Origin of the sequence: Marinibacterium sp. SX1, from assembly GCF_050389775.1 — a bacterium.
GTDB lineage: Bacteria > Pseudomonadota > Alphaproteobacteria > Rhodobacterales > Rhodobacteraceae > Marinibacterium.
Genome location: NZ_CP177144.1, coordinates 2,118,575 through 2,231,741 on the forward strand (window position 1 = coordinate 2,118,575; position 113,167 = coordinate 2,231,741).

The following is a 113,167-nucleotide window of genomic DNA, read 5'->3' on the forward strand; positions in this document are numbered from 1 at the left end:
CCGATGCCGCCCGAAGGGGTGGCGGCGATCCACGACACGGCGATGCGCATCCTCGAGGAGATCGGCATCGAGTTCCTCAACGACGAGGCGCTGGCGCTGTTCCGCCAGGCCGGGGCGCGGGTCGAGGACCGGCTGGTGCGCATGGGCCGCGATTTTGTCATGGAAATGGTCGGCCGGGCGCCGGGGCGCTTTACCCTGACCCCGCGCAATGCCGAGCGGCGGCTGGAGATCGGCGGCGATGTCATGCTCTTCGGCAATGTCTCGTCGCCGCCCAATTACTGGGACCTGGAGCTGGGCCGCAAGGTGCCGGGCACCCGGGCGCAATGTGCCAACCTGCTGCGGCTGACCCAGTATTTCAACTGCATCCATTTCGCCGGGGGCTACCCGGTCGAGCCGGTCGACCTGCATGCCTCGACCCGGCACCTGGACGTGCTGTTCGACAAGCTGACCCTGACCGACAAGGTCATGCACGCCTATTCGCTGGGGCCCGAGCGGGTCGAGGACGTGATGGAGATGGTGCGCATTGCCGGCGGGCTGAGCCATGAGGAATTCGAGGCCACGCCGCGGATGTATACCAACATCAACTCGACCTCGCCGCTGAAACACGATTACCCGATGATCGACGGGTGCCTGCGGCTGGCCCGGCGGGGGCAGGCCATTGTCGTGACACCCTTTACCCTGGCCGGGGCGATGGCGCCGGTGACGCTGGCCGGAGCGGTGGCGCAATCCATCGCCGAGGCGCTGTCGGCCATTGCGCTGTTCCAATACGTGGCGCCGGGCGTGCCCTGCGTGATCGGCACCTTCACGTCGAATGTCGACATGAAATCCGGAGCCCCGGCCTTTGGCACGCCGGAATACATGCGGGCGACGCAGATGACCGGCCAGATGGCCCGGTTCTACGGCCTGCCGATGCGGTCGTCGGGGGTCTGTGCGGCGAATGTGCCCGACGGCCAGGCCATGTGGGAGACATCGAATTCGCTCTGGGCGGCGGTGCAATCGGGCAGCCACATGGTCTATCACGCGGCTGGCTGGCTGGAAGGCGGGCTGGTGGCCAGCCCGGAGAAGTTCATCATGGATTGCGAGATCCTGCAGCAGATCCAGCGTTACATGGAGCCGCAGCTCTGGGCCAGCGGGCCGCCGGAGCTGGCGCTGGAGGCCATTGGCGAGGTGGGCCAGAGCGGTCATTTCTTCGGGGTGCAGCATACCCAGGACCGCTATGCCACGGCGTTCTACCAGCCGTTCCTGAGCGACTGGCGGAATTTCGAGGCCTGGGAGGCGGCCGGGGCGGTCTGGACGCCGGAGCGGGCGCACCTGATGTACCGCGAGATCCTGGAGACCTTCGAGCCGCCGCCGATGGACGCGGCGATCCGCGACGAACTGGCGGATTTCGTGGAACGGCGCCGGGCGGAGGGCGGTGCGCCGACCGATTTTTGATCCTTGCGGGCGGCGAGCCGCGCCCGCCGCGGTCTGGGTGCTGGGACGGGCGCATCTGGTGTCTCGCGAGATCATGGAGGCCGTCTGGCCGCCGCCGATTCAGGCGGTCCGCGACGGGCTGGCAGATTTCGTGGAACGGCAGCGGGGCGGAGGGCGGCGCGCTGAAAGATGTCTGGCAGCGTGGGCGGCGAGCCGCGCCCGGGGCCCATGCTCCCGCCCGCCCACCCCGCATGCGCCCCGGGCGCGAGGTGCACCTGTCGACGGGGGACGCGGGCGGCCGGCACGGGGTGGGCATTGGCCGGCCGATAGGCGGTTTCCGCCGGGCGTGTTGGGCTATTGATGCCGGGACCCGGGCGCGCGGTAAGAGAGATGGTTTCGGATGGCGCGAGGAGCGACCGGCGTTGTGCGCTCGGTGGCGGGCTGATTGGCGCTTTCGCCCAGGCGTGTTGGGCCATGGATGCCTGGACCTGAGCGCGCGGGAAGGCGGATGGTTGCGGATGCCGTGGGGGAGCGCCGGGGTTGTGCGCTCGGTGGCGGGCCGATGGGCGGTTTTGGCCGTGCGCGCTGGCACATGATCGGTTGCCGTAGGGCGCATGGATGGCCGCTTTCGGCCGGGCAGGTGGCGGGGGCTGTCGCGCCGGCGGGTCGGGGTGTAGGAAGGGGCTGTCCATGTGGGAGGCGCGGCGATGAGCGGTCTTTGGGAAGACGGGCACATGCGCCTGCGGGTGATCCTGGCCGGGCTGGGCGGGCTGGCGGCGATCGGGCTCTACGCGCTGATGCAGGCCGATGGCATGCGCGACCAGGCCCCGGGGCTGTTCCTGCTGCTCTTTGCCCTGCTGGGCTGCTGGTCGGGCGTGGCCCTGGCCCTGGCCGGGCCGCTGCGCCCCGGGCGGGCCATGGCCGGCGCGCTGATCCTCGCCCTGCCGGCCGCCGGCCTGCTGCGCCTGGCCGGCCAGCGCCACCCGGTGCCGACGGATGTGCTGGACGCGCCGGGCACCTTGTCGATCTTCCTGCTGCTGATCTTCGTGGCCACGCCCTTCCTGTCGGTCGCCCTGCAGCGCCGGGCCCTGTCGTGGTCCTATGCCGCGCTCTTCGAGACGGCCTGGGCGATCACCATCCGCTTTGCCGCCGGGGTGCTGTTCATGGCTATTGTCTGGGGCCTGCTGCTGCTGTCGCATGCCCTGCTCGACATCGTGGGCATCACCGTGATCGGGGACCTGCTGGACAATGGCGCCGTGGCCGCGGCGGTCAGCGGGGCGGCCCTGGGCCTGGGGATTGCCGCGATCCATGAACTGCGCGAGGTGGTGTCGCCGCTGCTGATCCTGCGCCTGTTGCGACTGATGATCTGGCCCATCCTCGTTGTCGTGGCGGTCTTTCTGGTGGCCGTGCCGCTGCAGGGGCTGTCGGGCCTGGTGGGCGGGCTGTCGCCGGCCGGCACGCTGATGGGCGTGGCGCTGGGGTCGGTCACGCTGATCACCGCGGCAGTGGGCCGGAGCGATGACGAGGCCATGCAGGCGGCCATGGCGCCGCGCCTGCTGGCGCTGTCGGTGCCGCTGATCGCCGGGCTGGCGGCCTGGGCGGTGGGCCTGCGCATCGCCCAATACGGGCTGACGCCCGACCGGGTGCTGGCCGGGGCCGTGGCCGGGGTGATGCTGGCCTACGGGCTGGTCTATGGCGCCGCGGCGCTGCGGGGAGGGGACTGGCGGGACGCGCTGCGCCGGGGCAACGTGGGGCTGGCGCTGCTGGTCATGGCGGTCTGCGCGGCCTGGCTGAGCCCGCTGCTCAATGCCGATGCCCTGTCGGCGCGCAACCAGCTGGCCCGTTTTGCCGATGGCCGCAGCAGGGTCGACGACCTGCCCCTGCGCGAGATGAGCCAAAGCTGGGGCCGGGCCGGCCGGGATGCGCTGGTGCGCATGGCGGAGATGGCGGATCATCCCGAACAGCGAGAGCTGACGCGCCGGCTGGCCGAGCTGGACGATGGCCTGGAGGTGACCGAGCCGCTGGCCCTGGTCGAACCCGCCGAGATGGCCCGGGACCTGGCCGGTTGGGTGCCCCAGCGCCCCGACGGGGTGCTTGATCAAGAGGCCCTGGCGGGGCTGGCCCGGCGCTGGTTGCACAACTTTCACTGGAACTGCCGGCCCGAGGACGGCGCGCCGCCGCCCTGTGTCTTTGTGACCGGCCGGTTCACCGCCGATCTGCCGGCGGCCGACCAGGGCCTGCTGATCTACAGCGCGCCGGACGGGCGCAGCTTTGCCTATCATATCCGCTGGCCCAGCGGCACGGCCGACCTGCTGGACGGCTCGGCGGGCTTGCCGTCGGACGCCACAGCGCGCATCCTCGCCGGTGACTACGTCCTGGCTCCGGTCGAAACCCGGGTGCTGGAAATCGACGGATTGCGCCTTGCCCCGGGGCTGCCGCTCTCGAAATAGGGAAAATTGAAGGCGTTGAGGCCGTCTTAACTGTCGTCTTGCGACACTGATCCTGACGAAGGGTGAAATGCAGATGCACGGTTTGATCAACACGGCGATCCAGTCCTTCGTGTGCAACACCTATGGGCGCGACCGATGGCTGGGCGTGACCGAAGAGGCCGGGCTGGGCTTTTCCGATTTCGAGGCCATGCTGATCTATGACGACGGCATGACCGATGCCGTGCTGCGCGCGCTGTGTATCGAGTTGGGCCGGCCAGAGGGCGAGATCCTGGAAGACCTGGGCACCTACCTGGTGTCCGATCCCAAGGTCGAAGCGCTGCGCCGGCTGCTGCGCTTTGGGGGCGAGACGTTCCAGGACTTCCTGCATTCGCTGGACGAATTGCCCGAGCGCACGCGGCTGGCGGTGTCGGACTTGCATCTGCCGCCGCTGGATCTGCGCGACAGGTCGGGGCACCAGTTCGCCCTGACCTGCGGGGCGGGTCTGCGTGGTTATGGGCGGGTGATGATGGGCATCCTGCGGGCCATGGCCGATGATTACGGGGCGCTGGTCTTTCTGGAACACAGCCTGGAACATGGCGGCGCCGAGCCGGGGGCAGGGTCCGAAAGCCCGGCGCGGCGGGCGGATGACGTGCCACCGGGCGAGGGGGCGGCCGACATGGCGCCGGGCGTCGAGGTCATCACGATCACGCTGGTCGAGGCCGACTTTGCCGCCGGGCGCGATTTCGACCTGGGGGCGCGGGCCGGATGAGCGATGGGACGCCGCCCGGGCCGGGCAAGGGCAAGACGGCAGATGGTGGGCGAGAGACCGGCGAGACGGGTGATGTCGTTGGTAAGGGTGATGTGGCTGCCAGGGGTGGTATGTCCAGCGAGGGCGATGTGGCTGGCTTGGACGGTATGGTCAGCAAGGGCGATGAGGCTGAGGCTGACAAGGGCGGTATGGTCAGCAAGGGTGATGTTGCTGGCATGGGCGATGAGGCCGAGAGCGGTGATTTGGACGACATGGCCGATGCAGACGATCTGGCCGAAGGCGGTGATATGACCGACTCCGCTGATGTGGCGAGCTCCGTTGATGTGGCCAGCCCGGACGAAAAGTCAGACGTGAGCGACATGGCCGACGTGGAAGATACGCGAGACACGGGTGATGCGAGTGACGCGCGCGACACGGGTGAACAGGGTGACGTGATCGACACAGGGGACACGGGTGATACGGGTGACACCGAAGATTTGGCCGGCACGGGCGATATGACCGGCGCCGCTGACCTGTCGCGGGTGCTGACGACGCTGTGCCCCATGCACCTGGTCCTGGATGCCACCGGCGCGATCCGCCAGGTCGGGCCGACCCTGCAAAAGCTGCGGCCCCGGACGGCCATGGTCGGCGCGCGGTTCCTCGATCTCTTCGAGATGATCCGCCCGCGCTCGGTCGCCACGATCGACGATCTCCATGACGCGCCCGGGGGCAAGCTGCGCCTTCAGTTCCGCGATCTGCCGCGCACCGGCTTCAAGGGCGTTGTCGTGCCGCTGGGCCAGGGGCAGGGCGTGGTAATCAACCTGTCCTTCGGCTTTTCCGTCCTCGATGCCGTGCGCGATTACGCCCTGACCGGCACCGATTTCTCGGCCACCGACCTGACCATCGAAATGCTCTACCTGGTCGAGGCCAAGTCGGCCGCGATGGAAGCGTCGCGCTCGCTGAATGCCCGGTTGCAGGGGGCGATGATCGCGGCCGAGGAACAGGCCTTTACCGACACGCTGACCGGGCTCAAGAACCGCCGCGCGCTGGACCACGTCATGCGCCGGTTGCTGACGGCCAGCCGGCCCTTTGCGGTGATGCAGCTGGACCTGGATTTCTTCAAGGATGTCAACGACACGCTGGGCCATGCGGCGGGCGACCACGTGTTGCAGCACGTCGCCCGCCACATGGTGTCCGAGACCCGCGAAAGCGACATCGTCGCGCGGATCGGGGGCGATGAATTCGTGCTGGTGCTCGACCGGTTGCAGGATCCGCAGCGGCTGGATGCGCTGGCCGATCGGCTGATCGCCGGCATCGCCGCGCCGATCCCCTTCGAAGGGCGGCTGTGCCAGGTGTCGGCCAGCGTCGGCAGCGCCGTGCATGACGGCATCACCGAGACCGAGGCCGCGACCCTGCTGGCCCGGGCCGATGACGCGCTATACGCGGCCAAGCGGGCCGGGCGCGGGCGGCATTTCACCTATGACAGCGAAGGGCGCGCGCCGGTTCCAGGATAGGCGCTCAGCCGCGCAGCAGGGCGTCGGCGGCGCGGTCGGCGATGGCCAGCGTGGCGGCCTGGGTATTGCCCGACACGATCGCCGGCATGACCGAGGCATCGGCCACGCGCAGCCCGTCGATCCCCCTGACCCTCAGGTCCAGGTCGGTCACCGCCTCGGCATCGGGGCCCATGCGGCAGGTGCCGGTCGGGTGCCCCTTGGATTCCGCGCGCGCCCGGATCTCGGCCTCGAAGGTCTCCGACGCGTCGGACATGTCCAGCCCGGCCGGCGGCCAGATCGGCGCGCCGAGTACCTCGCGCAGGGGGGATTGGTCATAGAACCGGCAGGCCATGCGCACTCCGCGCCGCAGGGTGGCCAGGTCGCGGGGATCGTCCAGCGCATTGGCCAGGATCGTCACGCCATCGGCCGGGTTGCCCGACCGCAGGCCCAGCCGCCCGCGCGAGCGGGTCTGCATGATCGTGGTGTTCATGACCATGGCATTGCCGTCCAGCCGGGGCATGTCCGGCCCGGCGGGCGCAAAGGCGGCAAAGTTGTATTGCACGTCCGGCCGGCCGCTGCCCGTGGTGTCGACGCAGGCCCCGGCATCCACGTGGGTCGAGGCCAGAAGGCCCCGGCGGTGCAGCACATAGTCGCGCAGGTTGCGCAGGGCGTTGCGCCCGCGATCCTGGCCGTCCAGCCCCTGGATCCCGTCGAGATACCAGGTCACGGCCGCACCGTGGTGGTCGTGGTAATTGGCGCCGACCCCGGGCGCGTCGCAGGCAACATCGATGCCCAGCCGGTTCAGATCCCCGGCCGGGCCGATGCCCGACAGCATCAGGATCTTCGGGCTCTGGATGGCCCCGGCGGTCAGCACGATCTCGCGCCGGGCGCGCAGGATGCGTTCGCCCCCGGCCTTGTCGCGCAGTTCCACGGCCGTGGCCCGCCGGCCGTCGATGCGCAGGCGCTGGACGGTGGCGCCGGTCACGACCGTCAGGGTCTCGCGCTTGAGCACCGGGCGCAGGAAACACCCGGCGGCCGATTGGCGCCGCCCCCTGTGGGCATAGACCTGGTACCAGCCGGCGCCCTCCTGGCGCGCGCCGTTGAAATCCTGGGTGGCGGGCACGCCGGCGGCAATGGCCGCGTCGATGGCCCGGGCCGAGACCGGGTGGGGCGCGGCGGGATCCGAGACGACCACCGGCCCGTCGGTCCCGTGATAGGCGTCGTCCAGGCGGGTGTTGGCCTCGTGGCGGCGAAAGACGGGCAGCATGTCGTCATAGGCCCAGCCGGCGCAGCCGTGGCGCTCGGCCCAGTCGTCGAAATCCTGGCGCTGGCCGCGCATGTAGACCATGGCTCCGATCGACGAGCCGCCGCCGATGACCCGGCCCTGCAACACGCGGACGGGGCGGCCGCCCAGCGACGGGTCGGGCTCGCTGAAGACCATGTCGGTTTCGGGCAGGTCGTAGAGCCGGGGGAAGGCCCCGGCCACGTGGATCGCAGGGCGCCGGTCCATCGGCCCGCGTTCGATAAGGGCAACGGTGACATCGCCCCGTTCGGCCAGCCGGGCGGCCAGGACACATCCGGCCGCGCCGCCTCCGACGACGATGAAGTCGAATTCCGTCTGCTCCGCCATGGATGCCCGTCCCGCCTTGTGCCCGCCCGTTGCGCTGACCCTTGGTCAACGCGGTGAGACTAGCCGTTTCCCGGCAGGGGGGAAGGCCCTCTGGGCAACACGACGGGGAATTCGGGGCAGGACATGGCGCATCGCATGGCAAACACTGCGCATGGGCGGCGCTGTGGCGTGGCGCGCTAAGGTCTTGAAATCAAGGGGAGAAGTGGCAGCCCGTAGGGGAATCGAACCCCTCTTTCCAGGTTGAAAACCTGGCGTCCTAACCGATAGACGAACGGGCCACTCTTTCTGTTGGCGGTGCCGGCTGGCTGTGCAGCGGGGCGGTGCCGTCCCGGCGTCGCCGCCGGTGAGGGGCTATCTAGGGAATACGCCGGGGGGGCGCAAGCGAAAAAATCGCCCCCGGGTGAAGATTCTGACAACGACCCGGCGTCACCCTTTGCCGGCGGGCGCGGCATCCTCCAGGCGCAGCTGCACGCTCTGCCGGCCGCCCCATGTGTTGATGTCGAGCCGGCCGGCCACGTGCACCCGCGACCGGTCGCCCCGGGTCAGCGCCGCGCCCATCGGCCCGTCAAAGGCGCCAAAGGCGATGGCGTCGATATTGCCGCCCATGCCATCGGTCAGGGACAGCTTGAGATGGCCGCTGCCGACCTCGCGTGCATGGCGCACCATCAGGTCGGGCAGGGCAAAGCGCGGGGCCGAGGCGCCCGCCCCGAAAGGCCCGGCGGTTTCCAGCGCCTCGACCAGTTCGACGGTCGCCGCTCCGGGCATCAGCATGCCGTCCAGCCGCAGGTCGGCAGGCCCCATCGTGCCCGCCCCCTGGCGGGCCAGCAGCTCGCTCAGCCGGCCCATCGCCGGCTCGAGCCGGTCGCGCGCCACCGTCAGCCCGGCGGCCATGCGGTGGCCGCCGCCCTTGATCAGCAGGCCCTCGCCGGCCAGCCGCTGGATCGAGGCACCCAGGTCCACGCCGCTCACCGACCGGCCCGAGCCCTTGCCCTCGTCATTCTCGAAACCGATGACCACGGCCGGCCGGTTGGTCACTTCCTTCAGTCGCGAGGCCACGATACCGACGACGCCCGGGTGCCAGCCATCGGCGGCGGCCCAGACCAGCGGTGCCTCCAGCCCACGGGCCTCGGCCTGGTCCAGGGCGGCGGCGCGCACGGCTTCCTCGATGGCCCGGCGTTCGGTGTTCAGCACGTCCAGCCGTTCGGCCAGGGCCTGGGCCTCGTGCGGATCCAGCGTCGACAGCAGGCGCGCGCCCAGGTCGGCCTTGCCGATCCGCCCGCCGGCATTGATCCGCGGGCCCAGCAGGAACCCCAGGGCATAGGCGCTTGGCGCGCTGTCCATCCGGGCGACATCGGCCAAGGCCACCAGGCCGGGCCGCTCGCGCCGGGCCATGACCCGCAGGCCCTGGCGCACCAGCGCCCGGTTGACCCCGATCAGCGGCGCCACGTCGGCCACGGTTGCCAGGGCCACGAGATCCAGAAGGGCCAGCAGGTCCGGGCCCTTGCGCCCGTCCTCGCGCAGCTGGCGCCCGGCCTCGACCAGCATCAGAAAGACCACGGCCGCGGCACACAGGTGCCCCAGCGCGCCGTCCTCGTCCTGGCGGTTGGGGTTCACCACGGCATGGGCCTCGGGCAGGGTCTCGCCGCCGAGGTGGTGGTCGAGCACGACAACATCCGTGCCCCCGGTCGCCGCGATCGGCTCGTGGGACAGGGTGCCGCAATCGACGCAGATGATCAGGTCATGAGCCTTGGCCAGCGCCTGCATGGCCGGCACGTTGGGCCCGTAGCCCTCGTCGATCCGGTCGGGCACATAGACCGTCGGCTCGCGCCCCAGCGCGCGCAGCCAGCTGACCAGCAGCGCGGCAGAGGATCCGCCGTCGACGTCGTAATCGGCAAAGATCGCGATCCGCTGGTTGCGGTCCACCGCCGCGATCACCCGGCTGGCCGCCCGTTCCATGTCGCGCAGGCTGCGCGGGTCGGGCAGCAGCTCGCGCAGCTGCGGCGCCAGAAAGGCCTGGGCCTCGGCCGCCGGCACGCCGCGCCGGGCCAGCACCTGGCAGATCGGCCGGGGCAGCCCGGTGTCCTGGGCCAGCGCCTCGGCCGCCCGCTCGGTCTCGATCGACGGCCCGGTCCAGCGCCGTCCGGTCAACGAGGCCTCTACCCCGAGAAAGCTCATCTGCACATCCGCGACAGGGGGTGGGGCAGGGCGCCGCCCCCTGTCTTCTTCTTGGTCAAAATACCCCTGCCGGCGCGGGCCGCCGGCGCCGCCGGCAGGGCAGGGCTCATTCCTCGATCGGCGAGCGGTACTGGACGCGCCGGACCGACCCGGTCTTGGATCGCATCAGGATCGTCTCGGTGGTCAGCCAGCCGACCTCGCGCTTGATGCCCGGCAGCAGGGTGCCCCCGGTCACGCCGGTGGCCGCAAAGATCACGTCCTCGCTGACCATCTCGTCGCGGGTATAGACCTTGTCCAGGTCGGTGATCCCGGCCTTTGCCGCCCGGCCGCGCTCGTCATCGTTGCGGAACAGCAGCCGGCCCTGGATCTGGCCGCCCATGCATTTCAGCGCCGAGGCCGCCAGCACGCCCTCGGGCGCACCGCCCGATCCCATGTACATGTCGATGCCGGTCTTCTCCGGCTCGGCGCAATGCATCACCCCGGCCACGTCGCCATCGGTGATCAGCCGGATCGATGCGCCGGTCGAGCGGACCTCTTCGATCATCTCCTGGTGACGCGGGCGCTCCAGGATGCAGACCGTGATGTCGGCCGGCGAGCAGCCCTTTTCCGAGGCCAGGGCCGAAACCCGGGTCGCCGCCGGCATGTCCAGCGTCACCAGTCCCTCGGAATAGCCCGGGCCGATGGCCAGCTTTTCCATGTAGACATCCGGCGCATGCAGCATCGAGCCGCGCGGGCCCATGGCGATGACCGTCAGCGCGTTGGGCATGTCCTTGGCCGTCAGCGTGGTGCCTTCCAGCGGGTCCAGCGCGATATCCACGCCCGGGCCGGTGCCGGTGCCGACTTCTTCACCGATGTACAGCATCGGCGCCTCGTCGCGCTCGCCCTCGCCGATGACGACCACGCCCTGGATGTCCAGCTTGTTCAGCTGTTCCCGCATGGCGTTCACCGCGGCCTGGTCGGCCGCCTTCTCGTCGCCGCGCCCCACCCATTTGGCCGAGGCCAGCGCGGCCTGTTCGGCCACCCGGGCCAGGCCCAGGGACAACATGCGGTCGTGGAATTCGACTGTAGAGCTCATTGGGGACAATCCTTCGAAGTTGATGTGACGGAAATCTTAACGGCTTTTTGTGAAAAACGTTCAGACGTTTTCGATGCGCAGCGCAACCGGGTGGCCGACCATGACGTCGGTGTCCTGCATCGCGGTGATCGCGTCATCGAGCGCGTCGCTGGTGGTCTTGTGGGTGACGATCAGCACCGGGGCGGTGGGTTCGGCATGGCCGTACTGGCGCATCCGGTTGATCGAGATCCCGGCGGAGCCGAGCGCCGCGGCGATCTTGGCCAGGGCGCCGGGTTTGTCATGCAGGCGCATGCGCAGGTAATAGGGCGCGGGCCGGGCGGCGGTGGCCGCCGGGGCCGGGTCCAGCGTGGCGGCCGGCTGGCCGAAGGTCGGCACGCGGAACCCGCGGGCCAGGTCGCAGATGTCGCCCATCACGGCGCTGGCCGTCGGGCCTTCGCCCGCGCCGGGGCCACGCAGCACGATCTGTTCGACGGCATCGCCCTCGATCACCACCATGTTGGTGCCGCCTTCCAGCTGGCCCAGCGGGGACGAGGCCGGGACCAGGCAGGGCTGCATCCGCTGTTCCAGCCCGCGCGCCGTGCGTTGGGCCACGCCCAGCAGCTTGATGCGGAAGCCCATGTCGCGGGCCTGCTGGATGTCTTCGAGGGTGATCCGCTGGATGCCTTCCAGCGTGACATTGTCGAAATCCACCCGGGTGCCGAAGGCGATGGCCGACAGCAGGGCCAGCTTGTGACCGGCGTCGATGCCACCGACGTCGAGATCGGGATCGGCTTCGAGATAGCCCAGCTTGGCGCATTCCTCGAAGAGCACCTCGTAGGGCTGTTCGGTGGCTTCCATCTGGGTCAGGATGTAATTGCAGGTGCCGTTCATCACGCCCATGACGCGATTGATCTCGTTGCCGGCCAGCCCTTCGGTCAGGGCCTTGATCACCGGGATGCCCCCGGCCACGGCGGCTTCGAACCGGATCGTGCGCCCGGCGGCCTCGGCCATTTCGGCCAGGTCCTGGCCATGGTGGGCCAGCAGGGCCTTGTTGGCCGTCACGACATCCTTGCCGCTGGCCAGGGCGGCTTCGGTGGCCTCCTTGGCGGGGCCGTCATGGCCACCCATCAGCTCGACAAAGACATCGATGTCGTCGCGTCTGGCCAGGGCCACGGGATCGCTTTCCCAGGCATAACCGCCCAGCGGCACGCCCCGGTCGCGGTTGGCGTCGCGGGCCGACACGGCGACCAGCTGCAAGTCGCGGCCGGTGCGGGCCGACAGCAGCGCGGCCTGGCGGCGCAGGATACGGACGACGCCCACCCCGACGGTGCCCAGACCGGCAATTCCAAGGCGCAACGGTGTGGTCATGCGGGGCTCCTTCTTCGGGCTGTGGTCGGCATGTCGTGTAGCGGGTTCGCGCGGGGGGCGCAACGCGCCGCCGCGCCGCTAGCGGTTCAGCTGGCGCAGCAGGCGCTGACGCGCCTCGGGGTCGAGCACTTCGTCGCGGCGCAGGCTGTCGGCCCGGCCCTGAAGCCGGGCCACGCGGCCGGCCAGGTCGCCCTGCAGTTCGGTGCCCGTCGCGACCGGATCGACGCTGGCCGCAACCACCGGGCCCAGGGGGATCAGCGCGGGATAATCGCCGCCGGTCACGTCGGGATCGCCGGCCCGGTCCAGCGCCGGCACCTCGATGCAGCCGGCCAGCGCAAGGGCCATCGCGCCCATCCCGGCCAGCATCGCCGCGCGGGCCGTGCGCCGCAGGGGCGGGCCGGATGTGCGGCCGTGCAGCGGGGCGGCGGAGATCGGGGCAAGGGGCGGGCGGGGCATCGGCGGGTCCTTCGGAGCTGTGGCCTTGATGCCCCATCCGGTGCCTGTCCGCAACATGGACAGGCCGGCGCCGGCCGTCCTCCACTCGTCACGGGCGAATGCCTGCCGCCCGTCCGGGCCATCGCCTGCCGCCCGCACGAGGGTTCGTCCAACCCTGGCATTGGCGTTCCCTCACTGTCGGCACAGGCGATCGTCCGACCCCGGCTTTGGGGAACCCGGACCGTTCGAACAGGCGATCACCCAACCCTGGCGCTGAGGAACCCTGACCGCCCGCACAGTAGATCGTCCAACCCCGGCACCAGCGCCCCTGCATCGCCCGCGCGGGCGATCCTCCGCCGGCGGTTGGGGCTTTTTTCTGAACGCTCGTTCGAATAATCTTGCCGCCATGGCACGTACCATCGGCTCGCATTCCGACATCACCGGCCCGCGCATCCGCGCTGCGGCCCAGCGGCTCTTTGCCAAGCACGGCTATGCCGCCGTGTCGATGCGCCAGATCGCCGGCGAGGTCGGCGTGCAGGCCGGGGCGCTCTACAATTACACCGCCGACAAGCAGAGCCTGCTGGCCGGGCTGATGCGCGCGCATATGGACGAGCTGATGGCGGCGCTGGATGCCGAGGACGGGCCGGCCGACCCGCTGACCCGGCTGGACCGGTTCACCCGGTTCCACATCCGCTATCACCTGGAACGGCCCGACGCGGTGTTCATCGCCTACATGGAATTGCGCAACCTGACGCCCGAGAATTTCGCCGAGATCGAGACCCTGCGCCGGCGCTACGAGGACCGGCTGGAAGCCATCCTGCGCGATGGCGTGGCCGCAGGCGTGCTGGGCGTGCCCGATCCCAAGGTGGCGACGCTGGCGGTCATTGCCATGCTGACCGGGGTGACGACCTGGTATCGCGAGACCGGGCGTCTGTCGCGTGACGACCTGGCCGAGACCTATTGCGCCATGGTCCGCAAGCTGGTCGCGGCCTGATACGGGCGGAGGTGGGGGCACCCGCAGAGGCTGGGGCGCGAGGCCACGGCGCCGCAAGGCACGGGGCTGTAGAGGGGCCGCGGGGCGCAAGGCTGTGGACAGGGTGCTGCGGGGCACGAGGCTTTACGCAGGGAGTGCCAGGCGCGAGGCCGTAGACAGGGTGTGCGGGGCGCGCGGCTGCAAGCAAGTTGCTGCGGGGCGTGCGGACGGCGACTGGCGCTGTTGGGCGCGACGATGCGGGCGTTGGCAAGGTGCAGGGACGATGGACCGGCCAAACCGCCAGCCACCAAAGCGAAACCCCCGGCGCCTGGGGCAACCGGGGGTCGGGAAAGACATGTCGCAAGGAACCGCCCCGAGGCGCGGGGGTCAGCCCGAATAGACGATCTGGGGCGCGAAGCGCGGGCGGGTGACCACGGCGTTGTACAGCTCCTGGGTCTTCCAGCCGATGTTGAAATCGGGATCGTAATAGCCCCGGGTTTCCATCAGGATCACCCGGTCGCCGTCATAGAGCACCGGCAGCTTGTCCTCGAATTCGGCGATCGAGCCGTTGGTGATGATCGTCCCGAAACCGCGGTCCTCGCTCCAGTCGACGTAATAGCGGTTGTCGTCCTCGCTCCAGTAGACAAGCGTGATCCGCATATCGACCTCGTTGTCGGGCTGGGTCAGGAACTTGACCAGCTCGACCATCGTGTCGATGTATTCGTCGTCGACGACCTGTGTCTCGCGGCTGAGCATGTCCGACACGGTATAGGCCGCCTTGAGATTGGTCGTGCTGGTCCGATAGCCGTCAAAGAAGACATAGGCCGCCATGTACGCCCAGAAGAGCAGGGGCATCATGATCAGGAATTCGACCGACACCGATCCCCGGGTGTCGTCGGCAAAGCGGGCAAGGGTCATTCTGAACCTGTTGCTGTGCATGGCGCTACCTCGGCTCCTGCACGAAGGCCGTCGACGAGATCAGCGAATACTGCCCCGCGCCGTCCTTGGCCAGATTGGCGCCCAGGCCGAAATTGGCGAAGACCGGATCGACCTTGACGCAGGCGCGCATGATCATCAGCTGGTTGTCCAGCCCGTTGACGAAGTTGCGCACCGGGGCGACGTCTTCGGATTTGTCGGTGCAATCGGCCGCGCTGTCGGGGGGCTGCCAGTCATGCGGGTCGATCTGGATCATCTCCAGCCGCAGCGAGGTGCCGCAATCGGCGATGAAGCCCGCCCGGGTGCAGATCAGGTCCTTGATCTCGTCATGCTGGGGGGCCGAGCCGGTGCCCAGGCGGATGTCCCGCACGACCTGGTCCATGGCCCGTTCCAGCATGCCCTGGCGCAGGGTGACAAAGCCCAGGTCGACGGCCGAGCAGAGCATCATCAGCATGGCCGGAACCGTGATGACGAATTCGATCGTGCTGGAACCGCTTTCCGAGCGGCCGAAACGGCGGAGGAAGCGAAGCGGGCGGCAGGTCATTGGGTCAACCGGAGCTGGCGGATGGACGAGGCGATGGCCGAGAAGGCATCGGAGATTTCCAGGCCTTCGACATCGAAGTAATGGGCCGGCGAGCTGGCGCAATCCTGCAGCACGGCCTCGCCGTTGGGCGGGGCTTCGAAGCCGATGGTGAAGACGATGACGTTCTCTTCCTTCACCGCGTCGCAGATCCGCGACACCCGGCTGTTCTTGGTCGAGGCGTTCACGTAGCTGCGGGCGTCGTAATACCAGTCGTTCCAGGCCTGGTCGTCGTTCATCCAGGGCTCGTAAAGCGCCTCGACAACCTCTTCCATCGTGGTGAAGGCCCAGAGGTCGGCATAGCTGACTTCCTCGGCCACGCCCGGTTCGTCGACGACAACGGTGGTCGCGACCTGCTTGTACTTGCGGCACGATCCGTTGCGCTTGTAGGACGTGCATTCATATTCGTAGTTGGTTTCCTCGTAGGTGCCTTCGCCATAGGCGTGGTCCTGCCAGGAATTGTTGTGCGGCCAGTAGAACAGCGGCTCGTTGGTGTTGCCGTCGTTGTCCTCGTCGTCGGTATCGAGCCCGGTGTAGACCGAATAGACCTCCTGGCTTTCGTTCCACCAGATGTTCGACGGGCCGGCGCGGAAACCGTCGTTGAGGTAATACTGGGCGGTGTTCTCGCCGTCGGTCATCAGCACGATGACCTTCAGCGCCGAGCTGTCGTCGTAGTTCAGCGGCCGGCCGGCGAAACTGCCCGAGATGTCGCCATCGCCGATCAGTTCGGTCACGACGGGCTGCAGCGACGGGTCGATCAGGGCGACGCCCCATTTCATGCCGATGTCGATCGAGGTGTTCCCGCCGCCCCACATGTCGTCGATGAAATCCCTCAGCGTGTCGCGGTCGTCTTCGAGGATGACCAGCTCGCGGCTGGGCGTCGGGTCGCAGACGGGCAGGGTGACATAGCGCATCGGGTCGCGGCCCCGGCCGTCGTAATCGTACCAGGGGTCGAAGAACATCGTGCGTTCGTATTCATGCGTCAGGCTCATCGAGGTGTATTGGAAATCACTCGATTCAAAGTTGATGCAACGCGGGAAGCCCGGGATGTTGCCGCTGGCCGCCTCGCGGGCGACGACGGTGGCGTAATCGGCTTCGTTTGTCGTGGTCAGCTCGCCCCAGACGTTTTCCGGCACCGAAACCTGGGTGGCATAGGGCACGACCGAGATCGACACCTTGCCCTCTTCGGAATTGTCGAACATCTCGTCGACGAAATCCTTGGCGGCCGTCTTCAGGTTGGTCAGGCGGTTGTTGCTGTTCATCGAGCCCGAAACGTCGAGCACAAGCGAGATCTCGACCCCGTCGATGCGTTCCTCGGCGGTCGATGCGGCATTGGCCGTCAGGGTGTCGACCCCGGCCATGTGCATGAACTGGGTGGCAAATGTGGTCTGGGCCGAGCCCGAGACGACACGATAGCCCAGGCCCTCGTCGACGGTCACCTCGGAAAGGTATTCGCCGATATTGGCCTTTTCGAAATAGTCGCGGACAACGGCGGCCGGATCGAGCTGCTGGTCGAGGTCGGCGGCGGCCAGCACGGCGCGGTCGAGGGTGTATTGCACCATGGTCCGGTCGCGTTCGAAGCGCATGACGTCGATGCCGATGCCGCCGATGATCAGCATCATCAGGAAGATGTAGATGGCAAAGATCACCATCACGCCGGACTCGTCGCGGGCAAAGCGGCCCAGGCCCATCCGGCGCAGGCGGCGTTTGACATCCCGGGTCATGGCACGGGTGATCCGGCGGCGCCGGGCAGGCGACATCTCGCGCGACCCGCGAGTCGAGTGTGTGTTCGTCATTGGCAACCTCTCACCCCCCCATAGGGCAATTCCTGAGGGACACCCCCAATACGTCCCATTTCCAGATCCACGAGCGATGTGGCGAGATTGTGGCCATCACGCGGCGAGAATCCAATTTTCCTTTTGAAATTCCGCTAGTTATTCCCTTCGCGGAAACAATGCGGGGGCTGGCGGTCATTTCGTTCTCGATTCCATGGGCCGGCCGGGGCGGGGGCGGCCACCGGTTCGGGCGGGTGTTTCCGGGGCCCGTCGCCGGTGCTGGCGCGCGCCCGGTTGGCGGGCGGCCGGCCCGGCGGTCGGGGCGTGGCAATTGCGGCCCGGACGGGGCGGTGATGCGGGCGGTCCGGGCGCCCTGGCGGCCGGCGTCGGGCCAGTATTGGCAGGGCTTGTGTTTGGGATAAGGCGCAATTGGCACCGAAATCCGGCGGATTGTCCGGCGTATGGGCAACGAAGCGGGGTGCTGCCGAGGGTTGTTGCCCAGCCGCGCACGATGCCGCGCGGGGGCCGCAAAGAGGGCCGAGAATCGCGGATTTTTCCTCGAATTCAGGGCGATGACGAATTTTCTCCACGGATTAACCGATGCGTCATAGGCTATGGGGCAGAAAAGGGGCGTGAGATCCCGTCATGTGCAAGGAGGGCGCGACATGACCACGAGGACCGAACCGAGTTTCCGCGAAAGCGTGGACCTGATGTTCAACCGGGCGGTGGCCCTGATGGATCTGCCACCGGGGCTCGAGGAAAAGATCCGCGTCTGCAATGCGACCTACACGGTGCGCTTCGGCGTGCGGCTGCGCGGCGGCATCCAGACTTTCACGGGTTATCGCTCGGTGCATTCCGAGCACATGGAGCCGGTCAAGGGCGGCATTCGCTACGCGATGGGGGTCAACCAGGACGAGGTCGAGGCGCTGGCCGCGCTGATGACCTACAAATGCGCCCTGGTCGAGGCGCCGTTCGGCGGCTCGAAGGGCGGGCTGCGCATCGATCCGCTGCAATACGAGGAGCACGAGCTCGAACTGATCACCCGGCGCTTTGCCTATGAGCTGGCCAAGCGCGACCTGATCGACCCGGCCCAGAACGTGCCGGCGCCCGACATGGGCACGGGCGAGCGCGAAATGGCCTGGATCGCCGATCAATACGCGCGGATGAACACGACAGACATCAATGCCAAGGCCTGCGTGACCGGCAAGCCGCTCAATGCCGGGGGTATCGCCGGGCGGGTCGAGGCGACGGGCCGGGGCGTGCAATACGCCCTGCGCGAATTCTTCCGCCACGAGGCAGACAAGGCCAAGGCGGGGCTGTCGGGCACGCTGGAGGGCAAGCGCATCATCGTCCAGGGGCTGGGCAACGTGGGGTATCACGCGGCGCGGTTCCTGCAGGAAGAGGATGGCGCGGTGATCACCGGGATCATCGAGCGCGACGGGGCGCTGTTCAACCCCGCCGGGCTGGATGTCGAGGCGGTGCGGGCCTGGCTGCTGAGCCATGGCGGCGTGGCCGGCTTCCCCGACGCGGTGCACAGTGCCGAGGGCGGGGCCGTGATGGAGGAAGATTGCGACATCCTGATCCCGGCGGCGCTGGAAGGGGTGATCAACCTGGGCAATGCCGAGCGGATCAAGGCACCGCTGATCATCGAGGCGGCCAACGGGCCGGTGACGGCCGGGGCCGATGACGTGCTGCGCGCGAAGGGCACGGTGATCATTCCCGACATGTATGCCAATGCCGGCGGGGTGACGGTGTCCTATTTCGAATGGGTCAAGAACCTCAGCCATATCCGCTTTGGCCGGATGCAGCGCCGCCAGGAAGAGGCGCGGCACGAGCTGGTCGTGGGTGAGTTGGAACGGCTGTCGGCCGCCCTGGGCAATTCCTGGACGCTGGATCCTCGGTTCAAGGAGAAATACCTGCGCGGGGCCGGCGAGCTGGAACTGGTGCGCTCGGGGCTGGATGACACGATGCGCATTGCCTACCAGTCGATGCGCGAGGTCTGGCATTCGCGCGACGATGTCGAAGACCTGCGCACGGCGGCTTATCTCGTCTCGATCGACAAGGTGGCGGCCAGCTACCGGGCCAAGGGCCTTTGACGGCCTGTGCGGCACGGTTTGCTCCGGGTGGTCCAGGGTCTGCGCGGTGTGGCACGATCCACGCGCTGTGCCGCCGTTTACGGGGTGGCGGCGCAGGCGATGACCTGGTGCGAACGGAAACCTGTCCGGGATGATGTCGCATGACCGGGCAGGCGCCGTGGATGACATAGTGTGGGGTTACAGGCGTTTTGGATGGCGCCGCACGCCGAGGCAGGCGTCCGGGATGGCATGGTATGATCCGATCGGGGTCCGGGTTGGCACCGAGTACCCCGGCAGGCGTCCTGGGGGGGTCACGTTTTGAACCGAAGAGGCGCCAGAGAGGGTTCTGCGTGAACCGACAGACGCCCGGCGTGACACGAAGGGTGCCGGGAACGACGCCGCATCAACCGAAAGGCGCCCGCGATGATACAAGATGACACAACATGAACCGCCAAGCCCCCGGCATGAAGATGCCGGGGCGGGGCAGGGGAGGGCAGAAGGGTGATGGAAGCCCGGGCCCGGGGAAGGTAACCTTGGTCCGATCCCGATTCTGGAGGCACAGATGATCCGCTTTACCCCGGTCGCCCCTTCGCTTGTCCCCGCGCTGGCCCTGGCCGCGCTGCTTGCCGCCGGCGCGCCGGCGCTGGCCCAGGAGGTCACGAAGGAAGAATATTGCGGCCAGACGGCCAATGTCGTGGCTGCGATCCAGCAGGCGCGGCTGGACCGCGTCAAGGAACGCGACGTGCGCGACACGATTCTCGCAACCGATCCGGCCTGGCCCGACAAATACGACAACGCCATTGTCCAGATGACCCCCTGGGTCTACGAACAGAAGATGCGCGACGTTCGCAACAACGACCTCGGCGCCGTCTGGTCCGAAGTCTGTACCGCCAACTGGGACGCCTTCAAGGACAGCCTGAACTGATCATCCCGATCCCATATCGCCTTGCGGAGCCTGCCCGATGAGCCTGCCGCCGAATTTCCTGGACGAATTGCGTGGCCGGCTGAGCCTGAGCCAGGTGGTCGGCCGCAAGGTGACCTGGGACATGCGCAAGTCGAACCAGGGCAAGGGCGACTGGTGGGCGCCCTGTCCGTTCCACCATGAGAAGACGGCCAGCTTTCACGTCGATGATCGCAAGGGCTTTTATTATTGCTTCGGCTGCCAGGCCAAGGGCGACGTCCTGGGCTTCGTGAAGGAAAGCGAGAACGTCTCGTTCATGGAAGCCGTGGAAATCCTGGCGCGCGAGGCCGGCATGCAGATGCCCGCCCGCGACCCCCAGGCCCAGAAAAAGCTCGACCGCCAGACCCTGCTGGCCCAGGTCATGGAGCAGGCGGTGCAATTCTACCGCCTGCAGCTGAAGACCGCCGGGGGTGGCGCTGCGCGGGCCTATCTCGCCCGGCGCGGGCTGTCCGAAGCGGTGCTGGACCGCTGGGAGATCGGATTTGCCCCGGATGGCTGGCAGGGCCTGTGGGACAACCTGCGCGGCAAGGGCGTGGCCGAAGACCTGATCATGGATGCCGGGCTGGCCCGGCCGTCATCCAAGGGGCGCAACCCCTACGACATCTTCCGCAACCGGGTGATGTTTCCGATCCGCGATGCCCGCGGCCGGGCGATTGCCTTCGGCGGCCGGGCGATGGATCCCGACGACAATGCCAAGTACCTGAATTCGCCGGAAACACTGCTGTTCGACAAGGGCCGCAACCTGTTCAACCTGGGCCCCGCCCGGGCCGCCGCGGGGCGCGGCCAGCCGCTGATCGTGGCCGAGGGCTACATGGATGTCATCGCCCTGGCCGAGGCCGGGTTCGAGGCATCGGTCGCGCCGCTGGGCACGGCCGTGACGGAACACCAGCTGCAGATGCTGTGGCGCATCGCGCCCGAGCCGGTGATGTCGCTGGACGGCGACAAGGCCGGGATCAAGGCGGCGATGCGGGTGATCGACCTGGCCCTGCCGCTGCTGGCCCCGGGCCGGTCGCTGCGCTTTGCGATCATGCCCGACGGCAAAGACCCGGACGACCTGCTGCGCAGCCAGGGCGCCGAAGCGGTGCAAAAGGTGCTGGACGGCGCGCGGCCGATGGTCGGGCTGATCTGGCAACGGGCGATCGAAGGCCGGATCTTCGACAGCCCCGAACGCAAGGCCGCGCTGGAACACGAGCTGAAGAAGGTGACCGGCCAGATCCAGGACCAGTCGCTGCGCCAGCATTACGACCGCGAATTGCGCGGCCTGACGTGGAAGCTGTTTTCCGAGCAGCGCCAGCAGGACCGCGGCCGGGGCAAGCGCGACGGCACCGGCTGGCGGCCGGGCGGGCGGCCTTCGGGCCCGGTGCAGAGCACGCGGGTGTCCTATCTGGCCACCGCCGACGAGGCGGCCCAGGACCACATGCGCGAAGCGGTCATCCTGGCCACGCTGATCGTCACCCCGCAGCTCATAGCGGATTTCGACGACGGGCTGCTGTCGATGCCCTGCCGCGATGCCGAACATGCCCGGCTGCGCGACCTGCTGTTGCGTCATGACCCGGAAACCGGCGATCTGGCCGCCGCCGTCGGACAGGAAGCCCTTGAAAATCTCATGCGGCTTCGCCATGTGGCCATCAGCCCCTGCCTGCGCAAACCTGGCGACACGGATCTGGCCCGCATGACGGTGGCCGGCGAGATCGCAAAACTATCGGCTGCGCGGGGGCTGAATGCCGAGATCGCCGAGGCGATCGAGGAGATCGAGGGCTTTGCCGACGAGGCGGTGACATGGCGGTTGGGAGAGGCCGCGCAGCTGCACCACCTCGCGACGCGAAGCCAGCAGGAGGACACGGCCGAATATGATGTCGGTGAGAACGGGGCGCCCATCAACCGCGATGAACGCTCTGCGCTCGACGCGCTATTGGCGCAGATATCCTTCAGCAAGCCGGGAACATGACACCGTATGGTGACAAACAGGTAAATAAATACGGGTAAGCGGGTGGCCGAATCAAATTGACGCGCTAATGATTCGCCGGTAGCGAATCGCCCCTATCCCCCTCAGGAGCACCGAATGGCCGCCAAGGACACCGAAGACCAGAAGTCGGAAGACCAGGAACAGGAAATCTCGCTCGACATGAGCCAGGCCGCCGTCAAGAAGATGATCGGCGAGGCTCGCGAGAAGGGCTATATCACCTATGATCAGCTCAACCAGGTCCTGCCGCCGGACCAGGTGAGTTCCGAGCAGATCGAGGACGTGATGTCGATGCTGTCCGAAATGGGCATCAACATCATCGAGGACGAGGAAGCCGAGGACGAGGAGAACAAGGGCTCGACCGAGGTCGCCACGACCAACGACGCCCGCGAAGTCACCCTCGCCAACCAGCAGACCGAAAAGCTGGACCGCACCGACGACCCGGTGCGCATGTACCTGCGCGAGATGGGCTCGGTCGAGCTGCTGTCGCGCGAGGGCGAGATTGCCATCGCCAAGCGGATCGAGGCCGGCCGGAACACGATGATCGCCGGGCTCTGCGAAAGCCCGCTGACCTTCCAGGCCATCACGATCTGGCGCGAGGAACTGCTGTCCGAGGACATCCTGCTGCGCGATGTCATCGACCTGGAAACCACCTTCGACAACCAGCTTGGCGAAGAGGGCGAGGTCGACGAGCCGCTGGTCGACACGGCATCGGTGCAGACCGAGAAGAAGGCCGAAAGCAACGGGCCCGAGCTGGATGCCGACGGCAACCCGATCGCCCGCGAAGACGATGACGACGACGACGACCAGGCCAACATGTCGCTGGCCGCGATGGAAGCCGCGCTGAAGGACAAGGTCCTGATGACGCTGGAGCGGATCGCCGACGATTACGCCCAGCTGTCGGAAATGCAGGACAGCCGGATCTCGGCCACGCTGAACGAGGATGGCTCGTTCACCGAGGCCGACGAGGCGATGTACCAGGCGCTGCGCTCGGAAATCGTGAAATTGGTGAACGAGCTTCACCTGCACAACAACCGCATCGAGGCGCTGATCGACCAGCTCTACGGCATCAACCGGCGCGTCATGTCGATCGATTCCGCCATGGTGAAACTCGCCGACCAGGCGCGGATCAACCGCAAGGAATTCGTCGACGCCTATCGCGGCCGCGAGCTGGATCCGAACTGGCTGTCCGACATGGCGGCCAAGCCGGGCCGGGGCTGGCAGATGTTCATCGAACGCTCGACCGACAAGGTCGAGGACCTGCGCGCCGACATGGCCCAGGTCGGCCAGTATGTCGGTGTCGATATCGGTGAATTCCGGCGCATCGTGCAGCAGGTGCAGAAGGGCGAGAAAGAGGCTCGCCAGGCCAAGAAGGAAATGGTCGAGGCCAACCTGCGCCTGGTGATCTCGATCGCCAAGAAATACACCAACCGCGGGTTGCAGTTCCTGGACCTGATCCAGGAGGGCAACATCGGCCTGATGAAGGCCGTGGACAAGTTCGAATACCGCCGCGGCTACAAGTTCTCGACCTATGCGACCTGGTGGATCCGTCAGGCCATCACCCGGTCCATCGCCGACCAGGCCCGGACGATCCGTATCCCGGTCCACATGATCGAGACGATCAACAAGCTGGTCCGCACGGGTCGCCAGATGCTGCACGAGATCGGCCGCGAGCCAACCCCGGAAGAGCTGGCCGAAAAGCTGCAGATGCCGCTGGAGAAGGTTCGCAAGGTGATGAAGATCGCCAAGGAACCGATCAGCCTCGAAACGCCCATCGGCGACGAGGAAGACAGCCAGCTGGGCGATTTCATCGAGGACAAGAATGCCGTGCTGCCGCTCGACAGCGCCATTCAGGAAAACCTCAAGGAAACCACGACCCGCGTTCTGGCCTCGCTCACCCCGCGCGAGGAACGGGTTCTGCGGATGCGGTTCGGCATCGGCATGAACACCGACCACACGCTGGAAGAGGTCGGCCAGCAGTTCAGCGTGACCCGCGAACGGATCCGCCAGATCGAGGCGAAGGCGCTGCGCAAGCTCAAGCACCCCAGCCGAAGCCGCAAGCTGCGGTCGTTCCTGGACCAGTAAGGAAAAGCGCCCCGCGGGGCGCTTTTTTCATGGGGCGTCATGGATCCCTTCGGCAAGATCATCCACTGCGACGGGCTTGAGGTCGATGCCGCTATCCGCGCCTTTCACGAGGCCCAGGACGGCGATTTCGAAGGCCAGGTCAGCGTGGCCCGGGGGTCCGGCCTGGCCGGGCGGCTGGCCGATCTCTTTGGCTTTCCCCCGGCGATGCGCGACCGGCCGATGCGCATGACCGTGCGCGGCGGCCCCGAGGTCGCGACCTGGGAACGAGATTTCGACGGCCATCATCTGCGCTCGACCCTGGTGCGGCGGGGCAGCGTGCTGCTGGAACGCTTCGGCCCCATCTGCCTGTTCCTGTGCCTGCGCGAGGAAGAGGGCGGCGCGCTGCGGATCGACGTGCTAGGCGGCGCGTTCCTTGGTCTGCGCCTGCCGCGATTTGTCCTGCCGCGCAGCGACAGCCTGGAAACCGGGCGCGATGGTTGCCTGCATTTCGACATCAGCGCCGAGCTGCCGCTGTTGGGCCCGATGATCCGCTATGTCGGCTGGCTGCGGCCCGCGGATGAGGCCACGCCGGGCGGGTAAATTCGGCGTGAACGGATTGGGTTGCGGCGGAAAGCCGGGTAACCTGTTGTCGTTGCGTCAAGAATGAGTGAGTCGATGCCCAAGCACCGCCTGATGATCACCGCCCTTGCCCTGGCTCTTGCGGGATCCGCCCAGGCGCAGAATTTCCTGGCCACGCCCGGCGATGCCAGGGTCTATCCCATCGACCAGAACGTCTTTGAAGTGGTCGGCAATTCTGGCCGGGGCTTCAACATGTGGTGGTGCGGCGCGGCGACCTATGCCCGCCGGGTGCTGGGCGCCGATTGGCGCGCGCCGATTTCCATCGCCCGCAGCCTGGGGACCAGCCAGGCCACCGGGCGCCGGTCGTCCGTACAATTCACGCTGAACCCCTCGGCCCTGGGGATCGAACCGGTGCAAAGCTACAGCCCCAACGCGCTGGTGCTGGGCGATACCAAGACGGTGCAGGACGCCAACAGCTCCTGCACGCAGCTGCGCATTCCCTTCCGCTGACCGGGCGCCCGCGCGCCTGGGAGGATCAACACCGGAGAGCCCGATGAACCGCCTTGCTTCCCTTGTTGTGCTGGGCCTGGTCCTGGCCGGACCGGCCGCCGCGCAAAAGGTCTATGGCCCCGGCGGCACGACGATCTACCCGATCGACGGCGCGGTCTTCGAGGTCGTGGGCCCGCCCAGCGACAAGACCATGTGGTGCGGGGCGGCGAAATACGCCCGCCAGGCCAAGGTCGGCTGGAAGACCCCCATCGTCGTCGTCCGCGCGCCCGAGGCCAGCGCGCTGGAAGACGGCCGCCGCCAGGGCACCCGCTTTACCGTGGCCCCCCAGGCCGCGGGCGTCACTCCCACGGGCGAAGGCCGGTCGCTGTCGCCCGGCACCTGGCAGACCGTGTCCATCGCCAACCGCAATTGCGTGCGCCTCGACAACCCGAGCGACCGCTGACCCTTTTCTTCCTTCAATGACGGATCTCGTCCCATGTCCCTGAAATCTGCTCTCTGCCTCGCGGCCGCCTGTGCGACCTGTGCCGCCACCCCGATCCTGGCCCAGCAGGAGGTCATGCGCGGCCCCGGCGGGTCGGACATCTACCAGGTCGATGCCAATGTCATCGAGGTCGTGTCGAACCTGGGCCAGGACCGGGGATTCTGGTGCGGGGCGGTGAAATACCTGCGCCACCACCACACCGACTGGCACACCGCGATCTACGTGGTCAGCGGTCCGGCCGAAACCGATCACGTGGCCAGCGGCCAGGGCGTCAAGTTTGCCATCGACCCGGCGGCCGCCGGGGTGACCCCCGCGGCCGAAAGCGCCGAGCTGGCGCCGGGCAACTGGCAGACCATGACCGTCGCCAACCGGGGCTGCAACGCCATCGACAACCCGCAGGGCAACGGCTGAGCCCATGCCCCAGGTCCTGGAGATCTCTACGCCCGGCCCCGGCTTTCACGAGTTCACCGGGGCCGTCCAGGGCTGGCTGGCCGAGCAGGGCGCGGGCGACGGCGTGGTGACGGTCTTCGTGCGCCATACCTCCTGTTCGCTGCTGATCCAGGAAAATGCCGACCCCGATGTGCGCACCGACCTGGCCGCCTTTTTCCGGCGGCTGGTGCCGCCGGCGGATGACCCGGCGATGGGCTACCTGCGCCACCGGGCCGAGGGTCCCGACGACATGCCCGCCCATATCAAGGCGGCGGTCATGCCCGTCAGCCTGCAGATCCCGGTGATCGACGGCCGGGCCATGCTGGGCACCTGGCAGGGCATCTATCTGGTCGAACATCGCGACCGGCCGCACCGGCGCCAGGTTGTGCTGGCCTTCACCCCGTCCTGAGCGATTCTCCGAAAACACGAAATCCGCATCTGGGGGAATGTCAATTCCACTACCCAATCTCTTGAGGCTCCCCTATACTTGTGGATAAACGTGCAGCGGCGCCTACAACGGGTGACCCCGACGCGGCAGGCAGTTTGGCGGGACGACAAGAGAAGGGGATGCGTGGATGCGGTGTCCGTTTTGCGGCAATATTGATACGCAGGTAAAGGATTCCCGGCCCGCCGAGGATCATGTGGCCATCCGGCGGCGGCGGTTCTGCCCGGCCTGCGGGGGGCGGTTCACGACCTATGAACGGGTGCAGCTGCGCGACCTGGTGGTGATCAAGTCCTCCGGAAAGCGTGAGGATTTCGACCGGCCCAAGCTGGAACGCTCGATCCGCATCTCGATGCAGAAGCGGCCGATAGAGCCCGAGCGCATCGACCAGATGATCTCGGGCATCGTGCGCCGGCTGGAAAGCATGGGCGAGACGGATATCCCGTCCAAGACCATCGGCGAGATCGTGATGGAGGCGCTGGCGCGGATCGACACCGTGGCCTACGTACGCTTTGCCTCGGTCTACAAGAATTTCCAGGCGGCCGACGATTTCGAGGATTTCGTGCACGAGCTGCGGCCCAAGGTCCCGCCCGAGGAATGACCCGCCGCCCCGCCCGGGCGTCTGCCGGGGCGGGGGCGTGTACCGGAGCCGTGCGTTCACGCGCCCGGGCCTTGAGCTTCGGGCCGGCGCGGGCGAGGATGGCGGCAAGGTGCCCCGGGAGGCCTGTGGGCGCGACGGGCAGGAAGAGGCCGGCAGATGAAGATGACCGATGAACGCTGGATGGCGCTGGCCCTGTCGCTGGGCCGGCGGGGGCAGGGCAATGCCTGGCCCAACCCGGCGGTGGGCTGTGTGCTGGTGCGCGATGGCCGGGTGGTTGGCCGCGGCTGGACCCAGCCCGGCGGGCGCCCCCATGCCGAGGCCCTGGCGCTGGCCCGGGCCGGCGAGCTGGCCCGCGGGGCCACGGCCTATGTCACGCTCGAACCCTGTTCCCACCACGGCCAGACCCCGCCCTGCGCGGCGGCGCTGATCGAGGCCGGGGTCGCCCGGGTCGTGGCGGCGGTCGAGGATTCCGACACGCGGGTCTCAGGTCGCGGCTTTGACATGCTGCGCGCGGCGGGCATCCGGGTCGAAACCGGGGTGCTGGCGGCCGAGGCCGGGCTGGACCTGTCGGGCTTTCTGCGGGTGGCCGATGGCGGCCGGCCCTTCGTGACGCTGAAACTGGCGGCCAGCTTCGACGGGCGGATTGCCACGGCGACGGGGCAGAGCCAGTGGATCACCGGGCCCGAGGCGCGGCGGCTGGTGCATGGCATGCGGGCGCGGCATGACGCGGTGATGGTCGGCGCGGGGACGGCGCGCAAGGATGACCCGTCGCTGACGGTGCGCGGTCTGGGCGTGGCCCGCCAGCCCGCGCGGGTGGTGGTGTCGCGCCGGCTGGACCTTCCGTTGCTGGGGCAACTCGCCCGCAGCGCCCAGGACGTGCCCCTGTGGATCTGTCACGGCCGCGATGCCGATCCCGAGCGGCTGGCGGCCTGGAAGGGCATCGGCGCCCGGCTGGTCGCCTGTGGCATCGCCCAGGCCCAGATCGACCCGGCCGACATGCTCGTCCAGCTGGGCCAGGCCGGGCTGACGCGGATCTTCTGCGAGGGCGGCTCGGCCCTGGCGGCGTCGTTGCTGGCGGCCGATGCGGTGGACGAGCTGGTCGGGTTCTCGGCCGGGTTCTCGATCGGGGCCGAAGGGCTGCCGGCGATCGGGGCGATGGGCCTGTCGCGCCTGTCCGAGGCCGAGCGTTTCGAGCTGGTCGAGAGCCGTCAGGTGGGCGCCGACCTGATGCACCGCTGGCGCCGGACCGAGGTCTAGGCGGGGCGGTGCCGCGCGGGGCGCATCACTGACACCACCGGATTGGACCGGGATGCATGTGAACCGGGCGCAGATGGGCCCGGCACGTCGGATGCGCCGGGACAAAGTCACGTGATGGGCTGCTAGCGTGACCGTTCAGCCGGCCATGCGGGCCAGGGTGCCATCGTTGCGCAGCAGGCGGTGATAGCCCACGGCCATGGCGATATGGCCCAGGATGACCAGCGCCAGCACCCAGCCCATCTCGCCATGCCAGGCCACGGGCACCTGGGTCCAGGCGATTTCCGCCGCGCGGGCGGGCACCAGTTCAAAGCCGAGATAGTCCAGCCCCCGAGTCCCGCCGATGGCCGACAGGATGCGCACGCCGGGCACGATGATCATCAGGGCATACAGCACCGCGTGGCCGATCCGGGCGGCGCCGGCCAGCGGGCCGGTTTCGACCGGACGGCGACCCATGTTCAACAGGCCCCAGATCCCGCGCAGCAGGACCAGCGCAAAGAGCGTCAGGCCGAGGTCGGAATGATAGCTCCAGAGCAACTCGCGCACGGGGTTCTCGCGGGGCAGGGCCCAATGGGCGGCGGCTGACAGGAACTGGGCGAGAAACAGCAGGGCCATGCCCCAATGCAGGGCGCGCGAAATGGCGCCGTAGCGCAGGGGCGTGTCGGTCAGGGGGGGCAATGTGCTACCTTTCTGATCTGGCGGTCGGTGGCGGGCACCGATGAAGGAACGTCGCGGCGGCCGGATTCCGTCGGTCGGCCTTGTGTGACTATGGCCTTAAAGGAATGCCCCCATGCAGCCCCGGTTCCGGGAGACGGGCTTGCGTGTCACGCAAGGCGCGGGGGCTTGAAACGGCGGCGGGCGTGACAGGCCGCGACCGGGCCATTGTCAGCGCCGGGATGGAACGGTCCGCGCGGCGGGCTGGTGTTTTATGGGCTGTAAATCCGTGGGCGGACAGTCCAGGCCGGACGCCCCCCACGGGCAGGGCCGTCACCGCCACACATGCGCCCATGTCGCAAAGACACCCTGCAGCTTGGACAGCCCCCGGTTGGCCAGGCCGGGGCCGGGCAAGGGCCCGTGGGCCAGGCGGTCGACGATGACTTCGACCGGGCAGGCGGTGCCGGTCACGGGGTCGAAATAGCGCGGGTAGTCGATCAGCACCGCATGGGCCAGCTCGACCAGGTCGGGCCGGGCGCCGCGCCGGGCGGGAATGCGGCCCATGTCGGTCGTCAGCCCCCAGCCGGCATAGAACGGCGCGCCCAGGGTGGTGACGGGCACCCCGCGCAGCAAGGCCTCGAAGCCCAGCAGCGATGTCATGGTCCAGACGGCCTGGACATGACCGAGCAGCGCAACGGGATCGGCCCGGGTGGCGATGACATCGGCGATGCCCGTGGCGTCGATGGCGCCGGGGCGCAGGCCGGCTTCGACATCGGGATGGGGCTTGTAGACCAGGACGGCATCGGGATGGGCGGCCCGGGCGGCGGTGAGCAGCGCCAGGTTGGTCGACACCCCGTCCGTGCCCAGGCGGATCGAGGCATCGTCTTCGACCTGGCCGGGCACCAGGATGCGATGGCCGTCTGGCAAGTCCGGCAGGTCGCCGGACAGGTTGTATTTCGACAGGCCGGCCTCGGTCAGCGCGCGGATCAGGCGCTCGGCCCGCAGGCGCTGGTCGCGGCGCAGCCGGCCGGCGGCGGCCAGGATGTGGTCTTCGAGCCGCGACGGGCGGGTTGGGTCGTAGTAGATGCCCTGGTCGTCGGTGACCAGCGACAGGGGCGGCACAAGGGCGGCGCCCAGCCCGCGCGAGCGCAGGAAGCCGTCTTCGACATGGGTGGCACCGCTGGTCGCCGCATCCGCCTTGCCGGCCCAGACCATGCGCGCGCGGCCGGTCCGTTCGGCGATGCTGCGGGCGCGGTCGGGATCGTCTTCGAAGATGATGCGCCGGGGCCGGCCAAAGACCTTTTGCAGGGGCGCGCGTTTCCACAGGCGCATGCCCGAGGCGACCCAGCCGTGCCGGTCGGCCCGCCAGGCGGCGCTGCGCGATTCGAGGATGGCAAGCAGGTCCTCGATCTCGCACAGGGCGTCGCGGTGGGGGTCGTACCAGCGGGGATAGAGGATCATCGCCGCGGCAAAGAGCTGGGCCCGGGTGAGCCGGCGGCGGCGGCGGGGCAGGGGGTCTTCCTCGGCGGTCAGGTCCCAGCCGGCATAGAAAGGCTGGCCAAAGACGCGCGGGCGGTGGCCGGCGAGAATGGCCTCGAACCCCATCTGCGACGACAGGGTATAGACGGCAATGGCCCCGTCGAGCAGGGGCCAGGGGCTGGTGTTCGCGGTGTGCAGCGAGACGGGCCCGCCGGCATCCTCGGGACCGTAATGGCCCGGGCGCAGGCCGCGGGCGGTTTCGGGATGGGTCTTGATGAGGATCGGCGCGTGGGGGTGTTCCTCGCGGGCGACAAAGAGCATTTCCAGGAAGCGGGCGCGGTCGCCCCGCGAGGCGGAGACCGATGCATCGCCCCGGGTCTGGTCGATGACCAGCACATAGCCCGGGGGCGGGACATCTCCGGCGGGATCGGTGGCGGCATATTTCGACAGGTGGCCGGCCCGGATGCGCGCGATGGCATCGCGGGCGCGGTCGAGCAGGGCGGTGTCGTCCAGCGGATGGCTGGCCAGCAGGGTTTCCAGGTCGGACGGGCGCGACGGGTCGAAATGCAGGCCGGAATGGTCGATGAGCAGGCCGAGCGGCGGCTCGCCGGTGCGGCCGGGGTGCAGCGAGCGCAGGAAGGCGTCTTCGACGGTGGTGACGGGCACGCCGCGCCGGGCGGCGATGGCGCGGCCGCGATGAGCCGTAGGCGAGGCGCCCCATGTGACCACGCCGTCGCCCGGGCCGGGCAGGCCCGGGGGCAGGGCATGGCCCGAGAGGGCCAGGATGCGGCGGATCCTGCGATTGGTGAAGAACCCGCCGTTATAGGCATAAAGGCGTGACGGCGGGCCGTCGCCCATCGGCTTAGCCGCCCGCGATGGTCTGGACGTTGGCGATGGGGGTCAGCGAGCCCGAGATCAGGCTGATCGTCTTGGTCCACTGGGCATAGGGCGCTTCGGTGACATAAAGCGTGTCATCGTCGCGGATGACGAAATCGCGGGCTTCGAACATGCCGTTGGGTTCGGTCAGGTTGAGCACGTAGATCATGCGCTGCGCACCGACCAGGTCGTTGCGGCCCAGCACGATATTGGCGATTTCGGGCGGTTCGTTGCGGAAGATGAACACGCCGGTCGGGTCGGACGAGGTCGACACCAGCCCGCCGACCTGGGCGATGGCTTCGAGTGCCGAAAGATCCTTGGTCTCGAACTGGACACGGGCCTGCGACCGGGTGGCGCCCAGGACCGAAAAGGCCCGGGTATCGGGTTCGACCAGGATCTGGTCGCCGCCACGCAGGGCGATGTCGAGTTCGGGATAATCGTAGAGGTCCTGGAACCAGATCTGGCCGGTCTGGCCGCCGCGCTTGACGGTGATCTGGGCGATCTCGGGTTCGATGGTCACCCCGCCGGCCTGGGCCAGCATGGTGGCCAGCGTGCGCGTGGGCCGTTCGATCGGATAGATGCCCTGGCCGCCAACCGAGCCGACCAGCGACACGGTCGAGCCGTCACCGGCCAGGCGGCGGACCTGGACCTGGGGATCGGGCGTCTGGTCCTGCAGCTTTTCGGTGATCATCTGGCGCAGCCGTTCGGGCGAATTGCCCGAGGCCTTGAGCCGGCCGGCATAGGGCACAAAGATGAAACCCTGGCCGTCGACCTGGACCTCGTCGAGGATCGTCGAGTTCAGACCGTCGCTGGCCAGCAGCCCGTCATCGACGTTTTCCCAGATCGTCAGGCCCAGCGTATCGCCCGGCTGGATCGTGTCCGACCCAAGGATGCCGGCGTTCTGGAACGATTCGGTAAAGCCCAGGGCCGGGGCCACGGCGGTGGCCCGGGTGACGCGTTCGTTCACGTCGACGATAAAGGCATCGCCCTCGCGCTGCACCGAACCCTTGAAGATCTGCGACTTGTTCGGGCCGACCTGAGGCAATCCGCAGGACGACAAGAGGGCGCCTGCTGCCAGCATGGCAGCCGTCAGCGCCCGTCGGACGGTGGGGGTGGTCACTGCTCGGTCTCCTCGACCTTGTTCTTATGCCTCGGTCCCAGGCTGGTTGTCGCGCCTGAGCTTTTTGCAGCAAGGTATCGAAATCCCGTTGAAATATCCAGTGCCACGCGCCGGGGCGGTCAGGTCACCAGCCGCAACTGTTGCCGCGGCGCCGCTGTGCCGGATTTCAGCGCGTCATAGGGGTCTTCGGGGCCGAGCATCATGTCGACGACCTGGCGCAGCAGCTGGCGGCGCCCGCGGGCCGAGTAATAGCCGCCGGGAAGCTGGCTGGTTTCAAGCAGATAGCGGCGATAATCCTTGTAGGCCCGGGTGTCGGGCCGCGAGGCCGAGCCGAAGAAGGCGGCCAGGGGCTGCGACGAGACGAACTCGGGCTTGGCATAGACGGCCTTGCCGAAGACCCTGAGCGGAATGCCGCGCCAGAGCACCTGCTGGCCGGCGGTGGAATTGACCGTCACGGCAGTGCGGGCATCGTTGAGCAGCTGGGCCAGCTTGCCACCGCGCACGTAATGCACCCGCCCGGCGATGCCGTGGCGGTCGGCCAGCTCCCGCACCAGCCGGCGGATCGGCACCCGGCCGTCTTCCAGCGGATGGGCCTTGACGACCAGGTGGTGATGGCGCGGTGCCCCGGCGGCAAAGCCTTCGATGACCTCTTCAAGGAATTCCGACATCGAGGTGAAGGGCGAGTGTTCCTGGAACGAGCTGTCGTGTTCGAGCTGGAGCAGGGCCAGGTGGTAGGGAAAGCCGCCCCGGCGGATGCGCCACGTGGCCGCCCGGCGGTCGGCGGCATGGGCGGGGATCAACAGGAAGCGTTGCAGGTAGAGCTGGAATTCGCGGGTGACGGGCAGGGCGCGGTGCGGGCGGAAATTGCGGTAGTCGCCGTTCCGGAACATGACGAACCAATGGTAGAGCGCGCCGTAGAACATGTGCTCGCGCATGTCGCCCCAATGGGCCGGGGGCAGGGGAGCTTCCATGTCGGACCGGGCCAGGGCCGCCTGCATATCGGCGACCGACATGTCGATCAGCCGGGAATTGCCGTTCGACCCGCCGCGTTCATAGGTCACCCAATAGGGCCGCATGTAGCCTTCTTCGAAGACATGCACCGTCAGGCCGCGGGCGCGGGCGATGCGCACGGCCTGGGCATGGACCGGCCGGGTGTCGCCATAGAGCACGATATCGGTGATGCCGCGGGCGTCGAGCAGGGCGGTGAAGCTGGCGGCCCAATCCTCGGGCGTGCCGCGATAGGGGATATAGCTGGCGCGGTCGAACCAGAAGGCCCGGTCGCCGGCATTGAACCCGACCCGCCAGGTGGCGCAGCCGGCGGCGCGCAGCATCTTGCCCAGCTGGTGGAAGAAGGGCCCGTGGGGGCCCTGCAGGAACAGGAAGATCCGCGATGTCGGGTTCGGGTTGTACATCGGTGTCTCGCGCATGACGGGGCGTCACGGCAGCAGTATAATGCACCTGTGGACAAAGTAAGGCCAAAAGGTGTCGATCGTCCTGCCGGGCCTTGTGGAGCGGGCCGGGGCGGTCTAGCCCTTGGGGGAACCGGCATCCGGTCGGCCCCGGGGTGGGGCCGGCGCGCGGGCCGCGGACCGAATCGGGCGCAGGGGGTATCCAGGCAGGGTATCCAGGGCGCATCGGACGCGGAGCGCGACCCCGGCCCGGGCGGAACATCGCAGCATGGCTGCAGGAAGATTGGGGAAGACACATGTTCACCGGCATCGTCACCGACATCGGCACCGTGACCGCCCTGGAGCAGGGCGGCGACCTGACCGCGCGGATTGCCACGGCCTATGACACGGGCGGCATCGACATCGGGGCGTCGATCTCTTCGGACGGGGTCTGCCTGACCGTCGTGGCCCTGGGCCCGGATTGGTACGAGGTGCAGGTCTCGGCCGAGACGGTGAGCAAGACCAACCTGGGCGCCTGGGCCGTGGGCCGGCGGGTCAACCTGGAACGCGCGCTGAAGGTGGGCGACGAACTGGGCGGCCATATCGTGTCGGGCCATGTGGACGGCGTGGCCGAGGTGGTGTCGATCGAGGACGAGGGGGACAGCACGCGGATCGCTTTCCGCGCGCCCGAGCCGCTGGCGAAGTTCATCGCGCCCAAGGGGTCGGTGGCGCTGAACGGCACGTCGCTGACGGTCAACGACGTGCAGGGCGCGATTTTCGGCATCAATGTCATCCCGCATACCAAGCAGGTGACAACCTGGGGCGACGTGGCCGTGGGCGACGCGATCAACCTGGAGATCGACACGCTGGCGCGCTACGTGGCGCGGCTGGCCGAGGCGGGGGCTGAATGATGGCGACGGACAGGGAAAAGACCGTGGGCAAGACCGGCGGGCTGGCCGGGATCGGCCACAACCAGGGGCCGGCGATGGACCGGGGCGTGACCTGGCGGACCTACCAGTGGAAGAAGGCCCGCCAGGAGCTGATGCCCAAGACGATCCCGCTCTTCGTGGTCAAGATGCGGGTGCGGCGGGCGGCCGAGCTGGGCATGGATTACGCGACCTATGCCAAATGCCGGCAGGCGACGGGCCATGACATCCTGGCGCTGCTGTTCTCGTCGAACGCGCTGCGGGTGATCGGGCCGGGCGCCGAGATGCCCGATGCCGAGGCGCGCGCGCTGGAACAGGTCCGGGCGGCGAAGAAACTGACCCTGGTGCACCGGCCGAAGGAACCCGGAGCGGTGTTGCAGGCCAACCCGGTGCTGGACGCGGCCGGCGCGGCGCCGCGGTTCACCGACAGCTGGGCGCAGATGCGCGACCAGGTCCGGGGCTTTATCCGCGCGCAGGCGCTGCCGGCGCGGCAGGTGCTGATCATCGGGGATGCGCCGCTGGAGGCCGAGTGGAGCACGGCGGCCCAGGCCTGTGGCTATCTGCCGTCGGCCGAGTATTTCACCCACCAGTGATCCGGCGCCCCTGCCCGGACGGGGCGGGGGATGGCCGATGGCCGGCCGGATATTTGAGAAGAGAAAGAAGCAGGGGCGCGGCGCGGATGAGGCGGCCGCGCCCCTGTCATGTGTGGCGGGATGTTTGGCCTGACAGGTCGCGGACGGCCGGGATGGGCGCAGGGGCACAGGAACGGTGCGTCCCGGCCACTGGTCATCCGCGTCCCGAGAGGGTATCTGCTGGGGCGATTGGTGAAAGGCATGCCCATGAGCTTTGAGACCCCGGGTCCTGTGGAACAGGATTGGCGCGACGCGATCTCCTCGATCGAGGAGATCATCGAAGATGCCCGCAACGGGCGGATGTTCATCCTGGTGGACCACGAGGATCGCGAGAACGAAGGCGACCTGGTCATTCCCGCCCAGATGGCCACGCCCGAGGCCATCAACTTCATGGCCACCCATGGCCGCGGGCTGATCTGCCTGTCGCTGCCCGGCGAGCGGATCGACGCGCTGGGGCTGGGGCTGATGTCGACGAACAATTCCTCGCGCCACGAGACGGCCTTTACCGTGTCGATCGAGGCCCGCGAGGGCGTGTCGACGGGCATTTCGGCCCATGACCGGGCGCGGACCGTGGCCGTGGCCATCGACGCGGGCAAGGGCCCGGCCGATATCGCCACGCCGGGCCATGTCTTTCCGCTGCGCGCGCGCGATGGCGGCGTGCTGGTGCGGGCCGGCCATACCGAGGCGGCGGTCGACATTTCGCGGCTGGCCGGGCTGAACCCTTCGGGCGTGATCTGCGAGATCATGAACGAGGACGGCACCATGGCCCGTCTGCCCGACCTGATCGCCTTTGCCCAGAAACACGGGCTGAAGATCGGCACGATTTCCGACCTGATTGCCTATCGCCGCAAGAACGACAACCTGGTCCGCCTGTCGGAGCGCAAGACCATCGAAAGCGCCCATGGCGGCCAGTGGGACCTGCGCATCTTCACCGACCAGACCAAGGGCGCCGAGCATATCGCGCTGGTCATGGGCGACATTACCACCGAGGAACCGGTGCCCGTGCGGATGCATGTGCTGGACCCGATGCGCGACATCGTCGGGGTCTGCGGGGCCGAGAGGGCCAGCGAGTTCGCCGATGCCATGGCCACGATTGCCGAGGAAGGCCGGGGCGTTGTCGTCCTGCTGCGCGACCTGACCATGAAGCTGGCCGACCAGAGCGACGTGTCGCCCCAGACGCTGCGCCAATACGGGCTGGGCGCCCAGATCCTGACCTCGCTGGGCCTGTCGAAAATGGTCCTGCTGACCAATTCGCCGGCGCCCAATGTCGTCGGCCTCGAAGCCTACGGGCTGGAAATCACGGGCACGCGCCCCATCGCAAAGGACTGACCGCCATGGCCGGATCGGAAACCCATTACACCCTGCCGCGCCCGTCCTTCGACGAGGCGCCCCGGGTGCTGATCGTCGTGGCGCCCTATTACAAGGACATCGCCGACAACCTCATCGCCGGCGCCCGGGCCGAGATCGAGGCCGCGGGCGGCACGGCCGAGCTGGCCGAAGTGCCCGGCGCGCTGGAAATCCCCACGGCCATCGGCATGGCCGCGCGGCTGTGCGACTATGACGCCTATGTCGCCCTGGGCTGCGTGATCCGCGGCGAGACAACCCATTACGACACGGTCTGCAACGACAGCAGCCGGGCGATCCAGCTGATGGGCCTGCAGGGCCTGTGCATCGGCAACGGCATCCTGACCGTCGAAAACCGCGACCAGGCCGTGGTGCGGGCCGATCCGGCCGACCAGAACAAGGGCGGCGGCGCGGCGGCTGCGGCCTTGCATCTTCTGGCGTTGAGCCGTAAGTGGGGCGATCGCTCCAAGGGTGTCGGCTTCAAGATGTCCGCGGGCGATTTCCTTTCTTCCGACCGCTGAGATCCGATCCGTCCGATGAGTGCAGATACCCCCGCCATTTCCGGCAACCAGAAGCGCAAGATGAAATCCGCCGCCCGGCTTTATGCCGTGCAAGCCCTGTTCCAGATGGAGCATTCCGGGCAATCGACCCGGCAGGTGGTCAAGGAATTCCTCGATTACCGATTCGGCGCGACCTATGACGGGGACGAGCTGATGGAAGGCGATGCAGACCTCTTCCGCCGGACGATCGAAGATGCGGTCAATTTCCAGGCGAGCATCGACCAGATGACCGACCGGGCGCTGGTGGCCAAGTGGCCGATCGGGCGGATCGACCCGACGCTGCGCGGGCTGTTCCGGGCCGCCGGGGCCGAGCTGAGCCAGGCCGACACGCCGCCCAAGGTGGTGATCAGCGAATATGTCGACATTGCCCGGGCGTTCTTTCCCGAGGGCAAGGAAGCCAGTTTCGTGAACGCGGTGCTGGACCACATGGCGCGCGAGGCCCGGCCCGAGGCGTTCTGAAGCCGCCGGCCCGGGGGGCGGTTGGGGCACGCGGGGGCCGTATCGGGGGAAAATCCCGACGCGCCCCGGCTTGGCCCGCGTTTCTGCCGAAATGTCATCGAAAATTCAGCGCATCGCGCCGCCGGGCGCCTGCCCGGCAGGCAGGGGCGGAGCGTCGGGCGGCGGTATATGGCCGCGCCCGGGCGGTCGGGGCTGGACCATGGCCGCAGGCGTGCTACCCTTGCCGGATCAGAGGGGAAAGCATCATGCCTGAACTGATCAAGACCTACCTTCGTCAATGCGCCATCGGCTTCGGCATCGCCGCGGTCTTCGTGACCCTGCTGCTGGGGTTCAACGTCGCCAACCTGCGCGGGCTGATCTTCGGCTCGGACATCGGCCTGCTGGCGCTGTTCATGCTGTGGTTCTTCAACGGCATCGTCTTTGCCGGGGTGCAGTTCGGCATCTACGTCATGTCCATGGCCGAACGCGACGACAACGGCCGGGGCATGGGCATTCCCGATTACCTGCCGGTCCGCGTCCGGGCCGAGCGGGCGCGCACGCCGCTGAACCGCGCGATGCAGCGCCGCGATCGCTGACACTGGCGCGCCCCGCCGTGAGGTGGGGCAAGCGCCGGCCCGCGACATGGCCCGACCTCGGGCGTATGTCGGCCGGATGCGGCGCATGGGACCCCAATGAAGACCCTCCTGTTTTTCGTGATCTACCTGGGCAACCTGGTGGTCGCCCCGCTGGGCCCCTGGGTGCTGGCCCTGTTCGGCGCGGTGATTCTGGCCGATCTGCGGCTGGGCCGCGATGACCGGGCGGCGCGGGTCTTTGGCCAGCTTCAGGTGCTGGGCCTGGTGATCGGATGGTTCTTCACGACCTTTACCTTCCGCCACATGGACGTGGCCGGGCCTTGGGCCTGGGCGCTTGTCGTGGGGCTGTGGGCGGTGGCCGTTGTCCTGTTTCACGCCTGGTGGCTCTGGACGCGGCGCCGGGTTCTGGCCACAGGTTGAGGCTGCTGCACCGTCCGGCAGGTTCGGTCAGGCCAAGGCGTCGACCACGTGATGCCGGCCACGCCTGCGTCAGGCCAGCGCGGTCAAGCGGGTGCGACCGGGAAAGCGTGATCAGGCACAAGCGGGCCAACATCATCAGGCCAAAATGATCGGAAAAGTGCGACGGGGGACCACCACAACCGTGCGGTTCTCTCATTCCCGAGGACCTGTATATACAGGTGGGCACCAGGTAACTAGACCAGGGCCTAGACAGAGCCAGCTCCCTCGGAATTGCTTAAGGCCACCGGAATGTACCCGTCCACAAGAAGGGCAGACCCCGTCGCCGGATGAACCTAGTGTCGCGACGGCCCGGGAACAAGCCCCCCGGGGTGGTTGATTTTGTTCTCGTTTCGTTCATAATTGCCCCATGGACCAGCCCGCCGCCTTCGATCCCGCCCCGACCCCGCTGATGCCGGGCCAGCTGCTGGCCCGCGGGGTCTGCCGCCACCTGGCCAGCCTGGGGCTTGTGACGGTCGAAGAGCTGGTGCCCACGCGCGGGCTGCGGGTGGACGTGATGGCGCTGGGGGCGAAGGGCGAGATCTGGGTGATCGAATGCAAATCCTCGCGCGCCGATTACATGAGCGACGGCAAGTGGCAGGGCTACCTGGAATGGTGCGACCGGTTCTTCTGGGCGGTCGACCAGGATTTCCCGACCGAGCTTCTGCCCGAGGGCACCGGGCTGATCATCGCCGATCAATATGATGCCGAGATCATCCGCATGGGTCCCGAAACCAGGCTGGCCCCGGCGCGGCGCAAGGTCATGATCCAGAAGTTCGCCACCCATGCCGCGCGGCGGCTGCAGGCCTTGCGCGATCCCGACATGGGGCTGGCCGGGTTCTGACAGGCCAGCCGATGACGGCTCCGGGGCGGTCCTGTCGTTTCAAACCGTGCCGGCATTGGCCCGGCACATGGCCGGGCCGGGGGTCAGCGCTTAACGCCCTCGGCGGCTGCCGCGGCGGCCAGGATCTCTTCGGCGATCTCGCGGGCCTCGTCGGGTTCGAAATCCATCGGGATCTCGACGCCGGGGGCTTCGATGAAAAGCCGGACCATGCCCTGGTCGGTCGGGCCGATCTGCAGGTTGGCTTCGATGTCGCGTTCGGTGTTGATGCCCATGATGGCCTCCGTCGGATGACGGGACTGGCTAGCGGCTTCCGGCTTGAAACGCAAGCCGATCCGGGCTTGGCTGGCCGGATGGACAGCGAGACGGACAGGACGGCCGAGATCGTGATCCGCGACATCCGCCCGGGCGACGTGCCCTGGCTGGTCGCGCGTCACCAGGCGCTTTATGCGCGCGACGAGGGATTCGACGACAGCTTCGGCCGGCTGGTCGCCGAGATCCTGGCCGATTTCATGGCCGGCCACGATGCGACCCGCGAGGCCGGCTGGATTGCCGAACGGGGCGGGCAGAGGCTGGGCAGCATCTTTTGCGTGCGGCTGGACGATCGGACGGCCAAGCTGCGCCTGTTCCTGCTGGTGCCCGAGGCCCGGGGCCACGGGCTGGGCCGCCGCCTTCTGCGCCACTGCATGGGATTCGCCCGGTCGGCGGGCTATGCGGGCATGCAGCTCTGGACCCATGAAAGCCACCGGGCGGCCTGCGCGCTCTATCGCGCGGAAGGCTGGCAGCTGGTCGACAGCCGGCCGGTGACCAGCTTTGGCGTGCCGCTGGTCGAACAGACCTGGCGGATGTCATTTTAACCCGGGAATCGACTTGCAAAGGATCCCGGCCTTGGGTACACGACCCGCCAGTGCCGCCTTAGCTCAGTTGGTTAGAGCGCTGGATTGTGGATCCAGAGGTCCCCCGTTCAAGCCGGGGAGGCGGTACCATCTTCTCAAGATTGCTGTTGAACAGGCCGCAGGACATGTGGGCCGATGGGCTGTGAGCGCGGCAGATTGCGGCGGCGCGCGGCCTGTCACGCGAACCCGGGCCGTGCAGAGAATCAGGCCGTTACCAGTCGGGATTGCTGGGCCTGCACCGGGCATCAAGCCGGGGGCGAACAGGTGTTGTTGGCAGGAACAGGGCATGACATGTCGTCGAGCCCACCCCCGTCATGGGGGCAGGGCGTTGGAGTCCAAGAATAATTGCAAGGCTGCCGGCCCCAACTCACGCCCGCGCAAAACCGCAGCGCCTGGCTAAGGATGTCCGCGCAGGCCGGGGTGGTGGCCCATCACTCGATGTCGATGGTGCGCCGCAGAGTCTCGCCGGTGGCATCGAAGATGAACAGCCGGTTGTCCTCACCCAGTACGATCAGCGCATCGCGGCCATAGGTCACGGCCTGTGGCCGGGCGCCATCGGGCAGGGTGATCGTGTCGGGCAGGGGCAGCACGACCGGATCAGGAGAGCGGATGACAATCGCGCCCACGAGGATTACAAGCCCGCCGATCATCACCGCTGTCAGCACGGTCACAAGCCGGCGCAGGAAGCGCAGGCTGGGCGGTTCGACGAAGTCGTCTTCGGACGCAGGAGGTTCCATGGGCGCGCGTATCGTCTCTTTCATCCTGGCGGACAACCCGCCGCCGCGCCTTGATAAGGCGCTTTCGCGCGATGTGCCAGAGAGCGCGGCGCTGTCGCGCACGCGGCTGGCCCGGCTGATCGGCGATGGCGCCGTGGCCGTCGATGGCCAGGTGGTGACCGATCCGCGGGCGCGGGTTGCCGGCGGGGCCGACATCACGATCACCGTCGAAGAGGCCGAGGACAGCCATATCGGCCCCGAGGACATCCCCCTGGCCATCGTCCACGAGGATGACGACCTGATCGTCGTCGACAAGCCCGCGGGCATGGTCGTGCACCCGGCGCCGGGCACGCCGTCGGGCACGCTGGTCAATGCCCTGCTGGCCCATTGCGGTGACCGGCTGTCGGGTGTGGGAGGCGTGCGCCGGCCGGGCATCGTGCACCGGATTGACAAGGAGACCTCGGGCCTGCTGGTCGTGGCCAAGAGCGATGCGGCCCATCACGGGCTGGCCGCGCAATTTGCGGCCCATACTGCTGAACGGGCCTACATGGCCTTGGTTTATGGGGTGCCCGATGCGGCCGACCCGCGGCTGCGCGGGGTGCGCGGGGCCAGTTTCGAGCCGGGCAACGTGCTGAAGATCACCACCGGGCTGGACCGACACCGGACCGACCGCCAGAAACAGGCCGTGCGCTTTGACGGCGGGCGCCATGCGGTGACCCGGGCACGGGTGATGGACACCTTCGGGACGCCGCCCTGCCTGGCGCTCGTGGAATGCCGGCTGGAGACCGGGCGGACCCACCAGATCCGCGTGCACATGGCCCATGCCGGGCACGGGCTGGTCGGCGATCCGGTCTATGGCGGGGCCCGCCGGCTGCCGGGCAAGGCGCTGCCCGAGGCGGCGGCGGGGGCGGTGCGCGGCTTTGCGCGCCAGGCGCTGCATGCGGCCGTCCTGGGTTTCGAACACCCGGTCAGCGGCGAGATGCTGCGGTTCGAGGCCCCGCTGCCCGAGGATTTCGACACGCTGCTGGGGGTGTTGCGCGGCGCCCCGTAGGATGGGTGCAAGCACCCATCCTACCGCTATTTCAACTGGCTGTCCTTCGAGCCCCGGCGGTTGATCCCGCCCCGGGCGCGATAGGCCGCGTCGCGATCCTGCTGGCAATCGAGGCACAGCTTGACCCCCGGCCGGGCCAGGCGCCGGGCCTCGGGGATCTCTTCCTCGCATTCGGCGCAATGGGTCAGGCTGTCGCCGACCGGCTGACGCGCGGCCTTCATCCGCGCCAGCTCATCCGAGATCGACGCCTCGATCTGTTCGTTCACCGCCCCGTCGCGGGACCATCCTCCGGCCATCGGATACCCCTTTCCTGCATCGCCCGTTCCAGCGCCCCTGCGCGGCCCGCGGATCGGAACAGGCTACGCCCGGCCCGCGCCCTTGGCAACGCCCGGCCGGGGGCAGGGGGCCTCAGAGGCTGGTTGCGCCGGCATAGATGCGGTCGAGCGCATCCTGTGTGCCCCGGGTGAATTCCAGCGGGCAGGGGTAGGGCGTGCCGTTGCGCAGGCTGTCGCCAAAGGCCTCGACCTGGGCCACGTAATGGCTGGCCGCCGGGAAGCGCCGGCTTTCGATCTGCAGCCCCGGCCCGTGCAGCTCGACCCGCGCCTCGCCAAAGACATTGGCATTGAACGGGGCGGTCAGGCGGATCGTGCCGGCGGTGCCGTGGAACGACATTTCCTGGTAGGGCGCCATGCGCATCGAGACATAAGACGCATAGGTAAAGCCCGGAAACCGGGCGTCGATCGCGGCGAAACCGTCGATGCCATTGTCCCAGCGGATGCGCGCGCCGATCTCCTCGGGTTCCTGGCCGGTGGCAAAACGCACCGAGCCCAGCACATAGACCCCGATGTCGCGCAGGGCGCCGCCGCCGGTGTCGGGCTTGTTGCGGATGTTGGTCACATCGGCGCTGTTGTCGAAGGAAAACGCCCCGCGCACATGCACCAGCTCGCCGATTCGCCCCTCGGCGATCCAGTCGCGGACCAGCTGCCATTGCGGGTGGTGCACGATCATGAAGGCCTCGGCGGCCAGCACGCCGGCCGCTTCCCGGGCGGCGATGATGCGGTCGATCTCGGCGGCCTGCAGGGCGATGGGCTTTTCGGTCAGCACGGCCTTGCCGGCGGCAATGGCCTTGAGCGTCCAGTCGACATGCAGATGATTGGGCAGGGGAATGTAAACGGCGTCGATCTCGGGATCGGCCAGCAGGGCGTCGTAATCGGCATGCAGGCGCAGGCCCGGGGCAAAGGCGCGGAACGGCTCGGCCTTGTCGGGCGAGCTGGTGGCAAGGGCGGCCAGCTCGGCATGGCGGGCGGCATGGATCGCCGGGCCCATGTGCTCGCGGGCGAATTTCGCGGCGCCGAGGATGCCCCATCTGACCGGTGTGCTCATGTCTTGCCTCCTGTGTGTTGCCCCCGCGGGGATGGCGGCAAGGTAGCGACTTCGGGCGCTAACGCCAGCCTTTTGCGTGGGTTGCGGGCCGGGGGGCGTCAGGGCGCCGGGTCGACGCGGCGCAGGAAGCGGTCGGCCAGGTCGGGTTCGGTGGTCGACAGGCAGTTCCGGGCGAAATACCAGTGGACATACTTGTCATAGGCCCGTTTGCGCGGCCGCTCGGCCAGGGCGCGGGCGAGGTCGTCGGGGTCGCGGGCGGTGCGGGCGATGTGGTGGAAATCGGCCTGGCCGCAGAGCACGACGGGCTTGCGATGCAGGTAGGCTTCGATGCCCACGGCCGAGTTGATCGTGACCACCCGGCTGCAGGCGGCCAGCAGGTCGTGGATATTGCCATGCGACAGGATCAGCCGGGGATGCCGGGCGGCCAGCCCGTCGAGCCAGGCTTGCGTGGCGGGGTCCTGGTCGCGGGGGTGGGGCTTGACGACAACCGGGCCGGGCGCCTGGGCGAGCACGGTGTCGAGCATTTCTTCGCGGGTCAGGTGGCAGGTTTCGTCGACATCGCGATGGGCCTCGCTTTGCAGGAACACGGCCACCGGGCCGTCGGGCAGGGTGGCGCGGGCCTCGGGCTGGGGATAGCGCGAGCTGCGGCCATCGACCAGGCGCTTGCGCAGGCGGCGGAAGAAGGGCCGGGCGGCCTCGGTGTCGATCGTGTCGGGATCGAAGGGCAGGTCGGCGATGGAGGAAAAGGCGCGGATGCCCCGGGGATCGACGTTCCAGAACGGGTAGACATAGGCAATGCCGGCGTTCCAGACGCGGGGATGGTGCAGCCGGCCGTGGTTGACCAGGTGGATGGCCGTGTCGCCGGCGGCCTGGTCGAGCACACGGGCCTTGCCCTGGCTGATGCCAAGCGGGCGAATTTCGACGGTGCGGCCCCGGGCCTGCAGCCCGTCGCGCAGGCGGGCGTAGAACGGCATCAGCCCCTCACCGGAGGTGCCGAGCCAGTCTTGGGGGACGTGAAAGACAATCGGGCGGGTCATCGGGTGGAAGTTAGCCCGCCCGGGCCGGCGCCCCAAGGGGCATTGGCCGGACCGTGGATCAGGCCAAGGGCCGTGCCGAGGATCGGACCGGTGGGATGGCCTTGGGTTGGTCCGATGACCCGGCCCTGGAACTCGGCGCCGGGCCGGCCGAAGACTGGGCTTCGGTTAGGGCTGTGGAACATTCCGATGGTCGGGCCTCGGATCTTCTCAAGGATGAGTCCGATGGTCAGGCCTCGGATCTGCTCAAGGATGAGGCCGATGATCGAGCTCCGGATCTGGTCGCGGATGAAGCCGATGACCGGGCCCTGGATCTCGTCGGGGATCACTCCGATGACCGGCCCCAGGATCTTGTCGCGGATCACTCGGATACCCCGGCCATGAATCTGATCGCGGATCAGTCCGATGATCAGGTCCTGGATTTCGCTTCGGATCGGTCGGACCAGCAGGCCCGGACCTGGTCGCCCAACAGGCCGATGACCAGGTCTCGGAACCGGCCAGGGGTCAGGCCGTGGCCAGCATGCCCTTTTCCTTGGCCAGGTCGCGCATCTTCTTCTGCAGCTTTTCGAAGGCACGCACCTCGATCTGGCGGATCCGCTCGCGGCTGACACCGTACTTGCCCGACAGGTCTTCGAGCGTGACGGGCTGGTCGGACAGCCGGCGTTCGGTCAGGATGTCCTTTTCGCGGTCGTTCAGCACGTCCAGCGCCTCGGCCAGCAATTCGCGCCGCGCTTCCAGCTCGTCCCGGGCCTCGTAATCGCCGGCCTGGTCGGCATCCTCGTCTTCCAGCCAGTCCTGCCATTGCATGGCGCTTTCGCCCTCGACGCCGACGGTGGCGTTCAGCGAGGCATCGCTGCCGGCCATCCGGCGGTTCATCGAGATCACGTCAGCTTCGGTCACGCCCAGGTCGGTGGCGATCTGCTTGACGTTCTCGGGGCGCAGATCGCCTTCCTCGAGCGCGCCGAGCTTGGCCTTGGCCTTGCGCAGGTTGAAGAACAGCTTCTTCTGGGCCGAGGTCGTGCCGAGTTTGACCAGCGACCAGGAGCGCAGGATGTATTCCTGGATCGAGGCGCGGATCCACCACATGGCATAGGTGGCCAGGCGAAAGCCCTTTTCGGGGTCGAACCGCTTGACGGCCTGCATCAGGCCGACATTGGCTTCCGAGATGACCTCGGCCTGGGGCAGGCCGTAGCCGCGGTAGCCCATGGCGATCTTGGCGGCGAGCCGCAGGTGGGAGGTGACCAGGCGATGGGCGGATTCGGTATCCTGTTCCTCGACCCAGCGCTTGGCCAGCATGTATTCTTCTTCGGGTTCCAGCAGGGGGAACTTGCGGATTTCCTGGAGGTAACGGTTCAACCCGCCTTCCGGCGAGGGCACGGGCAAATTTCCATAATTGGCCAAGGCTCGGGCCTCCCAATGTTTATACTATTAACATCCCATATGGAGCCTGCCGGCCCCGGTGCAAGGGGTGGGCTGTGAATATGGCGCAAAAGTTTAGGAATCGTTAGGGGATGTTGTTTGCGCTCACGCGCATGTGCTGTTCGTTACGGCAGGGAACACGCGAGGATCCGCCGGCCGGGCCGGGTGGGGCGGAAATTGTGATTGATTCAGAATGGGTTGGCGCGTGTAGGATGGGTGATATCACCCATCCTACGGCTATCATCCGGCGGGCGGATGTTTCAGGTCGAGGCACATGATGTGCTGTGGCCCGAAGCCGCCGCCGAGGTAGAGCGCGCCGGTGTCGACGAACCCGCCCTTGATATAGACCCGGTAGGCATCCGCATTGCGGCAATTGACCGTCAGGTAACAGCTGCCCGTCCCGGGATATTGCGCGGCCAGGTATCCGGCCAGCGCCCGGCAGCCGTTGCTGGCCACGCCCCGGCCCTGCTGGCCATGATCGACCGAGAACATGCGCAGGCCAATCGTGCCCTCGGGGGCGAAATCGTGATGGTCGGGATAGTCGCGATCGATGGCAAAGAACCCGGCGGGCTGGCCATCGGCCAGGATGACATGGCCGTCGCGCGTGTCAGGCGCGTCCATCACATCGCGGGGATGGGCGGAAAACGGCGCCTGATCGGGCGGCAGGGTGAAATGATCCACCCGGCCGATCTGGTCGCGGGGCAGCGGCGCCAGGGTGATGGCCGGCCGCGCGAGGGGCGCGGCCGATGCGGTGTCGCTCATGCTTCCATCGCTTCCAGTTCGTCGATGAAGCCCGAGATCATGTCGAGCCCCTTGTTCCAGAACGCCGGATCGGACGCGTCGAGCCCGAAGGGCGCCAGCAGCTCCTTGTGGTGCATCGACCCGCCGGCCTTGAGCATGTCGAAATACTTGTCCTGGAAGCCCGGCCCGCCCTCGGCATAGACCGAGTAGAGCGCGTTCACCAGCCCGTCGCCGAAGGCATAGGCATAGACGTAGAAGGGCGAATGGACGAAATGCGGGATATAGGCCCAGAAGGTCTGGTACCCGTCCATGAAATCGAAGGCCGGCCCGAGGCTTTCGCCCTGGACCGACATCCACAGCGCGTTGATCTGGTCCGGCGTCAGCTCGCCGCCGCGCCGGGCGTCGTGCAGCTTGCATTCGAAATCGTAGAAGGCGATCTGGCGGACGACGGTGTTGATCATGTCCTCGACCTTGCCGGCCAGCAGCACCTTGCGCTGTGCCGGGGTCTCGGCCTGGTCGAGCAGCTTGCGGAAGGTCAGCATCTCGCCGAAGACCGAGGCGGTTTCGGCCAGGGTCAGGGGCGTCGACGACAGCATCTCGCCCTGGCCGGCGGCCAGCACCTGGTGGACGCCGTGGCCGAGCTCGTGGGCCAGGGTCATGACATCGCGCGGTTTGCCGAGGTAGTTCAGCATGATGTAGGGATGCACCTCGGTCACCGTGGGATGGGCAAAGGCGCCCGGGGCCTTGCCTTCGGTGACCCCGGCATCGATCCAGCCCTTCGAGAAGAACGGCGCGGCGATGTCGGTCATGCGCGGATCGAAGGCGGCATAGGCCTCCATCACGGTCTTCTCGGCCTCGTCCCAGCCGATCCGGCGGTCGTCTTCCATGGGCAGCGGGGCGTTGCGGTCCCAGACCTGCATGCGGTCGAGGCCGAGCCACTGGCGCTTGAGCTCGTAATAGCGGTGGCTGAGCCGGGGATAGGCGTTGACCACGGCCGTGCGCAGGGCTTCGACGACCTCGGGTTCGACATGGTTCGACAGGTGCCGGCCATGCTGGGCCGAGGGCATCTTGCGCCAGCGGTCGATGATTTCCTTTTCCTTGGCCTGGGTGTTGTGGACCCGGGCAAAGGTCTTGACGTTGTCGTCCAGCACGCGGGCGATCTCGTGGGCGGCTTCCTCGCGCAGGGCGCGGTCCTGCTCGGTCATCAGGGTCAGCGTGGCTTCGAGATTGCGGGTCTCGCCGGCCACATCGAAGGTCAGCCCGGCGATGGTTTCGTCGAAGAGCCGTTCCCAGGCGTCACCGACCACGCCGAGATCATGCAGGAAGTTTTCCAGCTCGTCCGACAGTTGGTGCGGTTTCATCGCGCGGATGCGGTCGAACACGGGCTTGTAGCGGGCCAGATCGGCATTGTCGGCAAAGAGCCGGTCGAGATGATCGTCGGGCAGGCGGTTGAGTTCGAGCGTGAAGAAGACCGTGGGGGTGGAGAAATTGGTGATCTTTTCCTGCAGATCCGAGAGCAGCTTGGCGCGCTCGGCATCGGTGGTCTTCTGGTAATAGCGCAGGCCGGCATAGGACATGATGCGGCCCATCTTGGTCGAGATGGCTTCGTTGCGGCGGACGCAATCGAGCAGGCCGGCGGCGTCGAGCGTGGCCAGCTGGCCTTCGTAATCGGCGGCAAAGCTGGCGCAGGCGGTTTCGACGAAGTCGAGATCGGCCTGAAGCTCGGGGGCGTCGGGGGCGGCGTAGAGGTCGGTGAGGTCCCAGACTGGCAGGTTGCCGAGCCCGCCGGACCCGGTTTCGCCGGCGATGTCGAAGGCGGGCCGGGTGGGGTGTCCGGGGGCGGGGAAGGGCAGGTGGAACATGGGGTGTCCTCTTTGGATCAGGCAAGCCGGGTTGCGGGCAAACCTATGCGCGCGGTGATGCGCAGACAACCGGTGCCGTGCGGGTCTGTTGTCATGGGCGGCGGATGGCGTGGGGGCAGGGGCGGTGATGACGGGGCGCGAGGGCCGGGCGGACGGGGCGCGTGGCGGGGGAAGAGGGGGCGCTGCCCCCGTCCTCCGTTGGAGGACTCCCCCGGGAATACTTGGAAAGAGAAAGAAGCAGGACGCGGGCACGACCCGGGGCGGGTTGATCATTGGCCGTGGGGCGATCAGGAGGGGGGCCGTCGTCGGGCGCGTGGCCGTGATCCAGAGGCGAGCCGTGATCAGGCGTGTGGGCGTGATTGGTGGTGTGGTCGTGAAGGGTTTGATCAAAGGCCGGGATCGGAGCCGGGGCGGGGGCGTGACCTTTGGGGCGCGACCCCGGGCGCGGGTGATCCGATGTGGGCCAAAGGGCGGCCATGGGGCCGCCCCGGGGGTCAGGCCTTGAGCGTGGCCAGGGCCTGGGCCAGGTCGAGCGCGCCGTCATAGAGGGCGCGGCCGGAGATGGCGCCGTCGAGCGCGGCGCCGCAATCGCGCAGGGCGATGAGATCGTCCAGCGACGAGACGCCGCCCGAGGCGATGACAGGGATCGAGACCGCTTGGGCCAGGGCGGCGGTGGCCGCGATGTTCGGCCCCTGCATCGCGCCGTCGCGGTTGATGTCGGTGTAGATGATGGCCGCCACGCCGGCATCTTCGAAGCTGCGCGCCAGGTCGGTGACCTCGACCTCGGTTTCCTCGGCCCAGCCGCGGGTGGCGACCTTGCCGCCCCGGGCGTCGATGCCCACGGCCACGTGGCCGGGGAAGGCGCGGGCGGCCTGGCGGACGAGATCGGGGTTCTCGACGGCAACGGTGCCCAGGATCACCCGGGCCAGGCCCTTGTCGAGCCAGGTTTCGATTGTGGCCATGTCGCGGATGCCGCCGCCCAGTTGGGCCGGCACCGGGCAGGCGGCGAGGATGGCCTCGACCGGGGCGGCATTGACCGGGGTGCCTTCGAAGGCGCCGTTGAGATCGACGAGGTGGAGCCATTCGCAGCCGGCCTCGACAAAGGCCCGGGCCTGGGCGGCGGGATCGTCGTTGAAGACGGTGGCCTTGTCCATGTCGCCGCGCAGCAGGCGCACGGCCTGGCCGTCCTTGAGATCGATTGCGGGGTAGAGGATCATCCGTGGCTTTCCCGGTTTTCAGCTGTCGGGGCCGTATGGCACGGGCCGGGACGTTGCGCAACGCGCCGTAGGGTCAGGCTTGATCCGGGGGCGGGCGGGGACGCAGGCTGGGACCGTCCGAGGAGGAGGAGACGGGACATGACACATCTGGTGACACGCATGGGCCGGGGGATGCTGGCCGGCATTCTGGGCGGCGTCCTGGCGGGCGCGCTGGCCGGGCCGCTGGCGGCCGATCCGGCGGCCGGCACGTGGAAGACGGCCGAGGGCGAGGACGGGGGCTATCTGCTGGTGACCATCGCGCCCTGCGGGGCCAAGCTTTGCGGGACGATTGCCAAGGCCTATGATGCGACCGGCGGGGTGTCGGGCAGCTATGCGCACCTGGGCAAGCCGATCCTGTGGGACATGGTGGCCGAGGGCGGTGGGGCCTATGGCGGCGGCAAGATCTGGGCGCCGGACACGGGCAAGACCTATGCGTCGAAGATGGCGCTGTCGGGCAATGTGCTGAAGGTGAAGGGCTGCGTGGCCGGGGGCATGATCTGCCGCGGCCAGGATTGGGCCCGGGTGAAGTAAACGGGTCTTGGCGGGACCGGGGTGCGCCAAGGCGGTGCGCCTCGGCCGCAGGGCGGCGCGGAGATTGGCGGGGCATCGGGTCCGACGGACTGGGGGGTGATCGGTGGGTAGATACGCCGGTCAGGATGCTTGGCCTGTTGGTGGAACGTTGGTCTGCGGTGCAGGATGATCAACCGACCGGTGGGATGCTGGCCCGCAATTGGGATGCTGGCCCGCAATATCGTGTGGCACGTCAATTAGCGTGACAGGGCCGTCAAGGGCGGGCCGCCGATCTTTTGGGTCGATGGCAAGCCGATCCGTGGAAAACCGCCCCGCCGTGCCGGAAAACAGGTCGGCCGGTGGGATGCTGCTCCGTGCCGCAAGATACCGAAGGCCCCGGGCGATTGTCCGGGGCCTTTTGCGTCAGGGGGGCTCATGCGACGAGCCCCGGCCCGGCGGGGCTTAAGCGGGGCGTCAGGGTTTCCAGTTGAGGAAGTTGGCGATCAGGCGCAGCCCGGTGGCATGGCTCTTTTCGGGGTGGAACTGGGTGCCGATCATCGTGTCGCGCCCGACCACGGCCGTGACCGGCCCGCCGTAATCGACATCGGCCAGGGTCTCGGACGGATCGGTGGTGCGGAACTGGTAGGAATGCACGAAATACGCATGGTCGCCCGTGGCAATCCCGTCAAAGACCGGATGGGCGCCGCGCAGGACCAGGTCGTTCCAGCCCATGTGGGGCACCTTCAGCCCGGCATCGGATGGCCGGATGTGGTCGACTTCGCCACCGATCCAGTCGAGCCCGGCCGTTTCGGAATATTCCAGCCCGCGCGTGGCCATCAGTTGCATGCCCACGCAGATGCCCAGGAAGGGCCGGCCGCGCTGGGTCACGGCCTCGACCATGGCTTCGAAGATGCCCTTGTGGCCCTTGAGCTCCGACATGCAGGCCGGAAAGGCCCCGTCACCGGGCAGGACGATGCGATCGGCCCGGGCCACGACTTCGGCCTGGTCGGTCACCACGACCTGGCCGGCATCGGTTTCGGCGGCCATGCGCTGAAAGGCCTTTTCGGCCGAATGCAGGTTGCCGGCTTCGTAATCGACGATGGCGGTCAGCATGGCGCGGCTCCTTGCGCGGAATGGTCGGGTTGGGCTGGGAAGTGAAGCGAAACGGCCGGGGGGTCAAGGGCCTGAGGCGTGTGGGCCGGGGCAGCGACGTGGGTCAGGGGGCTGGGGCCAGAGGCAAAGGCCAGAGATGGCAGCCAGGGACCGGGGCCAGGGGCGTCTGGCCAGGACCGGGGTCAAGGACAATGGCCAGCGCAGCCCGGTCATGCGCCCGGCACCTGGCCATGGGCGCGCATGACCGGGCCTGTGCTCAGAGCATGCCCTTGGTCGACGGCACGGCATCGGCCTTGCGCGGATCGGTTTCCAGAGCGTCGCGCAGGGCGCGGGCCACGGCCTTGAACGCGGCCTCGGCGATGTGGTGGGCGTTGAGCCCGTGCAGCTGGTCGACATGCAGGGTGATCCCGCCATGGGTCGACAGGGCCTGGAAGAACTCGCGCACCAGCTCGGTGTCGAACGTGCCGATCTTCTGGGCCGGCATGTCGACGTTCCAGACCAGGTAGGGCCGGCCCGACAGGTCGAGCGCTGCGCGCACCAAGGCGTCGTCCATCGGCAGCAGGCAGGCGCCGTAGCGCGTGATGCCCGTCTTGTCGCCCATGGCCTGGGTCAGGGCCTGGCCGATGGCAATGCCGGTGTCCTCGACGGTGTGGTGGTCGTCGATATGCAGGTCGCCCGTGGCGCGGATATGCATGTCGATCAGGGCATGGCGGGCCAGCTGGTCGAGCATGTGGTCGAAGAAGCCGACCCCGGTCTGGTTGTCGTAGGACCCGGTGCCGTCGAGGTTGATCATCACGGTGATGTCGGTCTCGGCGGTCTTGCGGGTGATCTGGGCGCGTCGCATGGGCGGCTCCTTGGTGATGCGCCCCCGGTTTACAGGGCCGGTGCGGGGGATTGCAACGCCGGGCGGGCCGTGACAGCTTGCGCCCCAGACGGCGGGCCCGGCCCGCGCTTGCGAAAGGCCCTTGCCATGACCACCTGCGTTTTCATCCAGATCCGCTGCACGCCCGGCAAGACCTACAAGGTGGCCGAGGACATCGCCCTGCGCGAGATCCATTCCGAGCTCTATTCGACGTCCGGCGAATACGACCTGCTGATGAAGCTCTACATCCCGACGGGCGAGGACGTGGGCAAGTACATCAACGACCACCTGCTCACGATCCCCGATATCGAACGGTCGCTGACGACCATGACGTTCAAGGCCTTCTGAACGGGTCCATTCCCGGAGCGGCCGGCCCGGTGAACCGCGTGATCAGGGTGCGGGAGCGCGGGGTTCGTGCCATGGGGGCCTTTGGGAGACGGGGCAAGATGGTGTCGGCGCGGCGCCGGGGTTTCATCGCTGTCGGAAGGGCGCCTCGCAAGGGCCGCTGGCTGGGTTGGGGGTGGCTGACGTTGGCTGGCCGCGCGGTGAATGGCGTCATGGGGGTCCTTTTCGGCGGATACTGCAGTCTACATTGATGTCCGCTTGGCTTTGCCAAGGACATGAGTTATTTTTTCGGCACGATCATCTTGGAAGATGAAGCTCCCCAATGGGCAGGAATTGCCAACAGGGGAATGTCCTTCTTCAGTAAACCTGAGGAGGGGCCATCGTGAGCCAAAACCTGAAAATCCGTTTTGTCCCGGGGCGTTACGCCATTGCCCGCCTGCCGGTGGATGCCAGCCTTCCCGCCTGGCTGAACGGCCCCGGCTTCAGAGCTGTCATCCATTCCGATGACGAGACAACTCTGGTCTGCCTTGAGGATCGCGTGCCACAGGGCGTCGAGGCAGACACGGGGTGGGCGTGCCTGCGCACCATTGGCCCTTTCCCGTTTGATGCCGCAGGCATCGTGCGTGCGCTGATTGACCCGCTGTCTGCCAACGGGATCGGCGTTTTCGTCGTCTGCACCTTTGATGGGGAACACGTGCTTGTCCCCTCGTCAGAGGTCGAGAACGCGACGCGTTTTCTTGAGGCCGCCGGTCATGTGGTCGAGAGCAGGTGACCGGAATGGGGAGCACGGTTGCCATTCGCTCGGCCAGAGATCGACTTCGCTATGCGCTCTTGTTCGAAATCTTCCTGATGGCGCTGGTCGTTCCGGTCGGCGCGCTCTTTTTCGAGAGGTCGCTGGCCAATATCGGTCTTCTCATGCTGATCCTTTGCATGAACGCGATGATCTGTAATCTCGTCTATAACTGGGTTCTTGACCGGATTGATGCACGCCAGGGCCGTGTTGCCAGCGAACGAAACTGGAAGCAACGCATGCTGCACGCCGCCGGGTTCGAGGTCCTGCTGACACTCATCTCCTTGCCGATCAAAGCGTATTGGCTGGATATTGCCTTTATCGAAGCGCTGTCGGTGAACATCGTCCTAACGTCCTTTGTCGTCGTTTATACATACGTGTTCACGTTTGCATATGACGCGGTCTTTCCGCTGGCTGGAACGCTCTCGCGGCAATCTGGAAACATGCCGGGATAAGTCGATAGCCGACATCAATGCAGGCGCGGCAAGAGGCAGCCTTGTCCGCACTGCCGCCCTTGGGCTGTCAGCCATGGTTCAGGCGGCAACGTATGACTGGTTCGGGGAACCTGCGCCGTGGCGACGCGCCACCCTTCGAGCAGGCCGTCAGCGCCCCGATGACCTGTTTCACCTGGGCGAGGAAACCGTGGTGCTGTCGCATGACCGCCAAGAACCCTGTGTTATCCTTCAGCGAATATAGCTCGCGCCATTCATGTCGAGCGTTGCGCCGCTGAGCGAGCGTTGCGATCCCGCGAGGGTCAGGGCCACGAGATCGGCCAGTTCGGAAGGCTCGACCATTTCGCCAATCGGTATGTCGCCGACCGCCGCTTCTCGCCCTTTCTCGCGAATGAAGTCTTCGGCCATGTCCGTGCGCACAAACCCCGGCGCGATGGCAATGGCGATGATCCCGTCCTTGCCGAAGTTTCGAGCGATGGATTTTGTCAGGTTGATCAGACCGGCCTTTGAGGCCCCATAGGGCATGTGGTCTTCCGTATAGCCCCGTTGGGCGGCCCGGCTGGCAATATTGATGATCCGCCCGCCACCATGTTGCCGAAAGTGCGAAATGGCCGAGCGACACAGATCGGCCGGAGCCAGCAGATTGATGCGCACATCCGTTTCCCAGGCGCGCTGCCAATCTGTCAGGTGGTCTTCGACACGCGTTGTCGCGCGCATTCCGGCGTTGTTGATGAGCGCATGCAGTCGACCGCAGGCGCGTTCGGAGCGTGTCCAAAGAGACGTTGCCCCCAAGGGATCTGCGAGGTCCGCCTGCACCACCAAGCCGGTACCACCGATGCTTGCAAGGAGCTCTTCAGCGCTGTCGCGGTTATGTGCGTAATGGATGACAGGTTTTGCGCCCAAAGCGGCAACGCGCTCGACCAACACGCGACCAACTCCGCCGGATGCCCCGGTGATCAGGATGTTTTGCCCCGCCAGTGAGAGATGTGGTGCGCGGTCCATAGCCTCTTCCTGTCCTGTTCCGGGAACATCCTATGCGCCCTGTCGCAGATGCGAGAACCCGCTCGGCCCGCAGGGCGGACTTTCATGGCAGCAAGAGCCAAAAGCTGCCTCACGGTAGGGCACTTAGCCAAAGGCCGTGCCTCTGACGAACAGGCAAGCCGTGTGGCACCGTTCATGCCAGGGCGGCTTATGTGAGGCGGCGATCGTCGCTTCATGATGCGCCTCCCCGCGTGGGACCTGTGCTCGGTCATTGGTGCCGCGCACGACCCGCCGCCGGGCGAAAGGCTCCCGGCGGGCGGGCAAAGGCCGTGGGATCAGCCCTTGAAGATCGCATTGCCGCCATCGGCAAAGAGCGCCGTGCCGGTGACAAAGGACGCATCCTCGGACAACAGAAACAGCGCCGCCCGGGCGATCTCGTCGGGGGTGGCCATGCGGCGCAGGGCATGCAGGCCGCTCACCCAGTCATGGAAGGCCGGATCGCTGCCGGCCATCTCGGTCATCGTGCCGCCGGGCAGCAGGGCATTGGCCCGGATGCCCGCGCCGCCCTGTTCGGCGGCGATCACCCGGGTCAGCCCGACCAGCCCGGCCTTGGCCGCGGCATAGGCCGCCATGCCGGGCAGGCCGGTGGCATGGCCGACGAAGGACGAGGTAAAGACCAGCGACCCGCCGCCCCGGGCCAGCAGGGCCGGGATCTGGTGCTTGGCGCCCAGGGCCGCGGCGGTGAGGTTGGTGTCGATCACGTCATGCCAATCGGCCGCGTCGAGCGCGGTCAACGGCCCGGCCGGCCCGGTCGTGCCGGCATTGTTGAACGCCCCGTCCAGCCCGCCGAACCGCTCGGTGGCCAGGGTCACCAGGGCGCGGGCATGGGATTCGTCGCGCACGTCGCCGGGCAGGGCGACGGCCCGGTCGGGGCCGTGGCGGGCCTGCAGTTCGGCAGCCAGGCGGTCGAGCCGGTCGGCCCGGCGGGCGGTCAGCACCAGCCGGGCGCCCTCGGCGGCCAGCAACCCGGCGGCGGCGTGACCGATGCCGCTGCTGGCGCCGGTGATGATGTAGGTCCTGTCGGTGAAACGCATGGGAGGTCTCCGGTGTGCTTGGATGAACTCCGCCCATTGGCCCCGGGGGGCGGCCCCGGGGCGACCCGGTTCCTGCGGGGACGTCATGGCGCACAGGGGCTCTGCACGGCTGCACCGAAGGGGAGAAACGACAAAGAGCCGCGCGATGGCGGCCCTTTGGTCGGTCTCTGCAAGAGAGATAATGGAGCGGGCGATGAGATTCGAACTCACGACCCTTACCTTGGCAAGGTAATGCTCTACCCCTGAGCTACGCCCGCGTCCTTTGGGTAGGGCGTGACGTATTGGTTCCCGCCGGGGAGCGCAAGAGAAAAATGCGCGGCTGACCAAACGGCATCCCCTGGGCGGGGGAGATGGTGGGCCGGGGCGGGGCAGGAGCGAGGAGCGGCTTGGCGGCAGGCTGGACGTGCGCGCCGTTCGGCTGGGGGGAGAGGCCGCGGCGCGTGTGGCAACGTCCGGGTGTTGTGTGTGCTGAGGGGGTGGGAGGCCACGTGGCCGGACCGTAGGAGCGGTAGGGAGTGGTGCGGGGCCGGAGGCATGGCGGCGCGACAGGGAGGCACGCGCGCAATGGACCCGGGGCCGAAAGGCGCGTCGGACCGTTGAACAGGCACTCACGGAGGAACCGGGGAAACAGGCCATCCAAAAGGCCCGGCGACAGGCCGAACAGGATCGGGGCGGCCAGAGGCCGGTCACCTGATCTTCGTTCCTGTCGGAGAGTTTGTTGGAGCGGGCGATGAGATTCGAACTCACGACCCTTACCTTGGCAAGGTAATGCTCTACCCCTGAGCTACGCCCGCATCCATTGGGTAGAGGGGAATTATAAATTGTGCCGCCCGGCCGCAAGAGCAAAAACGCGGCCGGGGCGAAAAAACTTGCCACCCGGCGGAGGGGCGCCGGCCGGGCGGCTCAGCCGATGTGATGGCCGACCGGCCAGGGCGTGCCGTCGCTGGCCTCGGCATCGTCCTGCCATTCGATCGGGTCCGGCGGATCCAGCCGGTGTTGGGTGACCAATGCCAGGCCGATGGCCAGAACCAGCAGGCCGACCTTCACTCTGTCGAGACGCCTCATCTCACGCTCCCTGTCCTGTTGCGCGTTGTCTTCCGCTATTGGGGGATTGAACGCGTGAGGCAGGGTGATCCGACGGTGGGGAAGAGCACGAAATCGTGTGCCGGGCGGAAAGCTGCCCGTGGGGGCTTGAAGGCGGGAGCGGAGAGGCAGGTGGCGCGGGCGACCTGCTTGAGGGCGGTGAGGGGGAGCGGTGGGGTGAACCCCACCCTACGCGGATGGTTGGGGTTTCGAGTGTCGAGCGGGGGTGTTGGATGTGCTGGAAGCGCGTGGGCCGGGGGCCAAGGGCGACCTGCGGGAGGCTCTGAGGGTGCTGGGACCGGGGGGTGATTTGGTAATCTCGCCCTTCACGGCAAGCTGGGCGTCTAAGCGCTGAGTTGGGCCCCGGATAGGCAGGGAGTGCGGTGGCGCGTGCCGAGCTCGAAGGCAGGGTGCCCGATGAGGGCAAGCGGGAGCGGGCGGCAGGGTGAACTCCACCCTACGCGGGCAAGGGGGCTGGCAGGCGGTGGGGTAAACCCCACCCTACGCGGACGACCGGGAGCTCAGGTGTCGAGAGGGGCGTCGCTGAGGAAGGCGGCGGCCATCCAGCCGGTGACCAGCTGGCCGTCGACGCGGGTTTCGACCTTGTACCAGCGGCCGCGCTTTTCGATCAGCGTCAGCCCGGTGCCCCGGGTCAGGCTGGCCAGCCAGTCGTGGCGCGAGCCGGGGCCCGCGCGCATGTTGACCCGTTCGCCGGTGACATAGACGCGTGGCGCGGCGCCGGTGTCGATGACCGGCGGGGCCGGGGGCGTGTCGGTGACGGCGGGCAGTGCGGCCAGCGTGGTCGGAAGGGGTAGGGCAGCGCCATTTGCGGGGCCCGGCAGTGCGGGCGCCTCGGCCTGCGGAGCGGGGGTGGCCAGAGTCGGGCCTTCGGCGGGGGGCGTGTCGGCAGCGGGGATGTCGGCCGGGGCGGGGCTCAGGGGTGTGGACCCGTCGATGGCCGCGAGCTGGCGTCCGGCCGGATCGGGCGTGGCGGTGGGGGAGGCCGTGGCTTGTGGCATGGGCGGGTCGGAGAGCGGCGCGCGGGCGTCGGCATCTTCGGCGGGGGCGGGCAGAGTGTCCGGCGTGGCTTCAGGCTGGGCCTGGGGTTCGGATTGGTCCGGACGCAAAGAGGTGTCGGGCTGTGCCTGAGGCGCGGACAGGGCCGGACGCAGCGAGGCGTCGGGCAGGGCCTGTGGCGCGGACAGGGTCGGGCGCAGCGAGGTATCGGGCAGGGCCTGCTCGGTGCGCGTGACCTCTGCGGCAGGTGAGGTGTCGGCCTCCCCAGCCTGCGGCGCGGCCCCCTGCACAATACCCGGCCGGTCGTTCGTCGCGCCGTCGCGGGCGGGCAGTGGGTTCAGCGCGGTAAAGGCCACGGCTCCGACCAGCAGGACGATAATGCCGGACAGGGCACCGATAATGAAACGCATGGGTGGGGTCTCCCTTTCAGCGGAAGACCTAGGCCCCCGGCAAGGCGGGAAGGGCGCCGCTTTTGGGCATTTTGAGGGCCTTTTGCCCCTGTTTCGAAGGAAACGTGCCGCCCGGCACAATTGGCCGGGCGGCAGGGCGATCGGCTCAGCCGAACTCGATCAGCAGGTCCTTGGCGTCGATCTGGCCACCGGGCTGGACGTGTACGGCCTTGACGGTCGCATTGCGCTCGGCATGCATGCCGGTCTCCATCTTCATCGCCTCGATGGTCAGCAGCAGGTCGCCGGCCTTGACCGTCGCCCCCGGCTGGACCGAGACCGAGGCCACCACCCCGGGCATCGGCGCGGCGACGTGATCGGGGTTGCCCGGATCGGCCTTGGGCCGGGCCGCCGTCGTGCCCTGGACCTTGCGGTTGGGCACGCGGATCACCCGGGGCTGGCCGTTGAGCTCGAAGAACACCCGCACCTCGCCGTTCTCGTCGGTCTCGGACACGGTCTGGAACAGGATTTCCAGCGTCTTGCCCGGGTCGATCTCGGCGGTGATTTCCTCGCCCGGCTCCATGCCATAGAAGAACGTCCGCGTGGGCAAGGTGCGCACCGGGCCATAGATCGCGTGGCGCTCGACGTAATCGGTAAAGACCTTGGGATACATCATGTAGCCGTTGAGATCCTCGTCATCGATCTCGATCTCGTACTTCTCTTCGAGCTTGCGCCGCTCGGCCTCCATGTCGGCCGGGTCCAGCAGCGATCCGGGGCGCACGGTGATCGGCTCTTCGTCCTTGAGCACCTTCTTGACGATGGCGGGCGGGAAGCCGCCCGGGGTCTGGCCGACATTGCCCTTCATCAGCGTGATCACGCTGTCGGGGAAGGAGAATTCGGTGTCGGGCTTCAACAGCTCTTCGGTCGTCATGCCCTGGCTGACCAGCATCAGGGCCAGGTCGCCCACGGTCTTGGCAATGGGCGTCACCTTGATCACGTCGCCGAACATCTGGTTCACGTCGGCATAGGCCTTGGCCACCTCGTGCCACTTGTCCTCCAGCCCCATCGACCGGGCCTGGGCCTTGAGGTTGGTGAACTGGCCGCCGGGCATCTCGTGCAGATAGACCTCGGACGAGGGCGATTGCATGCCGGATTCAAAGGCCGCGTAATGGTTGCGCACCATCTCCCAGTAGTTCGAGATCCGCCGGATGGCGTCGATGTCCAGCCCGGTGTCGCGCTCGGAATGACGCAGGGCCTCGACCAGCGTGCCCAGCGTCGCCTGGCTGGTGTTGCCCGACAGCGCATCCATCGCCCCGTCGACCGCATCCACCCCGGCCTCGGCCGCGGCAAAGATCGAGGCGCAGGCGATGCCGGCCGTGTCATGGGTGTGGAAATGGATCGGCAGGCCGACCTCTTCCTTCAGCGCCTTGACCAGCACGGTCGCAGCGCGCGGCTTGACCAGCCCGCCCATGTCCTTGAGGCCCAGCACATGGGTGCCGGCGGCCTTCAGCTCCTTGGCCATGTCGACATAATACTTGAGGTTGTACTTGGCCCGGTCGGGGTCGTGGATGTCGCCGGTGTAGCAGATCGCGCCTTCCAGCAGCTTGCCGCTGTCCAGCACGGCATCCATCGACACGCGCATGTTCTCGACCCAGTTCAGCGGGTCGAAGACGCGGAAGACGTCGATGCCCGTGGTCGCCGCCTGCTTGACGAAGCTTTGCACCACGTTGTCGGGATAGTTCGTGTAACCGACCCCGTTCGAACCGCGCAGCAGCATCTGGGTCATCACGTTGGGCATGGCCGCGCGCAGGTCGCGCAGGCGCTGCCAGGGGCATTCCTGCAGGAAGCGATAGGCCACGTCGAATGTCGCCCCGCCCCAGCATTCGACCGAGAACAGCTGCGGCAGGTCACGTGCGTAATTCGGCGCGATCTTGATCATGTCGAGCGAGCGCATCCGCGTGGCCAGCAGCGATTGCGGCGCGTCGCGCATGGTCGTGTCGGTGATCAGCAGCCGGTCCTGGGCGGCCATCCAGTCGGCCACGGCCTGCGGGCCCTGTTCGTCGAGGATCTGCTTGGTGCCCGGGGCCGGGGCCTCGGCCATGGGCCGGGGGGCGACGGGCAGTTTCAGCGTGGCCGGCGGGCGCGGCTGGCCGGCCACGTCGGGGTGACCATTGACCGTGATGTCGGCGATATAGGTCAGGATGCGCGTGGCCCGGTCGCGGCGCTGGACGAAATCGAAGAGCGCGTCGGTCGTGTCGATGAACTTGGTGGTGTATTCGTTGTTCAGGAACGTCGGGTGCTTGAGCAGGTTCTCGACGAAGGCGATGTTGGTCGACACGCCCCGGATGCGGAATTCGCGCAGGGCGCGGTCCATCCGGGCGATGGCCATTTCGGGTGTCGGCGCCCAGGCCGTGACCTTTTCCAGCAGCGAATCGTAGTACCGCGTGATCACCGCCCCGGAATAGGCCGTGCCGCCGTCCAGCCGGATGCCCATGCCGGTCGCCCCGCGATAGGCCGTGATGCGGCCGTAATCGGGGATGAAGTTGTTCTGCGGGTCCTCGGTCGTGATCCGGGTCTGGATGGCATGGCCATTCAGCGTGACATCTTCCTGGCCGGCCTTGCCCGTGGCCTCGGCAATGGTCTTGCCCTCGGCGATCAGGATCTGGGCGCGCACGATGTCGATGCCGGTGACTTCCTCGGTCACCGTGTGTTCGACCTGCACCCGGGGGTTGACCTCGATGAAGTAGAAATGGCCGGTGTCCATGTCCATCAGGAACTCGACGGTGCCGGCGCATTCGTAATTGACGTGTTTGCAGATGCGATAGCCCAGGTCGCAGATCTCGGCCCGCTGCTCTTCGGTCAGATAGGGCGCGGGCGCGCGTTCGACGACCTTCTGGTTGCGTCGCTGGACCGAGCAATCGCGTTCAAACAGATGATACATCGACCCGTGCTTGTCGCCCAGGATCTGCACCTCGACATGGCGGGCGCGGGTGATCATCTTTTCCAGGTAGCCTTCGCCATTGCCAAAGGCCGCCTCGGCCTCGCGCCGGCCTTCCAGCACCTTTTCCTTGAGCTCTTCGGGCGCCGCGATGGGCCGCATGCCCCGGCCGCCGCCGCCCCAGGACGCCTTGAGCATCAGCGGATAGCCGATCTCGGCGGCCTCTGTCGCGATGGCCTCCATGTCGTCGCCCAGCACTTCGGTCGCCGGGATGACCGGCACGCCGGCCTCGATGGCCACCTTGCGGGCGCTGGCCTTGTCGCCGAGCGCGCGCATCGTGTCGGCCTTGGGGCCGATGAAGGTGATGCCCGCCGCCGCGCAGGCATCGACGAACTCGGGGTTCTCGGACAGCAGCCCGTAGCCGGGGTGGATGGCATCGGCCCCGCATTCCTTGGCCACGCGGATGATCTCGTCGATGGACAGGTAGGCCTGGACCGGGCCCAGCCCCTCGCCGATCCGGTAGGCCTCGTCGGCCTTGAACCGGTGCAGCGACAGCTTGTCCTCCTCGGCGAAGACGGCAACGGTCAGCTTGCCCATCTCGTTGGCGGCGCGCATCACGCGGATGGCAATTTCGCCCCGGTTGGCCACCAGGATCTTGCGGAATTCGGTCATACTTTGGCCTCGTCCTTAGTTCGACACGTCGAACCGCTGGCGTCAGAGCATGAACAAGACCGGCCCTCCTTCAAGCCGGTCTTTGGTCTGAACGCGCCTCCTCGCGGTTCTGCGGTGCAGAATGGCGTTATTTAGGCGCGATGGTCCAGCGAAAAGGCAGGGGGCAGGGATTTGAGGTCGCGCGCGCCCAATTGGCCCATGTTGGCCTCGAGATCGCGGGCCAGGATATCGATCAGATGGGCCGGGCCGGTCGGGCCAAGTGCGGCCAGGGCATAGTGGAACCCCCTGCCCAGCATGACGAAATCGGCGCCAAGGGCGATCGCGCGCAGGATGTCGAGCCCGCTTTCGATGCCGCTGTCGAAGAGAATCGGCAGGGATGTGCCGGCGCGGACCTCGGGCAGGGCGGTGATGGATGCAGGTGCAGCATCGAACTGCCGCCCGGCATGGTTCGACACCCAGAGCGCATCGACGCCCTCGGCTTCGAGCCGGGTGGCATCCTCTCCGCGCAGCACGCCCTTGACGATCAGCTGGCCGTCCCAGTGGTCGCGCAGCCAGCGCAGGTAGTCCCAGTCGGGCGAGGTGCGCAGCAGGTAGCCGATATGTTCCGTGGGCGGCAGGTTGGCCTGCATATCGGAATACTTGTCCAGCGTGCGCATGTGGATGCCGCGTTCGCCGCGCATCGCCCAGGCCCAGGCCGGGCAGAGCGCCACCTGGCCCATCAGCCGGGGCGTCAGCCTGGGCGGGCTGGTCAGGCCGGACCGGGTCTGGCGTTCGCGGCGCGAGGCCACGGGCACGTCGACGGTCAGGATCAGCCCGGTGAACCCGGCATCGCGGGCGCGGGCCAGCATGTCCTTGCGGATGCCCTCGTCCTTGGGCGGATAGAGCTGGAACCAGCCATGGCCGCCCAGGTGCGGGGCCAGGTCCTCGGGCGCGCGGGTGGCCACGGTGGACAGCGAGAACGGCAGCCCGGCCTCGGCCGCGGCCCGGGCCAGGTGGATCTCGGCTCGTTCCCAGATCAGCCCCGACATGCCCAGCGGGGCCATGCCGACGGGCAGGGGAAAATCATGGCCGAAGAGCCGGGTGGTCAGGTCGGGCTTGAACGCGCCATGCAGGATCGACGGCGCAAAGCCGATGCGGTCCAGCTCGGCCCGGTTGCGGTGCTTGGTGGCCTCGGTCCCGGTGGCACTGTCGAGATATTCCCAGACAAAGGTGGGCAGGCGCCGGCGGGCACGGCGGCGCAGATCGGACAGGGCGGGATAGGTCTGGTGCAGGTTCACGGACGGACGGTGACCAAAGTTCGGCGGGGAAGTCCAGAGGCATCAGGCGGTTGGCGGAAAATTCGAATTTTCCGCGCCGTTTTCTTGCAAGAAAACGTATCCGGATCGGACGATTTTGCGGTGAACGAAGGGCGAACAAGCCTTTTCGGCTGGGCCGAACCGCGCTAGGATCGGGTCATGAGCAGTTTCGATGACATGGATGCCTTTGAACAGGCCGACCGAACGTCCCTGTCGGCCCGGGCCATGGCCAGCCGGCCGATGCCCTATCTCGACGGGCTGAACCCCGCACAGCGCGAGGCTGTCGAACATCTCGACGGGCCGGTCCTGATGCTGGCCGGGGCGGGGACCGGCAAGACCAAGGCGCTGACCGCGCGAATCGTGCACCTGCTGAACACCGGTTCGGCCCGCCCGAACGAGATCCTGGCCGTGACCTTCACCAACAAGGCCGCGCGCGAGATGAAGAACCGCGTCGGCGGCATGCTGGGCCAGGCCATCGAGGGCATGCCCTGGCTGGGCACCTTCCATTCGATCTGCGTCAAGCTCCTGCGCCGCCATGCCGAGCTGGTCGGGCTGAAATCGAACTTCACCATCCTCGACACCGACGACCAGCTGCGCCTGCTGAAACAGCTGGTGCAGGCCGCGGGCATCGACGACAAGCGCTGGCCGGCGCGCCAGCTGGCCAATATCATCGACGGCTGGAAGAACCGGGCGCTGACGCCCGGCAAGGTGCCGGCAGCTGATGCCGGGGCCTACAATCACAAGGGCGTCGGGCTCTACACGCTGTACCAGGAACGCCTGCGCGAGCTGAACGCCGTCGATTTCGGCGACCTGCTGCTGCACATGGTCACGATCTTCCAGGATCACCCCGACGTGCTGGAGCAATACCAGCGCTGGTTCCGCTACATCATGGTCGACGAGTACCAGGATACCAACGTGGCCCAGTACCTGTGGCTGAGGCTGCTGGCCTCGGGCCACAAGAACATCTGCTGCGTGGGCGACGACGACCAGTCGATCTATGGCTGGCGCGGCGCCGAGGTGGGCAACATCCTGCGGTTCGAAAAGGATTTTCCGGGCGCCCATGTCGTTCGGCTGGAACAGAATTACCGCTCGACCCCGCATATCCTGGCCGCCGCCTCGGGGGTGATCGACGCCAACGAGGGCCGGCTGGGCAAGACGCTGTGGACCGAGGCGCAGGAGGGCGAGAAGGTCCGCCTGATCGGCCATTGGGACGGCGAGGAAGAGGCGCGCTGGATCGGCGAAGAGGTCGAATCGATGCAGCGCGGCACCCGGGGCATGCGGCCCTACAGCCTGGATGACATGGCCATCCTGGTCCGTGCCTCGCACCAGATGCGCGCCTTCGAGGACCGGTTCCTGACCATCGGGCTGCCCTATCGCGTGATCGGCGGCCCGCGATTCTACGAGCGGATGGAGATCCGCGATGCCATGGCCTATTTCCGGTTGGTGGTGTCGCCCGACGACGACCTGGCCTTCGAGCGCATCGTCAACACGCCCAAGCGCGGCCTGGGCGACAAGGCCCAGCAGACGATCCAGGTGACGGCCCGGGCCAACGGAGTGTCGCTGATCCAAGGTGCGGCGCTGGCCGTGGAAAACGGGCTGATCAAGGGCAAGGGCGGCAACCAGCTGCGCCACCTGGTCGAAAGCCTGGCGCGCTGGCGCGAGACGATGCTGGGCCCGGTCGTGCGGGTCATGAACGACGACGAGGATACGGCGGTCATCGACGACGAGCCGCCCTTCGTGGCCGGCGAGACGCGGCGGGGCGCGCCGCAGGTGTCGCATATCGAACTGGCCGAGATGATCCTCGACGAATCCGGCTATACGGAGATGTGGCAGAACGACAAGACGCCCGAGGCGCCGGGCCGGCTGGAAAACCTCAAGGAACTGGTCAAGGCGCTGGAGTCCTTCGAGAACCTGCAAGGCTTCCTGGAACATGTCGCGCTGATCATGGACAATGAAAGCGACGATGCGGATGCCAAGATCTCGATCATGACGCTGCATGCGGCCAAGGGCCTGGAATTCCCGGCGGTCTTTCTGCCAGGCTGGGAAGACGGGTTGTTCCCCTCGCAGCGGTCGATGGACGAGACCGGGTTGAAGGGGCTCGAAGAGGAACGCCGCCTGGCCTATGTCGGGATCACCCGGGCCGAAGAGGTCTGCACGATTTCCTTCGCGGCCAACCGGCGGATCTTTGGCCAGTGGCAATCGGCGCTGCCCTCGCGATTCGTCGACGAGCTGCCCGAACCCCATGTCGAGGTGCTGACCCCGCCGGGCCTTTACGGCGGCGGTTTCGGGGCGGCCAGCGGGTCGGTCGGTTCGGGCATGGCCGGCGGCGGGGTCGAGGCCCGGGCGGCCGAGGCCAATGTCTACAATTCCCCCGGCTGGAAACGGTTGCAGGAACGCAGCAGCCAGCGGCCGATGGCCCAGCCCAAGGAAAGTCGCAACACGGTGATCGACCTGAACGCGGTGTCGAGCTTTACCATGGGGGAACGGGTGTTCCACCAGAAGTTCGGCTATGGCGCGATCGTGGGGATCGAGGGCGACAAGCTGGAAATCGACTTCGAAAAGGCCGGGACCAAGAAAGTCGTGGCCCGGTTCGTCTCGGCGAGCGACGACATTCCATTCTGATAGGGGCGGTTTGAGCGGGTCAGTGGTGGGGCGCTGACGCGGCCTGTTTGTCGAGGCAGCTTGACCTGGCCCGTGGCGCTGCCGGTTTGCAGGCGTCTGTGCGAACGGGGCGCTTGCGGCGGGCCTGCCGTGTCGGGGCCCTTGGCCGGGCGGTTCCGTTCCGGCCCATTGGTGCCGGCCTCATTGATCCGCCCCGTAGGTCCCTTTGGCCGGACGTGGCCGGTTGGCTCCTGGGGGAGGGCGCTTTTCAATCGTGAACTTTCGTCGAACGGTCCAACTGCTCTGCCTTGTCAGCACCTCTGGCCGGACGTGGCTGGTCGGCCCTCTAGGAGGCATGACCGATCTGGCGCCTTGATTGAACGTTGTCGTTCGGTCCCATTGGTCAGGCCTGTCGGGATCCCTTGCCAGACGTGGTCGGTTGGCCCCCTTGGCATATCCGATCGGGCATCTAACCCGAACGATGTCGAACGGACCCGAAGGTCTGTCGTGTCCGCAATCTGTCGGCGGGCGTGACCGGGTGGCCCCACAGGTCGAAGGTTTCCGATCTGGTCCCCGTCACAAAGCCTTTGCGATCAATCCTTTGCGGTCGAGCCATCCGAAACCCCAAGTGTGCCCCGCCGCCGCGTGGTGAGCGTCACGCGAGTGGGGCCTGTCAGGTGGGGTCAGATCTTGACGCCTTCCTTCTGGCCGTGGTTCGTCTTCTTGTCGTAATCGTCCTGCACCTTCTGCAGGTCGGTGCCCAGGGTCTTGAGCCGGGCCTTCAGCGTGGTCACCGTCCAGGGCTTGAACCCGGCCAACAGCTTTTCCTTCTTCTTGGGGTCCTTTTCCTTTTCGACGGCCTTGTTGGTCGCCTCGGCCTGGGCGTTCTGCACCTCGATCTCCTGCAGGAAGATCGCAAAGACCTCGAGCGCGAGGTAATGGTGATTGGTCTCGTGTTTCAGCAGCTTGGCATACATGTCGTCCCAGGCCTTCTTGTCGTCCTTGGACGCCTTGGAATAATCCGACCAGACCGGCATGTAGATATCGGGCTTGGCGCTGACCGAGACCTCGACGATGCGCTTCTTGCCGTCGTTCTTGTAGCCCATGTTGGCGTTGCAGACGTATTCGCCCCAATGATCATGCTTGTTCAGGTTGGTCCGCAGCTCATCCAGGGTCACGCCCTTGACGGTCAGGCTCTTCTTGCTGCCCGGCTTGGCGATGCTGGATTTCACAGTGATCTTGGGAAATTTCTCGGTTTTCGTGTCGGCCATCGTTACCTCCATCAACGCTGGCGGAGGGCGGCGACCATCGCGGCCCATCCATGGCGCGACCCTAGCCCCAAGCACGGCGACGTTCTGCGAACCAGGTCACAGGCCGCGCTGTGCGGTGCGATTTTTTCGGGGGCGCAGTTTTCGGGAGGGCTGAAAAGCGAAACGGCGGCGCCTGGGAGGAGGAGTGGCGCCGCCGCTTGCTTGCAACACCGCGGGCGAGGGAGGAGGAAGCCCTTGGTGCATCTTGTTCCGGCTCGGGCCGGTATGGGTCGCGGCGGCACCTAGGGAGGAGGAGTGGCGCCAGCCGCTGCAACACCTTGGGCGAGGGAGGAGGAAGCCCTTGGTGCATCTTGTTCCGGCTCGGGCCGGTATGGGTCGCGGCGGCACCTAGGGAGGAGGAGTGGCGCCAGCCGCTGCAACACCTTGGGCGAGGGAGGAGGAAGCCCTTGGTGCATCATGTTCCGGCTCGGGCCGGTATGGGTCGCGGCGGCACCTAGGGAGGAGGAGTGGCGCCAGCCGCTGAAGCACCTTGGGCGAGGGAGGAGGAAGCCCTTGGTGCATCTTGTTCCGGCTCGGGCCGGTATAAAGGGCGGCGACATCAGGGAGGAGGAGGATGCCGCCGCTAGGTCAGGTTCCCAAGGGAGGAGGAGATGGAAACCTGATCTCTGTTATCTGGTTGCGCCTCAGCGGGCGCCGTTTGCCGCGTCCCAGGCCACGCTGCCGATGTTGCTGCGTGCGATCCCCAGGTCTCCGAGGTCACGGTCGCTCAGCGAACGCAGCTCGGCGAGCGTTTCCCGGTAGATCTTGTTGCGGGCGCGCCGCGCAACGATGCGATCCATCAGGTTGCGCAGAAAGGCGGGCTCGTTTGCCACGGGTGCCGAAAGGGCGATCTGCTTGCTCATGTGTCTGGCCTTGCGTTTCTATGTTGTTGTTCTGTCGTCGTTGTTGGCCCTAACTTACGAACCATGCTGCAGGTGCACAATGGACACCTCTTCAACGCTGCTATGCAGAAACTGCATGAACCTTGACGCGAGTAAATAACCGGGCGCTGCAAGGTCGGGCAGGGTCGCCCGTCCTTTGCACATGGGCTTGTCATTCCGGGGCCACCTGCCAGATAGTCCGGCAACCGACGCAGGAGGACACCATGACATTGACACGTGGACAGGTCGAAACGGCCCTGGGAACGGTGGCCCTACCGGACGGGGGCACGCTGGTCAGCCGGGACATGATCCGGGCCGTACAATTGGACGGGGGCAATGTTCGCTTTGTTATAGAAGCGGATAGCCCCGAGCAGGCCCGCCAGATGGAGCCGGTCCGGGCGGCGGCGGAACGGGCCGTGGCGGCGCTGGATGGCGTGACGGCGGTGTCGGTCGCGCTGACGGCCCATGCGCCGGCGGGGCAGGGCGGCGCGGCGGCCCGCGCACCGGGTGGGCCGGGCGGGGCGGGTCAGAAGCCGCCCAGCCTGAAGATCGGCGGCCATGCCAAGCCGCAGGACGGGCCGATGAAACCCTCGGGCGTCGACCGCATCCTTGCCGTAGGGTCAGGCAAGGGCGGCGTGGGAAAATCCACCGTTGCGACCAACCTGGCCGTGGCCCTGGCCCGGGCGGGGCGGCGAGTCGGGCTACTGGATGCCGATATATATGGTCCGTCGATTCCGCGGATGATGGGCGCCCAGGGCAAGCCGGCCTCGCCCGATGGCAAGACCATCGAGCCGCTGCATGCCCATGGGGTCACGCTGATGTCGCTGGGCTTCATGGTCGAAGAGCGTAAGGCGGTGATCTGGCGCGGGCCGATGCTGATGGGGGCGTTGCAGCAGATGCTGGGCCAGGTGGCCTGGGGCGAGCTGGACGTTCTGATCGTCGACCTGCCGCCGGGCACGGGCGATGTGCAGCTGACCCTGTCGACCAAGGCCCAGGTGACCGGAGCCATCGTGGTGTCGACCCCGCAGGACGTGGCGCTGCTGGATGCGCGCAAGGCGTTGGACATGTTCCAGACGCTCAAGACGCCGGTCCTGGGCCTGATCGAGAACATGTCAAGCTTTGTCTGCCCCCATTGCGGCAAGGAGACCGAGATCTTTGGTCATGGCGGCGTGCAGGCCGAGGCCGAGGCGATGGGCGTGCCGCTGCTGGGCATGTTGCCGATCGACCTGGAAACCCGGCTGTCGGGGGACAAGGGCGTGCCGGTGGCGGCCGGCGACGGGCCGATGGCGCTGGCCTATGGCAAGATCGCGGCCGGGCTGGTGGCGGGCGGCATGGCCTGAAGGGCTCCGGGGCGCGGGTCTGGCCTGGCCGGATCGGCGCCCGGTGTCAGGTGGCGTGGGTAGAGCGTCGCCAGGGCGAGCGCCCGGCTTGGCCGGGTCTGTTCCCGGTCGCGGGCCGGAAGGTGGGCCGCGCCCGGTCCGGGCGATACGGGCTGGTCCCTGGCGATACGGGCTGGCCCTGGGTGATACTTAGATGTCTGGTGCATTCCCGCGCCGTGCCCGCGTCTTTTCGGGCCGTTTCCGGGGCCGCGATGGGCAGATCACGGCTTGATCATGGGATCGCCATGGGATGGCGTGGGGCCTGCACGGGAAAATCCACGGGAATAGATGGGAGCCGGCATGGGAAACCCCGCGCCGGCTCTTTTCATGCGCGGGATTTCCCGGGGCTGGCCCGGATTCCGGGTGGGAATGGCCGTCCGAATCACCCTTCCAGGGCGATTTCGGGTGGAATCCGGGCTCATTTGGCAAGAATCTGAAAAAAAGTTGGCCTTCCATGGGTGGTGGTGGGAACGGGTGGGGTGGACTCTGCCTCCACCACATCTTGTGTCGCGGGTTCGTGAGGTGGGTTGATCTGGGCTGAATTCAGCGCATTCCCATGGCGCGGCCCCTTGATGCCCGGGCAATCCCACCCGTTCGGTGGGGGTCATGCCCACGATTTCCTGTTGATCCCCATTCTTTCCCGTGCCACAACATGATTGTCCGATGAGACGGGGCAGTGAAGACCAAGACAAAAAGAGCCGCCAGAGCTCGACAAGTAGGCAAGTAAATACAGGCACCCCCCTTTCATTTGACTAACAAAGGATCCGGCGCGCGAGCGAGCAGACATCCCCCCAGGTGGCGCGCGTTGCTGGACACCCCCGCACAGCGGGACGAGGGCGGCGGGTTGAACAGTGGCAGCAGTTCAACCCGCCGTTTTCCTTTCAAGACACGACTTTCGGGGGACGGGGCAGGCGCAGGACGCACATAGGGACAGCGCGAACAAAGGGACGGTTCCTTGGAACCCAGGTTCAGAGGCGAGCACACCTTCAAGGTGGACAAGAAGGGCCGGATGTCCATTCCGGCCGACTTCCGTCGCGTGCTCGAATCCGGCGATCCCGCGTGGTCCGATGGCGAACGTCCCAACCTGGTCCTGGTCTACGGTGGCAGCGACAACCGGTTTCTCGAAGGTTTCACGGTCAAGGCCGCCGACGAGCGGGCCGAAAAGATCGAGCGGCTTCCCGAATCCCGGCTCAAGCGCAAGCTGGTCCGCCAGTACATCTCGAAATCCATTCCCATCCAGATCGATCCCGACGGCCGGCTGGTGATCCCCCAGCGGCACCGCGACATCATCGGGCTGGATCTTGAAACCAATGCGGTTTTCGTCGGCACCCTGCGGACGTTCCAGATCTGGTCCGAGGCCGAATACGAGGATTACCTCGAAGAGGATGACGGTGACGAGGACCTGGGCTTTGACCTGGATCCGGGCACCGCGCCGCTGGATGCGCTGGACATCGTCCTGCGCCAGCTTGAAACCTCCAAGTCGGAGGCGGGCTAGATCATGGCCGCGGCCGCAACACCCCCGTCCGATCCTTCTTCCGCCGATGCCCCCCATGTTCCCGTCCTGTTGCGCCCGCTGCTGGCAGCGGTGGCGCCGGTCACGGGTCAGTGGCTGGATGGCACCTTCGGGGCAGGGGGCTATAGCCGTGGCCTGCTGGCCGCCGGGGCCGAGCGGGTGATCGGGGTCGATCGCGATCCGCTGGCCTTTGAAATGGCCGAACCCTGGGCGGCAGATTACGGCGACCGGCTGGTGCTGCAGGCCGGGGTCTTCTCGCGCATGGATGAATATGCCACCGGGCTGGACGGCGTGGTGCTGGACCTGGGCGTGTCGTCGATGCAGCTGGACATGGCCGAACGGGGCTTTTCCTTCCTTCGGGACGGGCCGCTGGACATGCGCATGTCGCAGGACGGGCCCTCGGCCGCCGACCTGGTCAACACCGCGACCGAGGCCGAGCTGGCCGACATCCTGTTCCATTTCGGCGAGGAGCGGGCCAGCCGGCGCATCGCCCGGGCGATCACCCGGGCCAGGACCGAGGCGCCGATCACGACAACCCTGCGCCTGGCCGAGATCGTCGAGGGCTGCCTGCCGCGCGCCAAGCCCGGCCAGTCGCACCCGGCGACGCGCAGTTTCCAGGGGCTGCGGATCGCGGTGAACGCGGAATATGACGAGCTCTACAACGGGTTGATGGCCGCCGAACGGGCGCTGAAACCCGGCGGCAAGCTGGCCGTGGTGACCTTTCATTCCATCGAGGACCGCATGGTCAAGCGGTTCCTGCAATCGCGGGCCGGCCAGACCGGGCGGGCCAACCGCTATGCGCCCGAGACCGAGGCCGTGGCCCCGGCCTTCACGCTGGATACCCGCCGGGCCGTCGGGCCCGACGACACCGAACTGGCCGAGAACCCGCGCGCCCGGTCGGCCAAGCTGCGCGTGGCCACGCGCACCGATGCGCCGGCCGGCACAGTCGAGGCGCGGGCCATCGGCATGCCGCAACTGAAGGGAAGCCGCTGATGAAGGGTCTTCTTTACGTCCTGTCCGCGCTGGCGGTCTTTGGCCTGGCCTTCTGGGCCTACCGCGAGAATTACGCCACCCAGGAAGTGCTGGCCGAAACCCAGCAGCTGCAACGCCAGATCGGTTCGGCCCAGGCCCGGCTGGCCGTGCTCAAGGCCGAATGGGCCTATCTGAACCGGCCCGACCGGCTGCGCGAGCTGGCCGAGATCAATTTCGACCGTCTCGGCCTGCTGCCCCTGCGCCCCGACCAGTTCGGCCATGTCGACGAGGTCGGATACCCCAAGCCCGAGGATGACATCTTCGAGCTGGATCTCGATGTCGAAAGCGCCGTCGAGGTGTCGAACACGCCGACCACCAAGGATCTGCTGCTGCCATGAGCCGTGTCCCCCTGCGCCCGCTCGCCCGCATCCTGCCCGCCCGCGACAAGGGCGAGAACCCCGATGCGATCGAACGCGAGAACCTGCGCCGCCGCCACGAGGAAATGCAGGACAAGGCCCGCGCCCGGGCCGAGGGCCGGCTGCTGGTGCTGTCGGTCTTCTTCTTCGTGGCCTTCGCGGTCATCGGCGTGCGCATGGGCCACCTGGCCACCTCGGAGGCCGTCGAGCCCATCGCCTCGGCCCATGGCGCGACCATCGCCCAGCAGCGCGGTGACATCGTCGACCGCCATGGCCGCATCCTGGCCACCAATTTCGAGACCCATTCGCTTTATGTCCAGCCGCCCAACCTGATCGACCCGGCCCATGCGGCGGCCGAGCTGGTCAAGATCTTCCCCGACCTCGAGGAAGAAAAGCTGCTGGCCCTGTTTACCGGCAAGCGCAAGTTCGACTGGATCAAGCGCAAGATCTCGCCCGAGCAGAAACAGGCGGTGCATGACATCGGCGATCCCGGGCTGCTCTTTGGTCCGCGCGAGATGCGGCTTTATCCCAACGGCCGGCTGGCGGCCCATGTCATGGGCGGCACGCAATATGGCCGCGAAGGCGTGAACGCGGCCGAGGTCATCGGCATCGCCGGGGTGGAAAAGCAGTTCGACGGCTACCTGCGCGATCCGGCCAACGGCACCCGGCCGCTGGAACTGTCGCTGGACCTGACCGTCCAGGCCGCCACCGAACGGGTGCTGGCCGGGGGCATGGCCCTGATGAATGCCAAGGGCGCCAGCGCCATCCTGATGGATGTGCATACCGGCGAGGTGATCTCGGTGGCCTCGCTGCCCGATTTCGATCCCAACAACCGGCCGCGCCCGCCGGTCTCGGGCGATCCGTCCGACAGCCCGCTGTTCAACCGCTCGGTCCAGGGCGTCTACGAGCTGGGCTCGACCTTCAAGATCTTCACCGCCGCCCAGGCCGTTGACCTGGGCCTGGTCAATCCCGACACGATCATCCAGACCGCCGGGCCGTTCAAGGTCGGCGGCCACCTGATCAACGAGTTCGACGGCCACAATTACGGGGCCATCAGCGTGACCGACGTGATCGTCAAGAGCTCGAACCGGGGCACCGGCCGGCTGGCCCTGCAGATCGGGGCGACCCGCCAGAAGGCCTTCCTGGGCAGCCTGGGCATGTTCGACCCCACGCCCTTCGAAATCGTCGAGGCCGCCGGGGGCAAGCCGCTGCTGCCGCAGCGCTGGACCGAGCTGTCGACCGTGACGATTTCCTATGGCCACGGCATTTCGACCAGCCCGATGCACCTGGCCGCGGCCTATTCGGCAATTGCCAACGGGGGCAATTACGTCAGCCCGACGATCCTGAAACAAAGCAAGGCCCAGCTGGGTCCGCGGGTGATGTCGGCGCAATCGGCCGCCGCCGCGCGGATGATGCTGCGCAAGGTGGTGACGACCGGCACGGCCAGCTTCGGCGAGGTCAAGGGCTATGCCGTGGCCGGCAAGACCGGCACGGCCGACAAGCCCCGGCCGAACGGCGGCTATTACAAGAACAAGGTCATCGCGACCTTTGCCAGCCTGTTCCCGGCCCATGATCCGAAATACGTCCTGGTCGTGACCCTCGATGAACCCTCGGTCCTGGCCTATGGCGAGAACCGCCGCACCGCCGGCTGGACGGCCGTGCCCGTGGCCGCCGAGCTGATCGGCCGGGTGGCGCCGCTTCTGGGCCTGCGCCCGACCGTTGAACCCACGGCGCTTGAGGGTATACAGCTGACCTCGAACAACTGACGCGGCGCCGCTGCCGCGTGCGCCCGTCTCCCCGCCAGGAAAGGACAGCCGATGTCTCCCCACCCGATTCCGCTGTCGCAACTGGCCCTGACCGCCCAGGGCGGGCGTGACCCGGTGATCACCGGGCTGGCCGTCGACAGCCGGCGGGTCGAGGCCGGCTTTCTCTTTGCGGCCATGCCGGGCACCCGGGTGCACGGGGCCGAGTACATCCCCGACGTGCTGACCCGGGGCGCCGCGGCGATCCTGACCGATGCCGAGGGCGCGGCGCTGGCCGCCGGGGCGCTGGCCGCCAGCGATGCCGCGCTGATCGTGGCCGAGGACCCCCGCCAGGCCCTGGCCTATACCGCCGCCCTGTGGTTCGGCGCCCAGCCCCGCAAGATGGTCGCCGTGACCGGCACCAACGGCAAGACCTCGGTGGCCAGCTTCACCCGCCAGATCTGGCAGGCGCTGGACCTGCCGGCGATCAACGTGGGCACCACCGGGGTCGAAGGCGACTGGCACGCGCCCCTGGCCCATACCACGCCCGAGCCGATCACCCTGCACCGGGTGCTGGCCGAGGCCGCCGAACAGGGCATCACCCATGCCGCGATGGAAGCCTCGTCGCACGGGCTGGAACAGCGCCGGCTCGACGGGGTCCAGCTGGCCGCGGCGGGGTTCACGAATTTCACCCAGGACCACCTGGATTACCACGACAGTTTCGAAGCCTATTTCGCGGCCAAGGCCGGGCTCTTCCGCCGGGTGCTGCCCGAAGAGGGTACGGCGGTGATCAACCTCGACGATCCGCGCGGGGCCGAGATGCGGGCCGTGGCCGCGGCGCGCGGGCAGGAGGTCATCGGCGTCGGCCGGGCCGGGGGCGAGCTGACGCTGCTCAACCAGCGGTTCGATTCGACCGGCCAGGACCTGCGGTTTTCCTGGCGCGGCGAGCCGGTGCAGGCGCGGCTGAACCTGATCGGCGGGTTCCAGGCCGAGAACGTCCTGCTGGCCTGTGGCCTGGTCATTGCCAGCGGGCAGCCGGCGACCGACGTGTTCCGCGTGCTGCCCCGGCTGGAAACCGTGCGCGGGCGGATGCAGCTGGCCGCCCGGCGGGCCAACGATGCCACGGTCTTTGTCGATTACGCCCATACGCCCGATGCCGTGGCCACGGCCATCGGCGCGCTGCGGCCCCATGTCATGGGCCGGCTGGTGGCCATTGTCGGGGCCGGGGGCGATCGCGACCGGGCCAAGCGCCCGCTGATGGGCGAGGCGGCGGCCGCGGCGGCCGACCTGGTCATCGTGACCGACGACAACCCGCGCAGCGAGGATCCGGCGACGATCCGCGCGGCGGTGATGCAGGGCGCGCCCGATGCCTGGAACATTGGCGACCGGGCCGAGGCCATCCTGCGCGGGGTTGATGCCCTGGGGCCGGGCGATGCCCTGCTGATCTGCGGCAAGGGCCATGAGACCGGCCAGGTCGTGGGCGACCAGGTGCTGCCCTTCGACGATGCCGAACAGGCCAGCATCTCGGTCTCGGCGCTGGAAGGGGGCCGGGCATGAGCCTCTGGACAAGCCGCGAGGCCGCCCGGGCCACGGGTGGACGAGCCACCGCCCCCTGGCAGGCCGACGGCGTGTCGATCGATACGCGCACGCTGCAGCCCGGCGATCTCTTCGTGGCCCTCAGCGCCGCCCGGGACGGCCATGATTTCGTGGCCCAGGCCCTGGAAAAGGGCGCTGCCGCCGCGCTAGTCACCCATGTGCCCAACGGCGTGTCCGAAGATGCGCCCCTGCTGATCGTCGACGATGTCCAGACCGCCCTCGAAGCCCTGGGCCAGGCCGCGCGCCGCCGCACCGGTGCCCGGGTCGTGGCCATCACCGGTTCGGTCGGCAAGACCTCGACCAAGGAAATGCTGGCCGCCGTGCTGTCCGACCAGGGCCGCACCCATGCCTCGGTGGCCAGCTACAACAACCATTGGGGCGTGCCCCTGACCCTGGCCCGCATGCCCGCCGATACCGAATTCGCGGTGATCGAGATCGGCATGAACCACCCCGGCGAGATCGCCCCGCTGGCCCGCATGGCCCGGCCCGACGTGGCCATCGTGACCACCGTGGCCGCCGCCCATCTCGAAGCCTTCGCCTCGATCGAGGGCATCGCCGATGAAAAGGCCTCGATCTGCGAAGGGCTGCGCCGGGGCGGCACGGCGATCCTGAACGGCGACCTCGACACCTATCCGATCCTTGCCGCCGCTGCGCGGACGCGCGACGCCCGCATCATCACCTTCGGCACCAGCCGCGGCTGCCACCACCGGGCGACCGAGATCCGCATCGCCCGGGGCGCCACCGTCGTGCAGGCCCGGGCCTGGCGCACGCCGCTGCTCTACAAGGTCGGGGCCGAGGGCCGGCATTATGCCGTCAACGCCCTGGCCGTCCTGGCCGCGGTCTTTGCGCTGAAGGCCGACCGGGGGCGGGCGGTGTTCTCGCTGGCCGCCTGGCGGGCGGTGTCGGGCCGGGGCCAGCGCATGCGCATCGTGCTCGACCCGGTCGACCGGCACCTGTCGCTCGAGCTGATCGACGATTCCTACAATGCCAACCCCACCTCGGTCGAAGCCGCGCTGGACGTGCTGGCCGCCGCGCGCACCCATGACGGGCTGGGCCGCATCGCCAAGGGCCGGCGCATCGCCATCCTCGGCGACATGAAGGAACTGGGCCCGCAGGCCGAAAGCCTGCACGCCACCCTGGCCGACCTGCCGGCCATGCAGGAGATCGACGTCGTGCATTGCGTCGGCCCGCTGATGAAATCGCTGCATGATGCCCTGCCGCCGGCCCGGCGCGGGCAATGGTACGACGATGCCCGCCCCATGCTGCGCGACCTGCGCGGCCGGGTCGACGGGGGCGATGTCGTGCTGGTCAAGGGCTCGCTGTCGATGGGCCTGTCGCGCGTCGTTGACGCGATCCGCAAAATGGGCCATCCCGACCCACAATATGATGAGTAGGACTCCCGAGAATGCTCTATTGGTTGACGGCCCTCTCTGACGGCGGCGATTTCTTTAACCTGTTCCGGTACATCACCTTTCGCGCCGGCGGGGCCTTTCTGACGGCCCTGCTGTTCGGCTTTGTCTTCGGCCGTCCGCTGATCGACGTGCTGCGCAAGACCCAGGGCAAGGGCCAGCCGATTCGCGATGACGGCCCCGAAAGCCACTTTTCCAAGGCCGGCACGCCGACCATGGGCGGGCTGCTGATCGTCGGCGCGCTGGTCACGGCCACGCTGCTCTGGGCCCGGCTGGACAATGTCTATGTCTGGATGGTTCTGGGCGTGACCCTGTCCTTCGCGGCCATCGGCTTTGCCGACGATTATGCCAAGGTGTCGAAACAGAACACCAAGGGAGTGCCGGGCAAGCTGCGCCTGGCGCTCGGCATCTTCATCGCCCTGGTGGCCTCGTGGATCGCCACCCAGATGCATCCCGTCGAGCTCAAGAACCAGCTGGCCCTGCCGATCTTCAAGGACGTGCTGCTGAACCTCGGTGCCTTCTACATCGTCTTCGGCGTGCTGGTCATCGTCGGCGCGGCCAATGCCGTCAACCTGACCGACGGGCTGGACGGGCTGGCCATCATGCCCGTCATGATCGCCGCCGGCGCGCTTGGCATCATTGCCTATGCCGTCGGCCGGGTCGACTTTTCCGAATATCTCGACGTGCATTACGTGCCGGGCACGGGCGAAATCCTGATCTTTACCGCCGCGCTCTTCGGCGGCGGGCTGGGCTTTCTGTGGTACAACGCCCCGCCGGCGGCCGTCTTCATGGGTGACACCGGGTCGCTGGCCCTGGGCGGCGCGCTGGGGGCCATTGCCGTGGCGACCAAGCATGAAATCGTGCTGGCCATCGTCGGCGGCATCTTCGTGGTCGAGGCCCTGTCGGTGATCATCCAGGTGGCCTATTTCAAGCGCACCGGCAAGCGGGTCTTCCTGATGGCCCCGATCCATCACCATTACGAAAAGAAGGGCTGGGCCGAGCCGACGATCGTCATCCGGTTCTGGATCATCTCGCTGATCCTGGCCATGATCGGCCTGGCCACGCTCAAGGTCCGCTGAGCGGGCGGGCGCGGCGATGTCCCTCGACCAGATCGTCCAGACCCTGGGCCTGCCCGGGGTCGTGCTGGGCACCGCGCTGGAAGGCGAGGGTGTGGCGTTCCTGTCGGGCATCTTCGCCCATCGCGGCCTGTTCCATTTCGAGGCCGCGGCCCTGGCCGCCGCCTGCGGGGCGGTGATCACCGACAACGTGATGTTTGCCATCGGCCGGTTCGCCGGCCAGACCCGCCTGGCACGCAAGATCCTGGATCACCAGCGGGTCAGCGGCCTGCGCGACATGGTCCAGCGCCACCAGACCAAGGCCATCCTGGGCTTTCGTTTCGTCTATGGGCTGAAGACCGTGGCGCCGGTCCTGATCGCCAATTCGCCGGTGTCCTGGGCGCGTTTCGCGGCGCTGGATGCGATGGCCGTTCTGGTCTGGGCGCATCTTTTCGTGGGCATCGGTTTTGTCGTGGGCACGGCGATCGAACAGCTTTTTGGCGAGATGAAGCTGGAACTGCACGTAGCCATCGCGGCGGGGCTGTTCCTGGCGGTGGCCGGGGGGACATGGCTGATCCTGCGCAAACGGCGCGCCGGGCGCTGAGCCGGGTGTGACCTTGCCTGCCGGGGCGGGTCTACAGGCACCACCACATGGACAGGCGAGTGATGACGGTCTTGCGCGTGGCAGAGGCATGCCGCCGGACCAGTGTGCACTTGCGCGTGATCGCCAAGGATCGTCGACCGTTCGGGGCAACGGGGCAACGGGGCAACGGGGCAACGGGGCAACGGGGCAACGGGGGCCGGTGCGCGCGGCGGGGCGGATAGCCCGGCGCGGTGATCCTGGCCGCGCGTATCCGCAAAATCACTTTGAACCGTTTCCCGGGGTCTGCCGACAGAAGGGAAAGGCGCGATGATCGCGGCTTGCCACCGAGGAGACACCAGATGCCCAAGATCGACAACATCACCTATCCCGAAGGTGACGAACGCCTGCTCAAGCACAAGCCGCTGGGCGCCATGTATCGCGATTTCCTCAAGAAACGCGCGGCGGCCGAGAACTTCAAATTCCTCGACGAAACGGCCAGCAAGATCGACCCGCGCAAGTAATACCCGATCTATTTCGACGACAACGGCCGGTTTTCCATCAATGTCGACACGAAGCTCAAGAACGATGCCAAGGACCTGGCCGAAGCCGGTGCCTGGAAGGACAACGCCTGGCGCAAGATCTACAGCGACAGCCGGCGCATGATCAACACGCTGATCGAGGTCAATTTCGAAGCCGATTTCTACAAGTCCCGAGAATTCAAGGCTTTCCACGCCAAGGCCCTGCGCAAGACGATCAAGATCCCCAAGGCGCTGAAACAGAAGATGGCGATGGATGACGACAGCCTGCTGGCCGATACGGTGGTGCTGTTCATGTCGGACCGCAATGCCGGCAAGATGGCGGCAAAGAACCTGTCGGCCCGGAAGAAATGCCCCCTGAGCCCCGACGAGATCGGCCGGGCCATCGGTAAGTATTTCAAGCTGAGATGACCCGGCCGCCAGCCCTCCGGGCGGCGGCCTCGTGGCCGGGTGTGCCTGCGTGAGGCCACGGACCCCCTTGCGGAATTGTGTGGCCTCTCAATTCCTCCTCGCGGGCCGGGATGCGCGGTCAGCGTGGCGCCCGGCCACCCTCTGCGGCCTGGGTGTGACCCGCGCGGCCCTTGCGGTCTTTCCCGGCTCACGGCTTGGTGCGGGTCCGCCTTCCTGCGCGGTGTCGCCCACCAATCGCCCTGAGTGCCGCCCGCTTGTGGCCCGGTGCGGTCCCACCCGGTTGCCTCGCGCTGACCTGTGGCGCGTGTCCCTCCGGGCCGCAGGGCAGTGGGTCTGGGCGCAGGTGCGAGCGGGGGGATCGTGGCGGGGCTCTGGCCTTGGCCGGGGGATTGCGCTAGCGCTGGCGGGACGGGCAGCGAAAGGGCATGCAGATGATTTCGGTTCGGGGCGTGAGCGGCCAGGACGTGGCCATTCTGGGGCTGGGCCGGTCGGGCCTGACAGCGGCGCGGGCGATCCGCGAGGGCGGCGGCCGGGCGATCTGCTGGGATGACAACCCCGCCGCCCGCGAAGCCGCCGAGGCCGAGGGCTTTGCCACGCGCGACCTGTCGCGCCCCGGCGCGTTCGAGGCCGTTTCGGCACTGATCGTGTCGCCGGGCATCCCCCATCTGTATCCTGCGCCGAACCCGGTCGTTCTGGCCGCACTGCGGGCCGGGGTGCCGGTGGACAATGACATCGGGCTGTTCTTTCGGTCCTTCGCCACGGCCGAATGGGAAAAGTTCGACACCCCGCCGCGGGTCGTGGCGGTCACCGGGTCGAACGGCAAGTCGACGACCTCGGCGCTGATCCACCACATCCTGAACGCGGCCGGGCGGCCGTCGCAGCTGGCCGGCAACATCGGCCGGGGCGTGCTGGACCTGGAGCCGCCGGCCGATGGCGACGTGGTGGTGCTGGAGCTGTCGTCTTACCAGACCGACCTGGCCCGGTCGCTGACGCCGGACATTGCCGTCTTTACCAACCTGTCGCCCGATCATCTCGACCGCCATGGCGGGCCGGGGGGCTATTTCGCGGCCAAGCGCCGGCTCTTTGCCGAGGGCGGGCCGGACCGGGCGGTGATCGGGGTGGACGAGGACGAAGGGCTGTTCCTGGCCGGGCAGATGGCCGAAGGGCCGGGCGATGACCGGGTGATCCGGGTGTCGTCGGGCCAGAAGCTGGGCGGGCCGGGCTGGAATGTCTTTGCGCGCAAGGGGTTCCTGGGCGAATGGCGCAAGGGCCGGCAGGCGGCGTCGATCGACCTGCGCCAGGTGCAGGGCCTGCCCGGAGCGCACAACCACCAGAACGCCTGCGCGGCCTATGCGGTGGCCCGGGCGCTGGGTCTGGCGCCGCGGGTGATCGAGGCGGCGCTGCATTCCTATCCGGGCCTGCCCCACCGCAGCCAGAGGGTGGCCGAGCGGGACGGGGTAACCTTTGTCAACGACAGCAAGGCGACCAACGTGGATGCCGCCCGGCGCGCGCTGAGCGCTTTCCCGCGGATCCGCTGGATCTGCGGCGGGCTGGAGAAGGAAGGCGGGCTGGACGGGCTGAAAGGCGCGACGGGCACCGTGGCCAAGGCCTATGTCATCGGGCGCGAGGCGGCGGGTTTTGCCATGCGGTTGGACGTGGAGGCCGAGGTCTGCACGACGATGGCCGTGGCGGTGGAGCGGGCCATGGCCGAGGCCGAGCCGGGCGACACGGTGCTGCTGGCCCCGGCGGCGGCGTCCTTTGATCAATACGACAATTTCGAGCAGCGCGGCGAGGATTTCGCGGCCGAGGTCGCCAAGCGGCTGGGCTGACGCCCGCCAGATCGCGGCGGGCGGCCCCTGCGGGGCCGTGCAGGCAGGGCGCCCCTTCGGGGCGGGCGCAGGGAGGCGCGCCTTCGGCGCGGGCTTTTGTGAGGCGTGGGTCATTGGGTGGTCAGCGGGGCGGGGGCTCGGGTCTCACCACGAAGATGACCGCCATCTTCCCGGAGCCGCCATCGCCACACGACCTGGCCCACCGGAAGCCGCGGGTCAAGGACGCCTGCGGCGCCGGCAAGCCGGTTGCATCCTTGACACGCGACCCCCGGCGGACCCGGGGCGGTCGCGCGACGGCGGCTCCGCGAAGATGGCTGGGGCAGGGCATCGGCGCGGTGGTTGGTGTCGGTGCGGAAGGGGCGCGTGGCGTGCGGTGGTGCGGACGGGGACCAGGCGCGCCTGGCCGGGGCGGTGATGCGAGCGGCGGGTAGGGGCGCAAGGCCAGGGCGACGGCGGACGGTCGTGCCTTGCGCGGGCGGTCAGGGCGGTGGAACGGCGGGGATCAGGGGCGCGTGGCCAGGGCGGTGGCGGCGGCATGGGCCGAGGACCAGGCCCATTGGAAATTGTAGCCGCCCAGCCAGCCGGTCACGTCCACGGCTTCGCCGATGAAGAACAGGCCCGGGCAGGCGGTGGCTTCCATCGTGCGCGAGGACAGGCCGGCGGTGTCGATCCCGCCCAGCGTGACCTCGGCCGTGCGATAGCCTTCGGTGCCGGCGGGCACCAGCCGCCAATCGGCCAGGGCGGGGCAGAGCGCGGCCAGGGCCTTGTCGGAGAGATCGGCCAGCCGGCTGTCGGTGGGCAGGCCGAGATGGGGCACCAGCCGGGCGGGCAGGGCCTGGCCCAGGACGGTGCCCAGCTGGCGGCGGCCGGCGGCCTGGCGTTCGGCGCGCAGCCAGTCCAGCGGATCACGGTCGGGCAGCAGGTTGACGGCAATCTCGCGGCCCTCGCGCCAATAGGACGACACCTGCAGCACCGCTGGCCCGGAAAGACCGCGATGGGTGAAGAGCAGGGCTTCGTCGAAACTGGTGCCGTCGCAGGACAGCCGGGCGGGCAGGGCCACGCCGGCCAGCGGCTTGAACCGGCCGTCGGGAAAGGTGAAGGGCACCAGGCCGGGCCGGGTGTCGGTGACGGCCAGGCCGAACTGGCGAGCGATGTCATAGGCCAGGCCGGTGGCGCCCATCTTGGGGATCGACTTGCCGCCGGTGGCCACGACCAGGTTGCGCGCCGTGACGGCGACATGCCGGCCGTCGCGGTCCAGCGTGGCGGCAAAGCCGTCGGGCCCGTGGGACAGGTCGCGCAGGGCGGTGGACAGCCAGAGCTCGGCCGGGGCCATTTCGGCGCGCAGCATGTCGACGATCTGGCGGGCGCTGTCGTCGCAAAAGAGCTGGCCCAGGGTCTTTTCATGCCAGGCGATGCCGTGGCGGCCGACAAGGTCGATGAAATCCCACTGGGTATAGCGGGCCAGGGCCGATTTGCAGAAATGCGGGTTGGCCGAGAGATAGGCCGAGGGATCGGCATGCAGGTTGGTGAAATTGCAGCGCCCGCCACCCGAGATGCGGATCTTTTCGCCGGGCGCCCGGGCGTGGTCGACGACCAGCACGCGCTTGCCGGCCCGGGCGACGGGGCCGGCGGCAAAGAGGCCGGCCGCGCCGGCGCCGAGGATGAGGGTATCGACCTGCATGGGCGCTTCTTGGCCCCAAGTTCGGGCGGGATGCAAGGCGGGATGCGGGGGCATCCAGGCTGGAGATGGGCCAAATTGACCAGGGCCGGCTGGGAGAGGTGCCTGAGCGCAGGCGGGTGCGCTCGGAGCGGGCAGGGCGTTGGAACGGGGCCGACCGGGCCGGGGCAGCGGCGCAGTGTTGCAAGGCCTGATACGGGGGGCGGGGGAGGTGAATCCGGCCGACCGGTCGGTGGCCGTGGCGCCGGCTTGCTGTGCGTGATGTGGCGGTATGCAGTCGGGGCGACCGGACGGGGCAATGGCGCCGGATTGCGGGGCTGGCGCGGGCGCGTGCAGCCGAGCAATGGCGCCGGATTGCGGGCGTGGCGCGGGTGCGTGCAGTCGGGCGATGGGGCAGGGCCGAGCAGGCGGAAGAGGTGGCCCCGTTTTGCAACGCCGTGATGACGCGAATGTCGGCGGGAAGGACTGGTCAGGCCCGCGCTTTCGCGGTACGATTGCGGCCAGACCCCGAAAAGGGGCGAGCAGAGGCAGACGAGCGGCGGATTTCCCATGACTGAGATGGTCTATGGCGCGCTTCCCATTCGGGATAGCGAGCCGATCTTGCCCAAATGGGCGCGTACCCTGGACAAATGGTCGATCGGCTGCGTGCTGATCCTGTTCCTGATCGGGCTACTGCTGGGGCTGGCCGCCTCGGTGCCGCTGGCCGAGCGGAACAATTTCCAGCCTTTCCACTATGTCCAGCGCCAGGCCTTCTTTGGCGGACTGGCCCTGGTCACGATGATCGCCGTGTCGATGATGTCGCCGGTCATGGTGCGCCGCCTGGGCACGCTGGGCTTCCTGGGCGCCTTTGTCGCCCTGGCCCTGTTGCCGGTCTTTGGCACCGATTTCGGCAAGGGTGCCGTGCGCTGGTTCTCGCTGGGTTTTGCCAGCGTCCAGCCGTCGGAATTCCTCAAGCCCGGTTTCGTCGTGATCTCGGCCTGGCTGCTGTCGGCCAACCAGCAGATCAACGGCCCCCCGGGCAAGCTCTATTCCTTCATCCTGGCCATGCTCATCGTCGGCATGCTGGTCATGCAGCCCGATTTCGGCCAGGCCTGCCTGGTGCTCTTCGGCTGGGGCGTGATGTACTTCGTGGCCGGCGCGCCGATGCTGCTGCTGGTCATCATGGCCGTGCTTGTCGTGCTGGGCGGCACGCTGGCCTATTCCAGCTCGGATCACTTTGCCCGGCGGATCGACGGGTTCCTCAACCCCGATGTCGATCCGACCACCCAGCTGGGCTATGCGACCAATGCCATCCGCGAGGGCGGGCTGTTCGGCGTGGGCGTGGGTGAAGGCCAGGTGAAATGGTCGCTGCCCGATGCCCATACCGATTTCATCATTGCCGTGGCGGCCGAGGAATACGGGCTGATCCTGGTCATGATCATCATCGCGCTCTACGGCACGATCGTCATCCGCTCGCTGTTCCGGCTGATGCGCGAACGTGATCCGTTCATCCGCCTGGCCGGCACCGGCCTGGCCGCGATGTTCGGCGTGCAGGCGATGATCAACATGGGCGTGGCCGTGCGCCTGCTGCCGGCCAAGGGCATGACGCTGCCCTTCGTCAGCTACGGCGGCTCGTCGCTGATCGCCGGGGGCATCGCCCTTGGCATGCTGCTGGCCTTTACCCGGTCCCGCCCCCAGGGCGAGATCGGCGACATCTTGCGGGGACGCGGACGGTGACCAGGCTGCTGCTGATGGCGGCCGGGGGCACCGGCGGCCACATGTTCCCCGCCCAGGCCCTGGCCGAAGCCATGCTGGCCCGGGGCTGGCGGGTCAAGCTGTCGACCGACGAACGGGGCGCGCGTTATGTCGGGGCCTTTCCCGAGGCCGTCGAGATCGAGGAAGTGCCCTCGGCGACCTTTGCCCGTGGCGGGCTGATGGCCAAGGCGGCCGTGCCCTTCCGCGTGGGCGCCGGGGTGCTGTCGGCCATGATGCACATGCGCCGGGACCGGCCCGATGCCGTGGTGGGCTTTGGCGGCTATCCGTCGATCCCCGCGCTCGGTGCGGCCTATCTGATGAAACTGCCCCGGATGATCCACGAACAGAACGGCGTTCTGGGCCGGGTCAACGAGGCCTTTGCCACCCGGGTGACCTGCGTGGCCTGCGGCACCTGGCCGACCGACCTGCCCGAAGGGGTCGAGGGCGTCTTTACCGGCAACCCGGTGCGCCGGGCCGTGCTGGAGCGAGCCGATGCGCCCTATATCCCGCCGGGCGATTACCCGATGGCCGTGCTGGTCATGGGCGGCAGCCAGGGCGCGCGGATCCTGTCCGACATGGTGCCCGCGGCCATCGCGGCCCTGCCCGAGGGCCTGCGCCGCAACATCCGCGTCAGCCACCAGGCCCGGGCCGAGGATCACGACCGGGTCGCAACCTTTTATGCCGAACACGGCATCCATGCCGACGTCCAGCCGTTCTTCCACGACGTGCCCAACCGCATGGCCGAGGCCCAGCTGGTCATCAGCCGCTCCGGCGCGTCCAGCGTGGCCGACATCTCGGTCATCGGCCGGCCGTCGATCCTAATCCCCTATGCCGTGGCCGCGGGCGATCACCAGACGGCCAATGCGCGGGGCCTGGTCGAGGCCGGCGCGGCGATCCGCATCCCGGAAAGCCAGCTGACGCCCGACGCCCTTTCCGACAACATCACCACGATCCTGACCCAGCCCCAGGGCGCCGTCCAGATGGGCCGCGCGGCCGTGTCGGTCAGCGCGCCGGATGCGACCGAACGCCTGGTCGCGCTGGTCGAGGGTCTTGCCAGCCAGACAGGGGAACCCCGATGACACCCGCCACCAAGCTGCCCACCGACGTGGGGCCCATCCATTTCGTGGGCATCGGCGGCATCGGCATGTCGGGCATCGCCGAAGTGCTGCTGAACCTGGGCTACACGGTGCAGGGCTCGGACCTGAAACGGTCCAAGATCACCGACCGGTTGGCCGGCCTTGGTGCCACGGTCTTTGAGGGCCAGCGCCCCGAGAACCTGGAAAACGCGGCCGTTGTCGTGATTTCCTCGGCGATCAAGCCGGGCAATCCGGAACTGGACGAAGCCCGGCTGAAAGGCCTGCCCGTCGTGCGCCGGGCCGAGATGCTGGCCGAGCTGATGCGGCTGAAATCCAACGTGGCCGTGGCCGGCACCCATGGCAAGACGACAACCACGACCATGGTGGCCACGCTGCTCGATGCCGGCGACTTCGATCCGACGGTGGTCAATGGCGGGATCATCCATGCCTATGGGTCGAACGCCCGGATGGGGCAGGGCGAATGGATGGTCGTCGAGGCCGACGAGAGCGACGGCACGTTCAACCGGCTGCCCGCGACGGTGGCCATCGTGACCAATATCGACCCCGAGCACATGGAACATTGGGGCGATTTCGATCGCCTACGCGACGGGTTCTACGATTTCGTGTCCAACATCCCGTTCTACGGCGTGGCCGTTTGCTGCACCGATCATGACGAGGTGCAGAAGCTTGTCGGCCGGATCACCGACCGCCGCGTCGTCACCTACGGGTTCAATGCCCAGGCCGACGTGCGGGCGATCAACCTGACCTACAAGGCCGGCACCGCCCATTTCGACGTGGCCCTGCAGGCCGAGGACAAGGTCATCGAGGGCTGCACCCTGCCGATGCCCGGCGATCACAACGTGTCCAACGCCCTGTCGGCCGTGGCCGTGGCCCGGCACCTGGGCATGAAGCTGGACCAGATCCGCGAGGCCCTGGCGAATTTCGGTGGCGTTAACCGGCGATTCACGAAAGTGGGCGAAGTTGACGGTGTAACGATCATCGACGACTACGGTCATCACCCGGTGGAAATCGCCGCCGTCCTGAAGGCCGCTCGCCAGGCGACCGAGGGCCGCATCATTGCCGTTCACCAGCCCCACCGCTACACCCGCCTGTCGTCGCTCTTCGACGATTTCTGCGCCTGTTTCAACGAAGCCGACGTGGTGGCCATCGCCGAGGTCTTCGCCGCCGGGGAAACGCCGATCGACGGCGCCGGGCGCGACGATCTGGTTGCCGGGCTCATCCGCCATGGCCATCGCCATGCCCGGGCCATCCTCGACGAAAACGACCTTGAACGCCTGGTGCGCGAACAGGCCCGGCCGGGCGACATGGTGGTCTGTCTCGGCGCCGGCACGATCTCGGCCTGGGCCAATGGCCTGCCCGAGCGGTTGAAAGGACAATCATGACTCAGACCGGGTTTCGGAGGGAGCAATCAGAGCGGCGGGTGGCTCGTCCCCGTCGCCTCGCCACCGGTCCTGCCGTGCGGACGGCCCCGGCCGTCGCGCCGACATCCGCCGTGCTGCCCGGCCAGGCCGATGCGCCGCACCGCGCGGCCCCCGTTTTCCCCCGGCCGACCGGAGTTATGCCATGACCCTGTCCCTGACGCTTGCCATCCTCTGGGTCTTTGCCTCGACCATCGTGGCCTTCCTGCCGATGGAACGTCAGCTGCGCCCGGGCGGGTTGCTGCTGATCGTCGCGCCACTGCTGATCTGGGCCCTGGCCCGTGATTTCGGCCCGGTCGTGGGGATCATCGCCCTGGGCGCCTTCGTGTCGATGTACCGCAACCCGCTGCGCTATGTCTGGACCCGCATGCGCGGCAATGAATTCGAAGAGAGCCACGGCGAATGATCTCGCTGGTGCTGTTCTGCCTCTGGGTCGTGGCGGCCAATGTCATCGCCATGTTGCCCAGCCGCGATCAGCACTGGACGGCGGCCTATGGCCTGATCGCCGTGGGCATTCCCCTGCTGGGCTACCTGACCTGGCAGAACGGGCCGGTGGCCGGGCTGATCGGCCTGCTGGCCGGCATGTCCGTGCTGCGCTGGCCGGTGATCTTCCTCACCCGCTGGCTGCGGGCCCGGTTCGGCCGCGGCACCGGGGGCTGAGCGCCGCCGCCCCGGCCATCGCCGCTTGCCGCCCCGCCGCCGCGCTTGTAGGCAGGCGGGCATGAGCACCATTCCCACCCCCCGTGGCCGGCTGACCGCCGGGCGCCCGCTGGCCGAGCTGACCTGGCTGCGCGTGGGCGGCCCGGCCGACTGGCTGTTCCAGCCCGCCGATCCCGCCGACCTGGCCGAATTCCTCGCCGCGCTGGACCCGGCCGTACCGGTCTTTCCGATGGGCGTGGGGTCGAACCTGATCGTCCGCGATGGCGGGCTGCGGGCGGTGGTCATCCGGCTGGGCCGGGGGTTCAACACCATCCGCTGCGAAGGCAACCGGGTCATCGCCGGGGCCGCCGCGCTGGATGCCCATGTCGCGCGCAAGGCCGCCGCGGCGGGGATCGACCTGACCTTCCTGCGCACCATTCCCGGCACGATCGGCGGCGCCGTGCGCATGAACGCCGGCTGCTACGGCAGCTATGTCGCCGACCATTTCGTCTCGGCCACGGCCATCCTGCGCGACGGCCGCACCGTCACCCTGACCGCCGACGACCTGTCCTTTGCCTACCGCGAGACCGCCTGGCCCGAGGGGGCGGTGCTGGTCGAGGCGGTGTTCGAAGGCCAGGCGGGCGAGCCCGACGCGCTGGAGGCCCGGATGGCCGACCAGATCGCCCGGCGCGATGCCTCGCAGCCGACCCGGGACCGCAGCGCCGGCTCGACCTTCCGCAATCCGGCCGGTTTCTCGTCTACGGGCCGCGCCGACGACGTGCATGATCTCAAGGCCTGGAAGCTGATCGACGATGCCGGCCTGCGGGGCGCAACCCTCGGTGGCGCGCAGATGAGCGAGAAGCATTCCAACTTTCTCGTCAATATTGGAGGCGCCAGCGCCGCCGATCTCGAAGGATTGGGCGAGCGGGTGCGAAAAGAGGTTTACGATACGAGCGGCATAGAGCTAAAATGGGAAATCATGCGGGTCGGTGATCCGCAGGACAAATAACTCGCGACCCCGGACAGGCAAAATCAACCGGGGCGTGCAATCGGGCAGTTGAGCGACGGGTACAAGAAGACCCGCGCAGAGTGGCAGGTGCGGCATGTCGGGCAGGGCAGCCAGCTCAGTCGTTGTTCTCATGGGCGGTCCCTCGGCGGAGCGCGACGTCTCCTTGTCTTCCGGACAGGAATGCGCGTCGGCGTTGCGCAGTGAAGGCTTCCACGTGGCGGAACTGGACGCGGGCATGGATATCGCCGAACGTCTTCAGGCGTTGCGGCCAGACGTGGTGTTCAACGCGTTGCACGGCCGCTGGGGCGAAGACGGCTGCGTGCAGGGCATCCTTGAATGGCTGCGCATTCCCTATACCCATTCCGGCGTGCTGGCCTCGGCCCTGGCGATGGACAAGCAGCGCAGCAAGAGCGTCTATGCCAACGCCGGGCTGCCGGTGGTCGAAAGCCTGATCTGCCCCAAGGCACAGGTCATGGCCGGCCACATGCTGATGCCGCCCTACGTGGTCAAACCCAACAACGAAGGCTCGTCGGTGGGCGTCTATCTCGTCCACGAGATGACCAATGCCCCGCCGCAGCTGGACGACGCCATGCCCGACGAGGTCATGGTCGAAACATATGTGCCGGGTCGCGAGCTGACGACCACGGTGATGGGCGACCGCGCCCTGACCGTGACCGACATCATCACCGACGGCTGGTACGATTACGACGCCAAGTACAAGCCCGGCGGGTCGCGCCACGAGATCCCGGCCGACATTCCCGCGCCGATCTTCGACCTGTGCATGGATTACGCCCTGCGCGCCCACCGGGCGCTGGGGTGCCGGGGCATCAGCCGCACCGATTTCCGCTGGAACGAAGAGCAGGGCCTGCAGGGGCTCTACCTGCTGGAAACCAATACCCAGCCGGGCATGACGCCGACCTCGCTGGCGCCCGAACAGGCGCTGCATGCGGGCTATGACTTCGGCGCCTTCTGCCGCTGGCTGGTGGAGGATGCCTCGTGCAATCGGTAAGGCCCGCGCCGCATGATCCGGCGCCCAGCCGTCTTCAGTTCCGCGTTCAGCGCTGGCTTCTGACGCCCGGCATCCGGGTGCTGCTCAAGGCCGGGCTGCCGGCGCTGGCCGTGCTGGCCGGCACGGGCATCTTCCTGGCCAGTGAGACCCGGCGCGAGGCGCTGACCGACAAGGTCGCCGGGCTGCGGGCCTCGATCGAGGAACGGCCGGAATTCATGGTCAATGTCATGGCCATCGACGGGGCGGGTGACGGCGTGGCCGAGGATATCCGCGAGATCCTGCCGCTGGACTTCCCGCTGTCGTCCTTCGATCTGGAACTGGGCGACATCCGCGACATGGTCGAAGGTCTGGACCCGGTGAAATCGGCGACGGTGCGCATCCGCCCCGGGGGCATCCTGCAGGTCGACGTGACCGAACGGGTGCCGGTGGTGGTGTGGCGCAACCGCGACGGGGTCGAGCTGCTGGATGCGGCCGGCGTGCATGTCGACACGGTGGCCCATCGCGCGGCCTATCCCGACCTGCCGCTGATCGCCGGGGCGGGCGCCGAAAGCCACGTGGCCGAGGCGCTGGAACTGATTGCCGCCGCGGACGAGCTGTCAGGCCGTCTGCGGGGGCTGGTGCGCATGGGGGAACGGCGCTGGGACGTGCTGCTGGATCGTGACCAGCGGATCATGCTGCCCGAGGACAACCCCGTGCAGGCATTGGAACGGGTCATCGCCCTGAGCGAGGCGCAGGATCTGCTGGAACGCGACGTGGAGGCGGTCGACATGCGCCTCGCCGCGCGGCCGACCCTGCGCATGACCGAAAACGCACAAAAAGACTGGTGGCAAATCCGGCACCAGGACGAAAAAGGGCAGTAAGGGGCAGCGGGTAGACAAGATGACGGACCTCTATCAGTCACAGCGGGCAATGCGGCAGATGCGGCGCATGGCCATGCAGCGGGGCGTGGTGGCCATTCTGGACGTGGGCTCGTCCAAGATCGCCTGCCTGGTGCTGCGCTTCGACGGCACGGGGCGGCTGAGCGAGGACAATTCCATCGGTTCGCTGGCCGGCCAGACCGGCTTTCGCGTGGTCGGCGCGGCGACGACACGGTCGCGCGGGGTGCAGTTCGGCGAGATCAACGCCATGCAGGAAACCGAGCGGGCCATCCGCACGGCGCTGCAGGCGGCGCAGAAGATGGCCGAAATCCGGGTCGACCACGTGATCGCCTGTTTCTCGGGCGCCGATCCGCGCAGCTACGGGCTGGACGCCCGGGTCGAGCTGGAAGGCCAGGTGGTCACCGAGAGCGAGATCGCCCGCGTGCTGGCGGCCTGCGAAGTACCCGATTACGGCCCCGGCCGCGAGGTGCTGCATGCCCAGCCGGTCAATTTCGCGCTCGACCACCGGTCGGGCCTGGCCGATCCGCGGGGCCAGCTGGGCCAGGAACTGGCCGTCGACCTGCACATGCTGACCGTCGATGCCACCGCCGTGCAGAACCTGGCCTATTGCATCAAGCGCTGCGATCTCGAACTGGCCGGCATCGCCTCGTCGTCCTACATGGCCGGGGTCTCGGCGCTGGTCGAGGACGAACAGGAGCTGGGCGCGGCCTGCATCGACATGGGCGGCGGGGCGACCGGCATCTCGATCTTCATGAAGAAGCACATGATCTATGCCGACACCGTGCGCATGGGCGGCGATCACGTGACCGGCGACATTTCCATGGGGCTGGGCGTGCCCATGGCCAAGGCCGAATGGATCAAGACCATGCATGGCGGCGTGCATGCCACGGGCATGGATGACCGCGAGCTGATCGAGATCGGCGGCGACACCGGCGATTGGGAACATGACCGGCGCACGGTCAGCCGCGCCGAGCTGATCGGCATCATGCGGCCGCGCGTCGAGGAGATCCTCGAAGAGGTGCGCACCCGGCTCGATGCCGCGGGCTTCGACCACCTGCCCAGCCAGCAGATCGTGCTGACCGGCGGGGCCAGCCAGATCCCCGGGCTGGACGGGCTGGCCAGCCGCATCCTCGGGCAGCAGGTGCGCCTGGGCCGGCCGCTGCGCGTGCATGGCCTGCCGCAGGCGGCCACGGGGCCGGGCTTTGCCGGGGCCGTGGGCCTGTCGCTCTTTGCCGCCCATCCGCAGGACGAATGGTGGGATTTCGAGATCCCGGTCGACCGCTACCCGGCGCGGTCGCTGAAACGCGCGGTGCGCTGGTTTCGCGACAATTGGTAAACACCTGGTGGCCGGGCGTTGAGACGTCTGGCGCCGCGGCCGCCTGATCCGGCGCGGGGTCGCCTGGCCCGGCCGGGGGGTGACCCGGCCCGAGGTTGTCTGACCCGGCCCCCGGGGGCGTCTGATCCGGAGCGGGGTGTCCGATCCGGAGCAGGGCGCTGTGATAGACGGGCTGCTCCTGTGGCAGCGCCGTCCGCCCCGGGGGCCGGGCTCAGAATTCGGTGCCCTTGTCCCAATCCATGTGATCCAGGTAATGCCAGGCCCCGCCGCGTTCGATGAACCAGATCGTGCGGTTGGTCTCGGCGCCCAGGCCCCAGGTCATTTCCCGCACGAAGGCGCCCGAGGCGACCTCGCCGGGCCGGGCCCGGTCGGGCAGCAGGTTGCGGAATTCCGGCATCTCGGGGGCCAGGGGAAAGATTTCGGTTTCCAGCGGCGCGCCGTATTCGGCTTCGGCCGTGGTCGGGGTCATCGCGGCCAGGGCCGCCGTGTCTGTCTGGCTGGACAAGCCTGTCTCCTTTGCTTGGGCTGTGGACGGATAGGGGGGCAGGGCGGTGCGGGCGATCAGCGCCAGGACCGCCAGCAGCGCGGCGCGCGGGCCGGTCATCATCGCCTTCATCCCACGCTCTTCACCGTCCAGGTGGTGTCCTTGATCATCTTGTTGAGCTCGCCGACCAGGTGATCGGCATGGCGTTTGCGCAGCTCGTTGCCGATGTTCATCATGCTCTTCTTGTCGGCGAAATTGGCCGCGCCGGACTTGTATTCATCGCCATGGCCGGCCGGCCCGTGCTTGGAATTGCCCACCGCATGGCCGAATTCATGGGCAAAGGGCGATTGCTTGTCCTTGTCCTTGCCGGTGCCCAGCAGGTCCTTCAGCTTGGTGTCCTCGCTGTCCAGCTTGATCGTCTGCTTGCCCCAGTTCACGCTCGATGTCGGCGATTTCGAGCCCTTGGGCACCTTGGTCACGGTCACCTTCCAATGCCCGCCCGACTTGACCTTCTTGATGTCGAAGCTGACGTTGAACACCGTGTCCTTGAAGGCCCGGGCGAAATCGGACTTGCCCGCGCAGGTCAGCTTGAACTTGCCGCTCCAGCGCGCCCAGATCGCCTTGTCGGCGGCAGTGTGGAAATCGGCCATCTCCTTGGCCGTCCATTTCGACACGCCCGACGACAGGACAAAGGTGTATTCCCATTTCTGCTGGACGAAGATCAGCGCCTTGTCGGCGTTGATGTCGATGGACATGCGCGGCATGTCCTTGGTGTGCTTGCATTGCACGGTGGACGGGGTCGGCGGGATCGATACCTTGTCGCCCGGCTCGATCTTGTCGGGGTCCGGGCGCAGCTTGCGGAACTTGGCATTGGTCGGATCGTCGTAGAGCGCCTTCCACGTCTTTATTCCGTATTTCTTGGCGATCTTGGAAAGGGTCTCGCCCTTCTTGACGGTATGCACCGGGTCGGCCATCAAACGGCTCCATCGTTCTCGGCCCGGTTGGGTGGCGCGAAGAAATGATGGCGCAGCCGACGGGCCCTGGATCAATACATGTCCGGCCCGACCATCGGGCCGACAACAACAACTTCTGCAATGCGTGAAAGATGGGGGCTGGGTGGCGCCGGGTCAATGCGCGTCATTACGCGGATGTGCGCGCGCCAGAGTGCAAAGCCGGATGACAGCCCCCGCGCGGCGTGCTAATTGGATTCGACGCATCCGGCAAAAGAGATGCGCGCCAACACGCAGGGTCGAGCAGGACCCACCGACAGAAACGACCCAGCCTGTTCCGCGCCTGCGGTGCAGTGGATTGCCTGTTTGTGTCATGTGACCGGGGAAACCCAAGATCTGGTCGCATCGGCGAAATGCTGCAAGGAACGGGCGCAAAAGCCCGTTATTTTGTGGTATCAGCGTGTTTTTTGGGTGACGATCCCTACGCATCGGGCTAGGATATCCCCGGACAGGTAAAAAACGCCCGAATGGGTGACAGCAGACAGGCGGATAGCAGATGACATTGAACCTCTCGATGCCGGGCCAGGACGAACTCAAGCCGAGGATCACGGTCTTCGGTGTCGGAGGGGCAGGCGGCAACGCAGTCAACAACATGATCGAGAAAGAGCTCGATGGTGTGGACTTTGTGGTGGCCAACACCGACGCACAGGCGCTGCAGCAAAGCTCGGCGCCCGCCCGCGTGCAACTGGGCGTGAAAGTGACCGAAGGACTGGGGGCAGGGGCCCGCGCTTCGGTCGGCGCCGCGGCTGCCGAAGAGAGCATCGAACAGATCGTCGATCACCTGGCCGGTGCGCATATGTGCTTCATCACCGCCGGCATGGGCGGCGGCACCGGCACCGGCGCAGCCCCGATCATCGCCCAGGCGGCGCGTGAACTGGGTGTTCTGACCGTCGGCGTCGTGACCAAGCCCTTCCAGTTCGAAGGCGCCAAGCGCATGCGCCAGGCCGAAGACGGCGTGGAGCAGCTGCAAAAGATGGTCGACACGCTGATCATCATCCCCAACCAGAACCTCTTCCGCCTGGCCAACGAAAAGACGACCTTTACCGAGGCGTTCTCGATGGCCGACGACGTGCTCTACCAGGGCGTCAAGGGCGTGACCGACCTGATGGTCCGGCCCGGCCTGATCAACCTCGACTTTGCCGATGTGCGCGCCGTGATGGACGAGATGGGCAAGGCGATGATGGGCACCGGCGAGGCCGAGGGCGAAGATCGCGCCATCCAGGCCGCCGAGAAGGCCATTGCCAACCCGCTGCTCGACGAGATCTCGCTGCGCGGCGCCAAGGGCGTGCTGATCAACATCACCGGCAGCCACGACCTGACCCTGTTCGAACTGGACGAGGCGGCCAACCGCATCCGCGAGGAAGTCGACCCGGACGCCAACATCATTGTTGGCTCGACGCTGGACGAGAACATGAACGGCATGATCCGCGTGTCGGTCGTGGCCACCGGCATCGATGCCTCGGACGTGCAATCCGACATCCCCGTGCCGCGCCGCCCGATGGCCCGCCCGCTGAAGGCGACCACCTCGGTCGAGGACGCCCAGAACATCGCCGAGCCTGTTGCCATGCCCGCGCCGACCCCGGTGGCCGAGCCCGTGGCCCAGCCGGCCATGGCCGCCGCCCAACCCCAGCGTTTTGACAGCGCGCCGGCCGAATATGCCGCCGCTGCCGAGGAGCCGGGCCTGTTCGACGGGCTGGATTCCGATGCCGCCGCGGCGCTGGACCGGGCAGAGCAGGGCTTCTACGAAGACGAACCGGCCTCGCTGTCGGATGACGGCCTGCCGCCGCCGGCTTACCAGCCGCGGGTCGCAGCCTTTGAGCCGCAGCGCGCCCAGTCGCTGGAAGCCGAGCCCGACAGCTTTGTCGCGCCCAAGGCCCCGCTGCCCGGCACGCCGACGCCCGAGATGATGGACCGCCTGCGGGCCGCCGCCGCCCGGGCCCAGGACAGCCAGCCGGCTCCGCGTCCGGCCCCGGCACCTGCCGCCGAGCACGATCGCCCGCGCTTCGGCATCAACTCGCTGATCAACCGGATGACCGGCCATGCCGGCGACACGCCCGAGCATCACACCGGCTCGGCCGTGCGCGCACAGCCCCCGGTTCACCAGCCGAGCGCTGGTGTCCAGGCCCAGCCGTCCAACGATCCCGACCAGGATCGCATCGAAATTCCGGCCTTCCTGCGACGCCAGGCAAACTGACCGGGATCACAACCCAAGCACTCGGAGGCCGCCTTGCGCGGCCTCTTTTTTGTTTGAAAACAGGTGACTAGCCGGGGGTGGGCGAGGCCCCGCCCATTGCTTTCAGGCATGTTTCAAATGGTTGCAAACTTTGAATTGAGATGCACCCACCCGTTCTCTACTTCAGGATTAACGATTTCTGCCGTGCGGCGAAGGAACCTGTTCCCGGAGCGGTTTGTTGTTTTTCCGGGTAAATGAGTAAGCGAACAGGCGCGAATGGCACGGAAGAGGGCCCAATGACGGGTCCGGAAGGGGTAACATGCAACAGACGCTCAAAGCACCCGTGACCTTCGAAGGGGTCGGCCTGCATTCGGGCCGCCCGGCACGGCTGACCATCCGCCCGGCTTCGGCCGAACATGGCATCTGGTTCCGGCGCACCGACATCACGCTGGGCGACACGATGATCCCCGCGCTGTGGCATGTCGTCGAGCAAAGCCCGCTCTGCACCCGCCTGATCAATGCCGCCGGCGTGTCGGTCTCGACCGTCGAACATGTCATGGCCGCGCTGGCCGGATGCGGCGTGCACAACGCCCTGATCGACATCGACGGTCCCGAAGCCCCGATCATGGACGGCTCGTCGCTGCCCTTCGTCAAGGGCATCATGGACCGCGGCCTGCAGGCGCTGACCGCGCCGGTCCGGGCGCTGGAAATCGTCGCGCCGGTCGAGGTGACCGTGGGCGCGGCAACGGCCCGGTTCGAACCGATGGACGGCATGGAAATCGATTTCCGCATCGATTTCCCCGATCCGGCGATCGGCGCCCAGTCGCGCGTTCTGAACATGGCCAACGGCGCCTTCGTGCGCATGCTGTCCGACAGCCGGACCTTCTGCCGCAAGGAAGACATCGACCAGATGCGTGCGGCCGGCCTGATCAAGGGGGGCACGCTGGACAATGCCGTTGTCGTCGACGGGGCCGAGGTTCTGACGCCGGGCGGGCTGCGCCATGCCGACGAGGCCGTGCGCCACAAGATGCTGGACGCCCTGGGCGACCTGGCCCTAGCCGGCGGTCCGATCCTGGGCCGTTACATCGGCAACCGGGCGGGCCATTCGGTGACCAACAGCCTGCTGCGCCAGGCCTTTGCCACCCCCGGCGCCGTGCGCATGGTGGTCTGCGACGAAGACCAGATGATGCGCCTGCCGGGCGCCGGCCTGGCCGCCCGCGAAATCCCGCAGGTGGCATGACCGGGCCATGCAACCGGGGGGCGTGATGGGCGCTCCGGTCACATCACAATCGGCACGCGGCCTTGGGCCGGTGCCAGGGCGCAGGCGGTCCCCGACGGGCCGCCTGTTTCATGTTTGCGGGTGATTTCAAGCGCTTGCCTGTCGGCCCCCGGGGGCAGGGCGCGGCAAAATTGGCATCGGGCGAAGGCACGATAAGGCGTTTTGCACCGGATTTTAATGTGCTAGACCCACTCAAAAGCGGGGCACACCCCGGGCACTATGCGGTGAGGATAGGCGAGAATGACAGGCGGCAAGTCGGCGTTCCGTAAGGCGGCTGTTTTGGTAATGGCGCTGACACTGGCCGGATGTGGCGACGGTGGCCTCTTTGGTGGCGGCAACCAGCGGGTCGAGAATCTCGAAGGGTTTACCGCCGAGCAGATCTTTGAACGTGGCGAATACGAACTCAGCCGGGCCCGGCCCGAGGATGCGGCCTATTACTTCGGCGAGATCGAACGGCTGTATCCGTATTCCTCATGGGCGCAGCGCGCGCTGATCATGCAGGCCTATTCCTATCACCAGGACAAGGATTACGAGAATTCGCGCACGGCCGCCCAGCGGTTCATCGATTTCTACCCGGCCGACGAGGATGCGGCCTATGCCCAGTACCTGCTGGCGCTGTCCTATTACGACCAGATCGACGAGGTCGGGCGCGACCAGGGCCTGACCTTCCAGGCCCTGCAGGCCCTGCGCGCGGTGATCGAACGCTATCCCGACAGCGAATATGCCACGTCGGCGATCCTCAAGTTCGACCTGGCTTTCGACCACCTGGCCGGCAAGGAAATGGAAATCGGGCGCTATTACCTGCGGCGCAAGCATTACTCGGCGGCGATCAACCGCTTCCGCGTGGTGGTAGAGGATTTCCAGACCACGTCGCACACGCCCGAGGCGCTGCACCGGCTGGTCGAGGCCTACCTGTCGCTGGGCCTGTTCGACGAGGCGCAGACGGCCGGGGCGATCCTGGGCTACAACTATCGGTCCACCCAATGGTACGAGGACAGCTACAAGCTGCTGACCAGCCAGGGCTTGGAGATGAAGGACCGGGGCAACAACTGGCTGAGCCAGATCTATCGTCAGACAATCAAGGGCCAGTGGCTCTAGGGCGCGGCGGGGTGAAACCCCGCCCTACGGACGGTTCGCATGCTGCGATCACTTGATATCCGTGACATCCTGATCATCGACCGGCTGGTGCTTGATGCCCGGCCGGGCCTGAACGTGCTGACCGGCGAGACCGGGGCGGGCAAGTCGATCCTGCTGGATGCGCTGGGATTCGTGCTGGGCTGGCGCGGCCGGGCCGAGCTGGTGCGCGAGGGGGCCGAACAGGGCGAGGTGGTGGCCGTGTTCGACCTGCCGCCGGGCCATGCGGCCCATGCCGTGCTCGAAGAGGCCGGGCTGCCGGCCGAGGATGACGAGCTGATCCTGCGCCGGGTCAACCGGGCCGACGGGCGCAAGACCGCCTGGATCAATGACCGGCGGGCCTCGGGCGAGGTGCTGCGCCGGCTGTCGGACACGCTGGTGGAGCTGCATGGCCAGCATGACGACCGGGGCCTGCTGAACCCGCGCGGCCACCGGGCGCTGCTGGATGCCTATGCCGGCCATGACGATCTGCGCGCGGCGGTGCGCGCGGCCTGGGCCACCCGGCGCGAGGCGGCCACGGCGCTGGAGGCGGCAACCCGGGCGCTGGAAGAGGTCAAGGCCGAAGAGGATTTCCTGCGCCATGCCGTGGCCGAGCTGGACGCGCTGGATCCGCAGCCGGGCGAGGATGCCACGCTGGACAGCCGCCGGCGGCTGATGCAGGGGGCCGAGAAGATCCGGGCCGATGTCCTGCGCGCGGCCCAGGCCGTGGGCCGGGACGGGGCCGAAGGGGCGGCCGGCGATGCGCTGCGCTGGCTCGAAGGCGTGGCCGACAGCGCCGAGACCGGCACGGTTGATGCGCCGATCGCGGCCCTGGGGCGTGCGCTGGTCGAGCTGGGCGAGGCGCTGTCGGGCATCGAGGCCTGTATCGACGCGCTCGATTTCGACCCGCGCGAGCTGGAACAGGTCGAGGAACGGCTGTTCGAGATTCGCCGCCTGTCGCGCAAGCACGGGCTGGTGGCCGATGACCTGGCGGGCTTTGCCGGCGACCTGCGCGACCGACTGGCCGCTCTGGATGGCGGCGAGGCCGACCTGGCCGACCGGCGCAAGGCGCTGGCCCGGGCCGAGGCGGCCTATGATGCCGCGGCCACCGCCCTGACCGAGGCCCGCCGTGCGGCGTCGGTGGAGCTCGATGCGGCGGTCATGGCCGAGCTGGCGCCGCTCAAGCTGGAACGGGCGGTCTTTGCGACGACCCTGACGGCCGAGACCCCGGGCCCCGACGGCCGCGACGCGGTGGCCTTTACCGTGGCGACCAACCCGGGCGCGCCCTCCGGCCCGCTCAACAAGATCGCCTCGGGCGGTGAGCTCAGCCGTTTCCTGCTGGCTCTCAAGGTCTGCCTGGCCGGGGATGCCCGCGGGCTGACCATGATCTTCGACGAGATCGATCGGGGTGTCGGTGGGGCCACGGCCGATGCCGTGGGCCGGCGGCTGGAATCGCTGGCAGCGACGGGCCAGGTCTTGGTGGTCACCCATTCGCCCCAGGTTGCGGCCCGGGGCGGCCATCACTGGCGGGTGTCCAAGGCCGTGCGCGACGGGGCGACCCTGTCGGATGTCACCGCGCTGGCCGCGCCCGACCGGGTGGACGAGATCGCGCGCATGCTGGCCGGCGACACGATCACCGAAGAAGCCCGCGCCGCCGCCCGCTCGCTGTTGCAGGGCTGACGCTGTCGGCGGCCAATGGGCCGCGCGGCCGGGCAGGGCGCTCGACGCCGGACGCCCGCGCTGTCACACTCGGGCCAGGTCATAGAGAGTTGCAGCCCATGTCGGAATCCACCAAGGCCCGCCTTGTCGTCACAGTGATGATGGCCCTGATCGGGGGCGCGTTCTTCTTCGGCTTCCTGGCCGAGGACATGGGCCGGGCCTCGGACCCCGGGGTCGAGAACGTCGGTCGCGGGCTGGTCCTGCGCTACATCGTGGCCATGGCCATCGGCGGGGCCCTGGCCGGGGCGCTCTGTGCCGGGCTGTTCGGCCATGGCGGGGTGACCGGATGGTTGCGGGCGGTGGTCGGCGCGGTGCTGGCCAGCCTGCTGGCCGGGCTGATCGGCAGCGCCATCGGCCAGCTGCCCGACATGGCTGCCGACGGGCTGAACATGACCGAGGTCATCTCGATCGGCTTCGGCCTGGTGCTGATCCCGCTGGCCATGGTCGGCCAGCCGGTCATGGTGGCCGTCTGGGCCGCGCTGTCGGTCGCCACCCATCTGATGGCCCACCGGGTGCGCGGCGCGCGCTGATCGGCGGCCTCGCGCGACGCCCTAACGTGACGGCCCCGGCGGTCCTTATTACAGTGATGTGCGTCGGCCCTTGTTGCAGTGATGTGCGTCGGCCCCTGAGCCGCTGTCGACGGCACCCAGCGACATCGCCCCTGACTAGGCGGCATCCCCACGCGACGGCCCCGCTCTCGACCTTTGCTCGCATCGGCGCCGTCTGCGGTTGCGCCCCGAGGTAGCGCATTTCACGAAACGGCCGTCCCACGGTGCGCCACGCGATGCCCTCCTGCTTCGGTCTCTCCCGAGGCAGCGCTTTACAGCGGCGGCGGGACGCGACGGGCTCCCTCAGTCTGCAAACCTTGGCCGCCGCAACACGGTTTTCACAACAGAGGATGCGGAGGCCTTTCACCGGCTGTTCACCTGTCCTAGACATACTGAGGATCACAGCCGAAACCCGCGATGTCCGCCAAAGACCGTTCCGCCTTCGCCGAGCAATTCTCGATCGTCACCGCCACGCTGCGGGACGGCTGGCACATCCTGCGCCGGCGCGGGCCGAGCCAGATCCAGTTCTGGTTCATCGCCCTGGCCGTGGGGATCGCCGCGGGCTTTGCCGCGCTGTTCTTCCGCAAGGGCATCTTTGCCCTGCAGGCCGCGCTTTATCGCACCGACGATCCCAACCTGCTGCACAGCCACGTGGCCACGCTGCCCTGGTGGATGATCGTGCTGATCCCGGTCTGCGGCGGGCTGATCGTCGGGGGTATCCTGCATTGGTTCACCGCCGACGGCCGGCTGCGCAATGTCTCGGACGTCATCGAAGGCGCCGCCCTGCACGGCGGCCGGGTCGAGACCAAGGCCGGCTTTGCCTCGGCGCTGGTCAGCCTGATCACCCTGTCCTCGGGCGGCTCGTCGGGGCGCGAAGGGCCGGTGGTCCACCTGGCCGGGGTCATGGCCTCCTGGGTGTCGGAACGGATCGACGCCGATGGGATCACCGGGCGCGACCTGCTGGGCTGTGCCGTGGCGGCGGCGGTCTCGGCCTCGTTCAACGCGCCCATTGCCGGGGCGCTCTTTGCGCTCGAAGTCGTGCTGCGCCACTTTGCCGTCCATGCCTTTGCGCCCATCGTCATCGCGGCGGTGGCCGGCACGGTGATCAACCGGCTGGAATTCGGCGGGCTGACGGAATTCGTGCTGAACACGCCCGGCCAGCTGCAATTCTACGTCGAGCTGCCGGCCTTCCTGATCCTGGGCCTGGTCTCGGGGCTGATCGCCGTCGTGCTGATGCGCTCGATCTTCCTGGCCGAGGATGTCGGCAATCATATCCAGAAGACCCTGCGCATGCCCCGCTGGATGCGCCCGGGCCTGGCCGGGCTGCTGCTGGGCCTGATCGCCCTGGCCTTTCCGCATATCATCGGCGTGGGCTATGAAACCACGCTCCGCGCGCTCAAGGGGGAGGTGCCCCTGACCGAGGCCATCCTCTTTACCGCCGTCAAGGTCGTGGCCGTGGCCATCACCCTGGCCGGCCACATGGGGGGCGGGGTGTTTTCGCCCTCGCTGATGGTCGGTGCGCTGGCCGGGCTGGCCTTTGGCCTGATTGCCACCGGCGTGCTGCCCGACGTGTCGGGCACGGCCACGCTCTATGCCTTTGCCGGCATGGGCGCGGTGACCGCCGCCGTGCTGGGCGCGCCGATTTCGACCACGCTGATCGTCTTCGAACTGACCGGCGACTGGCAGATCGGCATCGCGGTGATGGTCTCGGTGTCGATGTCGACGGCCCTGTCTTCGCGCCTGGTCGACCGCAGCTTCTTTCTCACCGCCCTGGAACGCCGGGGCAAGCACCTGGCCGCCGGGCCCCAGGCCTACCTGCTGGCCATGTTCCGGGCCGGGGCGGTGATGCGCAAGCCCGACCACGCCCGGGCCGCCGATGCCGAGCGCTGCTGGCAGATGATCGGTGAGGGGCTTTATGTCGACGTCAATGCCACGCTGGAAGCGGCCATGCCCGTCTTTGACCGGGCCGGGGTGACGTTCCTGCCCGTGGTCTCGCTGACCGGCGAAAACAGCGCGCCCGAGTTGCGCGGGGCGCTGTTCCATGTCGACGCGCTGAAGGCCTACAACCGCGCCCTGGCGGCCACCGCGGCCGAAGAACATTCCTGATTGACGGGGCAGGGCGGCGCCGGGCCTGTCCCGTCCGCCCCAAATGAAAAACGCCCCGCAACGGGGGCGTTTTCAGCTGTCCGGCAGGGGGGCCGGTCAGATCCGTTCGACGGTCACCTCGTCGGTGGCATAAAAGGCCACGTGGTCCTTGATCTCGGCTACGGCCTCGGTCGGGTTCTCATAGGTCCAGGCGCCGTTCTCGATCGTCGCCGAGCGGTTCATGATCGAATAGTAATTGGCCTGGCCCTTGTGCGGGCAGGTCGTGACCTTGTCGGTGCGTTCGAGGAACGCCATCCCGATGTCGCCGCGCGGGAAATAGATGATGGCCGGGTAGCCGTCCTCGCTCAGCTCCAGCGCATTGCTGCTTTCGGCCAGAACCGCTCCGCCCGAACGCACCGTCCAGACCCCTTCGGCCCTGCGAATCCTGATATGATCAGCCATGTCCCGTCCCTTCCCGTTTGTCTTCAGCGATGTGCCCGCTGGATGTAACGCTCGCGTGACATCTCACAGCGGAGCGCAGGCCTGTTTCAGCCACGCGCGTGCGTCATCGCCAACGCGCGGGGCAATCTTGTCCCATACCTGTGAATGGTAGGCGTCGAGCCAGGCCCGTTCCTCGACCGCTAACATGTCGGCCAGAATGCAGCGCCGGTCAATGGGCACGAAGGTCAATGTGCGCCAGTCGTACATTTCCCGTTCCGGATCGGCGCCCTCCGGCGGCGTGGCAGCCTGTACGACCAGCAGGTTCTCGATGCGGATGCCAAAGGCGCCCTCGCGGTAATAGCCCGGTTCGTTCGACAGGATCATGCCCGGCTGCAAGGCCACGTCCGAGGTCCGGCTCAACCTTTGCGGGCCTTCGTGGACGCTGAGATAGGCGCCCACGCCATGGCCCAGCCCGTGGTTGAAATCCTGCCCGGCCAGCCACAGGGGCATGCGGCCGACGGCCTCGATCTCGCGGCCCGAATGGCCGCGCGGCCAGCGCAGGCGGCTCATGGCGATCATGCCCTGCAGCACACGGGTAAAGGCTGCGCGTTCTTCGTGGCCAATCTCGCCCACGGCAATGGTGCGGGTGATGTCGGTGGTGCCGTCCAGGTATTGCCCGCCGCTGTCCAGCACCAGCAGATGGCCGTCCTGCAGCGTGGCATCGGTCTCCTCGGTCACGCGGTAATGCATGATCGCGCCGTTGGGCCCGGTGCCGGAAATCGTCTCGAACGAGATATCCTGCAAGGCATTGTCCTGGCGGCGGCAGGCCTCCAGCCGGCGGACGACGTCGATCTCGGTGATCGTGCCGGGCGCCTGGGCATCCAGCCAGGCCAGGCATTCGACCATCGCCGCCCCGTCGCGCAGGTGGGCGGCGGCGCTGCCGGCGATCTCGGCCTCGTTCTTGCAGGCCTTGGGCAGCAGGCAGGGGTCAGGCCCTTCGGTCCCGCGCTCGCCCAGGGCGTCGGCCACGGCCTGGGGCGCCGAGCCGGGATCATAGCGGATCGGCCCGTCCAGGGCCTCCAGCGCGTCGATCAGCGTGGCGGTCGGCCAGACCGTGACATCGCCGCCCAGGTGGTCGGCCAGGTCGGCGACCTTGGAGGGCGTGATGAAGAGATCGACGGCGCCGGTGTCGTAGAGGATGGCAAAACACTGGGCCACCGGGTTCCGTTCGATGTCCGAACCGCGGATGTTGAGCAGCCACATGATGGAATCGGGCAGGGTCAGCACCGCCCCGCGATGACCGGCCGCGGCCAGCTCCCGGCCCAGCCGCTCGCGCTTGGCCCGGGCGGTTTCGCCGGCAAAGTCCAGAGGATGGGCCCGCGCCGGTTCGGCCGGCGGGGCCGGCTGGTCGGGCCAGATGCGGTCGACCAGGTTGTCATGGGCGATCAGCTCGATGCCCGTGCCGTCCAGGCTGCGCCGCGCCTCGCGCAGCTGGGCCACGGCATGCAGCCAAGGGTCAAAGCCAACCTTGCCGCCCTGCGGCAGCTGGTCCTTCAGCCAGTCGCCCATGCGCACATCCGGCCAGGGCACGGGGGTATAGACATCGGCCACCTGGTCCTTGACCTGGGTGCGATAGCGGCCGTCGATGAACACCCCGGCGATGTCGCGCAGCGCCACGCAGAACCCGGCCGAGCCGGTAAAGCCGGTCAGCCAGGCCAGCCGCGCATCGCGCGCGGCGACATATTCCCCCTGGTGGGCATCGGCCCGGGGCACCAGGAACCCGTCCAGCCCGGCGCCGGCCATCTCCTCGCGCAGCGCGGCCAGTCGCGGGGGGCCCTGCTCGGGGCGGGCGGTGACCTCGAAGGTTTGGAACATGGGGGAACTCCGGTTTTCAGACCGCGCGATCCCACCCGATCCGGCCCGCCTGCGCAACCCCCGGTGCCGGCGCGAATGGTCGCTGGCTTGCCCTTTGAGGGCGTTTCGCCGGTGGCACGGTCATGCAGGGATACTTGGAAAGAGAAAGAAGCAGCAGGACGGCGCGCCACTCATCCCATCCGCTCGGCGGGCCGGTGGGGCAGGGGCGCCGCGCCCCTGTCTTCTTCTTGGCCCAAATACCCGCCGCAGGCGAAGGCCGGCCTCAGCCGGCCTTTCTGATGCCCATCACACGGGCGCGGGCGCGGGGGTCGCTGTCGAACAGGGCCGCCAGCTGTTCGGTCATGGCGCCGGCCAGCTGTTCGACATCGGTGATCGTCACCGCCCGGTCGTAATAGCGCGTCACGTCATGGCCGATGCCGATGGCCAACAATTCGACCATCTTGCGCTTTTCCACCATGGCGATCACGTCGCGCAGGTGTTTCTCCAGGTAATTGGCCGGATTCACCGACAGCGTCGAATCATCGACCGGCGCACCGTCGGAAATGACCATCAGGATCTTGCGCTGTTCGCGCCGGCCCAGCATCCGCCGATGCGCCCATTCCAGCGCCTCGCCGTCGATGTTTTCCTTCAGCAGGCCTTCCTTCATCATCAGGCCCAAGTTCGGCCGGGCCCGGCGCCAGGGCGCGTCGGCCCCCTTGTAGATGATGTGGCGCAGGTCGTTCAGCCGGCCCGGCTGCTGCGGCCGGCCGTCGTTCAGCCAGGCCTCGCGCGCTTGTCCGCCTTTCCAGGCCCGGGTGGTAAAGCCCAGGATCTCGACCTTGACGTTGCAGCGTTCCAGCGTCCGGGCCAGCACGTCGGCGCAGATCGCCGCGATGGAGATCGGCCGGCCGCGCATCGACCCGGAATTGTCCAGCAGCAGCGTCACCACCGTGTCGCGGAACTCGGTGTCCTTCTCGACCTTGAACGACAGCGGCGTCGTCGGCTGGGCCACCACGCGGGCCAGCCGCCCGGCATCCAGGATGCCTTCCTCGCGGTCGAATTCCCAGCTGCGGTTCTGCTGCGCCTGCAACCGGCGCTGCAGCTTGTTGGCCAGCCGGCTCACCGCACCCTTGAGCGGTTCGAGCTGCTGGTCGAGATAGGCCCGCAGGCGCTCCAGCTCGGCGGGTTCGGCCAGGTCCTCGGCCGCGATTTCCTCGTCATGCTCGCCCAGGTAGATCTTGTAATCCGGGTCGGCCTCCGAGGCCTGCGGCGGGGCGGGCGGTTCGAGCGGCGCATCGCCCTCGGGCATCTCGGCCTCGTCGCCCAGCTCCTGGTCGGCCATCTCGTCCATCGAGACCTGCGCCTCGGCGGCATCCTGCTGTTCGTCCTGGGATTGCTCGGGGTTGGCCTCGGCCTCGGTGTCGTCCTGGTCGTCCTGGCCCGTCGAATCGGGCTGTTCCTCGTCCTCGGGCTGTTCCTCGGCCTCGCTGTCCTGGTTCTCGTCCTCGCTGTCGGGATCCTCGCCCAGCTGGTCGGCATAACCCAGGTCGGAAATCACCCGCCGGGCCAGCCGGGCAAAGCCGGCCTGGTCGTCCAGCAGGGTATCGACATCATCCAGCGTCTCGCTGGCCTGTTCCTCGATGAAGCCGCGCCACAGGTCCATGACGTTCTGCGCGCCGGACGGCAGATCGCGCCCGGTGGCCAGGTGGCGGATCAGGTAGCCGGCGGCCACGGCCAGCGGCGCGTCCGAGGCCTGGCGGATCTGGTCATAGCCCCGGCGGTTGGCCTCGTGGCCGATCTTGGCATCGATATTGCCGGCCGTGCCGGGCATGTCGCGGGCGCCCATGGCCTCGCAGCGGGCGGTTTCCATGGCCTCGTAGAGATCGCGGGCCATCTCGCCCGGCGGGGCATAGCGGGCATGGACGCCGGCATCGTGGTAGCGCCGGTTCATCGCCAGGGCATCGGCCGTGCCCCGGGCCAGCAGGACCTCGTCGCGGGTCATGCGCCGGCTGACCTGGGGCAGGCGCATGGAATCGCCCGACAGGCCCGAGGGATCGACCGAGTAGCTGACATTCAGCTCGGGGTCGTCGGCCATCACCTTGGTCGCTTCGGCCAGGGCCTTCTTGAACGGATCGGCGGGATTGTCGGGCTTGTTCATGGTCTTCGCAGGCTCTCGGGGGCGTCATCACACGCCCGTGGCGTCGAGCCCGCACCCTAGACCCAAAGCCCCGGCTTGGCCATAGCCCTGCCGGCCTTGTGCCGCCACCGGTGCCATCGCGGCCGACAGGCGGCGCGGGGCGGCGCAAATCGCGGGCGGCGGGCCATGCGTGGTGCCGTTCGGAGGCCCGTTCCGTCGGGGCCGGTCCGGCAGTTCAGGTCGTGGGCGCCAGCACCAGGTCGCGGCAGCGCGCGATGCTGACCTCGGCCGCCTGGCGGGCGTAATCGGCGATGCCCGCGTCAAAGCTGTAGAGCTGGTTGGCCAGGTGGCCGGCGATCTCGCTCCAGCCCTGCGAGCGCCACCGGTCTTCCTGGCCCGAGGGCACGCCCTGGTCATAGGCATCGGGCAGCACGGCTTCGAGCAGCATGTCGAACTCGGCCCGCAGGCGGTCGTTCTCGCCGGCATCGTCCAGGCGCATCGAGCGTTGATGAGAGGCCAGGGCCGCCAGCCGGCCCGAGCATTTGGCGAAGAGTTCCGCCCGTTGATGGGAAAAGGCCGGAAGGCCCGGCGCGGCCTCGGCGCGCCCGCCCTCAAGGGCGAGGATGCAGCTGCCGCAAAGGAGAATCGCTGTGATGGGTCTCATGTAACGATTTTATGACGGATGGATTACCAGTCAATTGAGTATATACATTTGATGCACATTTGCTGGACATTTTTACTCCGAGGGCGGGCCGCGCATGGCAAATGGGCGGGGTGATCGGCCGCCTCGTCGGCATCGGGGCGGACCGCCGGGCAGCCGTTGGGGGGGGGCGGGTCAGCCGCCGGGCAGCAGGGCGCGGCATTCGGCCAGGAAATAGCCGGCGGCGCGGGTGGCTCGCGCAGCACGGGCGGGATCGGCATGGAACCGGGCCTGCAGCAGCACCATGGCCTGGGCCTGCTTGGCCGAGACCCGCCAGGCCATCATGGCCTGGCCGCTGATGGCCGGCAGGTCGGGATGAAGGGCGTCGAGCAGATCGAGAAAGACATCGCGCTGGTCGGCCGCCCTGTCCGAAGCCGCGCCGTCGAACAGGGCTTCGTGTTCTGCAAGGGCAGAGAAACGGCCGGCACAGATGGCAAACAGGCGCAGCAGGTCGGCCGGGGCAGGCGGGGTCGTCGCGCCGGGGGCGGCGGTGGCGGGGGCGGGGGCAAGCAGGACGGGCACAAGCAGGGCCGGGGCGATCAAGGAAGGCGCCAACAAGGAAGGTGCAAGTAGGATCGGGGCCAGCAAGGCGGGCAGCGGACCCAGGGGCGCACAGGCCAGCCAGAGCGCCAGCATGGCACCGCGCAGGCCCCGCCCGGGGGCCGGACCAAAAGAAAAGCGCCCGGACATGGGGTCCGGACGCTAGCATCAAGAGATTACCGGGGCTCTAACGTCCCCGCCGCGACGGCCGTCAGGTCAGCGCCGTCGAGGCCGCGCTTTCGGGCAGTTCCTCGTCAAAGCAGCGCTGGTAGAACTCGGCCACCGTCTGGCGTTCCAGCTCGTCGCACTTGTTGAGGAAGGACAGCCGGAAGGCATAGCCCACGTTGCGGAAGATCTCGGCGTTCTCGGCCCAGGTGATCACCGTCCGCGGCGACATCACCGTCGACAGGTCGCCGGCCATGAAGGCCGTCCGCGTCAGATCGGCCAGGTGCACCATCTGGCTGACCGTCTTGCGGCCCTTCTCGGTATTGTAATGCGGGCTTTTGGACAGCACGATCGCCACTTCGGCATCATGGCTGAGATAGTTCAGCGTGGCGACCAGCGACCAGCGGTCCATCTGGGCCTGGTTGATCTGCTGGGTGCCGTGATACAGGCCCGTCGTGTCGCCCAGACCGACCGTGTTTGCCGTTGCAAACAAACGGAAATAGGGGTTGGGCGTGATGATCTCGTTCTGGTCGAGCAGGGTCAGTTTACCATCATGCTCCAGCACCCGCTGGATCACGAACATCACGTCGGCCCGGCCGGCATCGTATTCGTCAAAGACGATGGCCACGGGGTTGCGCAGCGCCCAGGGCAGGATGCCTTCGTGGAATTCCGTCACCTGCTTGCCGTCGCGCAGCTTGATCGCATCCTTGCCGATCAGGTCGATCCGGGAGATGTGGCTGTCGAGGTTGACCCGCACCGCCGGCCAGTTTAGCCGTGCCGCGACCTGTTCGATATGGGTCGATTTGCCGGTGCCGTGATAGCCCTGCACCATGACCCGGCGATTGCGCGAGAAACCGGCCAGGATGGCCAGCGTCGTGTCGGGGTCGAACTTGTAGGTCGGGTCGCGGTCGGGCACCCGGTCGGTGGCCTCGGCAAAGCCGCGCACCGTCATGTCGGTGTCGATGCCGAACACATCGCGGACAGAGATGTCCTCGGTCGGTTTCGCGGTCGGTTCAATGCTGCCGTCGGCCATCACGTCTGTCCTTGTCGCTCGTCTTCGGGGTCGCTCGTCATCGGTCCTGCCCAAGCGCGACCGCTGTGCACCATACAGGGGCCGAGAGCAAGGGAAAGGCCAAATTCCATCCCCGACGCGCCCCTGAACGCCCATGTGCAGGCCCGCGCCTGCGACGGACCGACCGCCGGGCAGGCCCCGGGTCGGGGTGCGGCGCCCCTGTCCGATCGCGAACAATCCCTGTCCAAAGGGGGTATTGTCCGCAAGTTCCCCTGTTCATGGGATATTCTTCCGTATTGCTTGACTTACTTTTGACACAAATGGAATGTGCCGAGGCATTTTGGAAATTCGACATGGGGGTGTGTCGTATGCTCACTATTCTGGCTCTTCTGGGCCTGTCTGCTGGTGCCGCTTTCGTCGGTACGATGGACGACGATGAAATCTATGGCACCGATGACAGCGACGACATCGACGGCTCGGGCGGCGATGATTTCATCCAGGGCCAGGAGGGCAACGACCTGATCCAGGGCGGCGACGGCGATGACGAGATCTATGGCGCCCAGGGCCACGACACGCTGATCGGCGGCGATGGCGCCGACGAGATCCACGGCGCGCAGAACAACGATTACATCGAAGGCGGCGCCGGCGACGATTACCTTGCGGGCGGCACCGGCCAGGACATCATCTATGGCGGCGAGGGCGACGATTACGCCCGCGGCGAAGCCGGCCGCGACGAGATCCACGGCGGCGACGGCGACGATTTCCTGAAGGGCAGCGAAGGCAACGACACGCTCTACGGCGATGACGGCAACGACACGCTCGAAGGCAACAAGGGGCTCGATTCGCTGTATGGCGGGGCGGGCAACGATGCGGCCTATGGCGGCCAGCAGTCCGATTACATCGATACCGGCGCGGGCAACGATTATGCCGATGGCGGCGCTCAGAACGACACGATCTACACCGGCGCGGGCAATGACGAGGCCCATGGCGGCGAGGGCGACGATTTCATCGACACTTCGACCCCGCTGGAAACCCATCTGCCCGACACCGGCTTTCCGTCTTATGCCGGCCTGCCCGACGTGCCGGCCGATCCCGATCCGTCCGACGACCGCGACGCGGCCTATGGCGGGGCGGGCGACGACACGATCTTCACCGGTGACGACGACGATTACATCTCGGGCGGCGAGGGCGACGATTACCTCGACGGCGGGTTCGACAAGGACGAGATCCATGGCGATGCCGGCGACGACACGATCATCGGCGGCGAAGGCGACGACCTGATCGACGGGGGCGATGGCGACGACCTGATCTATGGCGGGCTCGACCCGGCCTATCCCGATTACGCCAACATCCCCGATGACGGCTCGTCCGGCGATCCCGATCCGGTCACGAACAATGGCCAGGACGTCATCCACGGCGGCAATGGCGATGACGTCATCTATGGCCAAGACGACGACGACACGATCTACGGCGATGCCGGCGACGACATTCTCTATGGCGGGGTCGATGACGATTACATCGACGGCGGGGCCGACAACGACACGGTCAGCGGCGGCCAGGGCGACGACTGGATCAAGGGCGGCTCCGGCGAGGACCTGCTGGAAGGCAACGACGGCGACGACCGGATCGAAGGCCAGAAGGGCGACGACATCATCGGCGGCCAGGACGGCGACGACTGGCTGCTGGGCGGCGAGGGCGACGACACGCTCTACGGCGATGCCGGCAACGACGTGCTGAACGGCGGCTCGGGGGTCAACGACCTGAAGGGCGGGCTGGATGACGACGTGCTCATCGGCCAGGAAGGCACGATGACCGGCGACGAGGGAGCGGATGTCTTCGTGGTCCAGGATGCCGACCACGAGCACGATCTGACCGTGACCGATTTCGACCCGGTCGAGGATGCGCTGGTGCTGAACTATCCCACCGGCAGCGACCTGCCCGATCCCGAGGATGTCACGCTGGTGCAGAACGGTGGCACGACCGAGGTCTATGTCAGCCTGGGCGGCAAGGACCCGATCCTGGTGGCCGAACTGGTGGGCGTGCAGGCGGCCGATATCGACCCCGATTCCATCGCCATCACCGAGCTCGACCAGGACGGGCTGGCCGCTCTGGTGGCCTGACCGCCGCCAGACCGGCAACCGAATATGCAAAAGGCCCCGCCGGCGCTCCGGCGGGGCCTTTTGCCATTTGCATTCGGGCGGGCCGGGGGATCAGCCCCGGGCCAGCACATCCTGGCGCAGCCGCATGAAGCTGCGTTCGTCGATGAAGCGGGGGGTGGTCTTCATGTAATCCAGGAAGGCCCGGCCATAGCCCTGGGCCAGCCAGCGTTCCTCGTTCAGGATGAACAGGAAGTAAAGCACGAAGAGCACGACGGCAAAGATCAGCGTCAGCGGCGAGGCTGCAACGATGCCCAGCCCGACCGTCGCCAGGACCGACGTCACGTATTGCGGGTTGCGCGAATAGGCATACATGCCGCCGGTCACCAGCCCGTCGGCCTCGCAATAGGTGTTGTCGAGGCCCAGGAACCGGTAGCCCCACAGCGTGATGCCGAAGGCCACGAAGGTGAAGGGCACGCCTATGGCATAGCGCAGCCAATGGCCCCAGCCGTTGGCCCAGACTTCCATCAGGGCAAAGACAACCGTCGACCCGCAGAAGACCCGAAAGATGCCGAAGGCCGTGTTGTGGCGCCAGCCCGAGGCCGCCGGCCAGAAGCCGAAGGCCGGGACGCGCAGGTTGTAGGCCAGCAGGCCTCCGAGCAGCAGGGCCGACAGGGCGGCGGCCCAGGCCGATGCAAGATGAAGATGGGAGAGGATTTCGGTCATGACTCTCGTTGCCTTGGCTGCGTGGCACCGACGGACAGGGGCGTCCCCCGGCAGATTTCCACCGCTTAGAGCATGGGTCGATGACAGGAACGTAACGCAGGGGAACCAAAGCGGCCGGGGGTGGGGCAGGGGCAAATCGGTGCGGCTGGCCTCTGCCTAATCGGGCAGCCGGGGGCGCAAAGGCCTGGACATGGTCCCCGGCCCATGTCGACCCTCGTCTTGGTCTTGGTCTTGGTCTTGGTCTTGGTCTTGGTCTTGGTCTTGGTCTTGGTCTTGGTCTTGGTCTTGGTCTTGGTCTTGGTCTTGGTCTTGGTCTTGGTCTTGGTCTTGGTCTTGGTCTTGGTCTTGAACCTGGTCTCAATCCTGATCCCGGTCTTGCCGCTCGTCGATCCGGGCCTTGCCCCCGGGGTGCGCCCTGGCCCCGGGGGAGGGCCGGTTCAGGCCGCCATCGCCTCGGCCAGGTTCAGCCGGAAGCCCACCGCA

General features: G+C 67.7%; 102 protein-coding genes, 4 tRNA genes and 1 other RNA gene (2 of these 107 cut by a window edge). 60 read left to right on the top strand and 47 right to left on the bottom strand.

Annotated elements, in window-relative coordinates; all coding sequences use genetic code 11:
* The 4 genes from ACK3BB_RS09385 to ACK3BB_RS09400 all read left to right on the top strand — a co-directional run.
* Positions 1–1,434 carry the 3' portion of a trimethylamine methyltransferase family protein gene (locus ACK3BB_RS09385; protein ID WP_428928454.1) on the top strand. 126 nt of this gene lie to the left of the window's left edge, so the window shows 1,434 of its 1,560 coding nt (coding positions 127–1,560); its start codon lies off the left edge, out of view; its stop codon occupies positions 1,432–1,434.
* Between the two features lie 686 nt (positions 1,435–2,120).
* Entirely contained in the window at positions 2,121–3,863 is a 1,743-nt protein-coding gene (locus ACK3BB_RS09390) for a hypothetical protein (RefSeq protein ID WP_428928455.1), read from the top strand.
* 73 nt (positions 3,864–3,936) lie between these two features.
* A complete protein-coding gene (locus ACK3BB_RS09395; RefSeq protein ID WP_428928456.1) occupies positions 3,937–4,611 on the top strand; it encodes a heme NO-binding domain-containing protein in 675 nt (224 codons plus the stop codon).
* A 494-nt stretch (positions 4,612–5,105) separates the two neighbouring features.
* Positions 5,106–6,104, top strand: a complete 999-nt coding sequence (locus ACK3BB_RS09400) for a diguanylate cyclase domain-containing protein (RefSeq protein WP_428928710.1) — start codon at positions 5,106–5,108, stop codon at positions 6,102–6,104.
* A gap of 4 nt (positions 6,105–6,108) precedes the next feature.
* On the opposite strand, the gene ACK3BB_RS09405 is transcribed toward ACK3BB_RS09400, so the two are convergent.
* The 6 genes from ACK3BB_RS09405 to ACK3BB_RS09430 form a co-directional block, all read right to left on the bottom strand.
* Complete coding sequence (locus ACK3BB_RS09405) at positions 6,109–7,713, bottom strand: GMC family oxidoreductase (protein WP_428928457.1); 1,605 nt, start codon at positions 7,711–7,713, stop codon at positions 6,109–6,111.
* Between the two features lie 203 nt (positions 7,714–7,916).
* Positions 7,917–7,991 (bottom strand) — tRNA-Glu (locus ACK3BB_RS09410).
* A 148-nt stretch (positions 7,992–8,139) separates the two neighbouring features.
* Entirely contained in the window at positions 8,140–9,888 is a 1,749-nt protein-coding gene (recJ, locus tag ACK3BB_RS09415) for a single-stranded-DNA-specific exonuclease RecJ (protein ID WP_428928458.1), read from the bottom strand.
* Between the two features lie 106 nt (positions 9,889–9,994).
* Positions 9,995–10,963, bottom strand: coding sequence for a class II fructose-bisphosphatase (glpX, locus tag ACK3BB_RS09420; protein WP_428928459.1), 969 nt, complete (start codon positions 10,961–10,963; stop codon positions 9,995–9,997).
* A 60-nt stretch (positions 10,964–11,023) separates the two neighbouring features.
* Complete coding sequence (locus tag ACK3BB_RS09425) at positions 11,024–12,310, bottom strand: homoserine dehydrogenase (RefSeq protein ID WP_428928460.1); 1,287 nt, start codon at positions 12,308–12,310, stop codon at positions 11,024–11,026.
* A gap of 78 nt (positions 12,311–12,388) precedes the next feature.
* The gene (locus ACK3BB_RS09430; RefSeq protein ID WP_428928461.1) at positions 12,389–12,766 is read right to left on the bottom strand and encodes a hypothetical protein; all 378 of its coding nucleotides are present in this window, start codon (positions 12,764–12,766) and stop codon (positions 12,389–12,391) included.
* A 385-nt stretch (positions 12,767–13,151) separates the two neighbouring features.
* Between ACK3BB_RS09430 and ACK3BB_RS09435 the strand changes: the two genes are divergently transcribed.
* Positions 13,152–13,739: a TetR/AcrR family transcriptional regulator gene (locus ACK3BB_RS09435; RefSeq protein ID WP_428928462.1), complete on the top strand. Its 588-nt coding sequence runs from the start codon at positions 13,152–13,154 to the stop codon at positions 13,737–13,739.
* Between the two features lie 366 nt (positions 13,740–14,105).
* Here ACK3BB_RS09435 and ACK3BB_RS09440 read toward each other — a convergent pair whose 3' ends face one another.
* From ACK3BB_RS09440 to ACK3BB_RS09450, 3 genes are read right to left on the bottom strand one after another with little or no spacing between them, the layout of a single operon-like run.
* Positions 14,106–14,636 carry a TadE/TadG family type IV pilus assembly protein gene (locus ACK3BB_RS09440; RefSeq protein ID WP_428928463.1) on the bottom strand — a complete coding sequence of 177 codons (531 nt, stop codon included), beginning with the start codon at positions 14,634–14,636 and terminating at the stop codon, positions 14,106–14,108.
* Positions 14,637–14,661: 25 nt separating this feature from the next.
* Positions 14,662–15,198 (bottom strand): TadE/TadG family type IV pilus assembly protein, encoded by a 537-nt coding sequence (locus tag ACK3BB_RS09445; protein ID WP_428928464.1) that lies wholly within the window; start codon positions 15,196–15,198, stop codon positions 14,662–14,664.
* Entirely contained in the window at positions 15,195–16,958 is a 1,764-nt protein-coding gene (locus ACK3BB_RS09450; protein ID WP_428928465.1) for a pilus assembly protein TadG-related protein, read from the bottom strand. The genes ACK3BB_RS09445 and ACK3BB_RS09450 overlap by 4 nt, the downstream gene beginning before the upstream one ends.
* Positions 16,959–17,674: 716 nt before the next feature.
* Between ACK3BB_RS09450 and ACK3BB_RS09455 the strand changes: the two genes are divergently transcribed.
* From ACK3BB_RS09455 to ribD, 11 genes are all read left to right on the top strand, one after another.
* Entirely contained in the window at positions 17,675–19,105 is a 1,431-nt protein-coding gene (locus ACK3BB_RS09455; protein ID WP_428928466.1) for a Glu/Leu/Phe/Val family dehydrogenase, read from the top strand.
* Between the two features lie 541 nt (positions 19,106–19,646).
* A complete protein-coding gene (locus ACK3BB_RS09460) occupies positions 19,647–20,009 on the top strand; it encodes a hypothetical protein (RefSeq protein ID WP_428928467.1) in 363 nt (120 codons plus the stop codon).
* A gap of 37 nt (positions 20,010–20,046) precedes the next feature.
* Positions 20,047–21,993 (top strand): DNA primase, encoded by a 1,947-nt coding sequence (dnaG, locus tag ACK3BB_RS09465; protein ID WP_428928468.1) that lies wholly within the window; start codon positions 20,047–20,049, stop codon positions 21,991–21,993.
* Between the two features lie 114 nt (positions 21,994–22,107).
* A complete protein-coding gene (gene rpoD / locus ACK3BB_RS09470; protein ID WP_428928469.1) occupies positions 22,108–24,093 on the top strand; it encodes an RNA polymerase sigma factor RpoD in 1,986 nt (661 codons plus the stop codon).
* A gap of 39 nt (positions 24,094–24,132) precedes the next feature.
* Complete coding sequence (locus tag ACK3BB_RS09475; protein ID WP_428928470.1) at positions 24,133–24,672, top strand: DUF4166 domain-containing protein; 540 nt, start codon at positions 24,133–24,135, stop codon at positions 24,670–24,672.
* Between the two features lie 75 nt (positions 24,673–24,747).
* Positions 24,748–25,161 (top strand): hypothetical protein, encoded by a 414-nt coding sequence (locus ACK3BB_RS09480; protein ID WP_428928471.1) that lies wholly within the window; start codon positions 24,748–24,750, stop codon positions 25,159–25,161.
* Between the two features lie 43 nt (positions 25,162–25,204).
* Entirely contained in the window at positions 25,205–25,603 is a 399-nt protein-coding gene (locus tag ACK3BB_RS09485; RefSeq protein ID WP_428928472.1) for a hypothetical protein, read from the top strand.
* A 33-nt stretch (positions 25,604–25,636) separates the two neighbouring features.
* Entirely contained in the window at positions 25,637–26,053 is a 417-nt protein-coding gene (locus ACK3BB_RS09490) for a hypothetical protein (protein ID WP_428928473.1), read from the top strand.
* A gap of 4 nt (positions 26,054–26,057) precedes the next feature.
* A complete protein-coding gene (locus tag ACK3BB_RS09495) occupies positions 26,058–26,480 on the top strand; it encodes a secondary thiamine-phosphate synthase enzyme YjbQ (RefSeq protein ID WP_428928474.1) in 423 nt (140 codons plus the stop codon).
* A gap of 166 nt (positions 26,481–26,646) precedes the next feature.
* A complete protein-coding gene (gene nrdR / locus ACK3BB_RS09500; RefSeq protein ID WP_428928475.1) occupies positions 26,647–27,114 on the top strand; it encodes a transcriptional regulator NrdR in 468 nt (155 codons plus the stop codon).
* Between the two features lie 156 nt (positions 27,115–27,270).
* Complete coding sequence (gene ribD / locus ACK3BB_RS09505) at positions 27,271–28,371, top strand: bifunctional diaminohydroxyphosphoribosylaminopyrimidine deaminase/5-amino-6-(5-phosphoribosylamino)uracil reductase RibD (protein ID WP_428928476.1); 1,101 nt, start codon at positions 27,271–27,273, stop codon at positions 28,369–28,371.
* A gap of 135 nt (positions 28,372–28,506) precedes the next feature.
* Here the strand turns inward: ribD and ACK3BB_RS09510 are convergent, their stop codons facing one another.
* From ACK3BB_RS09510 to ACK3BB_RS09525, 4 genes are all read right to left on the bottom strand, one after another.
* Positions 28,507–29,046, bottom strand: a complete 540-nt coding sequence (locus ACK3BB_RS09510; protein WP_428928477.1) for a cytochrome b — start codon at positions 29,044–29,046, stop codon at positions 28,507–28,509.
* Positions 29,047–29,355: 309 nt separating this feature from the next.
* On the bottom strand, positions 29,356–31,359 hold the full coding sequence (locus tag ACK3BB_RS09515) for a capsular polysaccharide biosynthesis protein (protein WP_428928478.1): 2,004 nt from the start codon (positions 31,357–31,359) through the stop codon (positions 29,356–29,358).
* A 4-nt stretch (positions 31,360–31,363) separates the two neighbouring features.
* Positions 31,364–32,458, bottom strand: a complete 1,095-nt coding sequence (locus ACK3BB_RS09520; protein ID WP_428928711.1) for a polysaccharide biosynthesis/export family protein — start codon at positions 32,456–32,458, stop codon at positions 31,364–31,366.
* 158 nt (positions 32,459–32,616) lie between these two features.
* Positions 32,617–33,924 carry a capsule biosynthesis protein gene (locus tag ACK3BB_RS09525; protein ID WP_428928479.1) on the bottom strand — a complete coding sequence of 436 codons (1,308 nt, stop codon included), beginning with the start codon at positions 33,922–33,924 and terminating at the stop codon, positions 32,617–32,619.
* A gap of 278 nt (positions 33,925–34,202) precedes the next feature.
* On the opposite strand from ACK3BB_RS09525, the gene ACK3BB_RS09530 reads away from it, so the two are divergent.
* The 7 genes from ACK3BB_RS09530 (at position 34,203) to ACK3BB_RS09560 (ending at position 38,798) form a co-directional block, all read left to right on the top strand.
* Positions 34,203–34,796: a riboflavin synthase gene (locus ACK3BB_RS09530; protein WP_428928480.1), complete on the top strand. Its 594-nt coding sequence runs from the start codon at positions 34,203–34,205 to the stop codon at positions 34,794–34,796.
* A complete protein-coding gene (locus ACK3BB_RS09535; RefSeq protein WP_428928481.1) occupies positions 34,796–35,404 on the top strand; it encodes a hypothetical protein in 609 nt (202 codons plus the stop codon). Before ACK3BB_RS09530 ends, ACK3BB_RS09535 begins: the two co-directional genes overlap by 1 nt.
* Positions 35,405–35,644: 240 nt before the next feature.
* Positions 35,645–36,772, top strand: coding sequence for a 3,4-dihydroxy-2-butanone-4-phosphate synthase (gene ribB / locus ACK3BB_RS09540; RefSeq protein WP_428928482.1), 1,128 nt, complete (start codon positions 35,645–35,647; stop codon positions 36,770–36,772).
* Positions 36,773–36,777: 5 nt separating this feature from the next.
* Positions 36,778–37,308 (top strand): 6,7-dimethyl-8-ribityllumazine synthase, encoded by a 531-nt coding sequence (locus ACK3BB_RS09545; RefSeq protein WP_428928483.1) that lies wholly within the window; start codon positions 36,778–36,780, stop codon positions 37,306–37,308.
* Positions 37,309–37,323: 15 nt separating this feature from the next.
* Positions 37,324–37,806 carry a transcription antitermination factor NusB gene (nusB, locus tag ACK3BB_RS09550; protein WP_428928484.1) on the top strand — a complete coding sequence of 161 codons (483 nt, stop codon included), beginning with the start codon at positions 37,324–37,326 and terminating at the stop codon, positions 37,804–37,806.
* A gap of 245 nt (positions 37,807–38,051) precedes the next feature.
* Positions 38,052–38,381, top strand: a complete 330-nt coding sequence (locus ACK3BB_RS09555) for a hypothetical protein (protein ID WP_428928485.1) — start codon at positions 38,052–38,054, stop codon at positions 38,379–38,381.
* 96 nt (positions 38,382–38,477) lie between these two features.
* On the top strand, positions 38,478–38,798 hold the full coding sequence (locus ACK3BB_RS09560) for a hypothetical protein (protein ID WP_428928486.1): 321 nt from the start codon (positions 38,478–38,480) through the stop codon (positions 38,796–38,798).
* A gap of 163 nt (positions 38,799–38,961) precedes the next feature.
* Here the strand turns inward: ACK3BB_RS09560 and ssrS are convergent.
* Positions 38,962–39,117: non-coding RNA, 6S RNA (gene ssrS / locus ACK3BB_RS09565), on the bottom strand.
* Positions 39,118–39,204: 87 nt separating this feature from the next.
* Here ssrS and ACK3BB_RS09570 point away from each other — a divergent pair.
* Complete coding sequence (locus ACK3BB_RS09570; RefSeq protein WP_428928487.1) at positions 39,205–39,678, top strand: MmcB family DNA repair protein; 474 nt, start codon at positions 39,205–39,207, stop codon at positions 39,676–39,678.
* Between the two features lie 83 nt (positions 39,679–39,761).
* Here ACK3BB_RS09570 and ACK3BB_RS09575 read toward each other — a convergent pair whose 3' ends face one another.
* Positions 39,762–39,950 carry a DUF6324 family protein gene (locus tag ACK3BB_RS09575; RefSeq protein WP_428928488.1) on the bottom strand — a complete coding sequence of 63 codons (189 nt, stop codon included), beginning with the start codon at positions 39,948–39,950 and terminating at the stop codon, positions 39,762–39,764.
* A gap of 78 nt (positions 39,951–40,028) precedes the next feature.
* On the opposite strand from ACK3BB_RS09575, the gene ACK3BB_RS09580 reads away from it, so the two are divergent.
* Positions 40,029–40,532, top strand: coding sequence for an N-acetyltransferase family protein (locus ACK3BB_RS09580; protein WP_428928489.1), 504 nt, complete (start codon positions 40,029–40,031; stop codon positions 40,530–40,532).
* Positions 40,533–40,584: 52 nt separating this feature from the next.
* A tRNA-His gene (locus ACK3BB_RS09585) sits at positions 40,585–40,661 on the top strand.
* Between the two features lie 341 nt (positions 40,662–41,002).
* Here ACK3BB_RS09585 and ACK3BB_RS09590 read toward each other — a convergent pair.
* Complete coding sequence (locus tag ACK3BB_RS09590; protein ID WP_428928490.1) at positions 41,003–41,308, bottom strand: DUF6476 family protein; 306 nt, start codon at positions 41,306–41,308, stop codon at positions 41,003–41,005.
* Between ACK3BB_RS09590 and ACK3BB_RS09595 the strand changes: the two genes are divergently transcribed.
* A complete protein-coding gene (locus ACK3BB_RS09595; protein WP_428928491.1) occupies positions 41,307–42,338 on the top strand; it encodes an RluA family pseudouridine synthase in 1,032 nt (343 codons plus the stop codon). The genes ACK3BB_RS09590 and ACK3BB_RS09595 overlap by 2 nt on opposite strands.
* A gap of 26 nt (positions 42,339–42,364) precedes the next feature.
* On the opposite strand, the gene ACK3BB_RS09600 is transcribed toward ACK3BB_RS09595, so the two are convergent.
* The 8 genes from ACK3BB_RS09600 to hisA all read right to left on the bottom strand — a co-directional run bounded on the left by ACK3BB_RS09600 (position 42,365) and on the right by hisA (position 49,994).
* Positions 42,365–42,634, bottom strand: a complete 270-nt coding sequence (locus tag ACK3BB_RS09600; RefSeq protein ID WP_428928492.1) for a DksA/TraR family C4-type zinc finger protein — start codon at positions 42,632–42,634, stop codon at positions 42,365–42,367.
* Between the two features lie 112 nt (positions 42,635–42,746).
* Complete coding sequence (locus tag ACK3BB_RS09605; protein ID WP_428928493.1) at positions 42,747–43,721, bottom strand: Gfo/Idh/MocA family protein; 975 nt, start codon at positions 43,719–43,721, stop codon at positions 42,747–42,749.
* Positions 43,722–43,819: 98 nt separating this feature from the next.
* A complete protein-coding gene (locus tag ACK3BB_RS09610) occupies positions 43,820–44,695 on the bottom strand; it encodes a hypothetical protein (RefSeq protein WP_428928494.1) in 876 nt (291 codons plus the stop codon).
* A 59-nt stretch (positions 44,696–44,754) separates the two neighbouring features.
* A complete protein-coding gene (locus tag ACK3BB_RS09615; RefSeq protein ID WP_428928495.1) occupies positions 44,755–45,120 on the bottom strand; it encodes a hypothetical protein in 366 nt (121 codons plus the stop codon).
* Between the two features lie 139 nt (positions 45,121–45,259).
* The gene (gene rpoH / locus ACK3BB_RS09620; protein ID WP_428928496.1) at positions 45,260–46,156 is read right to left on the bottom strand and encodes an RNA polymerase sigma factor RpoH; all 897 of its coding nucleotides are present in this window, start codon (positions 46,154–46,156) and stop codon (positions 45,260–45,262) included.
* 258 nt (positions 46,157–46,414) lie between these two features.
* Positions 46,415–46,936 (bottom strand): GNAT family N-acetyltransferase, encoded by a 522-nt coding sequence (locus tag ACK3BB_RS09625; RefSeq protein ID WP_428928497.1) that lies wholly within the window; start codon positions 46,934–46,936, stop codon positions 46,415–46,417.
* On the bottom strand, positions 46,933–48,777 hold the full coding sequence (locus ACK3BB_RS09630; protein WP_428928498.1) for a M3 family oligoendopeptidase: 1,845 nt from the start codon (positions 48,775–48,777) through the stop codon (positions 46,933–46,935). The genes ACK3BB_RS09625 and ACK3BB_RS09630 overlap by 4 nt, the downstream gene beginning before the upstream one ends.
* A gap of 494 nt (positions 48,778–49,271) precedes the next feature.
* Positions 49,272–49,994 carry a 1-(5-phosphoribosyl)-5-[(5-phosphoribosylamino)methylideneamino]imidazole-4-carboxamide isomerase gene (gene hisA, locus ACK3BB_RS09635; RefSeq protein WP_428928499.1) on the bottom strand — a complete coding sequence of 241 codons (723 nt, stop codon included), beginning with the start codon at positions 49,992–49,994 and terminating at the stop codon, positions 49,272–49,274.
* Positions 49,995–50,132: 138 nt separating this feature from the next.
* On the opposite strand from hisA, the gene ACK3BB_RS09640 reads away from it, so the two are divergent.
* Positions 50,133–50,564, top strand: a complete 432-nt coding sequence (locus ACK3BB_RS09640) for a DUF2147 domain-containing protein (protein ID WP_428928500.1) — start codon at positions 50,133–50,135, stop codon at positions 50,562–50,564.
* A 453-nt stretch (positions 50,565–51,017) separates the two neighbouring features.
* Here ACK3BB_RS09640 and hisH read toward each other — a convergent pair whose 3' ends face one another.
* Both hisH and hisB read right to left on the bottom strand, forming a co-directional pair.
* A complete protein-coding gene (gene hisH, locus ACK3BB_RS09645) occupies positions 51,018–51,656 on the bottom strand; it encodes an imidazole glycerol phosphate synthase subunit HisH (RefSeq protein ID WP_428928501.1) in 639 nt (212 codons plus the stop codon).
* A 256-nt stretch (positions 51,657–51,912) separates the two neighbouring features.
* A complete protein-coding gene (gene hisB / locus ACK3BB_RS09650) occupies positions 51,913–52,500 on the bottom strand; it encodes an imidazoleglycerol-phosphate dehydratase HisB (protein ID WP_428928502.1) in 588 nt (195 codons plus the stop codon).
* A gap of 126 nt (positions 52,501–52,626) precedes the next feature.
* Between hisB and ACK3BB_RS09655 the strand changes: the two genes are divergently transcribed.
* The 3 genes from ACK3BB_RS09655 to ACK3BB_RS09665 all read left to right on the top strand — a co-directional run bounded on the left by ACK3BB_RS09655 (position 52,627) and on the right by ACK3BB_RS09665 (position 54,108).
* Positions 52,627–52,866 carry an Lrp/AsnC family transcriptional regulator gene (locus tag ACK3BB_RS09655; protein ID WP_428928503.1) on the top strand — a complete coding sequence of 80 codons (240 nt, stop codon included), beginning with the start codon at positions 52,627–52,629 and terminating at the stop codon, positions 52,864–52,866.
* A 379-nt stretch (positions 52,867–53,245) separates the two neighbouring features.
* Positions 53,246–53,635, top strand: a complete 390-nt coding sequence (locus ACK3BB_RS09660; RefSeq protein ID WP_428928504.1) for an ACT domain-containing protein — start codon at positions 53,246–53,248, stop codon at positions 53,633–53,635.
* 5 nt (positions 53,636–53,640) lie between these two features.
* Positions 53,641–54,108, top strand: coding sequence for a PACE efflux transporter (locus ACK3BB_RS09665; protein ID WP_428928505.1), 468 nt, complete (start codon positions 53,641–53,643; stop codon positions 54,106–54,108).
* 228 nt (positions 54,109–54,336) lie between these two features.
* On the opposite strand, the gene ACK3BB_RS09670 is transcribed toward ACK3BB_RS09665, so the two are convergent.
* The 8 genes from ACK3BB_RS09670 to ACK3BB_RS09705 form a co-directional block, all read right to left on the bottom strand.
* A complete protein-coding gene (locus tag ACK3BB_RS09670) occupies positions 54,337–55,107 on the bottom strand; it encodes an SDR family NAD(P)-dependent oxidoreductase (RefSeq protein ID WP_428928506.1) in 771 nt (256 codons plus the stop codon).
* A 314-nt stretch (positions 55,108–55,421) separates the two neighbouring features.
* Complete coding sequence (locus ACK3BB_RS09675; RefSeq protein WP_428928507.1) at positions 55,422–56,180, bottom strand: SDR family oxidoreductase; 759 nt, start codon at positions 56,178–56,180, stop codon at positions 55,422–55,424.
* Positions 56,181–56,362: 182 nt separating this feature from the next.
* Positions 56,363–56,437, bottom strand: a tRNA-Gly gene (locus ACK3BB_RS09680).
* Positions 56,438–56,899: 462 nt separating this feature from the next.
* A tRNA-Gly gene (locus ACK3BB_RS09685) sits at positions 56,900–56,974 on the bottom strand.
* Positions 56,975–57,083: 109 nt separating this feature from the next.
* Positions 57,084–57,245: a hypothetical protein gene (locus tag ACK3BB_RS09690; protein ID WP_428928508.1), complete on the bottom strand. Its 162-nt coding sequence runs from the start codon at positions 57,243–57,245 to the stop codon at positions 57,084–57,086.
* Positions 57,246–57,784: 539 nt separating this feature from the next.
* Complete coding sequence (locus tag ACK3BB_RS09695; RefSeq protein WP_428928509.1) at positions 57,785–58,690, bottom strand: SH3 domain-containing protein; 906 nt, start codon at positions 58,688–58,690, stop codon at positions 57,785–57,787.
* A gap of 145 nt (positions 58,691–58,835) precedes the next feature.
* Positions 58,836–62,276, bottom strand: coding sequence for a pyruvate carboxylase (locus tag ACK3BB_RS09700; RefSeq protein WP_428928510.1), 3,441 nt, complete (start codon positions 62,274–62,276; stop codon positions 58,836–58,838).
* A gap of 131 nt (positions 62,277–62,407) precedes the next feature.
* Complete coding sequence (locus ACK3BB_RS09705; RefSeq protein WP_428928511.1) at positions 62,408–63,553, bottom strand: alpha-hydroxy acid oxidase; 1,146 nt, start codon at positions 63,551–63,553, stop codon at positions 62,408–62,410.
* 177 nt (positions 63,554–63,730) lie between these two features.
* Between ACK3BB_RS09705 and ACK3BB_RS09710 the strand changes: the two genes are divergently transcribed.
* Positions 63,731–66,193 carry an ATP-dependent helicase gene (locus tag ACK3BB_RS09710; RefSeq protein WP_428928512.1) on the top strand — a complete coding sequence of 821 codons (2,463 nt, stop codon included), beginning with the start codon at positions 63,731–63,733 and terminating at the stop codon, positions 66,191–66,193.
* A gap of 662 nt (positions 66,194–66,855) precedes the next feature.
* On the opposite strand, the gene ACK3BB_RS09715 is transcribed toward ACK3BB_RS09710, so the two are convergent.
* A complete protein-coding gene (locus ACK3BB_RS09715) occupies positions 66,856–67,443 on the bottom strand; it encodes a DUF922 domain-containing protein (protein ID WP_428928513.1) in 588 nt (195 codons plus the stop codon).
* 683 nt (positions 67,444–68,126) lie between these two features.
* Complete coding sequence (locus tag ACK3BB_RS09720) at positions 68,127–68,345, bottom strand: DUF1127 domain-containing protein (RefSeq protein WP_428928514.1); 219 nt, start codon at positions 68,343–68,345, stop codon at positions 68,127–68,129.
* A 242-nt stretch (positions 68,346–68,587) separates the two neighbouring features.
* On the opposite strand from ACK3BB_RS09720, the gene ACK3BB_RS09725 reads away from it, so the two are divergent.
* The 12 genes from ACK3BB_RS09725 to murD all read left to right on the top strand — a co-directional run bounded on the left by ACK3BB_RS09725 (position 68,588) and on the right by murD (position 81,804).
* Entirely contained in the window at positions 68,588–69,703 is a 1,116-nt protein-coding gene (locus tag ACK3BB_RS09725) for a P-loop NTPase (RefSeq protein ID WP_428928515.1), read from the top strand.
* A 1,048-nt stretch (positions 69,704–70,751) separates the two neighbouring features.
* Positions 70,752–71,237 carry a division/cell wall cluster transcriptional repressor MraZ gene (locus ACK3BB_RS09730; protein ID WP_428928516.1) on the top strand — a complete coding sequence of 162 codons (486 nt, stop codon included), beginning with the start codon at positions 70,752–70,754 and terminating at the stop codon, positions 71,235–71,237.
* A 3-nt stretch (positions 71,238–71,240) separates the two neighbouring features.
* Positions 71,241–72,248, top strand: a complete 1,008-nt coding sequence (gene rsmH / locus ACK3BB_RS09735) for a 16S rRNA (cytosine(1402)-N(4))-methyltransferase RsmH (protein ID WP_428928517.1) — start codon at positions 71,241–71,243, stop codon at positions 72,246–72,248.
* A complete protein-coding gene (ftsL, locus tag ACK3BB_RS09740) occupies positions 72,248–72,625 on the top strand; it encodes a cell division protein FtsL (RefSeq protein ID WP_428928518.1) in 378 nt (125 codons plus the stop codon). The genes rsmH and ftsL overlap by 1 nt, the downstream gene beginning before the upstream one ends.
* Positions 72,622–74,409 carry a peptidoglycan D,D-transpeptidase FtsI family protein gene (locus ACK3BB_RS09745; RefSeq protein ID WP_428928519.1) on the top strand — a complete coding sequence of 596 codons (1,788 nt, stop codon included), beginning with the start codon at positions 72,622–72,624 and terminating at the stop codon, positions 74,407–74,409. The genes ftsL and ACK3BB_RS09745 overlap by 4 nt, the downstream gene beginning before the upstream one ends.
* 51 nt (positions 74,410–74,460) lie before the next feature.
* Positions 74,461–75,942, top strand: coding sequence for a UDP-N-acetylmuramoyl-L-alanyl-D-glutamate--2,6-diaminopimelate ligase (locus ACK3BB_RS09750; RefSeq protein ID WP_428928520.1), 1,482 nt, complete (start codon positions 74,461–74,463; stop codon positions 75,940–75,942).
* Positions 75,939–77,375, top strand: coding sequence for a UDP-N-acetylmuramoyl-tripeptide--D-alanyl-D-alanine ligase (locus ACK3BB_RS09755; RefSeq protein WP_428928521.1), 1,437 nt, complete (start codon positions 75,939–75,941; stop codon positions 77,373–77,375). Before ACK3BB_RS09750 ends, ACK3BB_RS09755 begins: the two co-directional genes overlap by 4 nt.
* Positions 77,376–77,386: 11 nt before the next feature.
* Positions 77,387–78,469 carry a phospho-N-acetylmuramoyl-pentapeptide-transferase gene (gene mraY, locus ACK3BB_RS09760; protein WP_428928522.1) on the top strand — a complete coding sequence of 361 codons (1,083 nt, stop codon included), beginning with the start codon at positions 77,387–77,389 and terminating at the stop codon, positions 78,467–78,469.
* Positions 78,470–78,485: 16 nt separating this feature from the next.
* The gene (locus ACK3BB_RS09765; protein WP_428928523.1) at positions 78,486–79,049 is read left to right on the top strand and encodes a DedA family protein; all 564 of its coding nucleotides are present in this window, start codon (positions 78,486–78,488) and stop codon (positions 79,047–79,049) included.
* 338 nt (positions 79,050–79,387) lie between these two features.
* On the top strand, positions 79,388–79,549 hold the full coding sequence (locus tag ACK3BB_RS09770) for a hypothetical protein (RefSeq protein ID WP_428928524.1): 162 nt from the start codon (positions 79,388–79,390) through the stop codon (positions 79,547–79,549).
* Between the two features lie 138 nt (positions 79,550–79,687).
* The gene (locus ACK3BB_RS09775) at positions 79,688–79,975 is read left to right on the top strand and encodes a hypothetical protein (protein ID WP_428928525.1); all 288 of its coding nucleotides are present in this window, start codon (positions 79,688–79,690) and stop codon (positions 79,973–79,975) included.
* Positions 79,976–80,406: 431 nt separating this feature from the next.
* The gene (murD, locus tag ACK3BB_RS09780; RefSeq protein ID WP_428928712.1) at positions 80,407–81,804 is read left to right on the top strand and encodes a UDP-N-acetylmuramoyl-L-alanine--D-glutamate ligase; all 1,398 of its coding nucleotides are present in this window, start codon (positions 80,407–80,409) and stop codon (positions 81,802–81,804) included.
* 502 nt (positions 81,805–82,306) lie between these two features.
* Here murD and ACK3BB_RS09785 read toward each other — a convergent pair.
* Positions 82,307–83,485, bottom strand: coding sequence for an NAD(P)/FAD-dependent oxidoreductase (locus tag ACK3BB_RS09785; protein ID WP_428928526.1), 1,179 nt, complete (start codon positions 83,483–83,485; stop codon positions 82,307–82,309).
* Positions 83,486–84,031: 546 nt separating this feature from the next.
* On the opposite strand from ACK3BB_RS09785, the gene ftsW reads away from it, so the two are divergent.
* From ftsW to ftsA, 9 genes are all read left to right on the top strand, one after another.
* Positions 84,032–85,198, top strand: coding sequence for a putative lipid II flippase FtsW (gene ftsW / locus ACK3BB_RS09790; RefSeq protein WP_428928527.1), 1,167 nt, complete (start codon positions 84,032–84,034; stop codon positions 85,196–85,198).
* Between the two features lie 14 nt (positions 85,199–85,212).
* Positions 85,213–86,295 (top strand): UDP-N-acetylglucosamine--N-acetylmuramyl-(pentapeptide) pyrophosphoryl-undecaprenol N-acetylglucosamine transferase, encoded by a 1,083-nt coding sequence (locus ACK3BB_RS09795; RefSeq protein ID WP_428928713.1) that lies wholly within the window; start codon positions 85,213–85,215, stop codon positions 86,293–86,295.
* The gene (gene murC, locus ACK3BB_RS09800; protein ID WP_428928528.1) at positions 86,292–87,695 is read left to right on the top strand and encodes a UDP-N-acetylmuramate--L-alanine ligase; all 1,404 of its coding nucleotides are present in this window, start codon (positions 86,292–86,294) and stop codon (positions 87,693–87,695) included. The genes ACK3BB_RS09795 and murC overlap by 4 nt, the downstream gene beginning before the upstream one ends.
* Before the next feature lie 181 nt (positions 87,696–87,876).
* On the top strand, positions 87,877–88,137 hold the full coding sequence (locus ACK3BB_RS09805) for a DUF2484 family protein (RefSeq protein ID WP_428928529.1): 261 nt from the start codon (positions 87,877–87,879) through the stop codon (positions 88,135–88,137).
* The gene (locus ACK3BB_RS09810; protein ID WP_428928530.1) at positions 88,134–88,391 is read left to right on the top strand and encodes a DUF2484 family protein; all 258 of its coding nucleotides are present in this window, start codon (positions 88,134–88,136) and stop codon (positions 88,389–88,391) included. Before ACK3BB_RS09805 ends, ACK3BB_RS09810 begins: the two co-directional genes overlap by 4 nt.
* Before the next feature lie 61 nt (positions 88,392–88,452).
* Positions 88,453–89,379 (top strand): UDP-N-acetylmuramate dehydrogenase, encoded by a 927-nt coding sequence (murB, locus tag ACK3BB_RS09815; RefSeq protein WP_428928531.1) that lies wholly within the window; start codon positions 88,453–88,455, stop codon positions 89,377–89,379.
* Between the two features lie 94 nt (positions 89,380–89,473).
* Positions 89,474–90,388 (top strand): D-alanine--D-alanine ligase, encoded by a 915-nt coding sequence (locus ACK3BB_RS09820; RefSeq protein ID WP_428928532.1) that lies wholly within the window; start codon positions 89,474–89,476, stop codon positions 90,386–90,388.
* On the top strand, positions 90,376–91,248 hold the full coding sequence (locus ACK3BB_RS09825) for a cell division protein FtsQ/DivIB (RefSeq protein ID WP_428928533.1): 873 nt from the start codon (positions 90,376–90,378) through the stop codon (positions 91,246–91,248). The genes ACK3BB_RS09820 and ACK3BB_RS09825 overlap by 13 nt, the downstream gene beginning before the upstream one ends.
* Before the next feature lie 19 nt (positions 91,249–91,267).
* A complete protein-coding gene (gene ftsA / locus ACK3BB_RS09830; protein WP_428928534.1) occupies positions 91,268–92,602 on the top strand; it encodes a cell division protein FtsA in 1,335 nt (444 codons plus the stop codon).
* A gap of 211 nt (positions 92,603–92,813) precedes the next feature.
* Here the strand turns inward: ftsA and ACK3BB_RS09835 are convergent, their stop codons facing one another.
* Together ACK3BB_RS09835 and ACK3BB_RS09840 are read right to left on the bottom strand one after the other, a co-directional pair.
* Positions 92,814–93,218: a hypothetical protein gene (locus ACK3BB_RS09835; protein ID WP_428928535.1), complete on the bottom strand. Its 405-nt coding sequence runs from the start codon at positions 93,216–93,218 to the stop codon at positions 92,814–92,816.
* The gene (locus ACK3BB_RS09840; protein ID WP_428928536.1) at positions 93,215–94,060 is read right to left on the bottom strand and encodes a LysM peptidoglycan-binding domain-containing protein; all 846 of its coding nucleotides are present in this window, start codon (positions 94,058–94,060) and stop codon (positions 93,215–93,217) included. The genes ACK3BB_RS09835 and ACK3BB_RS09840 overlap by 4 nt, the downstream gene beginning before the upstream one ends.
* 532 nt (positions 94,061–94,592) lie before the next feature.
* On the opposite strand from ACK3BB_RS09840, the gene ftsZ reads away from it, so the two are divergent.
* From ftsZ to ACK3BB_RS09870, 6 genes are all read left to right on the top strand, one after another.
* Positions 94,593–96,290, top strand: a complete 1,698-nt coding sequence (ftsZ, locus tag ACK3BB_RS09845; protein ID WP_428928537.1) for a cell division protein FtsZ — start codon at positions 94,593–94,595, stop codon at positions 96,288–96,290.
* A gap of 298 nt (positions 96,291–96,588) precedes the next feature.
* Positions 96,589–97,509 (top strand): UDP-3-O-acyl-N-acetylglucosamine deacetylase, encoded by a 921-nt coding sequence (lpxC, locus tag ACK3BB_RS09850; RefSeq protein WP_428928538.1) that lies wholly within the window; start codon positions 96,589–96,591, stop codon positions 97,507–97,509.
* A 279-nt stretch (positions 97,510–97,788) separates the two neighbouring features.
* Complete coding sequence (locus ACK3BB_RS09855; protein WP_428928539.1) at positions 97,789–98,646, top strand: outer membrane protein assembly factor BamD; 858 nt, start codon at positions 97,789–97,791, stop codon at positions 98,644–98,646.
* A 39-nt stretch (positions 98,647–98,685) separates the two neighbouring features.
* Positions 98,686–100,341: a DNA repair protein RecN gene (gene recN / locus ACK3BB_RS09860; protein ID WP_428928540.1), complete on the top strand. Its 1,656-nt coding sequence runs from the start codon at positions 98,686–98,688 to the stop codon at positions 100,339–100,341.
* Positions 100,342–100,439: 98 nt separating this feature from the next.
* On the top strand, positions 100,440–100,910 hold the full coding sequence (locus ACK3BB_RS09865; RefSeq protein WP_428928541.1) for a hypothetical protein: 471 nt from the start codon (positions 100,440–100,442) through the stop codon (positions 100,908–100,910).
* 435 nt (positions 100,911–101,345) lie between these two features.
* Positions 101,346–103,034 (top strand): chloride channel protein, encoded by a 1,689-nt coding sequence (locus tag ACK3BB_RS09870; RefSeq protein ID WP_428928542.1) that lies wholly within the window; start codon positions 101,346–101,348, stop codon positions 103,032–103,034.
* 96 nt (positions 103,035–103,130) lie between these two features.
* On the opposite strand, the gene ACK3BB_RS09875 is transcribed toward ACK3BB_RS09870, so the two are convergent.
* The 6 genes from ACK3BB_RS09875 to cobS form a co-directional block, all read right to left on the bottom strand.
* The gene (locus tag ACK3BB_RS09875; RefSeq protein WP_428928543.1) at positions 103,131–103,475 is read right to left on the bottom strand and encodes a DUF427 domain-containing protein; all 345 of its coding nucleotides are present in this window, start codon (positions 103,473–103,475) and stop codon (positions 103,131–103,133) included.
* A 63-nt stretch (positions 103,476–103,538) separates the two neighbouring features.
* Positions 103,539–105,329 carry an aminopeptidase P family protein gene (locus ACK3BB_RS09880; protein ID WP_428928544.1) on the bottom strand — a complete coding sequence of 597 codons (1,791 nt, stop codon included), beginning with the start codon at positions 105,327–105,329 and terminating at the stop codon, positions 103,539–103,541.
* Between the two features lie 262 nt (positions 105,330–105,591).
* On the bottom strand, positions 105,592–107,466 hold the full coding sequence (gene cobT / locus ACK3BB_RS09885) for a cobaltochelatase subunit CobT (RefSeq protein ID WP_428928545.1): 1,875 nt from the start codon (positions 107,464–107,466) through the stop codon (positions 105,592–105,594).
* Positions 107,467–107,680: 214 nt separating this feature from the next.
* Positions 107,681–108,109 (bottom strand): hypothetical protein, encoded by a 429-nt coding sequence (locus ACK3BB_RS09890; RefSeq protein WP_428928546.1) that lies wholly within the window; start codon positions 108,107–108,109, stop codon positions 107,681–107,683.
* Between the two features lie 171 nt (positions 108,110–108,280).
* Positions 108,281–108,688, bottom strand: coding sequence for a hypothetical protein (locus ACK3BB_RS09895; protein ID WP_428928547.1), 408 nt, complete (start codon positions 108,686–108,688; stop codon positions 108,281–108,283).
* Between the two features lie 208 nt (positions 108,689–108,896).
* Positions 108,897–109,883, bottom strand: coding sequence for a cobaltochelatase subunit CobS (gene cobS / locus ACK3BB_RS09900; protein ID WP_428928548.1), 987 nt, complete (start codon positions 109,881–109,883; stop codon positions 108,897–108,899).
* Positions 109,884–110,230: 347 nt separating this feature from the next.
* Here cobS and ACK3BB_RS09905 point away from each other — a divergent pair, with 347 nt between their 5' ends.
* Positions 110,231–111,982, top strand: a complete 1,752-nt coding sequence (locus tag ACK3BB_RS09905; RefSeq protein WP_428928549.1) for a calcium-binding protein — start codon at positions 110,231–110,233, stop codon at positions 111,980–111,982.
* Positions 111,983–112,072: 90 nt separating this feature from the next.
* Here ACK3BB_RS09905 and ACK3BB_RS09910 read toward each other — a convergent pair whose 3' ends face one another.
* Positions 112,073–112,684, bottom strand: coding sequence for a methyltransferase family protein (locus tag ACK3BB_RS09910; protein WP_428928550.1), 612 nt, complete (start codon positions 112,682–112,684; stop codon positions 112,073–112,075).
* 437 nt (positions 112,685–113,121) lie between these two features.
* On the bottom strand, positions 113,122–113,167 hold the end of the coding sequence (locus ACK3BB_RS09915) for a response regulator transcription factor (RefSeq protein WP_428928551.1). It continues 656 nt past the right edge of the window; the window shows 46 of its 702 coding nt (coding positions 657–702); its start codon lies beyond the right edge, outside the window; its stop codon occupies positions 113,122–113,124.

Coding starts and splice junctions, on each gene's coding strand:
- ACK3BB_RS09390 (WP_428928455.1), top strand. CDS start 2,121: ATGAGCGGTCTTTGGGAAGACGGGCACATGCGCCTGCGGGTGATCCTG.
- ACK3BB_RS09395 (WP_428928456.1), top strand. CDS start 3,937: ATGCACGGTTTGATCAACACGGCGATCCAGTCCTTCGTGTGCAACACC.
- ACK3BB_RS09400 (WP_428928710.1), top strand. CDS start 5,106: ATGACCGGCGCCGCTGACCTGTCGCGGGTGCTGACGACGCTGTGCCCC.
- ACK3BB_RS09405 (WP_428928457.1), bottom strand. CDS start 7,713: ATGGCGGAGCAGACGGAATTCGACTTCATCGTCGTCGGAGGCGGCGCG.
- recJ (WP_428928458.1), bottom strand. CDS start 9,888: ATGAGCTTTCTCGGGGTAGAGGCCTCGTTGACCGGACGGCGCTGGACC.
- glpX (WP_428928459.1), bottom strand. CDS start 10,963: ATGAGCTCTACAGTCGAATTCCACGACCGCATGTTGTCCCTGGGCCTG.
- ACK3BB_RS09425 (WP_428928460.1), bottom strand. CDS start 12,310: ATGACCACACCGTTGCGCCTTGGAATTGCCGGTCTGGGCACCGTCGGG.
- ACK3BB_RS09430 (WP_428928461.1), bottom strand. CDS start 12,766: ATGCCCCGCCCGCCCCTTGCCCCGATCTCCGCCGCCCCGCTGCACGGC.
- ACK3BB_RS09435 (WP_428928462.1), top strand. CDS start 13,152: ATGGCACGTACCATCGGCTCGCATTCCGACATCACCGGCCCGCGCATC.
- ACK3BB_RS09440 (WP_428928463.1), bottom strand. CDS start 14,636: ATGACCCTTGCCCGCTTTGCCGACGACACCCGGGGATCGGTGTCGGTC.
- ACK3BB_RS09445 (WP_428928464.1), bottom strand. CDS start 15,198: ATGACCTGCCGCCCGCTTCGCTTCCTCCGCCGTTTCGGCCGCTCGGAA.
- ACK3BB_RS09450 (WP_428928465.1), bottom strand. CDS start 16,958: ATGACCCGGGATGTCAAACGCCGCCTGCGCCGGATGGGCCTGGGCCGC.
- ACK3BB_RS09455 (WP_428928466.1), top strand. CDS start 17,675: ATGACCACGAGGACCGAACCGAGTTTCCGCGAAAGCGTGGACCTGATG.
- ACK3BB_RS09460 (WP_428928467.1), top strand. CDS start 19,647: ATGATCCGCTTTACCCCGGTCGCCCCTTCGCTTGTCCCCGCGCTGGCC.
- dnaG (WP_428928468.1), top strand. CDS start 20,047: ATGAGCCTGCCGCCGAATTTCCTGGACGAATTGCGTGGCCGGCTGAGC.
- rpoD (WP_428928469.1), top strand. CDS start 22,108: ATGGCCGCCAAGGACACCGAAGACCAGAAGTCGGAAGACCAGGAACAG.
- ACK3BB_RS09475 (WP_428928470.1), top strand. CDS start 24,133: ATGGATCCCTTCGGCAAGATCATCCACTGCGACGGGCTTGAGGTCGAT.
- ACK3BB_RS09480 (WP_428928471.1), top strand. CDS start 24,748: ATGCCCAAGCACCGCCTGATGATCACCGCCCTTGCCCTGGCTCTTGCG.
- ACK3BB_RS09485 (WP_428928472.1), top strand. CDS start 25,205: ATGAACCGCCTTGCTTCCCTTGTTGTGCTGGGCCTGGTCCTGGCCGGA.
- ACK3BB_RS09490 (WP_428928473.1), top strand. CDS start 25,637: ATGTCCCTGAAATCTGCTCTCTGCCTCGCGGCCGCCTGTGCGACCTGT.
- ACK3BB_RS09495 (WP_428928474.1), top strand. CDS start 26,058: ATGCCCCAGGTCCTGGAGATCTCTACGCCCGGCCCCGGCTTTCACGAG.
- nrdR (WP_428928475.1), top strand. CDS start 26,647: ATGCGGTGTCCGTTTTGCGGCAATATTGATACGCAGGTAAAGGATTCC.
- ribD (WP_428928476.1), top strand. CDS start 27,271: ATGAAGATGACCGATGAACGCTGGATGGCGCTGGCCCTGTCGCTGGGC.
- ACK3BB_RS09515 (WP_428928478.1), bottom strand. CDS start 31,359: ATGGGCGACGGCCCGCCGTCACGCCTTTATGCCTATAACGGCGGGTTC.
- ACK3BB_RS09520 (WP_428928711.1), bottom strand. CDS start 32,458: ATGCTGGCAGCAGGCGCCCTCTTGTCGTCCTGCGGATTGCCTCAGGTC.
- ACK3BB_RS09525 (WP_428928479.1), bottom strand. CDS start 33,924: ATGCGCGAGACACCGATGTACAACCCGAACCCGACATCGCGGATCTTC.
- ACK3BB_RS09530 (WP_428928480.1), top strand. CDS start 34,203: ATGTTCACCGGCATCGTCACCGACATCGGCACCGTGACCGCCCTGGAG.
- ACK3BB_RS09535 (WP_428928481.1), top strand. CDS start 34,796: ATGGCGACGGACAGGGAAAAGACCGTGGGCAAGACCGGCGGGCTGGCC.
- ribB (WP_428928482.1), top strand. CDS start 35,645: ATGCCCATGAGCTTTGAGACCCCGGGTCCTGTGGAACAGGATTGGCGC.
- ACK3BB_RS09545 (WP_428928483.1), top strand. CDS start 36,778: ATGGCCGGATCGGAAACCCATTACACCCTGCCGCGCCCGTCCTTCGAC.
- nusB (WP_428928484.1), top strand. CDS start 37,324: ATGAGTGCAGATACCCCCGCCATTTCCGGCAACCAGAAGCGCAAGATG.
- ACK3BB_RS09555 (WP_428928485.1), top strand. CDS start 38,052: ATGCCTGAACTGATCAAGACCTACCTTCGTCAATGCGCCATCGGCTTC.
- ACK3BB_RS09560 (WP_428928486.1), top strand. CDS start 38,478: ATGAAGACCCTCCTGTTTTTCGTGATCTACCTGGGCAACCTGGTGGTC.
- ACK3BB_RS09570 (WP_428928487.1), top strand. CDS start 39,205: ATGGACCAGCCCGCCGCCTTCGATCCCGCCCCGACCCCGCTGATGCCG.
- ACK3BB_RS09575 (WP_428928488.1), bottom strand. CDS start 39,950: ATGGGCATCAACACCGAACGCGACATCGAAGCCAACCTGCAGATCGGC.
- ACK3BB_RS09580 (WP_428928489.1), top strand. CDS start 40,029: ATGGACAGCGAGACGGACAGGACGGCCGAGATCGTGATCCGCGACATC.
- ACK3BB_RS09595 (WP_428928491.1), top strand. CDS start 41,307: ATGGGCGCGCGTATCGTCTCTTTCATCCTGGCGGACAACCCGCCGCCG.
- ACK3BB_RS09590 (WP_428928490.1), bottom strand. CDS start 41,308: ATGGAACCTCCTGCGTCCGAAGACGACTTCGTCGAACCGCCCAGCCTG.
- ACK3BB_RS09600 (WP_428928492.1), bottom strand. CDS start 42,634: ATGGCCGGAGGATGGTCCCGCGACGGGGCGGTGAACGAACAGATCGAG.
- ACK3BB_RS09605 (WP_428928493.1), bottom strand. CDS start 43,721: ATGAGCACACCGGTCAGATGGGGCATCCTCGGCGCCGCGAAATTCGCC.
- ACK3BB_RS09610 (WP_428928494.1), bottom strand. CDS start 44,695: ATGCCGTTCTACGCCCGCCTGCGCGACGGGCTGCAGGCCCGGGGCCGC.
- ACK3BB_RS09625 (WP_428928497.1), bottom strand. CDS start 46,936: ATGAGCGACACCGCATCGGCCGCGCCCCTCGCGCGGCCGGCCATCACC.
- ACK3BB_RS09630 (WP_428928498.1), bottom strand. CDS start 48,777: ATGTTCCACCTGCCCTTCCCCGCCCCCGGACACCCCACCCGGCCCGCC.
- hisA (WP_428928499.1), bottom strand. CDS start 49,994: ATGATCCTCTACCCCGCAATCGATCTCAAGGACGGCCAGGCCGTGCGC.
- ACK3BB_RS09640 (WP_428928500.1), top strand. CDS start 50,133: ATGACACATCTGGTGACACGCATGGGCCGGGGGATGCTGGCCGGCATT.
- hisH (WP_428928501.1), bottom strand. CDS start 51,656: ATGCTGACCGCCATCGTCGATTACGAAGCCGGCAACCTGCATTCGGCC.
- hisB (WP_428928502.1), bottom strand. CDS start 52,500: ATGCGACGCGCCCAGATCACCCGCAAGACCGCCGAGACCGACATCACC.
- ACK3BB_RS09655 (WP_428928503.1), top strand. CDS start 52,627: ATGACCACCTGCGTTTTCATCCAGATCCGCTGCACGCCCGGCAAGACC.
- ACK3BB_RS09665 (WP_428928505.1), top strand. CDS start 53,641: ATGGGGAGCACGGTTGCCATTCGCTCGGCCAGAGATCGACTTCGCTAT.
- ACK3BB_RS09670 (WP_428928506.1), bottom strand. CDS start 55,107: ATGGACCGCGCACCACATCTCTCACTGGCGGGGCAAAACATCCTGATC.
- ACK3BB_RS09675 (WP_428928507.1), bottom strand. CDS start 56,180: ATGCGTTTCACCGACAGGACCTACATCATCACCGGCGCCAGCAGCGGC.
- ACK3BB_RS09690 (WP_428928508.1), bottom strand. CDS start 57,245: ATGAGGCGTCTCGACAGAGTGAAGGTCGGCCTGCTGGTTCTGGCCATC.
- ACK3BB_RS09695 (WP_428928509.1), bottom strand. CDS start 58,690: ATGCGTTTCATTATCGGTGCCCTGTCCGGCATTATCGTCCTGCTGGTC.
- ACK3BB_RS09700 (WP_428928510.1), bottom strand. CDS start 62,276: ATGACCGAATTCCGCAAGATCCTGGTGGCCAACCGGGGCGAAATTGCC.
- ACK3BB_RS09710 (WP_428928512.1), top strand. CDS start 63,731: ATGAGCAGTTTCGATGACATGGATGCCTTTGAACAGGCCGACCGAACG.
- ACK3BB_RS09715 (WP_428928513.1), bottom strand. CDS start 67,443: ATGGCCGACACGAAAACCGAGAAATTTCCCAAGATCACTGTGAAATCC.
- ACK3BB_RS09720 (WP_428928514.1), bottom strand. CDS start 68,345: ATGAGCAAGCAGATCGCCCTTTCGGCACCCGTGGCAAACGAGCCCGCC.
- ACK3BB_RS09725 (WP_428928515.1), top strand. CDS start 68,588: ATGACATTGACACGTGGACAGGTCGAAACGGCCCTGGGAACGGTGGCC.
- ACK3BB_RS09730 (WP_428928516.1), top strand. CDS start 70,752: ATGTCCATTCCGGCCGACTTCCGTCGCGTGCTCGAATCCGGCGATCCC.
- rsmH (WP_428928517.1), top strand. CDS start 71,241: ATGGCCGCGGCCGCAACACCCCCGTCCGATCCTTCTTCCGCCGATGCC.
- ftsL (WP_428928518.1), top strand. CDS start 72,248: ATGAAGGGTCTTCTTTACGTCCTGTCCGCGCTGGCGGTCTTTGGCCTG.
- ACK3BB_RS09745 (WP_428928519.1), top strand. CDS start 72,622: ATGAGCCGTGTCCCCCTGCGCCCGCTCGCCCGCATCCTGCCCGCCCGC.
- ACK3BB_RS09750 (WP_428928520.1), top strand. CDS start 74,461: ATGTCTCCCCACCCGATTCCGCTGTCGCAACTGGCCCTGACCGCCCAG.
- ACK3BB_RS09755 (WP_428928521.1), top strand. CDS start 75,939: ATGAGCCTCTGGACAAGCCGCGAGGCCGCCCGGGCCACGGGTGGACGA.
- mraY (WP_428928522.1), top strand. CDS start 77,387: ATGCTCTATTGGTTGACGGCCCTCTCTGACGGCGGCGATTTCTTTAAC.
- ACK3BB_RS09765 (WP_428928523.1), top strand. CDS start 78,486: ATGTCCCTCGACCAGATCGTCCAGACCCTGGGCCTGCCCGGGGTCGTG.
- ACK3BB_RS09770 (WP_428928524.1), top strand. CDS start 79,388: ATGCCCAAGATCGACAACATCACCTATCCCGAAGGTGACGAACGCCTG.
- ACK3BB_RS09775 (WP_428928525.1), top strand. CDS start 79,688: ATGATCAACACGCTGATCGAGGTCAATTTCGAAGCCGATTTCTACAAG.
- murD (WP_428928712.1), top strand. CDS start 80,407: ATGATTTCGGTTCGGGGCGTGAGCGGCCAGGACGTGGCCATTCTGGGG.
- ACK3BB_RS09785 (WP_428928526.1), bottom strand. CDS start 83,485: ATGCAGGTCGATACCCTCATCCTCGGCGCCGGCGCGGCCGGCCTCTTT.
- ftsW (WP_428928527.1), top strand. CDS start 84,032: ATGACTGAGATGGTCTATGGCGCGCTTCCCATTCGGGATAGCGAGCCG.
- ACK3BB_RS09795 (WP_428928713.1), top strand. CDS start 85,213: ATGGCGGCCGGGGGCACCGGCGGCCACATGTTCCCCGCCCAGGCCCTG.
- murC (WP_428928528.1), top strand. CDS start 86,292: ATGACACCCGCCACCAAGCTGCCCACCGACGTGGGGCCCATCCATTTC.
- ACK3BB_RS09805 (WP_428928529.1), top strand. CDS start 87,877: ATGACCCTGTCCCTGACGCTTGCCATCCTCTGGGTCTTTGCCTCGACC.
- ACK3BB_RS09810 (WP_428928530.1), top strand. CDS start 88,134: ATGATCTCGCTGGTGCTGTTCTGCCTCTGGGTCGTGGCGGCCAATGTC.
- murB (WP_428928531.1), top strand. CDS start 88,453: ATGAGCACCATTCCCACCCCCCGTGGCCGGCTGACCGCCGGGCGCCCG.
- ACK3BB_RS09820 (WP_428928532.1), top strand. CDS start 89,474: ATGTCGGGCAGGGCAGCCAGCTCAGTCGTTGTTCTCATGGGCGGTCCC.
- ftsA (WP_428928534.1), top strand. CDS start 91,268: ATGACGGACCTCTATCAGTCACAGCGGGCAATGCGGCAGATGCGGCGC.
- ACK3BB_RS09835 (WP_428928535.1), bottom strand. CDS start 93,218: ATGAAGGCGATGATGACCGGCCCGCGCGCCGCGCTGCTGGCGGTCCTG.
- ACK3BB_RS09840 (WP_428928536.1), bottom strand. CDS start 94,060: ATGGCCGACCCGGTGCATACCGTCAAGAAGGGCGAGACCCTTTCCAAG.
- ftsZ (WP_428928537.1), top strand. CDS start 94,593: ATGACATTGAACCTCTCGATGCCGGGCCAGGACGAACTCAAGCCGAGG.
- lpxC (WP_428928538.1), top strand. CDS start 96,589: ATGCAACAGACGCTCAAAGCACCCGTGACCTTCGAAGGGGTCGGCCTG.
- ACK3BB_RS09855 (WP_428928539.1), top strand. CDS start 97,789: ATGACAGGCGGCAAGTCGGCGTTCCGTAAGGCGGCTGTTTTGGTAATG.
- recN (WP_428928540.1), top strand. CDS start 98,686: ATGCTGCGATCACTTGATATCCGTGACATCCTGATCATCGACCGGCTG.
- ACK3BB_RS09865 (WP_428928541.1), top strand. CDS start 100,440: ATGTCGGAATCCACCAAGGCCCGCCTTGTCGTCACAGTGATGATGGCC.
- ACK3BB_RS09870 (WP_428928542.1), top strand. CDS start 101,346: ATGTCCGCCAAAGACCGTTCCGCCTTCGCCGAGCAATTCTCGATCGTC.
- ACK3BB_RS09875 (WP_428928543.1), bottom strand. CDS start 103,475: ATGGCTGATCATATCAGGATTCGCAGGGCCGAAGGGGTCTGGACGGTG.
- ACK3BB_RS09880 (WP_428928544.1), bottom strand. CDS start 105,329: ATGTTCCAAACCTTCGAGGTCACCGCCCGCCCCGAGCAGGGCCCCCCG.
- cobT (WP_428928545.1), bottom strand. CDS start 107,466: ATGAACAAGCCCGACAATCCCGCCGATCCGTTCAAGAAGGCCCTGGCC.
- ACK3BB_RS09890 (WP_428928546.1), bottom strand. CDS start 108,109: ATGAGACCCATCACAGCGATTCTCCTTTGCGGCAGCTGCATCCTCGCC.
- cobS (WP_428928548.1), bottom strand. CDS start 109,883: ATGGCCGACGGCAGCATTGAACCGACCGCGAAACCGACCGAGGACATC.
- ACK3BB_RS09905 (WP_428928549.1), top strand. CDS start 110,231: ATGCTCACTATTCTGGCTCTTCTGGGCCTGTCTGCTGGTGCCGCTTTC.
- ACK3BB_RS09910 (WP_428928550.1), bottom strand. CDS start 112,684: ATGACCGAAATCCTCTCCCATCTTCATCTTGCATCGGCCTGGGCCGCC.